The organism is Mesorhizobium sp. LCM 4576 (assembly GCF_001854815.1).
GTDB lineage: Bacteria > Pseudomonadota > Alphaproteobacteria > Rhizobiales > Rhizobiaceae > Mesorhizobium > Mesorhizobium plurifarium.
This window is the reverse complement of sequence record NZ_MDDT01000017.1, coordinates 115,343-208,693: the sequence shown is the minus strand read 5'-3', so window position 1 is coordinate 208,693 and position 93,351 is coordinate 115,343. Positions and strand designations below refer to the sequence as shown.

At 65.0% G+C, this 93,351-nt stretch carries 93 protein-coding genes (1 of these 93 running past the window's edge); 56 read left to right on the top strand and 37 right to left on the bottom strand.

The features are described from left to right. Positions 1–198: 198 nt before the first annotated feature. The 7 genes from LCM4576_RS09840 to LCM4576_RS09810 all read right to left on the bottom strand — a co-directional run bounded on the left by LCM4576_RS09840 (position 199) and on the right by LCM4576_RS09810 (position 7,257). Positions 199–1,014: an ABC transporter ATP-binding protein gene (locus LCM4576_RS09840; protein ID WP_071031916.1), complete on the bottom strand. Its 816-nt coding sequence runs from the start codon at positions 1,012–1,014 to the stop codon at positions 199–201. After that, a complete protein-coding gene (locus LCM4576_RS09835) occupies positions 1,014–1,751 on the bottom strand; it encodes an ABC transporter permease subunit (protein ID WP_320411849.1) in 738 nt (245 codons plus the stop codon). The genes LCM4576_RS09840 and LCM4576_RS09835 overlap by 1 nt, the downstream gene beginning before the upstream one ends. Before the next feature lie 3 nt (positions 1,752–1,754). Continuing rightward, positions 1,755–2,501, bottom strand: a complete 747-nt coding sequence (locus LCM4576_RS09830) for an ABC transporter permease (protein ID WP_071031915.1) — start codon at positions 2,499–2,501, stop codon at positions 1,755–1,757. Positions 2,502–2,587: 86 nt separating this feature from the next. Next, entirely contained in the window at positions 2,588–3,430 is an 843-nt protein-coding gene (locus LCM4576_RS09825) for a transporter substrate-binding domain-containing protein (protein WP_071031914.1), read from the bottom strand. Positions 3,431–3,615: 185 nt separating this feature from the next. After that, positions 3,616–4,611 (bottom strand): ABC transporter permease, encoded by a 996-nt coding sequence (locus LCM4576_RS09820; protein ID WP_071031913.1) that lies wholly within the window; start codon positions 4,609–4,611, stop codon positions 3,616–3,618. Next, positions 4,608–6,173, bottom strand: a complete 1,566-nt coding sequence (locus LCM4576_RS09815) for a sugar ABC transporter ATP-binding protein (RefSeq protein WP_071031912.1) — start codon at positions 6,171–6,173, stop codon at positions 4,608–4,610. The genes LCM4576_RS09820 and LCM4576_RS09815 overlap by 4 nt, the downstream gene beginning before the upstream one ends. Positions 6,174–6,294: 121 nt before the next feature. Then, the gene (locus LCM4576_RS09810) at positions 6,295–7,257 is read right to left on the bottom strand and encodes a sugar-binding protein (RefSeq protein ID WP_071031911.1); all 963 of its coding nucleotides are present in this window, start codon (positions 7,255–7,257) and stop codon (positions 6,295–6,297) included. Between the two features lie 615 nt (positions 7,258–7,872). Here LCM4576_RS09810 and LCM4576_RS09805 point away from each other — a divergent pair. The 3 genes from LCM4576_RS09805 to LCM4576_RS09800 all read left to right on the top strand — a co-directional run bounded on the left by LCM4576_RS09805 (position 7,873) and on the right by LCM4576_RS09800 (position 10,126). Next, positions 7,873–8,988, top strand: coding sequence for a LacI family DNA-binding transcriptional regulator (locus LCM4576_RS09805; protein ID WP_071031910.1), 1,116 nt, complete (start codon positions 7,873–7,875; stop codon positions 8,986–8,988). Between the two features lie 65 nt (positions 8,989–9,053). Beyond that, a complete protein-coding gene (locus tag LCM4576_RS37485) occupies positions 9,054–9,434 on the top strand; it encodes a nitronate monooxygenase (protein ID WP_274534960.1) in 381 nt (126 codons plus the stop codon). Beyond that, a complete protein-coding gene (locus LCM4576_RS09800; protein WP_274534959.1) occupies positions 9,431–10,126 on the top strand; it encodes a nitronate monooxygenase family protein in 696 nt (231 codons plus the stop codon). Before LCM4576_RS37485 ends, LCM4576_RS09800 begins: the two co-directional genes overlap by 4 nt. A gap of 53 nt (positions 10,127–10,179) precedes the next feature. Here LCM4576_RS09800 and LCM4576_RS09795 read toward each other — a convergent pair whose 3' ends face one another. Beyond that, the gene (locus LCM4576_RS09795; protein ID WP_071031909.1) at positions 10,180–11,583 is read right to left on the bottom strand and encodes an NAD(P)/FAD-dependent oxidoreductase; all 1,404 of its coding nucleotides are present in this window, start codon (positions 11,581–11,583) and stop codon (positions 10,180–10,182) included. 186 nt (positions 11,584–11,769) lie between these two features. Between LCM4576_RS09795 and LCM4576_RS09790 the strand changes: the two genes are divergently transcribed. Next, positions 11,770–12,570 (top strand): class I SAM-dependent methyltransferase, encoded by an 801-nt coding sequence (locus tag LCM4576_RS09790; RefSeq protein ID WP_071031908.1) that lies wholly within the window; start codon positions 11,770–11,772, stop codon positions 12,568–12,570. 14 nt (positions 12,571–12,584) lie between these two features. On the opposite strand, the gene LCM4576_RS09785 is transcribed toward LCM4576_RS09790, so the two are convergent. Next, the gene (locus LCM4576_RS09785) at positions 12,585–13,289 is read right to left on the bottom strand and encodes a YafY family protein (RefSeq protein ID WP_071031907.1); all 705 of its coding nucleotides are present in this window, start codon (positions 13,287–13,289) and stop codon (positions 12,585–12,587) included. 126 nt (positions 13,290–13,415) lie between these two features. Between LCM4576_RS09785 and LCM4576_RS09780 the strand changes: the two genes are divergently transcribed. After that, positions 13,416–14,051, top strand: a complete 636-nt coding sequence (locus LCM4576_RS09780; protein ID WP_071031906.1) for a LysE family translocator — start codon at positions 13,416–13,418, stop codon at positions 14,049–14,051. Positions 14,052–14,075: 24 nt separating this feature from the next. On the opposite strand, the gene LCM4576_RS09775 is transcribed toward LCM4576_RS09780, so the two are convergent. The 7 genes from LCM4576_RS09775 to LCM4576_RS09740 all read right to left on the bottom strand — a co-directional run bounded on the left by LCM4576_RS09775 (position 14,076) and on the right by LCM4576_RS09740 (position 21,895). Beyond that, the gene (locus LCM4576_RS09775) at positions 14,076–15,167 is read right to left on the bottom strand and encodes a 3-deoxy-7-phosphoheptulonate synthase (protein WP_071031905.1); all 1,092 of its coding nucleotides are present in this window, start codon (positions 15,165–15,167) and stop codon (positions 14,076–14,078) included. 212 nt (positions 15,168–15,379) lie between these two features. Then, positions 15,380–16,174 (bottom strand): SDR family oxidoreductase, encoded by a 795-nt coding sequence (locus LCM4576_RS09770; protein ID WP_071031904.1) that lies wholly within the window; start codon positions 16,172–16,174, stop codon positions 15,380–15,382. Between the two features lie 374 nt (positions 16,175–16,548). Next, positions 16,549–17,541, bottom strand: coding sequence for an inositol 2-dehydrogenase (gene iolG / locus LCM4576_RS09765; protein ID WP_071031903.1), 993 nt, complete (start codon positions 17,539–17,541; stop codon positions 16,549–16,551). A gap of 82 nt (positions 17,542–17,623) precedes the next feature. Continuing rightward, on the bottom strand, positions 17,624–18,394 hold the full coding sequence (locus tag LCM4576_RS09760) for an ATP-binding cassette domain-containing protein (RefSeq protein WP_071031902.1): 771 nt from the start codon (positions 18,392–18,394) through the stop codon (positions 17,624–17,626). Between the two features lie 2 nt (positions 18,395–18,396). Continuing rightward, positions 18,397–19,473, bottom strand: coding sequence for an ABC transporter permease (locus LCM4576_RS09755; RefSeq protein WP_040986902.1), 1,077 nt, complete (start codon positions 19,471–19,473; stop codon positions 18,397–18,399). Positions 19,474–19,580: 107 nt separating this feature from the next. Then, positions 19,581–20,522 carry a sugar ABC transporter substrate-binding protein gene (locus LCM4576_RS09750; RefSeq protein ID WP_071031929.1) on the bottom strand — a complete coding sequence of 314 codons (942 nt, stop codon included), beginning with the start codon at positions 20,520–20,522 and terminating at the stop codon, positions 19,581–19,583. Positions 20,523–20,863: 341 nt separating this feature from the next. Next, a complete protein-coding gene (locus LCM4576_RS09740; RefSeq protein WP_071031900.1) occupies positions 20,864–21,895 on the bottom strand; it encodes a LacI family DNA-binding transcriptional regulator in 1,032 nt (343 codons plus the stop codon). A 174-nt stretch (positions 21,896–22,069) separates the two neighbouring features. Between LCM4576_RS09740 and LCM4576_RS09735 the strand changes: the two genes are divergently transcribed. The 3 genes from LCM4576_RS09735 to LCM4576_RS09725 are packed head-to-tail and all read left to right on the top strand — an operon-like array spanning position 22,070 to position 24,764. Next, on the top strand, positions 22,070–23,176 hold the full coding sequence (locus LCM4576_RS09735; RefSeq protein WP_071031899.1) for a fatty acid desaturase family protein: 1,107 nt from the start codon (positions 22,070–22,072) through the stop codon (positions 23,174–23,176). Positions 23,177–23,218: 42 nt separating this feature from the next. Next, positions 23,219–23,533, top strand: a complete 315-nt coding sequence (locus LCM4576_RS09730) for a MocE family 2Fe-2S type ferredoxin (protein ID WP_071031898.1) — start codon at positions 23,219–23,221, stop codon at positions 23,531–23,533. 4 nt (positions 23,534–23,537) lie between these two features. After that, positions 23,538–24,764, top strand: coding sequence for an NAD(P)/FAD-dependent oxidoreductase (locus tag LCM4576_RS09725; protein ID WP_071031897.1), 1,227 nt, complete (start codon positions 23,538–23,540; stop codon positions 24,762–24,764). 6 nt (positions 24,765–24,770) lie between these two features. Here the strand turns inward: LCM4576_RS09725 and LCM4576_RS09720 are convergent, their stop codons facing one another. From LCM4576_RS09720 to hslV, 5 genes are all read right to left on the bottom strand, one after another. After that, positions 24,771–25,730 (bottom strand): DUF1402 family protein, encoded by a 960-nt coding sequence (locus tag LCM4576_RS09720; protein ID WP_071031896.1) that lies wholly within the window; start codon positions 25,728–25,730, stop codon positions 24,771–24,773. A 169-nt stretch (positions 25,731–25,899) separates the two neighbouring features. Beyond that, entirely contained in the window at positions 25,900–27,210 is a 1,311-nt protein-coding gene (gene hslU, locus LCM4576_RS09715) for an ATP-dependent protease ATPase subunit HslU (RefSeq protein ID WP_041003701.1), read from the bottom strand. A gap of 5 nt (positions 27,211–27,215) precedes the next feature. Continuing rightward, a complete protein-coding gene (locus LCM4576_RS09710) occupies positions 27,216–27,815 on the bottom strand; it encodes a DUF2585 domain-containing protein (RefSeq protein WP_071031895.1) in 600 nt (199 codons plus the stop codon). Positions 27,816–27,819: 4 nt separating this feature from the next. After that, positions 27,820–28,344 (bottom strand): GNAT family N-acetyltransferase, encoded by a 525-nt coding sequence (locus tag LCM4576_RS09705; RefSeq protein ID WP_071031928.1) that lies wholly within the window; start codon positions 28,342–28,344, stop codon positions 27,820–27,822. A gap of 23 nt (positions 28,345–28,367) precedes the next feature. Beyond that, entirely contained in the window at positions 28,368–28,919 is a 552-nt protein-coding gene (hslV, locus tag LCM4576_RS09700) for an ATP-dependent protease subunit HslV (protein ID WP_071031894.1), read from the bottom strand. A 218-nt stretch (positions 28,920–29,137) separates the two neighbouring features. Here hslV and hisB point away from each other — a divergent pair, with 218 nt between their 5' ends. The 9 genes from hisB to coaA all read left to right on the top strand — a co-directional run bounded on the left by hisB (position 29,138) and on the right by coaA (position 34,910). Next, positions 29,138–29,734: an imidazoleglycerol-phosphate dehydratase HisB gene (gene hisB, locus LCM4576_RS09695; RefSeq protein WP_071031893.1), complete on the top strand. Its 597-nt coding sequence runs from the start codon at positions 29,138–29,140 to the stop codon at positions 29,732–29,734. A 4-nt stretch (positions 29,735–29,738) separates the two neighbouring features. Further along, positions 29,739–30,212: a DUF2628 domain-containing protein gene (locus LCM4576_RS09690; protein WP_071031892.1), complete on the top strand. Its 474-nt coding sequence runs from the start codon at positions 29,739–29,741 to the stop codon at positions 30,210–30,212. A gap of 1 nt (position 30,213) precedes the next feature. After that, positions 30,214–30,864 carry an imidazole glycerol phosphate synthase subunit HisH gene (gene hisH / locus LCM4576_RS09685; RefSeq protein WP_071031891.1) on the top strand — a complete coding sequence of 217 codons (651 nt, stop codon included), beginning with the start codon at positions 30,214–30,216 and terminating at the stop codon, positions 30,862–30,864. A 2-nt stretch (positions 30,865–30,866) separates the two neighbouring features. Next, positions 30,867–31,157 (top strand): DUF1330 domain-containing protein, encoded by a 291-nt coding sequence (locus LCM4576_RS09680; RefSeq protein ID WP_041009837.1) that lies wholly within the window; start codon positions 30,867–30,869, stop codon positions 31,155–31,157. 3 nt (positions 31,158–31,160) lie between these two features. Beyond that, complete coding sequence (gene hisA / locus LCM4576_RS09675) at positions 31,161–31,907, top strand: 1-(5-phosphoribosyl)-5-[(5-phosphoribosylamino)methylideneamino]imidazole-4-carboxamide isomerase (RefSeq protein ID WP_071031890.1); 747 nt, start codon at positions 31,161–31,163, stop codon at positions 31,905–31,907. Further along, positions 31,904–32,743, top strand: a complete 840-nt coding sequence (locus tag LCM4576_RS09670; protein WP_071031889.1) for an arginase family protein — start codon at positions 31,904–31,906, stop codon at positions 32,741–32,743. The genes hisA and LCM4576_RS09670 overlap by 4 nt, the downstream gene beginning before the upstream one ends. After that, on the top strand, positions 32,740–33,534 hold the full coding sequence (gene hisF / locus LCM4576_RS09665; protein ID WP_071031888.1) for an imidazole glycerol phosphate synthase subunit HisF: 795 nt from the start codon (positions 32,740–32,742) through the stop codon (positions 33,532–33,534). Before LCM4576_RS09670 ends, hisF begins: the two co-directional genes overlap by 4 nt. Positions 33,535–33,543: 9 nt before the next feature. Beyond that, positions 33,544–33,867: a phosphoribosyl-ATP diphosphatase gene (locus LCM4576_RS09660; RefSeq protein WP_071031887.1), complete on the top strand. Its 324-nt coding sequence runs from the start codon at positions 33,544–33,546 to the stop codon at positions 33,865–33,867. 83 nt (positions 33,868–33,950) lie between these two features. Beyond that, positions 33,951–34,910, top strand: a complete 960-nt coding sequence (gene coaA / locus LCM4576_RS09655; RefSeq protein WP_071031886.1) for a type I pantothenate kinase — start codon at positions 33,951–33,953, stop codon at positions 34,908–34,910. 63 nt (positions 34,911–34,973) lie between these two features. Here the strand turns inward: coaA and LCM4576_RS09650 are convergent, their stop codons facing one another. The 5 genes from LCM4576_RS09650 to LCM4576_RS09630 form a co-directional block, all read right to left on the bottom strand. Continuing rightward, entirely contained in the window at positions 34,974–36,143 is a 1,170-nt protein-coding gene (locus LCM4576_RS09650) for a glycosyltransferase family 87 protein (protein ID WP_157901205.1), read from the bottom strand. A gap of 87 nt (positions 36,144–36,230) precedes the next feature. Continuing rightward, entirely contained in the window at positions 36,231–36,875 is a 645-nt protein-coding gene (locus LCM4576_RS09645) for an alpha-ketoglutarate-dependent dioxygenase AlkB (protein WP_071031884.1), read from the bottom strand. A 213-nt stretch (positions 36,876–37,088) separates the two neighbouring features. Continuing rightward, a complete protein-coding gene (lysM, locus tag LCM4576_RS09640; protein ID WP_071031883.1) occupies positions 37,089–37,559 on the bottom strand; it encodes a peptidoglycan-binding protein LysM in 471 nt (156 codons plus the stop codon). Between the two features lie 79 nt (positions 37,560–37,638). Further along, entirely contained in the window at positions 37,639–38,076 is a 438-nt protein-coding gene (gene arfB / locus LCM4576_RS09635) for an alternative ribosome rescue aminoacyl-tRNA hydrolase ArfB (protein WP_071031882.1), read from the bottom strand. A 145-nt stretch (positions 38,077–38,221) separates the two neighbouring features. After that, positions 38,222–39,832 carry a phosphoenolpyruvate carboxykinase gene (locus LCM4576_RS09630; protein ID WP_071031881.1) on the bottom strand — a complete coding sequence of 537 codons (1,611 nt, stop codon included), beginning with the start codon at positions 39,830–39,832 and terminating at the stop codon, positions 38,222–38,224. 341 nt (positions 39,833–40,173) lie between these two features. On the opposite strand from LCM4576_RS09630, the gene LCM4576_RS09625 reads away from it, so the two are divergent. The 14 genes from LCM4576_RS09625 (at position 40,174) to LCM4576_RS34610 (ending at position 58,483) form a co-directional block, all read left to right on the top strand. Beyond that, positions 40,174–40,875, top strand: a complete 702-nt coding sequence (locus LCM4576_RS09625; protein WP_006201274.1) for a response regulator transcription factor — start codon at positions 40,174–40,176, stop codon at positions 40,873–40,875. 145 nt (positions 40,876–41,020) lie between these two features. Next, positions 41,021–42,805, top strand: a complete 1,785-nt coding sequence (locus LCM4576_RS09620; RefSeq protein WP_071031880.1) for a sensor histidine kinase — start codon at positions 41,021–41,023, stop codon at positions 42,803–42,805. A 14-nt stretch (positions 42,806–42,819) separates the two neighbouring features. Further along, positions 42,820–43,281: an HPr kinase/phosphorylase gene (locus LCM4576_RS09615; protein WP_071031879.1), complete on the top strand. Its 462-nt coding sequence runs from the start codon at positions 42,820–42,822 to the stop codon at positions 43,279–43,281. 164 nt (positions 43,282–43,445) lie between these two features. After that, positions 43,446–43,847, top strand: a complete 402-nt coding sequence (locus LCM4576_RS09610; protein WP_071031878.1) for a PTS sugar transporter subunit IIA — start codon at positions 43,446–43,448, stop codon at positions 43,845–43,847. Continuing rightward, the gene (locus tag LCM4576_RS09605; RefSeq protein WP_040986849.1) at positions 43,844–44,140 is read left to right on the top strand and encodes an HPr family phosphocarrier protein; all 297 of its coding nucleotides are present in this window, start codon (positions 43,844–43,846) and stop codon (positions 44,138–44,140) included. Before LCM4576_RS09610 ends, LCM4576_RS09605 begins: the two co-directional genes overlap by 4 nt. A gap of 165 nt (positions 44,141–44,305) precedes the next feature. After that, complete coding sequence (gene ahcY, locus LCM4576_RS09600; RefSeq protein WP_071031877.1) at positions 44,306–45,706, top strand: adenosylhomocysteinase; 1,401 nt, start codon at positions 44,306–44,308, stop codon at positions 45,704–45,706. Positions 45,707–45,895: 189 nt separating this feature from the next. Continuing rightward, positions 45,896–48,475 carry a PAS domain-containing sensor histidine kinase gene (locus LCM4576_RS09595; protein ID WP_071031927.1) on the top strand — a complete coding sequence of 860 codons (2,580 nt, stop codon included), beginning with the start codon at positions 45,896–45,898 and terminating at the stop codon, positions 48,473–48,475. A gap of 10 nt (positions 48,476–48,485) precedes the next feature. Then, positions 48,486–49,997 carry a tRNA (adenosine(37)-N6)-threonylcarbamoyltransferase complex ATPase subunit type 1 TsaE gene (gene tsaE, locus LCM4576_RS09590; RefSeq protein WP_071031876.1) on the top strand — a complete coding sequence of 504 codons (1,512 nt, stop codon included), beginning with the start codon at positions 48,486–48,488 and terminating at the stop codon, positions 49,995–49,997. Beyond that, complete coding sequence (locus LCM4576_RS09585; RefSeq protein ID WP_244510738.1) at positions 49,994–50,731, top strand: nucleotidyltransferase family protein; 738 nt, start codon at positions 49,994–49,996, stop codon at positions 50,729–50,731. The genes tsaE and LCM4576_RS09585 overlap by 4 nt, the downstream gene beginning before the upstream one ends. Then, a complete protein-coding gene (gene addB / locus LCM4576_RS09580) occupies positions 50,728–53,862 on the top strand; it encodes a double-strand break repair protein AddB (protein WP_071031875.1) in 3,135 nt (1,044 codons plus the stop codon). Before LCM4576_RS09585 ends, addB begins: the two co-directional genes overlap by 4 nt. Then, complete coding sequence (addA, locus tag LCM4576_RS09575) at positions 53,859–57,371, top strand: double-strand break repair helicase AddA (RefSeq protein ID WP_071031925.1); 3,513 nt, start codon at positions 53,859–53,861, stop codon at positions 57,369–57,371. Before addB ends, addA begins: the two co-directional genes overlap by 4 nt. 74 nt (positions 57,372–57,445) lie before the next feature. Beyond that, the gene (gene trxA, locus LCM4576_RS09570) at positions 57,446–57,769 is read left to right on the top strand and encodes a thioredoxin (RefSeq protein WP_041003670.1); all 324 of its coding nucleotides are present in this window, start codon (positions 57,446–57,448) and stop codon (positions 57,767–57,769) included. A 130-nt stretch (positions 57,770–57,899) separates the two neighbouring features. Then, positions 57,900–58,181 (top strand): cupin domain-containing protein, encoded by a 282-nt coding sequence (locus tag LCM4576_RS09565; RefSeq protein ID WP_071031874.1) that lies wholly within the window; start codon positions 57,900–57,902, stop codon positions 58,179–58,181. Positions 58,182–58,252: 71 nt separating this feature from the next. Next, positions 58,253–58,483: a plasmid stabilization protein gene (locus tag LCM4576_RS34610; RefSeq protein WP_083354631.1), complete on the top strand. Its 231-nt coding sequence runs from the start codon at positions 58,253–58,255 to the stop codon at positions 58,481–58,483. Between the two features lie 400 nt (positions 58,484–58,883). Here LCM4576_RS34610 and LCM4576_RS09555 read toward each other — a convergent pair whose 3' ends face one another. The 6 genes from LCM4576_RS09555 to LCM4576_RS09530 all read right to left on the bottom strand — a co-directional run bounded on the left by LCM4576_RS09555 (position 58,884) and on the right by LCM4576_RS09530 (position 64,726). After that, entirely contained in the window at positions 58,884–59,303 is a 420-nt protein-coding gene (locus tag LCM4576_RS09555) for a VOC family protein (RefSeq protein WP_071031872.1), read from the bottom strand. Between the two features lie 51 nt (positions 59,304–59,354). Then, a complete protein-coding gene (locus tag LCM4576_RS09550; RefSeq protein WP_071031871.1) occupies positions 59,355–60,680 on the bottom strand; it encodes a folylpolyglutamate synthase/dihydrofolate synthase family protein in 1,326 nt (441 codons plus the stop codon). Between the two features lie 152 nt (positions 60,681–60,832). Next, positions 60,833–61,759 (bottom strand): acetyl-CoA carboxylase, carboxyltransferase subunit beta, encoded by a 927-nt coding sequence (gene accD, locus LCM4576_RS09545; RefSeq protein WP_040986828.1) that lies wholly within the window; start codon positions 61,757–61,759, stop codon positions 60,833–60,835. 95 nt (positions 61,760–61,854) lie between these two features. Next, on the bottom strand, positions 61,855–62,694 hold the full coding sequence (trpA, locus tag LCM4576_RS09540) for a tryptophan synthase subunit alpha (RefSeq protein WP_071031870.1): 840 nt from the start codon (positions 62,692–62,694) through the stop codon (positions 61,855–61,857). Between the two features lie 2 nt (positions 62,695–62,696). Beyond that, positions 62,697–63,917 (bottom strand): tryptophan synthase subunit beta, encoded by a 1,221-nt coding sequence (gene trpB / locus LCM4576_RS09535; RefSeq protein WP_071031869.1) that lies wholly within the window; start codon positions 63,915–63,917, stop codon positions 62,697–62,699. Between the two features lie 149 nt (positions 63,918–64,066). Then, entirely contained in the window at positions 64,067–64,726 is a 660-nt protein-coding gene (locus tag LCM4576_RS09530; protein ID WP_071031868.1) for a phosphoribosylanthranilate isomerase, read from the bottom strand. Between the two features lie 110 nt (positions 64,727–64,836). On the opposite strand from LCM4576_RS09530, the gene LCM4576_RS09525 reads away from it, so the two are divergent. Then, a complete protein-coding gene (locus LCM4576_RS09525) occupies positions 64,837–65,055 on the top strand; it encodes a hypothetical protein (RefSeq protein WP_071031867.1) in 219 nt (72 codons plus the stop codon). A 229-nt stretch (positions 65,056–65,284) separates the two neighbouring features. Here the strand turns inward: LCM4576_RS09525 and LCM4576_RS09520 are convergent, their stop codons facing one another. From LCM4576_RS09520 to LCM4576_RS09505, 4 genes are all read right to left on the bottom strand, one after another. Further along, positions 65,285–66,043 carry a M48 family metallopeptidase gene (locus tag LCM4576_RS09520; protein ID WP_071031866.1) on the bottom strand — a complete coding sequence of 253 codons (759 nt, stop codon included), beginning with the start codon at positions 66,041–66,043 and terminating at the stop codon, positions 65,285–65,287. A 223-nt stretch (positions 66,044–66,266) separates the two neighbouring features. Then, the gene (locus LCM4576_RS09515) at positions 66,267–66,746 is read right to left on the bottom strand and encodes a DUF2852 domain-containing protein (RefSeq protein ID WP_071031865.1); all 480 of its coding nucleotides are present in this window, start codon (positions 66,744–66,746) and stop codon (positions 66,267–66,269) included. A gap of 115 nt (positions 66,747–66,861) precedes the next feature. Then, complete coding sequence (locus tag LCM4576_RS09510; protein WP_071031864.1) at positions 66,862–68,004, bottom strand: benzoate/H(+) symporter BenE family transporter; 1,143 nt, start codon at positions 68,002–68,004, stop codon at positions 66,862–66,864. Then, on the bottom strand, positions 68,004–68,777 hold the full coding sequence (locus LCM4576_RS09505) for a carboxylesterase (RefSeq protein ID WP_071031863.1): 774 nt from the start codon (positions 68,775–68,777) through the stop codon (positions 68,004–68,006). Before LCM4576_RS09505 ends, LCM4576_RS09510 begins: the two co-directional genes overlap by 1 nt. Positions 68,778–68,993: 216 nt before the next feature. Here LCM4576_RS09505 and infC point away from each other — a divergent pair, with 216 nt between their 5' ends. From infC to LCM4576_RS09465, 8 genes are all read left to right on the top strand, one after another. After that, a complete protein-coding gene (gene infC, locus LCM4576_RS09500; RefSeq protein WP_083361358.1) occupies positions 68,994–69,530 on the top strand; it encodes a translation initiation factor IF-3 in 537 nt (178 codons plus the stop codon). 166 nt (positions 69,531–69,696) lie between these two features. After that, positions 69,697–70,344, top strand: coding sequence for an isoprenylcysteine carboxylmethyltransferase family protein (locus LCM4576_RS09495; protein ID WP_071031862.1), 648 nt, complete (start codon positions 69,697–69,699; stop codon positions 70,342–70,344). Between the two features lie 326 nt (positions 70,345–70,670). Continuing rightward, entirely contained in the window at positions 70,671–70,874 is a 204-nt protein-coding gene (gene rpmI, locus LCM4576_RS09490; RefSeq protein ID WP_027166935.1) for a 50S ribosomal protein L35, read from the top strand. Positions 70,875–70,911: 37 nt separating this feature from the next. Then, entirely contained in the window at positions 70,912–71,313 is a 402-nt protein-coding gene (rplT, locus tag LCM4576_RS09485) for a 50S ribosomal protein L20 (RefSeq protein ID WP_040986810.1), read from the top strand. Between the two features lie 201 nt (positions 71,314–71,514). Next, positions 71,515–72,567 carry a phenylalanine--tRNA ligase subunit alpha gene (pheS, locus tag LCM4576_RS09480; RefSeq protein ID WP_071031923.1) on the top strand — a complete coding sequence of 351 codons (1,053 nt, stop codon included), beginning with the start codon at positions 71,515–71,517 and terminating at the stop codon, positions 72,565–72,567. Further along, a complete protein-coding gene (locus LCM4576_RS09475) occupies positions 72,564–73,016 on the top strand; it encodes a GFA family protein (RefSeq protein ID WP_071031861.1) in 453 nt (150 codons plus the stop codon). Before pheS ends, LCM4576_RS09475 begins: the two co-directional genes overlap by 4 nt. After that, the gene (gene pheT / locus LCM4576_RS09470; protein WP_071031860.1) at positions 73,013–75,421 is read left to right on the top strand and encodes a phenylalanine--tRNA ligase subunit beta; all 2,409 of its coding nucleotides are present in this window, start codon (positions 73,013–73,015) and stop codon (positions 75,419–75,421) included. Before LCM4576_RS09475 ends, pheT begins: the two co-directional genes overlap by 4 nt. Positions 75,422–75,543: 122 nt before the next feature. Next, on the top strand, positions 75,544–76,146 hold the full coding sequence (locus tag LCM4576_RS09465) for a nucleotidyltransferase family protein (RefSeq protein WP_071031859.1): 603 nt from the start codon (positions 75,544–75,546) through the stop codon (positions 76,144–76,146). 236 nt (positions 76,147–76,382) lie between these two features. Here LCM4576_RS09465 and LCM4576_RS09460 read toward each other — a convergent pair whose 3' ends face one another. Next, on the bottom strand, positions 76,383–77,378 hold the full coding sequence (locus LCM4576_RS09460; RefSeq protein WP_071031858.1) for an aldo/keto reductase: 996 nt from the start codon (positions 77,376–77,378) through the stop codon (positions 76,383–76,385). A gap of 96 nt (positions 77,379–77,474) precedes the next feature. Here LCM4576_RS09460 and LCM4576_RS09455 point away from each other — a divergent pair, with 96 nt between their 5' ends. The 16 genes from LCM4576_RS09455 to LCM4576_RS09375 form a co-directional block, all read left to right on the top strand. Continuing rightward, the gene (locus LCM4576_RS09455) at positions 77,475–78,365 is read left to right on the top strand and encodes a LysR family transcriptional regulator (RefSeq protein WP_071031857.1); all 891 of its coding nucleotides are present in this window, start codon (positions 77,475–77,477) and stop codon (positions 78,363–78,365) included. A gap of 247 nt (positions 78,366–78,612) precedes the next feature. After that, positions 78,613–79,182: a cytochrome b gene (locus LCM4576_RS09450; protein WP_071031856.1), complete on the top strand. Its 570-nt coding sequence runs from the start codon at positions 78,613–78,615 to the stop codon at positions 79,180–79,182. Between the two features lie 68 nt (positions 79,183–79,250). Further along, a complete protein-coding gene (locus LCM4576_RS09445) occupies positions 79,251–79,826 on the top strand; it encodes a YceI family protein (RefSeq protein ID WP_071031855.1) in 576 nt (191 codons plus the stop codon). A gap of 282 nt (positions 79,827–80,108) precedes the next feature. Further along, the gene (locus LCM4576_RS09440; RefSeq protein WP_071031854.1) at positions 80,109–81,095 is read left to right on the top strand and encodes a Gfo/Idh/MocA family protein; all 987 of its coding nucleotides are present in this window, start codon (positions 80,109–80,111) and stop codon (positions 81,093–81,095) included. Positions 81,096–81,127: 32 nt separating this feature from the next. Then, a complete protein-coding gene (locus tag LCM4576_RS09435; protein WP_071031853.1) occupies positions 81,128–82,783 on the top strand; it encodes an FAD-binding dehydrogenase in 1,656 nt (551 codons plus the stop codon). 234 nt (positions 82,784–83,017) lie between these two features. Next, entirely contained in the window at positions 83,018–83,338 is a 321-nt protein-coding gene (locus LCM4576_RS09430; protein WP_244508191.1) for a hypothetical protein, read from the top strand. Between the two features lie 30 nt (positions 83,339–83,368). Then, a complete protein-coding gene (locus tag LCM4576_RS09425) occupies positions 83,369–84,256 on the top strand; it encodes a sigma-70 family RNA polymerase sigma factor (RefSeq protein WP_071031852.1) in 888 nt (295 codons plus the stop codon). A 124-nt stretch (positions 84,257–84,380) separates the two neighbouring features. After that, complete coding sequence (locus tag LCM4576_RS09420) at positions 84,381–84,968, top strand: TMEM175 family protein (RefSeq protein WP_071031851.1); 588 nt, start codon at positions 84,381–84,383, stop codon at positions 84,966–84,968. A gap of 144 nt (positions 84,969–85,112) precedes the next feature. Further along, the gene (locus tag LCM4576_RS09415; RefSeq protein ID WP_071031850.1) at positions 85,113–85,424 is read left to right on the top strand and encodes a helix-turn-helix domain-containing protein; all 312 of its coding nucleotides are present in this window, start codon (positions 85,113–85,115) and stop codon (positions 85,422–85,424) included. After that, entirely contained in the window at positions 85,421–87,436 is a 2,016-nt protein-coding gene (gene hyfB, locus LCM4576_RS09410; RefSeq protein ID WP_071031849.1) for a hydrogenase 4 subunit B, read from the top strand. Before LCM4576_RS09415 ends, hyfB begins: the two co-directional genes overlap by 4 nt. After that, positions 87,433–88,383 carry a respiratory chain complex I subunit 1 family protein gene (locus tag LCM4576_RS09405; RefSeq protein WP_407067367.1) on the top strand — a complete coding sequence of 317 codons (951 nt, stop codon included), beginning with the start codon at positions 87,433–87,435 and terminating at the stop codon, positions 88,381–88,383. The genes hyfB and LCM4576_RS09405 overlap by 4 nt, the downstream gene beginning before the upstream one ends. Continuing rightward, a complete protein-coding gene (locus tag LCM4576_RS09400) occupies positions 88,383–89,045 on the top strand; it encodes a hydrogenase-4 component E (RefSeq protein ID WP_071031847.1) in 663 nt (220 codons plus the stop codon). The genes LCM4576_RS09405 and LCM4576_RS09400 overlap by 1 nt, the downstream gene beginning before the upstream one ends. Beyond that, positions 89,042–90,493: a hydrogenase 4 subunit F gene (locus LCM4576_RS09395; RefSeq protein ID WP_071031846.1), complete on the top strand. Its 1,452-nt coding sequence runs from the start codon at positions 89,042–89,044 to the stop codon at positions 90,491–90,493. Before LCM4576_RS09400 ends, LCM4576_RS09395 begins: the two co-directional genes overlap by 4 nt. Positions 90,494–90,513: 20 nt before the next feature. Continuing rightward, entirely contained in the window at positions 90,514–92,025 is a 1,512-nt protein-coding gene (locus tag LCM4576_RS09390) for an NADH-quinone oxidoreductase subunit C (RefSeq protein ID WP_116397915.1), read from the top strand. A 123-nt stretch (positions 92,026–92,148) separates the two neighbouring features. Beyond that, complete coding sequence (locus tag LCM4576_RS09385; protein WP_071031844.1) at positions 92,149–92,688, top strand: NADH-quinone oxidoreductase subunit B family protein; 540 nt, start codon at positions 92,149–92,151, stop codon at positions 92,686–92,688. 418 nt (positions 92,689–93,106) lie between these two features. Next, positions 93,107–93,351 carry the 5' portion of a Pls/PosA family non-ribosomal peptide synthetase gene (locus tag LCM4576_RS09375; protein ID WP_244510730.1) on the top strand. The gene runs 3,769 nt beyond the window's last position, so only the first 245 of its 4,014 coding nucleotides appear in the window; the start codon lies at positions 93,107–93,109; its stop codon lies off the right edge, out of view.

The window sequence follows — 93,351 nt, the reverse complement described above, 5'->3', positions numbered from 1 at the left end:
CCCCGTGCAAAGCCCTCCTTGTGGGAGAAGGTGGCCGCGAAGCGGCCGGATGAGGGGTGTTGGAAGGAATGAAGCGCCGGCGGTTGGGCACAACGGTGCTGCAAGGCGAACGCCATTGCCAAGCTGGAACACCCCTCATCCGTCTCGGCGCTTCGCGCCGATCCACCTTCTCCCACAAGGGGAGAAGGGGAAGGCGCTTCACTTCTTGAAGTTGGCGATGAACTGCTTGAACTGCGGCGTCGGCGGCCTGGCGAACATTTCCTTCGGTTCGCCGACCGAATCCACCTCGCCCTTGTGCAGRAACATCACCTTGCTCGACACGTCGCGGGCGAAGCCCATTTCGTGGGTAACGACCAGMATGGTGCGCCCTTCCTCGGCGAGCGAGCGCATGACGCGCAGCACCTCGCCGACCAGCTCCGGATCGAGCRCCGATGTCGGCTCGTCGAACAGCATCACCTTGGGGTTCATCGCCAGGGCGCGGGCGATCGCGGCGCGCTGCTGCTGGCCGCCCGACATGTGCGGGGGATAGTAGTTGCGCCGCTCCCATATGCCGACGCGCTTCAGCAGCGCCTCGGCCTGCTCCAGRCACTCCGCGCGCGGGCGCTTGAGCACATGCGTCGGCGCGGCGACGAGGTTTTCGAGCACCGTCATATGCGACCAGAGATTGAAGCTCTGGAAAACCATGGCGAGGTTGGCGCGGATTCGCTCCACCTGGCGGATATCGGCCGGCATCTGATGRCCGTCACGGCTTTGCTTCATCTTGATGAGCTCTCCGTCGACCCGGACTTCTCCGGAATCCGGGGTTTCGAGGAGGTTGATGCAGCGCAGCATCGTGCTCTTGCCGGAGCCTGAGGAGCCGAGGATCGAGATGRCGTCGCCCTTGTGCGCCTCGAGCGAAATGCCCTTGAGCACCTCGTGWTCGCCGAAGCATTTGCGCAGGCCCTTGACGCTGATCGCGGGCGTCTCGCCGGAGGACGGTACTGCTTGCGCGGCAGCGGCGACATTTGCCGACATCACAACACCTCCGGGATGGKTTTGATTTGCTGGCTCTGCTCGGGCGGCGGGCGCAGATGCGGCGAAAGCCGGTATTCGACCCAGGCGAACAGCCGCGCGATCGACAGGTTGAGCAGCAGGTAGATCACCCCGGCGCAGGTCAGCACCTCGATCGGCCGGAACGTGTCGTGCTGGATCTTCTGCGCCGTTCCCATCATCTCCATGATGGTGACGACGGAGGCGAGCGCGGTCGCCTTGGTCATCAGGATGATTTCAGTCGAATAGRCCGGCAAGGCCAGACGCAGCGCGATCGGCAGCGTGACGAGGCGGAAGCGGGTGAAAGCYGACATGCCGAACGCCTTGGCCGCCTCGATCTGGCCGACGGGCACCGCCCGCAGCGCRCCGCGGAAGATCTCGCTCTCATAGGCGGCCGTGTTCAAGGCCATGGYGACGATCGTGCAATACATTGGATCGCGCAGGATCGGCCACAGGATCGGGCTGTGGCGGACGAAATCGAACTGGGAGAGCCCGAAATAGATCAGATAGAGCTGCACCAGGAGCGGCGAGCCGCGGAAGACGAAGACATAGGCGCGGGTGAAATATTCGCCCAATTTGTAGCCGGAAGCCCGCAGCCAGGTCAGGCCGGTGGCGATGACGAGGCCGAAGGCGATGCCGAAGAACCAGATCTCGAGCGTCAGCGGCAGCGCCTTGAGCACGCTCCACATGGTCGAAAGGTAGAAGTCGAAATCCACCGCCACCCCTCACTTCGGCCGCGTGAAACTGCGCGAGGTGTAGCGCTCGGCCCTGTCGAAGATCGGCGTCGAGATCGAGGTCATCACCAGGTAAAGGATGYCGGCGAGCGTGTAAAAAAGYAGCGAATGATGCGTCGAGCGCGCCGCCTTGTTGGCGGTGAGCATCAGTTCGGCGACGCCCGTGACCGAGATCAGCGCCGAATCCTTGATGGTCAATTGCYAGACATTGCCCAGCCCCGGCACCGCGAGGCGCAGGACCTGCGGCATGATCACGAGGYGAAACCGCAGCCAGGCCGACATGCCGTAGGCGCGGGCCGCTTCCAGCTCGCCGCGGTGGATGGCCAGGAACGACCCACGAAAGACCTCGGCCTGGTAGGCGCCGGAAATGATGCCGACCGCGAGCACGCCGCCGAGGAAGCTCGGCATGTTCAAGATGTCGGTCGAGCCGATCGATCCGGTCGACCTCGCCACGCCGGTCAGCACCTGCGTGCCGCCATAGTAGAACAGGTAGATGATCAGAAGTTCCGGTTCGCCGCGGAAGACCGTGGTGTAGCTCTCGCCGATGAACTTCAGCCCGCCGCGATGCGAAAGCTTGGCCGCCGCCACCAAGGACCCCAGTATCGCGCCGATCAGCATCGAGACGACGGTGACGGCGAGCGTCCAGCYAATGCCCCAGAGCAGTTGCACGCCCCAGCCGGCGGCCAACAGCTCATAGGCCGTCGASACCTGGTCCTTGAGATCGTTGAGAAACTMCACTTACGGCTCCTGCGGACGCCGAGAGATATGCATCGACGGTTGTTCAATGCAAAACGGGAGCAGCCTTGGCTGCTCCCGTTGCGACATCACTTGGTAATGTCGATCTTGAACCACTGCAGGGAGTATTTCGACACCGAGCCGTCGTCGAGCGCCGCCTTGAGCGCCTTGTTGTAGATGTCCTGCAGATCCTTGTCGGTCTTGCGGAAAGCCGCGCCGATGCCCGGTCCGAGGATCGGACCACCCTTGAATTGCGGGCCAACGAATTCCAGGTCCTTGGYATCGGGCTTGGCCAGCGTGCCGAGGAAATAGGTGGTGTCGGCGAAGGCTACGTCGATACGACCCGCCATCAGGTCGAGATCGTGCTCGTCGGTGGTCTTGTATTCATGGACGTTGGCGACATCCTTGAGATACYTGTCGGCGAAGGTCGCCTCCGTGGTCGAAACCTGCAGGCCGAGATTCTTGCCGGTGAGTTCCTTGCGCAGCGTATCGAGCGCCGCCTTGGATTCGGCGTCGTCCTTCGACAGGTCGATCATCTTGCCTTTGTTGGACAGATTGGCCAGCGGGCCGTTCTTGTCCGCAAGGAAGGCTACCGGCGAAGAGGCATAGGGGATCGAGAAATCGATCGTCTTCATGCGCTCTTCGGTGATCGACATGCCGTCCATGACGATGTCGAACTTACCCGCGGTGAGACCGGGAATGACGCCGTCCCAGTCCTGCGCGACGATGTTGCATTCGAGCTTGGCGCGGGCGCAGACGTCGTTGAGGATGTCCACCTCGAAGCCGACGATCTTGCCGCTGGCGTCCGTCTGGTTCCAGGGGGCGTAGGAGCCCTCCATGGCGACCGTGACGGTCTTCCAGTCCTTGGCCATTGCCGGGGTCGAGCAAGTCAACGCCAGCGCTGCCAGCGCGATCCAACGTGATGATGTCACAGTAGTGTCTCCCGTATTTTGTTCTTGGAACCCTCTGATACCAATTGCTTAGCCCAGCCCCAATTCTGCGACAAGGGCAGTTTTCCGCTTCACGCGTTGTTGCAATCCGCTCGTGAATCCAAACGCGCCTCGCGRCTTCCACCGCGAGCATCGGCTCAATCAGGGCTGCGGGCCAAACGGCGGGACTACTCCGCGGGGGCGCCCGCAACGTTTTGGCGCGTTGCTTCCATCATCCGGCGCCGGGYGCGGAAGACGCCCCATTGCTGGTCGACCARCACGCCGATCAGGATCACGCCGCCCATCACCGCGAAGTTGAGCGATGAGGGAATGCCGAGCAGGTTGACGAGGTTCTGCAGCTCCTGCAGCAGCACGGTGCCGAGGACGACGCCGACMAGCGAGCCCTCGCCGCCGCGTAGCGAGAAGCCGCCGAGCACCGCAGCGGCGATGGCATAGAGCTCGTAGAACTGGCCGTGGCTGGCCGGCGAGATCGAGCGCGTGTACATGGCGAAGTAGATCGCCGACAGCGCCGTCAGCACGCCGCAGATGACATAGGCCGCGATGATGATCCGGCCGGTGCGGATGCCGGAATATTTCGCCGCTTCCTCGTTCTTGCCGATGGCGTAGAGATAGCGGCCGAACACCGAGCGATGCAGCACCACCCACATGACGAYGGCGATGACGATCAGCGCGATGAAGGAGTTCGGCAAGCCGTAGGAGCGGCCGGCGGTCAGGAATTCGAGCGTCGGGAAATTCTGCCCGAAGGCGAAGCCCGCCGTGCCGTCGGCGGTGTAGAAACGCGCCACGCCGCGATAGATCAAGAGGCCGCACAGCGTCACCACGAAGGGCTGCAATTTGAGCCGCGTGATCAGCCAGCCATGCACGAAACCGATGACGGCGCCGAGCGCGATGATCACCACGAAGGCCAGCGGCCAGTCCAATTCGCGCACCGCGATGAAATCGATGAACAGCGTGCCGAGAAGCGCAATCAGCGAGCCGACCGACAATTCGATGCCGCCGGTGATGATGACGAAGGCCTGGCCGATCGACAGGATGCCGAACAGCGCGACGAGGTTGGAGGTGTTGGCAAGGTTGATCGCCGACAGGAAGCGCGGATTGATGGCCGTGACCACCGCGCCGACCACCAGGATCAGGATCAGCAAGCCGAGATCTTTCTTGCTCATTCAACTCCTCCCGCCGCTTGCAGCAATTTCGGCTTCTTGCCGACCGCCAGCAAGAGCACGTTCTCCTGGCTGAAATCGTCTTTGTCGAGGATGCCGGAGATCTGCCCCTCATGCATGACCGCGATGCGGTCCGACACGCCGATCACCTCTTCCATGTCGCTGGAGATCATCAGCACGGCGACGCCGGCATCGGCCAGCGCCCGCATCAGCCCGTAGATCTCGGCCTTGGCGCCGATGTCGATGCCGCGCGTCGGCTCGTCCAGGATCATCACCTTGGGGTTCATCGCCAGCCATTTGGCCAGAACCACCTTCTGCTGGTTGCCGCCCGACAGCGTGCCGGTGCGGGTCAAGACCGACGGCGCCTTGATGCCGAGGTTCTTCTTCTGCTTTTCCGCCGTCGCCAGCTCGGCGCCGGTGGAGACCAGCGAGCGCCTGGCATGCGCCGGCAGGTTGGGCAGCGTAATGTTCTGCGCAATCGAGAGATCGAGCAATATGCCGGTGAGCTTGCGGTCCTCCGGCACGAGGAAGATGCCGTTCGCCACCGCGTCGGCGGCCGAACCGACATCGAGCGGCTTGCCGTCGAGCGTGACGCTGCCGGCCAACCGCTCGTCGACGCCGAACAGCACGCGGGCGAGCTCCGTGCGGCCGGAGCCGACCAGGCCGGCGAGGCCGAGGATCTCCGCGCGCCTCAATTCGAGGCTGACCGGCCTGTCCGGATAGGTGCTGGTGCGGATCGCGTCGGCCGACAGCGCGACGCCGCCCGGCGCGCGGGCGGCTTCGCCGGCCTTCTCGCGCTCCTTCAGCATGCGGCCGATCATCAGCCTGACCATCTCGTCGTGGTTGATCTCAACCTTCGCCAGCGTGCCGGCCAGCGTGCYGTCGCGCAGCACCACGACACGGTCGGCGACGCGCTCGATCTCATGCAGCCGGTGCGAGATGAAGATGACGCTGATGCCTTCGGCCTTCAGGCCCTTGATGACGTCGAGCAGCTTTTCGGTCTCGGCGATCGGCAGGCTGGAGGTCGGCTCGTCGAGGATGACAAGACGAGCCTTGATCGACAGCGCCTTGGCGATCTCGACCATCTGCTGCTGGGCGAGCGACAGCGACGCCACCGGAGCGTCGGCCGAGAAATTGGCGCCAACGCGCTTCAGCAGCGGCGCCACCATGTCGCRCAGCCTGGCGCGGTCGACCAGCCGCAGCGGCCCGGCGCGCAGCGGCTCGCGGCCGAAGAAGATGTTGGCGGCGACGTCGAGGTTTTCGAAGAGGTTCAGTTCCTGATGCACGAAGGCGATGCCGGAGCCGATGCTTTGCTCGACGGTCAGCCCGTCATGCGCCGCGCCATCGACGGTGATGGTGCCGCTGTCCGGCCGCGTCACGCCGCCGAGGATCTTCATCAGCGTCGATTTGCCGGCGCCGTTTTCGCCGACAAGGCCGATGACCTCGCCGGGCCGGACCTCCATCGAGAACCGGTCCAGCGCGACAACGCCCGGATAGGTCTTGCGCACGGCCTCCAGGCTCAGGAACGGAGCGGTGATCGGTTGAGTGGTGTCGGTAGAGGTCATCGCGCCTAGGTTTACCGCACGGGGCAACAGCCGGTGGCCACAGACTGACGGGCCTTGGCCGGCCCGTCAATACGAACGCCGGCTCAAGGCAAACCCTTGAGCCGGCGCAACCRTGCCGGGCTTACTTGCCCGCCATCGCCTTGAGGTTGGCGGCGTAGGCGTCGACGTCATCCTTGCCGATGATCTTGGTCGGGATGATGATCAGGTTGTTGGCCGGGATGYCCGACTTGTCGCCCTTCAGATAGGCGGCCATCAGCTTCATGCCCTGATAGGCCCATTCGAACGGCTGCTGCACCACGGTGGCGGCGACGGTGCCTTCCTTGACGCCGCCCAGCGTGATCGGATCGTCGTCGAAGCCGACGACGGTGATCTGGCCGAGCTTGCCGGCGTCGCGCAGCGCTTCATAGATGCGCGGCGTGTTGTAGGAGTAGAAGCCGACCATGCAGGTGATGTCGGGGCTGGCGACCAGCGCGTCCTCGACATTCTTCTTGGCGCGCGCCTGGTCGATATCGTCGCCGCGCACGTCGACCAGCTCGATCTTGCTGCCGGCGAGCCCGTCCTTCATGCCCTGGATGCGCTCCTTGGCGTTGTCGGCGCCGAGCAGGCCGACGAAGCCCAGGCATTTGCCGCCGTTGGGCATCGCCTTCTTGGCGATCTCGGCGGCCTGCTTGYCGGCATCGACGTTGGACGAGCCGATATAGGCGACGCGCTTGGTCTGGGGCGCATCGGAGTCGGTGGTGAACAGCGCGGTTTCCGACGCGATCTTGTTCAGCCCGTCGGTCGAGGTCTTGGGATCGACGGCCGAGACCATGATGCCCTTGACGCCTGCCGTCACCAGATCGTCCATCAGTCGCTGCTGGATGGCGACCGAGGATTGCTCCGGATATTTGAGCTCGAGATTGTAGTCGGGCAATTCGGCCTGCGCCTTCTTCACGCCGGCTTCCGCCGCCTTCCAGAAGTCTGACGCGCCGTTGACGACAAAAGCCAGCGTCGGCTTGTCGTCCGCGCGGGTAACCGCCGTGGCCGCAAGCCCGATGAGCAGGGCCGCCGCGGCGACAGATGCATTACGGATCATGGRTTTCATAGTTCAACCTCCCTTGTAGAACTTGCCTTGTAGAACTCGTCGCCGATGTCTCGGCTGCGGCCCGGACAACCCTCCTCCTCAAGGGTGCGGCGCAAAGGTCCGCCGACTTAAGAACGGTGCCGATCCGRCCGCGGTCGAGACACTAGACACTCATGTGGCGTTCGTAAATAGTCCGATTTGTCTGACATTTTCGTGAGAATGGACCCGAGCCCAGACCGGCAATGGCGCCGGTTTTCATGCAAGCGTCCCTCGCACCWGTCGCCCCCGAACGGAGACGACGAGTTGACACTAGAACGCTAACGGCTATTAGTAAAGAGTATTAGTTATGAGGCGAGGACGCGTATTTTCGAAGCGGAGGAGACGCTGGTCGAAGGGTACGCCGGGAGTGAGGAGAACGAGCGCGGCAAAGCCTGTAGCCGTGCCGAAGATACAGGAATTGTCAGCATTGTTGACCTTGTCTGACTGGTTTCGTCGCGAAGCGTCGTAGCCGGTGATTTGCATGTTGTGCTTGCTAATATATATTAGTCGACGCCATCTCGATAAACGCGCCGACCTCGACCATCTTGCCGTTGCCGCCGCCTTTGCTTTAGAGCCGGCTGGGTTTGGGAAACGACCATGAGCGAACCGACGGAACTCAGCGACCCTCCCGGGACTTCCAGGCGCCGCAAGCCGGCCGCCAAGCCCAAGGGGCGCGTCACCATGACCGACATCGCGCGCGCCGCCGGCTGCTCGCAGGCGACGGTCTCGTTCGTGCTCAACAATTCGCCGGGTATCAGGCTGTCGCAGCAGACCCGCGACCGGGTCATCGAGGCAGCTCGAGCGCTGGGCTATTCGCCGCCGGTCTTTTCGGCGCTCAGGCCGCCGGTGACGCCGTTCGAAGGCCTGGACGGCATCATCGGCTTCGCAGTCGACCAGCTCGCCACCAGCCCCGAGGCGGTGGTCGCCATCGAGGGCGCGCGACAGGCTTCGTGGAACGCCGGCAATGTGCTCCTGGTGGCGCAGACCATGGGCGACGCGGTGATGGAACCGCGGGCGATTTCAGCGCTGACGAGGCGCGGCATCTCGGCGCTGATCTACATGACCATCTTCACCCGCGAGATCGCCGCGCCGGATTTCCTCTACAGCCTCGACATCCCTGTCATCCTGCTCAACTGCTACACCGCCGACTATGCCTTCCCGGCCGTGGTTCCCTCCGAGATCGCCGGCGGCCAGAGCGCGACGAGGCATCTGATCGCCCACGGCCATCGCCRCATCGCCACGATCACCGRCGAACCGTGGATGYAGGCCGCRCAGGATCGRCTGAAAGGCTATCGCCGTGCCTTGGCCACCGCCGACATCCCTTTCGATCCGGAGCTGGTGGTCGAGGGCGACTGGTCGGCCAGCGCCGGTTATGCCGCGACGGTCAAGCTGCTCGGGCTCGAGGAGCGACCCACCGCGATCTTCTGCCAGAACGACCGCACCGCGATCGGCTGCTACGAGGCGCTGAAGGAAGCCGGCCTGCATATCCCGCAGGACATTTCCGTGGTCGGCTATGACGATGAGGAGATCGCCCGCCATCTCTTCCCGCCGCTGACGACGTCGATCCTGCCGCATCTGGCGATGGGCCAATGGGCGATCGAGCAGCTCGAAACGCCACCGACGCCCGGCCGCGGCCGCTATCCCATCACCAAGCTGGAATGCCCGCTGGTGGAGCGGGAGAGCGTGGGGAACGTGCCCGCACAATTGCGGTGACCCTGCCCTGGGACAGGATTATGATGGGTGGGCGTGTGTTCCTTTGCGATAGGAAAAACGCTCATGTGGCCGAACCGCCGTTTATGCGATCTCTTGAAGATCGARCATCCGATCATCCAAGCTCCGATGGCCGGCTCGGCAACGCCGCAGCGGTAAGCAATGCCGGTGGGCTCGGGTCGCTCGGCTGCGCATCGATGCTGCCGGATGGCCTGCGCAACGTGGCGCGCCAGATGCGCGCCTCGACCGAGCGGCCCTTCAACCTCAATTTCTTTGTTTTTCCCAGACCCAATACCAGCGACGCCGTGCTGACCGGGGTCATCGACAGGTTGCGGCCCTACTACGAGGAGCGTCACTCGACGAACCCTCGCGGAAGCTTCCGCCGATCGGACCGGGTTTCGACGACGAAAAGCTTGAACTGCTGCTGGAGATCCGCCCRCCGGTCGTGAGCTTTCATTTCGGCATTCCAGATGCGGCTGACGTCGGCAGGCTGAAGCGAGCCGGGATCGCGATCATCGGCACCGCGACGAATGTCGCCGAGGCGCGCAAGCTCGTCGACGGCGGGGCCGATGCAGTCATCGCCCAGGGCTGGGAGGCGGGCGGCCACCGGGGCTCGYATGCCCCCAATGGTCCCGGCGACGGCGTCGGCGCGATGGCGCTGGTCCCCCAGGTCGTCGATGCCGTCAAGCTCCCGGTCATTGCCGCGGGAGGCATCGCAGACGGCCGCGGCATAGCGGCGGCTTTCGCGCTTGGCGCCAGCGGCGTGCAGATCGGCACCGGCTTTTTGTCCTGCGACGAAGCCGGCACGGACGCACCGCGCCGCGCCCTGATGCGCGCCGCGAGCGACATGGACACTATGGTCACCGACGCCTTCACCGGCCGCGCGGCGCGGGCGAGACGCACCCGCTATGCCCTGGAGATGGAGGAGAGCAGGACGCCCCTTCCGGACTTCCCGCAAATGGTCGCGCTCAGCGCTCCGCTCGGTGACGCTGGGGCAAAGGGAGATTTCGCCTTTCATCTCTATGGCCAGGCGGCAGCGCTGAACCGGGAGCTTCCTGCGGGCGAATTGATGCGGACGCTCGTGGCCGAAACAAGTGACGTGTTCGAAGCGCTCTCGGCCGGCAAAGGGATGCCTGCCTGAGCGAAGCCTCCGGTCGCTGGCGCTCCCGATAAGTCCCACCCAGATCGCAAAGATCAGCCGGCAAGCAGGGACGCCATACGGTTGCGATCGATGATGTTGGCGCTCGGCGGTAAGGGCTGACCATCCAGCTCGGCCAGTTTTGCCGCGATATGCGGCCTGGCGACGACGTCCTGTGGCAGCGAAACGCACATGGCGATCTCGATCACGCCGCGAAACACCTCGGYATCCTCGCTTGCGGCGGCGAAAAGCCGGGCCGTGACCGGATTCGGCGGCGGAACAGGAAGGCCGTCCGCCAGGGCGTTCATCTCCGCTATCCGGGCACGGTCGGCGGCGATCTGGTTGCGATAGAACGGGCCGACCTGGCGCTCGGTCTCGGCATCGTATTCTCGCGAGAATTCGGCAGGGTCGTCGATGTGCCGGCGAACGATGTTCCTGAGCACCTGCGCGTGCACAAGACCGACGCTCAAGCCCCGCCCGGCGGACGGATTGGTGCAGGCCCAGGCGTCGGCCACAGCCGCAAATCCGGTGACGACGGRCTGGCCGTCGACGACAAAGCGCCGGTAGCGGTCGAGAACGCCCGCCATCAGCAGGACATGCGTGATCGGCTCGCCGTCAAGCCAATGGGCCTGCATGGGACAGGCCATGACGACACGGTGGAACGTGGCCGTGTCGCGCAAAGCCCGCATGGCCTTGTTTCTCGCGGAAGTGAACAGGGTGACCGACCAGGTGTCGTTGTCGCCGTCCAGCGTGAGAATGGAGAACATCCCCATCGGCGTGAGCAGGCGGCCCTTTCGGCGCGGCCGCTGCTTGCCAGTGAAGTAGCGGGTGAAGTAGGCGAAATTGCTGTCCTCGGCTTCCTCGCTCGGGCTGCGGCCTCCGGCCGCCACGATCCATTCGCAGGCAGGGCTTCGCCGACCCATCGCGTCGATCACCAGATCGGCGCGAATCTCTTCGCCGGAGGTTGTGCGGAYGCCCGCAATATGCGGCACGCCGGGAATGGCCGAAGCGCCCGTGACCAGTTCGCGAACCTTGGTCCCCCGCCGGATCATCACATTGGGCGCCGCTTGCGCCATCTCGGCCACGGCCCATTCGATCACTGGCCGCCGGCCGGTGACGAAGCGCATCGCTTCATCGCCCGGGCGGGGCGCCCTGTCCGTTATTGTCGGGGGCAGCGACCGAGGGTCGAAGAAGTCCATCCAGACGCAGCCGGCGCGCAGCAATATATCCGTCAGCCCGGGCAGTTCCTGATCGGCGACCATCCGGAAACGCGAGCTGAGGTTGTGAGGCTGCCTGAATTGCGCGACGCCAGGGCGCTCCCAATCCCACCCTTGAACGGAACTCGAAGGCTGATCCGCCGGATCGGCCTCAAGGACCGTCACGTCATGACCGTCGCGGCCAAGCATGGCCGCCGTGCACAACCCGATTACGCCTCCACCGCAAATCAGGATCTTGCTCACCCCGTCCCCCAATGTCCGCGAGGGTCGGCACTATATTAGCTTCTGTACATGTTCCCGGCAACGTGCCGGACCGGCCAGCGCCGACCCGCTCCACGCCTGGTTGCGCTCACGGGACGATCGGCTGCTTTCGTCGCTTGGCATGGCTCCCGCGCAGGTCTAGGCTGGAAGCAGCGAAGGGAGGGCGGGATGACATCAAGCTTCACCGTTCACGCCGCGTCCGGCTATGAGCAGCTCATGGGCCGCTGGAGCCGCAGGCTTGCGCCCAAGTTCATCGATTTCGCCGGGCTTGCCCCCGGCGAAAAAATCCTCGATGTCGGCTGCGGCACCGGTAGCCTGACCTTCGAGCTGGCGAAATCGGCCCATCTCGCGGAAATCCAGGCCATCGATTTTTCCCCGGTCTTCGTCGCGGCGGCGAAGGAGAAAAACACCGATCCGCGCGTCACCATCAGCCAGGCCGATGCCACGGCGCTGCCGTTCGCCGACAATGCGTTCGACCGCGCGCTGGCGCTGCTGGTCCTGCACTTCGTGCCGGAGGCCGGCAAGGCGGTGGCCGAGATGCGCCGCGTCGTGCGGCCGGGCGGCGTGGTCGCGGCCGTGGTCTGGGACCATTACGGCGGCATGACCGGCATGCGCATGATGATCGACACCGTCGCAGCGCTCAGCGAAAGCGGGCGCCAGATGCGCAGCCGCTATTGCTTCCAGCCGATGATGCAGCCGGGCGAGATGAAGCGGACCTTTGCCGAGCAGGGTCTCGTCGACGTTACCGAGGCCGAGCTGATGATCCGCATGGACTACGCGGATTTCGACGACTTCTGGGCGCCGATCGGCGCCGGCGAAGGGCCGCTCGGCAGATACATTACCACGCTGGACGCGGCCGAACAGAAGCGCATCGAGGCCGCCGTGCGYGATGCCTATCAGGCCGGCAGGCCCGACGGCCCGCGATCCTTCGCCAATATCGCCTGGGCCTGCCGCGGCATCGTTCCCTGAACGTCGGCAGCGCCTCAATTGCCGCCGGCTGCCGTGGCGTTGATCTCCCAGCCATCGACCCAGACCTGCCGCAGTCGGTCGCCCTCGCCCTTGAACCATAGGCCCGCCGGCCGGCAATCCTCGATGCGGTCGCTGCGGAAATTGCGGATGGCCTGGCGCAATTCGCACCAGGCGACGACGTTGGCGGTCTCGGCATAATAGACCAGCGCGACCGGACGGATGACGCGGTCGGTCGCCCGCCCCGCCTCGTCGCGATAGGAGAGGCTGAGCTTCTCCTCATCGCGGATGGCGCGGCGGACCAGGGCGAGGTCGACAGCGGCGGCGGACGGCGGCGCGAAGCCCCAGGCATGGATTGCGTTGGCGTCGAGCGTCTGCCGCAGGGGCGGCGGCACGGCGCCGGCGATCTTGGCTCCGACGCGTTTTGCCGCTTGCTTGAGCTCATCGTCGCCGGTGCGTTCGAGCAACGCCAGCGACAGCACGATCGCCTCCATCTCCTCGATGGAAAACATCAGCGGCGGCAGGTCGAAGCCGGGGCGCAGGATATAGCCGATGCCGCGCCCACCCTCGATCGGYACGCGCATCGCCTGCAGGGCGACGATGTCGCGATAGACCGAGCGCACGGTCACCTCCAGCCGCTCTGCGATCGTCGCCGCCGTCACCGGCTTCTTTGCCAGACGCAGGATCTGGATGATCTCGAAGAGGCGCGAGGCCTTGCGCATTTTTCCACCCGACCGAAACGCAACTGACACACCCCCGTCAGTTGGGGTGACCTATAGGGCCGTCTACGCGCTTGAAAATCAACAGATTCCTTTGTGGGCAAGCGACCGAAGCGACAGGCAACTGACATGAGCTATGCCGAAAACCTCTGGCTGTTCTTCGTGCTTCTGCTCGGCATCATCGCCGTCCCGGGCATGGACATGCTGTTCGTGCTGGCCAACGCGCTGACCGGTGGCAGCAATCGCGGCCTGGCGGCCACCGCCGGCATCATGCTGGGCGGCGCGGTGCACACGCTGAACGGGGCGGTCGGCGTCGGCCTGCTCATGCATTTCGTGCCGGTGCTGTTCACGCCGCTGCTGGTCGCCGGCGCCGCCTACATGGCCTATATCGGCATTTCGCTGATGCGCAGCTCGATCACCGTCGGCGACGACCGCCCCACGGCGAGCCRCTCGGCCTGGAAGGCATTTCGTCAGGGCCTGGCCACCTGCCTGATCAATCCGAAGGCCTATCTCTTCATCCTTGCCGTCTATCCGCAATTCCTGAAGCCGGCTTACGGCCCGATCTGGATGCAGGCGACAATCATGGGATTGCTGACGGTCGCCACGCAGGCGGCGATCTATGGCGGGCTCGCCGTCACCGCCGGCCGCAGCCGGGAGCTGCTGGTCGACAATCCGCAAGCGACCATACTTGCTGGGCGAGTCGCCGGGCTGCTGCTGTTTGCCGTTTCGATCTTCACGGTCTGGGAAGGGTTGAGGGCGGCGTGAGCGCCGCCCTCTCCAACATTTCGCTCAGGCAGCGCCTTGCCGGCTGGCGAGCAGTTCGCGCTTCACCGACCGGCGCCATTCGACGGCGCCGGCAAGGCCGTGCAGCACGGTCTCGGTGGTCGCCCAGTCGATGCAGCCGTCGGTGATGCTCTGGCCGTAGACGAGCGGCTTGCCGGGCACGACGTCCTGGCGGCCGGCGACGAGATTGCTCTCGATCATGACGCCGATGATGCGCTCGTCGCCGGAAGCGACCTGGCCCGCCACGTCATGCGCAACCTTCGGCTGGTTCTCCGGCTTCTTGGCGCTGTTGGCGTGGCTGACATCGATCATCAGCCGCGGCGCGACGCCGATGCGGCCGAGCTCGGCGGCGGCAGCCTCGACGCTTGCGGCATCGTAGTTCGGCGTGATGCCGCCGCGCAGGATGACATGGCAATCCTCATTGCCRGTGGTCGCGGCAATGGCGCTGCGGCCGCCCTTGGTCACCGCCATGAAATGATGCGGCTGGGCGGCCGACTTCACCGCTTCGCCGGCGATCCTCAGATTGCCGTCGGTGCCGTTCTTGAAACCGACCGGGCAGGAGAGACCCGAGGCCAGCTCGCGATGGATCTGGCTTTCGGTGGTTCGCGCGCCGATGGCGCCCCAGGCGACGAGGTCGGCGATGTATTGCGGCGTGGTCATGTCGAGGAATTCGGTCGCCGCCGGCAGGCCGAGATTGTTGACGGCCGACAAGACGTTGCGCGCCATGCGCAAGCCCTTGTCGATGTTGAAGCTGCCGTCGAGGTCGGGATCGTTGATGAGGCCCTTCCAGCCGACCGTGGTGCGCGGCTTCTCAAAATAGACGCGCATGACGATCTCGAGCCGGTCGGCCAGGGCCTCGCGCAGYGCCGCCAGACGGCTGGCGTAGTCCACGGCGGCGACCGGATCGTGGATGGAACAAGGGCCGACGATRACCACCAGTCGATCGTCGGCCCCCGTGAGGATGGAATGGATGGCGTTGCGCGAGGCGGCAACGGTGCGCGTCGCCGTGAGCGAGCGCGGTATCTCGCGCATCACCTCTTCCGGCGTGCTCAGGACTTTGAGTTCTCTGACCCGAAGGTCGTCTGTGGTGGTCAACACGGCTTTCTGCTCCTGGTTAGGAGACCCGCCGGCTGAAACAAAAAAGCCGCCAGGTCTGGCGGCTTGTCGGATTTTGATCTGGAGTTTTTCAGATCGAGCGCAATCCTCCCGCCGYCAGCGAGCTACCGTAGCTAAAGTACCAAAACGAGGCGGTCAGGTGGATCATGYGGCTCATATAGTCGATGTCGGGGCGCTTGTCACGTGCGACGATTCTACTCCCCGATCACCCCGGCGATGTTCTGGTCGTAGTCCACCAGCGAGCCGGTCATGACGCCGGCCTGGGGGCTCAGCATATAGGTGATCAGCCGGGCGAGCTGAGCCGGTTTCACCAACTGGCCCATGGGCTGCGCCGCTTCGGCCTTCTCCAGCCAGTCGTCGGGCGCGTCGTGCCATTTCTTCTGGACGATCGCCTCGCCCTCGGTGTCCATCCAACCGGGCAGCACGGCGTTGCAGCGGATGCGGTTCTTGCGATAGGCGCTCGCGACATTCTTGGTCAGYGTCATCAGCGCGCCCTTGCTGGTCGAATAGGGCGTGAGGAACGACTGGCCGGCATGCGCCGACATCGACAGCACGTTGACGATCGAGCCCGGCGCCTTGCGTTCGAGCAGATGCGCGACAAGGCCCTGCATTAGGAAGAACGGTCCGCGCACGTTGGTGTCAAAGATCTGGTCGAAGAGTTCTTCCGTGGTCTCCACCAACGATCCCCGCGCGGACGTGGCGGCGGCGTTGACCAGCGCGTTCAGCGTGCCGAAATGCTTGACCGCCGTCTCGACAGCGCGCTTGCAGTCGGYGACCTTGGCGACATCGGCGCTGATGAAGATGGCGTCGACGCCATTCTTCTTGAGCGCCGCGACCGCCTTGTCGCCTTTCTCCTGCGAGCGGCCGACCAGCGCCAGCGCGCGACAGCCCTCATCGGCAAGCGCTTCCGCAACCGCGAAGCCGATGCCTTGCGCGCCGCCGGTGACGATGGCGCGCGTTTCTGAATTGCGACCGGCCAAACCGCTCATCGCTGTGCTCCTGTGTTTTGAATGACCAATGGATTTTCGAGATTCATTGACGTTCCGATCGGCTTCCCGGTGTCTTGTCGCAACGTTGATAACTTGGTCGAGGCGTCCCCGACTTCGTCATCCTAGGGCGAAGCAGGAGCGAAGCTCCGTCGCGGAGACCCTAGGATCCATGCCGTGACCCCGGCCCTAGAACGGGCGGAGCAGAATTCTGCGCCGTCAGCATCGTTTCAACGTAACGGCATGGATCCTCGGGTCTGCGCGCGTCGCTTCGCTCCTTGCTCCGCCCGTGGATGACGACGCGATGGATGTTCCGGCCAATCGCCACCCTTGCAGACCACAAACCGACCATCCTTCAAAGCGTTCACCCAGCCGGACTAGCCGACGCGGACGGTCTTGCCGGTCTTCGCCGATTGCAAGGCCGCATCGGCCAGCTTCAGCGCAACCAGCCCATCCTTGCCGCTCGGCGCCGCCTTCTTGCCCGCGGTCGCCGCGGCGATGAAGGAGGCGATCTCGTTGGCATAGGCGTCGATGTAGCGGGTCATGAAGAAGTCGTGCAGCGGCGGGCGGGTGTAGCCCTTGTCGTTGGCGAGCTCGATCGACACCGGCCGCTGGTTCTCGGCCGCGACCATGCCTTTCGAGCCATGCACCTCGATGCGCTGGTCGTAGCCATAGGTGGCGCGGCGCGAGTTGGAGATGACCGCCTGCTTGCCGGAGGCGGTTTCGAGGATGACGCTGACCGAATCGAAATCGCCGGCATCGCCGATCTTCTTGTCGACCAGCACCGAGGCGTGGGCGCTGACGGCAACAGGTTCTTCACCCAGCAGGAAGCGGGCCATGTCGAAATCATGGATGGTCATGTCGCGAAAAATGCCGCCGGAGCGGGCGATGTAATCGAGCGGCGGGGCGCCGGGATCGCGCGACGTGATGGTGACCATCTCGACTGCGCCGATGGCGCCGTCGTCGATCGCCTTGCGGACGGCGGCGAAATGCGGGTCGAAGCGGYGGTTGAAGCCGACCATCAGCGTGGCTCCGGTCTTCTCGACCACGGCCAGGCATTTCTCGACCCGCTCGACGGAGAGATCGATCGGCTTCTCGCAGAAGATCGCCTTGCCGGCCTTGGCGAAGCGCTCGATCAGATCGGCATGGGTGTCGGTCGGCGTGCAGATGATGACGGCGTCGATGTCCTTGGCCTGCTCGATGGCGTCGATCGTGCGGACTTCGGCGCCATAGGCGGAGGCGAGCTCCGTCGCCGCTTTCTCGAAGGCATCGGCTACGGCCACCAGCCTGGCCTGCGGGTTGGAGGCGACGGCGCGGGCATGCACCTTGCCGATGCGGCCGGCGCCGAGGAGAGCGAAGCGGAGTGTCATGGAATGTCCTTCGAGGTGGGTTTTATAGGCATATCCGCGCCTTTTGGCGCGGAAGATTGGCTTGATCCCGTCGTGGCGCCCGTCAGGCAGCCTGACGTTCCGCCTGTCCGGTCTTCGCGCCGGTGATGTAGGCGACGATGTCGTTGCCGTCGGTGTCCTGCTTGCGCAGGTTGGCGACGATGCGGCCGCGGCGGAAGACGACGATGCGGTCGACCAGGTCGAACACCTGGCGCATGTTGTGGCTGACCAGGATCAGCGGCTCGCCGTTTTCCTTCAGCGTACGGATGATGTTTTCGACCTGCGCCGTCTCCTGCACGCCGAGCGCCGCCGTCGGCTCGTCCATGATGATCAGCTTGGAGGCGAAGGTCGCGGTCCTGGCGATCGCCACGCACTGGCGCTGRCCGCCCGACATGTGGCGGATGGTGCTGGAGAGGTTGGGGATCTTCACCGCCGTGCGAACAAGTGCTGCCTCCGTCGCCTTGCGCATCGCCTTGCGGTCGAGGATGGAGAAGGGGCCGAGGTTGAACAGCACCTTCTCGCGACCGAGGAACAGGTTGGACGGCACGTCGAGGTCGTCGGCCAGCGCGAGGTTCTGGAACACGGTCTCAATGCCTGCCTCGCGCGCCTCGATGGGGCCGGAGAAATTCACCTCCTTGCCGTCGAACCAGATCTTGCCGTCGGTGYGCTGCTCGACGCCGGTGATCTGGCGCACGAAGGTCGATTTGCCGGCGCCGTTGTCGCCCATGATGGCGACATGCTCGCCCTTGCGCAGCTCGAAATTCGCCTCCTGCAGCGCATGCACGCCGCCATAATGCTTGGTGAGGTTCTCGGTCTTCAGAACGATGTCCGACATGGTCAAGCTCCTATCGCGCGGCGGCGCTGGCGCCATTGATCGAGAACGACCGCGCCGACGATGATCACGCCCTTCACCATCTCCTGATAGTAGGCGTCGAGGCGCAGGAAGGTGAAGCCGGAAATGATGACGCCGAAGATCAGCGAGCCGATGACGGTGCCGATGATCGAGCCGCGGCCGCCCGAGAGCGAGACGCCGCCGATGACCGCCATGGCGATGGCATCGAGCTCGTACATGACGCCCATGCCGGCCTGGGCGGTGAGGTTCTTGGAGGAGAGCACCACCGCGGCGATCGCGGCCAGGATGCCGGCGATGGCATAGACCAGCACCTTGTGGTTGGCGATCTTGATGCCGGACATGCGCGCGGCATCCTCGTTGGAGCCGATGGCGTAGCAGTGCTTGCCGTATTTCGTGTAGGTCAAGATGAGCTGGAACAGGATCGCCAGCGAGATGAAGATGACGACGGGCATCAGGCCCTTGCCGATGGCCGCGAAGCTGTCGGTCGGGAACGAGATCGGCTGGCCCTTCGACCACCATTTGGCGATGCCGCGGGCGGTGACCATCATGCCCAGCGTGGCGATGAAAGGTGGAATGCGGGTATAGGCGATCAGGAACCCGTTGATCAGGCCGGCGATCAGGCCGCAGCCGATCGCCACCAGCAACGGCACGATGACCGGCAGGTCGGTCCAGCCATAGTCGATGAACATCGCCTTGGGGTTGGGATTGCCATTGACGGTCGCGACCTGGGCGAAGCTCATGGCGATCATGGCGGTGGCGCCGACGATCGAGCCCGAGGACAGATCGATGCCGCCGCAGATGATGACCTGGGTGACGCCGATGGCGATGATGCCGACGATCGAAACCTGCAGGATGATGATCTGCAGGCGCTGCTCGTTGAACAGGCCCGAGACGTTCTCGCGGGTGTTGAACAGGAAGCTGTCGCCGAGGAAGACGCGGCCGATCAGCTCGAAGGCGGCGACCAGGATAACCAGCGCCAGGAACACGTTGAACTCGGCCGGCCATGGACGCTTCTTGGCGTCATAGCTCAGCCCGCCAATGCCATGCGATGTCTGTGACACGTCTTCTTCCTCCGTCGGGGCGCACTTGTCCGGCCTCCCGCGGACGGGAGGAAAGGCGGAGCGGCGCGCTTGTTCCGATTGGACGCGCCGCCCCGTATCGAGGCGCCTCAGTTCTTCTTCAAGAACTTGTCGATGTTCGCCGGCGTCACGAGCTGGAACGGGATGTAGACTTTCTTGTCCACCTTTTCGCCCTTGGAAAGCTTCAGCGCCGCATCGAGCGCGCCGGCGCCCTGACCGGCCGCGTCCTGGAAGACCGTGACGYCGAGATCGCCCGCCTGCATGGCGGCCAGCGCGTCCTGGGTGGCATCGACGCCGCCGACCACGACCGACTTCATGTCGATGTTGGCGGCCTTCATCGCCTGGATGGCGCCGATTGCGCTTTCGTCGTTGTTGGCGATGACGCCGTCGAAGGCCTTGCCCGACGACAGCCAGTTGGTCATCAGGTTCTGCGCTTCGTCACGCTTCCAGTTCGAGGTCTGCTTGTCGATGATCTTGATGAAGCTGCAGTCCGGCGTGGCGATCACTTCCTCGATGTCCTTGGTGCGCTGCACCGCGGCCTGGTTCGAGAGCTCGCCCATGATCACATAGACATTGGCTTCCTTCTTGCCGGCTTCCTTGAATAGGCGGCAGGCTTCCTTGGTCTCGAGCGTGCCGGATTCGGCCTCATTCGAGGCAACGAAGGCCTGGTTGTCGGGGAGCTTGTCGAYGTTGACCGGCTCGCGGTTGACGTAGACCAGCGGGATCTTAGCGGCAGCGGCCGCGTCCGACATCGCCTGGGTGGCCGAGGTGTCGACCGGATTGACGATGATGGCGTCGACGCCCGAGGCGGCGAAGTTCTTGATCTGGTCGAGCTGCTTGGCGACGTCGTTCTGCGCGTCCTCGACCTGCAGCTCGACGCCATCCATTCCCTTGGCCTGGGCGATCATGCCGTTGCGCAGCACGGTCAGGAAGTTGTCGTCGAAARGAGCCATCGAGACGCCGATCTTGGCGGCGAAGGCGGATGAACACATCAGCGCCGAAAGCGCGACGCCCAAAAGAAGTTTCTTCATTTTATTCTCCTCCACTTGGTGTCCGGCTGCACCCATTGAACCGGAATCCCCGGTTTGCCCGGGGAATCTCTCCCTGCGGCCATGCGGCGTCGCCAATTCGATTGGAACGCCTCTTCCTCCGTCCGAACAGACGCTTCGGAACGAAAGAACCAAAAGGCCTGGTTGGTGAAATATTTATTCCATTTCGTTTTGGAAACGTCAAGGGCGATTCCGACCGGGGCGGCCGGTTTTTCGATCACGATCGACGGGACGAAGGCCGCGATCGTCGCCGCACGGGCCGGAATCGCGGCAAACCGCCATGAAAGAATTCATCAGCCTGATGGATTCCATCACTGCGGACGCTAGATATTTTCCGGCAGATAGATGTCGAAGGGCAGGAAGGTCTGCCCTGGCGCATTGGCGGCGCCGCTTTCGATGGCGTGCGCCATCAGCCCGACGAGTTCCCGGCAGAGCGCTGCGAGCGGCGTCGAGATCACCATGGTGAGGATGTTGTCGGCAAGTGCGGCGCGCGAGACGGCGTTGATCTCGTTGCAGATGACGACCGGCATCTCGGCCGGGCGCGCCGTCCTCAGCGCCGAGACCGCGCCCTCCATGCCACCGCCGGCAACGTAGCAGCCGGCAAGATCGGGATGGCGCGCCAGGAGGTCGAGCATGGCGTCATGCGTCACGTCATTGGCCTCGAGGTTGACCAGTGTCTCCATCACGGTGAAGTCCGGCGCATGCTCGCGGAAGAAAGAGCGGAAGCCGATCTCGCGCAGCTCATGGCCGTGGAAGCGGTGGCTGCCGACGAAGAGTGCCACCTTGCCCGGCTTCCTGGCGGCCTTGGCGATCATCCAGGCTGCGCTGCGCCCGACCTTGCGGTTGTCGAGACCGACATAGCCCTCGCGGATGCCGGCGGCAAAGTCGGACAGCAACGAGAAGACCGGCTGCCCCCTCGCCTTCAGCGCCTCCACGACCGCCGTCAGGTTGGGATGGTCCGGGCCRACAACGGCGATGGCTCTCGACTTGGCCGCCAGTTTGCGCATCTGGGCTGCGATCTCGTCAGGCACCAGCGAAGTGGCGAACTCGACGGTCRCAACGCCGCGGAAACGTTGCGACTGCGCGACCGCCAGCTCAAGCTCCCTGGCGAAATCACCGTAGAAGACGTCATTGCCCCTCAGCAGCAGGAAGCCGAGCCGGTATTCCGGCAATTCCTGGCGCATGCGCTGCTTGATCAGCCCCGCCGCGTGATAACCGATCTCGGTGGCGGCGTCGTAGACGCGGCGCGCGGTTTCCTCGCGCACCGGCAGGCGGCTGTTCAGTACCCGGTCGACCGTGGCGACGCTGACGCCGGAGACGCGCGCGAGATCGGTAATGGTCGGCCGCTTTGTCATCAATGCTTCCTCGTCAACGCGACCGAAGATATATCATTCTGATAGGAAATGATAGAAACTATCTTTGTGATGTTGAGACTATCAGACCTTGCGACTATGCTGAAGTGGAAAGTCAGCGATGCGCGAGCCCTGCATGGTCGGGGCAGTCGCCAAGGCGCTGGCGGAGGAACCCCAATGACGGCAATCACGTCTTCGGCGGCGTCGCCGCGCGACTACAGCCTGACCGGACGAGACGCCAGGCTCGCGGTCGAGAACGGGCTGGCGGCGGCCGAGTGGTATCACACCGAGATCCCGCGCAAGCAGATGAAGGAGCTGATGCAGYGCTCCGACCAGCCGGYGATCCGCGACACCATCATCTGGCTGGGCGCCTTCGTCGTCAGCGCCGCGGGCGGCATCTGGTTCTGGGGCAGCTGGTGGTGCGTGCCGTTCTTCTTCGTCTACGGCACGCTCTACGGCTCCTCGACCGATTCCCGCTGGCACGAATGCGGCCATGGCACGRCCTTCCGCACGCAATGGATGAACGATGCCGTCTACCAGCTCGCCTGCTTCATGATCATGCGCAACCCGGTGACCTGGCGCTGGAGYCACACGCGCCACCACACCGACACGATCATCGTCGGCCGCGACCCGGAGATCGCCGTCATGCGCCCGCCGGACCTGCTGCGTGTGGTCCTGAACTTCTTCGGCATCCTCGACGCCTGGCATGCGATGACCGACATGGTGCGCAACGCCGCCGGCGTCATCAGCGCCGCGGAAAAGACCTTCATCCCCGAGYAGGAGCAGCCGAAGGCCATCCGCGTGGCCCGCATCTGGGTCGCCATCTATCTGGTGACCATCGCTTTGGCCCTCTACCTGCATTCCTGGCTGCCGCTGATGCTCGTCGGCCTGCCTCGTCTTTATGGCGCCTGGCATCACGTCATGACCGGCCTGCTGCAGCATGGCGGGCTGGCTGAGAATGTCATCGATCACCGGCTGAACAGCCGCACCGTCTACATGAACCCGATCAGCCGCTTCATCTACTGGAACATGAACTACCATGTGGAGCACCACATGTTCCCGATGGTGCCCTATCACGCGCTGCCGAAGCTGCATGARATGATCAGGCACGATCTGCCGGCGCCGACCCCATCGATCCTGGCCGGCTACCGCGAGATGATCCCGGCTTTCCTGCGCCAGCTGCGCAACGAGGACTATTTCCTCAAGCGCGCGCTGCCGCSGACGGCGAAGCCCTACCGGGAAGAACTGCACAACGACAATCCGGTGGCGGCCGCGGCCGAATGAACTGCCGAAGAGCTTAACCAATCGATTTTCGCGGAGGATAAGATGAGCGACTGGGTCGAGGCCTGCGCGGCTGAAGACATCGACGAAGAGGACGTGATGCGGTTCGACCATGGCGGCCGAACCTTCGCCATCTACCGCAGCCCGGACGACGAATACTTCGCGACCGACGGCCTGTGCACGCATGAAAAGGTGCATCTGGCCRACGGGCTGGTGATGGACGACATCATCGAATGCCCCAAGCACAATGGCCRCTTCAACTACAAGACCGGCGACGCGCGCGGCGCGCCGGTCTGCGTCAATCTCAAGACCTATCCGGTCAAGGTCGATGCCGGAAAAGTCCTGATCCAGATCGGGTGAGACAATGGCGGGGATGGTGATCATCGGGGCCGGCGAGTGCGGCGGACGCGCGGCGCTTGCGCTCCGCGATCTCGGCTATGAAGGGCCGGTCACGCTGGTCGGCGACGAGCCGCATCTGCCTTACGAGCGRCCGCCACTGTCGAAGGACGCGATGACCGGCGAGGTTCCGGTCATCAAGGCGATCGCCAGCGACGAACTGTTCGCCGAACGCTCGATCCGCCACATCCATTCCGTCCGGGCCGTCGCGATCGATCGTGCAGCCCATACCGTGCAGCTGTCGGACGGATCTTCGCTGCCATATGAAAAGCTTTTGCTGGCGACTGGATCGGTGCCGCGCAAGCTGCCGATGCCGGGCCTCGGGGGCCGTTGCGTTTACCTGAGGACCTTCAACGACGCGCTGGCCATCCGCGCCCATCTCAACGCCGGCAACCGTGTCGCCATCATCGGCGGCGGCTTCATCGGCCTGGAGCTTGCCGCGGCGGCGCGCAAGCTCGGCGCCACGGTCACCGTCATCGAGGCGCAGCCGCGCATCCTGATGCGCGGCGTGCCGGCGGAGATCGCCGAAATCATCCACAAGGCGCATGAGGCCGAGGGCGTTGCGATCCGCACCGGCCAGGGGATCGCCGCGATTGCCGATGACGGCAAAGAAGTCGCCATCACGCTGGCCGATGGACAGACGGTCGTCGCCGATCTCGCGGTGATCGGCATCGGCGCGGTGCCGGTGACGGCKCTCGCCGCCGAGGCGGGTTTGGCGATCGATAACGGCATCGCCGTCGACGAACATTTGYGCACCGCCGACCCGGATATCTTCGCCGCCGGCGATTGCTGCTCGTTCCCGCTCGCCGTCTATGGCGGGCGGCGCGTGCGTCTCGAAGCCTGGCGCAACGCCCAGGAACAGGGCGCGCTGGCCGCGAAGAACATGCTGGGCGCCGGCGAGGCGCATGCGGCCGTGCCGTGGTTCTGGTCGGATCAGTATGGGCTCACCCTGCAAATCGCCGGGCTGCCCGACGAAGGCAAGAGCATCGTGCGGCGCGACCTCGATGACGGCGCCTTCATCCTGTTCCATCTGGCTGAGGACGGCAGGCTGGTCGCAGCCAGCGGGATCGRCTCCGGCAACGCGGTGGCGCGCGACATCCGCCTGGCGGAAATGCTGATCGCCAAGCGGGCGAGCCCGGCGCCGGAGGCGCTCGGCTCGCAAGCGGTCAAGCTGAAGTCGCTGTTGGCGGCGTGAGGTCAGCTAAAACAGCGCCTTCAGCTCGTCCAACTTGTCGTTGACCAGCCAGCCGTAATAGTTCTCCTCGGGCAGCTTTTCGGCTTGGCCTTCGGCGCGGCGCTTTTCGTTCTCTTCCTTCAGCGCATAGGCGCGCTGCTCGGGATTGCCGACATTGTAGAGCGTGGCGGTCAGGCCTGGATTCTTCGAGATGTCGAAGCCGGCGATGCCGCGGTAGGCGTCGATCGACTTCCTGATGGTCGCGGCGACGTAAGGCAGCGTCAGGTCCGGATCCATGATGGTCTTGTAGACGGCGTTGGGATCATCGACATCGAGCCTCGGCAAGCCGGAGACCTTGTGCACCAGATCGCTCATCTGCAGCGCGGTCAGCGGGTTCAATTGGCCGAGRCCGAAGGTCTGGCCGGCGTAATAGGGCTGGAAGAAGGTGGCGCCGAAGCGGTCGTTGGGGAAGTCCTCGCCGCCGACGGTCTTGCCGCGGAAGGAGTGGTTCCAGACCTGCTCGCGGCATTCCCACAGATCATAGCTGTCGTCCATGCCGGCGCATTTCTTGAATTCCGGCCGCTGGATGAAGTCCGAGATGTCCTCGCCGTGATAGGCGAAGGAGAGCTTGCTCGACAGATAGGAGATCGCCTTGACGTAATAGGTCTGCAGGCGGTCATACGCGTCGACATTGTAGGTATGCTCGCCGACGATGGCGCCGACGATATGCATGGGGTCGATGCCGTAGGCCGCCGCCACCTTCCTGATCTTGCCGCGCAATTCGGCATCGTTCTGCAAGAGCGCATAGACCTTGCGGTACTTGGCCTGGAAGGTTGTGTTGGTGGCCTGGGTGCGCCGGCTGGAAGCGCCCGGAATATCCGGCTGCACGCTGTTGCGGTTGCCCGGCGGCACCATCGTCGCGGYATCGGCGATCGTCACCGCCGCCGCCAGGGCCATACCGAGAAAAAGCAGGATAAGTTTCTTCATACGCCGCCGCTTTCGAATCCGYGGCAAACTAGGTAAAGCGCGTCGCAGAGTCGAGAGAAGGCTTCGAGCCGCCACCAAGAATGGTGGCCAGATGCTTCCATTTGGCCACACTTTGCATGCGAGGGTTCTTCGAGCCAGCCCGAGGGCCAGCCCGAAACCACGACAGAGCTTAAAGGATGAACCGCGACAGGTCGGTGTTGCGCGACAGGTCGCCGACATGCTTCTCGACATAGGCGGCATCGATGGTCACCGTCGTGCCGTGGCGGTCCGGCGCGTCGTAGGAGATCTCGTCCAGCACGCGCTCCATCACCGTCTGCAGGCGCCGCGCGCCGATGTTCTCGACGCTGGCGTTGAGCTCGACGGCGATGCCGGCCAGCGAATCGATGGCGTCGTCGGTGAAGGTCAGCTCAACGCCTTCGGTCTTCATCAGCGCGATATACTGCTTGATGAGGCTCGCTTCGGTCTCGGTGAGGATGCGCACGAAATCCGACTTCTCCAGCGCGCGCAGCTCGACGCGGATCGGCAGGCGGCCCTGCAGCTCGGGCAGCAGGTCGGACGGCTTGGAGACGTGGAAGGCGCCCGAAGCGATGAACAAGATATGGTCGGTCTTGATCGGCCCATATTTGGTCGCGACCGTGGTGCCTTCGACGAGCGGCAGCAGGTCGCGCTGCACGCCTTCGCGCGACGGACCGCCCGAAATGTCGCTCCTGGCGGCGATCTTGTCGATCTCGTCGAGGAAGACGATGCCGTCATTCTCGGCCGATTCCAGCGCCCTGCGCACCACCTCGTCCTGGTCGAGCAGCTTGTCGGACTCGTCGTTGACCAAAAGCGCGTAAGAATCGCGCACCGTGGTCTTGCGGGTCTTGGTCCTGCGGCCGCCCATCGCCTTCGACAGCATGTCGTTGATGTTGAGCACGCCGACATTGGCGCCCGGCATGCCGGGGATCTCGAAGCCGGGCATGCCGCCGGTGCCGGTGTCGGCCACCTCGATCTCGATCTCCTTGTCGTCGAGCTCGCCGTCGCGCAGCTTCTTGCGGAAGCTGTCACGCGTGGCCGGGCTCGCCGTCTTGCCGACGAGGGCTTCCAGCACGCGTTCCTCGGCGTTGATCTGGGCGCGCGCCGCGACGTCCTCGCGCATCTTCTCGCGGGTCAGGCCGATGGCGACCTCGACGAGGTCGCGCACGATCTGCTCGACATCGCGGCCGACATAGCCGACCTCGGTGAACTTGGTCGCCTCGACCTTGACGAAGGGCGCGCCGGCGAGCCGCGCCAGGCGGCGCGAGATCTCGGTCTTGCCGACGCCGGTCGGGCCGATCATCAGGATGTTCTTCGGCATCACCTCTTCGCGCATCTGGCCTTCCAGTTGCTGGCGGCGCCAGCGGTTGCGCAAGGCGATGGCCACGGCGCGCTTGGCGTCCTTCTGGCCGATGATGAAGCGGTCGAGTTCCGAAACGATTTCGCGGGGGGAGAAGGTGCTCATATTACTCAAATTCCACTTTGYCACTGCCTGATGGACTCGAACGGATGCAGCAGCATGATCACGTTGAGCGTCAGATTGTCCCGGATGATGTAACCCGTGCCGAGCTCGAAGATGAGCGCCAGGGCCACGATCACCCATATAGGTAGCTTTCGCGCCATCACAAATCCCAGCGCCATGAACAGCGTGTCGGACACCGAATTGATGATCGAATCGCCGTAATAGCTGAGCGAGATGGTGCCGGCGCGGTAGCGGTCGATGATGAAAGGGCTGTTTTCCAGGATTTCCCAGCCGCCTTCGATGAGTACGGCGAAGGCGAGCCTCAGACCGATCGGCGAGCGCGGGAACAGCGCCCAGGCCAGCGCGTAGAACAGGAAGCCGTGGATGATGTGCGAGAAGGTGTACCAGTCGGCGATGTGCTGGGAATTCTCCGAGCTGTTGACCACGCCGTGCCAGAGCTTGACGTAGCCGCAGGTGCAGATCGGCGGATGCCCCATGCCGTACAAGGCGCCCGCCTGGAAGATGATCAAGGCGAGGACCAGCAGCAGGCCCATGCGCCAGCTGTCTTCATAGGCCGAAAGCGTCTTATCCCCTTCAGGCGCAGTCATCCACTCAGTCCCCCAGATTTTCGTCGTCTTCATCGGCGTCGACGGCCATCAGCACGACGTCCCCATATTGCGAATGCCTGCGGCCGATCGGCCTGAAGCCGGCCTTCCCATAGGCGCGGATGGCGCGGCCATTGTCGGGATGCGGATCGATGATGACGCGCGGCGCGCCCTCCTCGAACAATTCCTCGACGAACTGGCGCACGATGGCCGAGCCATGGCCGATGCCGACCAGCTCCGGCGGACCGATCGACAGATCGATGCCAAGCGTGCCGAAGGGCTGATCCRCATAGGGGTGATCGTCCTCCATATGCGGATCGTAGCTTTGCAGGTAGGCAATCGGCCTGCCGTCGAGTTCGACGATCAGCGGCTCCACCGAGACCGACTCGATATGCTCGCGGATCTCGGCGATCTCCTTGTCCGGATCGTCCCACCACTCAGCGACATGCGGCTCGCGCAGCCACCGGGCGATCAACGGCAGGTCCTTTTCCGTGACCGGCCGAAAATCGTAGCTATGTTCCTGATCGACCATGATCTCCTCCCCGATCACGGACCTCAGGCGGCGTCGAGCGTTTCGACAACGAAATTGTTGTTGGTGTAGACGCAGATGTCGGACGCGATCTGCATGGCCTTGCGGGCGATCTCCTCGGCGTCCTTGTCGGTGTCGATGAGGGCGCGGGCCGCGGCAAGCGCGTAGTTGCCGCCGGAACCGATGGCCATGACCCCATGCTCGGGCTCGAGCACGTCGCCATTGCCGGTCAGCGCCAGCGAGACCGACTTGTCGGCGACCAGCATCATGGCCTCCAGGCGGCGCAGATAGCGGTCGGTGCGCCAGTCCTTGGCGAGCTCGACGCAGGCGCGCGTCAGCTGGTCGGGATATTGCTCGAGCTTGGCTTCGAGCCGCTCGAGCAAAGTGAAGGCGTCGGCGGTGGCGCCGGCGAAGCCGGCAATGACGCTGCCGCCCTTGCCGATGCGGCGCACCTTGYGGGCATTGCCCTTCATGATCGTCTGGCCCAGGCTGACCTGGCCGTCGCCGGCGATCACGACCTTGTTGCCCTTGCGCACGCTGATGATGGTCGTGGCGTGCATGGTGAGTTCATTCGACATGTTCTGCTCCGATTCGCGCTATCCCTTGAAAAGGCGATTGGCGCGGTACGAGTAAGTTTGATCGGCCATATGTATGCATAGGGCCAACGATTGCAAACCGCCCCTCGGCCGAGGCCGATGGCGACCGGAATGGCAACTGGCAATCGCCGGATCATGCTGATAGAAGGCTTTCGTTTTCAAGCCCCGGCGCCTCCGAACAGGGCAACAAGGACAGAGCGATGACGCGTTCGGCCGAAGTCAGCCGCAAGACCAAGGAAACCGAGATTTCGGTCTCCATCGATGTCGACGGCAAGGGAAAATCCGACATTTCGACCGGCGTCGGCTTCTTCGACCATATGCTCGACCAGCTGTCGCGGCATTCACTGGTCGACATGACCATCAAGGCCAAGGGCGACCTGCATATCGACGACCACCACACGGTCGAGGACACCGGCATCGCGATCGGCCAGGCCTTGAGCAAGGCGCTGGGCGAGYGGCGCGGCATCATGCGCTATGCCTCGATCGACCTTGCCATGKACGAGACGCTGACCAGGGCGGCGATCGACGTCTCCGGCCGGCCCTTCCTGGTCTGGAACGTCGCCTTCTCGTCGCCGAAGATCGGCACGTTCGACACGGAGCTGGTGCGCGAGTTCTTCCAGGCGCTGGCGCAGAATGCCGGCATCACGCTGCATGTGACCAACCATTACGGCGCCAACAACCATCATATCGCCGAAACCTGCTTCAAGGCGGTGGCGCGGGCGTTGCGCGCAGCGCTGGAGCCCGATCCACGCCAGCCCGATGCGGTGCCGTCCACAAAGGGATCCCTGAAAGGATAACCCTATGGCGATCTATGTCGTGATGCAGCCGCCGGCCGGCGACAGGGCCGAGGACGCAAGCTTCGTGCGCGACAGCTTCACCYGGCTGGGTTTCCTGGTCGCGCCGCTCTGGCTCGCCTGGCACCGTATGTGGATCGAGGCGGCTTTGACCTTCCTCGTCATGGCGATCCTGTCCGTGGCCGGCGAGCGGCTCGGGCTCGAAGGGACGGGATCGCTGCTGTCGCTGCTGGTCTCGCTCTATATCGGCTTCGAAGGCCAGGGCCTGCGCATCGCTTCGCTGCGGCGGCGCGGCTGGCGCGAATGGGGCGTGGTCGAGGCCGGCAATCTCGCCGATGCCGAGACGCGCCACGCGCTGGAAGCCGGCGGGGAGAGCGAAGAACAGCCGGCCCTGCCGCGCATCGTGCCGGATGCATCCCAGGCACGTCCGCCACAGACAGGCATGGCGCTCGGCCTGACCCATACGCCTGGAAGGCCCTGACATGCGGGTAGCCATCATCGACTACGGCTCGGGCAATCTGCGCTCGGCCACCAAGGCGTTCGAGCGCGCCGCGCATGAGGCGGGCCTTGCAGCGTCCATCGAGCTGACGGCCGACGCCGAGCGCGTGCGTTCCTCCGACCGCATCGTGCTGCCGGGCGTCGGCGCCTATGCCGACTGCGCCGCCGGCCTGCATGCGGTGYCAGGCATGTGGGAGGCGGTGGAGGAAGTCGCGCTTCGCAAAGGGCGGCCGTTCCTCGGCATCTGCGTCGGCATGCAGCTGATGTCGGAACGCGGGTTGGAAAAGACCGTGACCAAGGGCCTCGGCTGGATCGCCGGCGACGTCAAGGAGATCACGCCCACTAACCCGGCACTGAAGATCCCGCAGATCGGCTGGAACACGATCGAGCTCGTCCGCCCGCATCCGCTGTTTTCCGGCATCGAGACCGGCCCGAAAGGGCTGCACGCCTATTTCGTCCATTCCTACCACCTGGATGCGAAGAACCCGGCGGAGATCGTGGCGACCGCCGACTATGGCGGCGCGGTGACGGCGGCGGTGGCGCGCGACAACCTCGCCGGCACGCAGTTCCATCCCGAAAAGAGCCAGGCGCTCGGCCTGGCGCTGATTACCAATTTCCTGAAATGGAGGCCCTGAAAATGAGCAAGAAGGGCTATTGGATGGCGATGATCGACGTCCGCGATCCCGACGTCTACAAGCAGTATATCGAAGCGAACGCCGTCGCCTTCGCGAAATAYGGCGCGAAGTTCACGGTCCGCGCGGGCCGCTACGAGAGTCCGGAAGGAGCGACCGGCAACCGGCACGTGCTGGTCGAGTTCGACAGCTACGACAAGGCGATCGAATGCTATCATTCGCCTGAATACCAGCATGCCTCGAAGTTCCGGCTTGCCGCTTCGACCGGCCATTTCGTCATCGTCGAGGGCGCCTGACCCATGATCCTGTTTCCGGCCATCGACCTCAAGGACGGTCAATGCGTGCGCCTGAAGCACGGCGACATGGCCACCGCGACCATCTACAACGACGATCCCGGCGCGCAGGCTAAGGCCTTCGAGGACCAGGGGTTCGAATGGCTGCACGTCGTCGACCTGAACGGCGCCTTCAAGGGCCAGAGCGTCAACTCCGCCGCGGTCGGCGCCATCCTCAAGGCGACGAAGAACCCGGTGCAGCTCGGCGGCGGCATCCGCACCTTGCCGCAGATCGAAGACTGGCTGGATCGCGGCCTCGCCCGCGTCATCCTCGGCACGATCGCGGTGCGCGAGCCGGAGTTGGTCAAGCAAGCCTGCAAGGCTTTTCCCGGCAAGGTCGCCGTCGGCATCGACGCCAAGGGCGGCAAGGTCGCGGTCGAAGGCTGGGCGGAGGCCTCCGAGCTCGGCGTCATCGAGCTGGYGAAGAAATTCGAGGGCGCCGGTGTGGCCGCCATCATCTACACCGACATCGACCGCGACGGCGTGCTTTCCGGCATCAACTGGGATTCGACGATCAGCCTCGCCGAGGCGGTGTCTATCCCGGTGATCGCGTCCGGCGGCCTCGCCTCGATCGCCGACATCGTGCGCATGACCATGCCCGATGCGCAAAAACTGGAAGGCGCGATCTCGGGCCGCGCCCTATATGATGGACGTATYGACCCGGCCGAGGCGCTGGCGATCCTGCGCGGCGAGCGGGCGGAGGCAGAACAGTGAACATTTCGATCATTCTGGCATCCTATGACAGCGGCCACTTCCACGGCGGCTGCGGCCAGGGCCCGGACGCGCTGATCTCGGGCGGGCTGGCCGAGGCGTTGAAGCTCGCCGGCCACGATGTCGAGGTGAACGACATCGGCAAGGTGGTCGAGGACGAAGAAGAGCGCGAGATCAGCACCGGATTTGCCGTCTGCAACGCCGTTTCGGGTGAAGTCCGCATAGCGCTGGACAAGAAGCGGTTTCCAATCGTGCTGGCCGGCAACTGCCTGACCGCCGCCGGCGCCGTGGCCGGCGCCGGCGCCGACGCCATCATCTGGGCCGACCAGCATGGCGACCTCAACACGCCGGAAACCACCACGACGGGCTTTCTCGACGGCATGGCGCTGGCGACCGCGCTCGGCCTCTGCTGGCGAGCGATGGCGACACAGATTCCGGGCTTCAAGCCGGTCGACCCGTCGCGCTGCGTTCTGGTCAATGYGCGCGACCTCGACGGCGCGGAGAAGGAACTGCTGGAAAGGCTGCCGATCATCCGGACCGAGTGTCCCGACTGGAAGGCTGCTGCGCAACGGCTGAAAGCCGACRGCGCGCGGCAGGTCCACATGCACGTCGACCTCGACGTGCACGACCCCGAGAAGCTGCAGGCCAACCGCTACACCACGCCCGGCGGTCCGGCGCCGGAGCAGGTGCGCACCGCGATGTGCGGCCTCGCCGGCCCGCTCAGCATCGCCGGATTGACCATTTCCGCCTACGATCCGGCCTTCGACCCCAAGGGCGACGTGCCGCCGCTGGTCGGCGAGCTGGTGGTCGACCTGCTCTCAACCCTGGAGGGCAAGTGATGCTGAAGGCCCGCGTCATCCCTTGCCTCGACGTCAAGAACGGCCGCGTCGTCAAGGGCGTCAATTTCGTCGACCTCGTCGATGCCGGCGACCCGGTCGAGRCCGCCAAGGCGTATGACGCGGCCGGCGCCGACGAGCTCTGCTTCCTCGACATCACCGCATCGTCCGACAACCGCGAGACGATCTTCGACGTCGTCGCCCGTACGGCCGAGCAGTGCTTCATGCCGCTCACCGTCGGCGGCGGCGTGCGCCAGGTGGCCGACATCCGCAAGCTGCTGCTGGCCGGCGCCGACAAGGTGTCGATCAACACGGCGGCGGTGAAGAACCCGGATTTCGTCGCGGAAGCGGCCGACAAGTTCGGCAACCAATGCATCGTCGTGGCGATCGACGCCAAGAAGGTGTCGGCGCAGGGCGAGGCCGACCGCTGGGAGATCTTCACCCATGGCGGGCGCGAGAAGACCGGCATCGACGCCGTCGCCTTCGCCAGGCGCATGGTCGAGCGCGGCGCCGGCGAGATTCTTTTGACCTCGATGGACCGCGACGGCACCAAGGCGGGCTACGACATTGCGCTCACCCGGGCCATCGCCGACGCCGTGCGCGTGCCGGTGATCGCATCGGGYGGCGTCGGAACGCTCGATCACCTCGTCGAAGGCATTCGCAACGGCCATGCCGGCGCCGTGCTTGCCGCCTCGATCTTCCATTTCGGCACCTACACGATCGCCGAAGCCAAGGCGCATATGGCCAAAGCCGGCCTGCCGATGCGGCTGGACTTGGCGGCTCGTGGGGCATAAATAGCTGTTATGGCAGACTTTTCGCTCGCCGAGCTGGAACAGATCATTCATCAGCGCGCCCATTCCGGCGACCCGGACTCATGGACGGCGAAACTGTTCGCCAAGGGCGTGGACAAGGCGGCGCAGAAGCTCGGCGAAGAAGCGGTCGAAACCGTGATCGCCGCCGTCCGCGGCGACCGCCAGGCCCTCGTTTCGGAAAGCGCCGATCTTCTGTATCATTGGCTGGTCGTCCTCGGCATAGCGGGCATTCCGCTGGACGATGTGCTGAAGGAGCTCGAGGGCCGCACCGGCCGCTCGGGCATCGCCGAAAAGGCGTCCCGTCCCCGGGGCTGATGAACGAAACGGACGGAACATGATGTCGCCCGAAAACCGCTTCGCACTTTTCGGCATCATGTTCTAGGAGGGCAGGAAACCCGATGGACCAGCTGGCTCCGACCGAGAAGTACTCCCCGTTTCGATTCTTCTCCGCCGAGCAATGGTCGCAGTTCCGCGCCGACACGCCGCTGACGCTGACCGGGGACGAGATCGACAGGCTGCGCTCACTCAACGATCCGGTCGACCTTGAAGAGGTCAAGCGCATCTACCTGTCGCTGTCCCGACTTTTGTCGGCTCATGTCGAGGCGAGCCAACTTCTCTACCGGCAGCGCCAGGCCTTCTTCAAGGCGCAGGACGTGGTCAAGACGCCTTTCATCATCGGCATCGCCGGCTCGGTCGCGGTCGGCAAGTCGACCACGGCGCGCGTGCTGAAGGAGTTGCTGGCGCGCTGGCCGTCGAGCCCGAAGGTCGACCTCATCACCACCGATGGCTTCCTCTTGCCCAACGAGATCCTGCGCCGCGACAATCTAATGGAGCGCAAGGGCTTTCCGGAGAGCTACGACGTCGGCGCGCTGCTGAGGTTCCTGTCCGGCATCAAGTCGGGGCAGCGCGATGTCCGCGCGCCGGTCTATTCGCACCTGACCTATGACGTCATTCCGGGCGAGTTCGTCACCATCGACCGGCCGGACATCCTGATCTTCGAAGGCATCAACGTGCTGCAGYCGGGCAAGCTGCCGAAGGACGGCAAGATCGTGCCGTTCCTGTCCGACTTCTTCGACTTCGCCATCTATATCGATGCCGACGAGAAGCTGATCCATCAGTGGTACATCCAGCGTTTCATGCGGCTGCGCGAAACCGCCTTCCGCAATCCGGACTCCTTTTTCCACCGCTATTCGCAGCTTTCCGGGGATGCCGCGCGAGCCATCGCGGAGGGGCTGTGGGCCAACATCAACCTGAAGAACCTGCGCGAGAACATTCTGCCGACCAGGGCCCGGGCCGACCTCATCCTGCGCAAGGGCGCCAACCACCTGATCGAGGAAGTGGCGTTAAGGAAATTGTGAGGCCGCGCGCGAGGCCGGATCGCTGCGCGTCTTTGCCGGTGCGCAATTCCGGWCGGAAAATCGCTACGCCAGGGACGGCTCTCCGGAGACTTCAGCCTTCCGGCTTCTCGTCCATACAGAAAACAGCATCCAGGCGGCGAGGAACAGCGGGACCAGCACGGCGACGCAGTATCCGCCCCAGGTGAAAAAATGCCCGACGAAAGGCCAGAGCCAGCAAACGGCGAGTATCAATCGGGGTGGCCTTGACGTCATTGTGGCCAGCATGGCGACCGCCACGGCCAGACCGATCGTGTCGTAGGTATAGCCATAAGGCGTGGCAAGGATGGCAAGGACAGCGGTGAGCGCCACGCGTTCCTGATGCGAGACCTGGCGCCCTGGCCACCAGAGCCAGACCGCCACCGCGATGGAAACGACGGTCGCGATCGCCTGCACGCCATAGGCGGCGGCCAGCCCCAAGCCGATTGCCCTCGCCGTGAAGAACACCGTTATCGCGTTGTATTGGTAGGGCTGCGGATAAGGAGCCTCCATGATCGCCGTCATCAACGGACGGGTTTCGGTCAGGAACAGCCGCCAGACATCGAAGCCAAAGAACAGGCCGGTGGCGAYGGYGATCACRACGGCGGTCCCGATGGCGGCGAGAATGGCTCGCCAATTGYCGCTGGCAAGCAGGCAGAAAGGCACCAGAATGCCRAGATGCGGCTTGATCGTCAGCAGGCCGAACAAGATACCAGCCAGCACCGGACGCCTTGGCGCCACGGCGAGACCTCCGATCAACAGAGCCGTCGTCAGCGCGCCGTTCTGGCCGAACACCGAGTTCCAGATAACGGCGGGACTCAAGACAATCGCCAGTTCCAGGGCCGTTCCGAGCTTCAGCGGCYGTATCGCCAGCCACAGGCACARCACGGTCCCAACCGTCCAGGTCAGATAAGCAGGCAGGATCGGCAAGGTCGCAAGCGGAACGCCGAGCAAGAGGATGCTCGGCGGATAGCTCCATTCCTGATTTTGAAGGTCGGGCGAAAACATGGCGCGCAGCGCCGCGCGGTAGGCGTCCACATCGAAAAGGACGGCGACGTGGCCGTCAATAGCCATGCGCGACCCTGCCCAGAGGTTCGTGAAATCCCAGTAGGGAAGCCTGTGCGAAAGTTCGGAAAACCCCCTGCCGTCGAGGTTCCACAACATGCTCAGGTAGACCTCGGCCATCCAGATACCGATCATCGATACGACCGTGACCATGGCCACGTCCAAGAGGCTTCGGCTCCTGATCCAGTTCGGTTCCATGACGACCTCGGTTTCGCAACCGCGGTTGTAGCCCGGGTGTCCTTAAGATCGCGTTGCGCCAGGGAGTGGTCGGCCGGGCACCGTCACCCGCCGCAACGTCAGATTGATGCGGCCGCCATTCTTCAGCAGGGCCGACGTCGCGGGGTAGATGCGGTCGACGCCGTGGAAGGCGAGGCGCCCTTCGCCGCCAAGCACGACGACGTCGCCGCTCTTCAGCCTGAACGATTTCGTGCCGTCCTCCCGCCTGTTCTGGCCGACCCGGAACAGGCAGTCGTCGCCCAGCGAGACCGACACCACGGGCGCGGCGAAATCCTTTTCGTCACGATCCTGATGCAGGCCCATCTTGGCATCCGCCGCATAGAAGTTGACCAGACATGCCTCGGGCGGATGCGGATAGGCCGAGACCTCGCGCCACACTTTCAGCAAGGCTTCCGGGATCGGCGGCCAGGGCTCGCCCGTCACCGGATGCGTGGGCTGGTAGCGATAGCCGCGCTCCTTGTCGGTCACCCAGCCAAGYGCGCCGCAATTGGTCATGCGCACGCTCATCTCCTTGCCGGTGCGCGGCATGGCCGGAACGTAGAGGGGTGYAGCCTGCACGACGCGCCTGATCTCCTCGACCAGCGCCTCCTGGGCGGGGCGCGCGAGGTAACCCGGCATATGGCGGACGCCTTTGGGCAAAACGAGCATGGGTCGATCCGGTTGACTTCAGAGCAGGATGACGTTTCGTTGAATCGTCATCCTGCTCTAACTCTTTGTTGGAGCATGATCTTTTCCGAAAACCGATACCCACTTTCCGGGATCATGCTCTAGCGATGCGGTTGACTGAGCCAAGCATGCCACCGGCAAAAGAAAACGGCGACCCGAAAGCCGCCGTTCCGTTCTCCGATATCGTTTGGCCGGTCAGGCAAGGTCGGGGATGCGCAGTACCTGGCCCGGATAGATCTTGTCCGGATGCGTCAGCATCGGCTTGTTGGCCTCGAAGATGACGGTGTTCTTGGCACCTTGGCCCTTGCCGTAGCTCTTTTCGGCGATCTTCCAGAGGTTGTCGCCCTTCTGGACTGTGTAGAAGGTCGGTTCCTTGGCCGGCGCCGCCTGGCCGGCGCCAGGCGCGACCTTGAGCTCGTCGGCCTGCACCTTGGAGACGCCGAGCGTGTTGCCGACGGCGATCACCGCCTTTTCGAAGACCGACTGATCCTTGACCGTGCCTTTCAGGACCGCGGTGTCGCCCTGGACGGCGACCTCGACACCGTCCGTGCCCAGCTTGTGCGAATCGAGCTCCTTCTTCAACGTATCCGCGGTTGGCGACGCCTCGTCGTCGCCGCCGATGCCGAGCTTCTTGCCGACGCCTTTGACGAAATCGAAAATACCCATTGCTGGTCTCCTCGCTGTTGCARCAATCGGAGCTTGCCATCTGCAACCCAGAATTGGAAGCAGCCGATTTCAACCGTGCTTAATCGCTGTCGACACGACCGCGCAGCTTTTTCACCGTCGAGCGGCCCGCCTTGCTCTTGAGGCGGCGCTCCACGGCGCCTTTGGACGGCCTGGTCTTCTTGCGCGGCGGCGGTGGCGGCTCGGCCGCCTTGGCGATCAACGCCGTCAGCCGCGCCCGCGCGTCGGCGCGGTTCTGCTCCTGGGTGCGGAAGCGGCCGGCCTCGATGACGATGACGCCGTCCTTGGTGGCGCGCTGGCCGGCAAGCTTGATGGCGCGCTCGCGCACACGCTCGGACAGGCCCGAAGCGTTCGCCGCGTCGAAGCGCAGCTGCACCGCGGTCGCCACCTTGTTGACGTTCTGGCCGCCCGGGCCGGACGAGCGGATGAAATCCTCGTGCAGGTCGCCCGGGCGGATAACGGCTTCGCCGGTGATGATGATGTCGTCGTCGCTCGCCATGGAAGCACTCATGACGCGATGGCCACAAAAAGAAAAGGCCCGGTGTGAACCGGGCCTGGAGCAATTTCAGGAAAAGTGTGAGCGGTTTTCCGCCTGGAAATTGCGATAAAACAAAGGGATGGAGGTAAGACGCTCGAGGCAGCGATTATTCGGCCGCCTCCTGCAGACGCGGCGCCGCGCCCATGATGGTCGCGTCGACATGCGCCTCGAACTTCTCGAAATTGGTCGCGAACATACCGACCAGCCTCGCGGCCTGGCGGTCATAGGCAGCCTTGTCGGCCCAGGTCGAGCGCGGATCGAGAATGGCGCCGTCGACACCCGGGACCGCCACCGGCACCTCGAAGCCGAAATTGGCGTCGGTGCGGAACTCGGCCGACTTCAGCGAACCGTCGAGCGCCGCGCCCAGCAAGGCGCGCGTCACCTTGATCGGCATGCGGCGGCCGGTGCCGTAGGCGCCCCCGGTCCAGCCGGTGTTGACCAGCCAGCAGTCGACGCCGTGGCTGGCGATGAGCTCGCGCAGCAGATTGYCGTATTCGGACGGATGACGCGGCATGAACGGGGCGCCGAAGCAGGTCGAGAAGGTCGCCTCCGGCTCGGTGACGCCCTTTTCCGTGCCTGCGACCTTGGCGGTGTAGCCCGACAGGAAGTGGTACATGGCCTGCGCCGGCGTCAGCTTGGCGATCGGCGGCATGACGCCAAAGGCGTCGGCGGTCAGCATGATGATGTTCCTCGGGTGACCGGCGCGGCCGGTCTTCGAGGCGTTGGGGATGAAGTCCAGCGGATAGGCGCAGCGCGTGTTCTCGGTGAGGCTGCCGTCGTTGAAGTCCGGAACGCGGCCRGCGTCGAGCACGACGTTCTCCAGCACCGTGCCGAAGCGCTGCGTGGTGGCGAAGATCTCAGGCTCCGCCTCGGCCGACAGYCTGATCGTCTTGGCGTAGCAGCCGCCCTCGAAATTGAAGATGCCGTGCGGACCCCAGCCATGCTCGTCGTCGCCGATCAGCGTGYGCGACGGATCGGCGGAAAGCGTCGTCTTGYCGGTGCCGGACAGGCCGAAGAACACCGCCGCGTCGCCGTCCGGCCCCTCATTGGCCGAACAGTGCATCGGCATCACGCCCTTTGCCGGCAGCAGATAGTTCAGCATGGTGAAGACCGACTTCTTCATCTCGCYGGCATAGGAGGTGCCGCCGATCAGCACGATCTGGCGGGTGAGATCGACCGCGATCACCGTTTCGGTGCGGGTGCCGTGGCGCGCCGGATCGGCGCGAAAGGACGGCAGATCGATGATCGTCATCTGCGGCACGAAACGCTCGAGCTCCGCTTCTTCGGGACGGATCAGGAGATTGCGGATGAACAGCGAATGCCAGGCGAATTCGGTGACGACCCGGGTCGGCAGCTTGAGGTCGGCGTCGGCGCCGCCAACCAGGTCCTGGACATAGAGATCCTTGTCCGCCGCATGGGCGCGGAAGTCGGAAAGCAGTGCCTCGAACTGGGTAGGCGAGATCGCCCTGTTGTTGTCCCACCAGACATGCGGCTCGGTCGCCTCGTCGCGCACGACGAATTTGTCCTTCGGCGAGCGGCCGGTGTGCTGGCCAGTCTCGGCGACCAGCGCGCCCTGCGCGGTCAATCTCGCCTCGCCGCGCCTGATCGCTTCCTCGTAGAGTACGGCCGCGCCGAAATTGTAGCGCACCATGCCCGTGGTCTTGAGGCCGATCGCGTCAATAGCGCAGTCGGGGTTGCGTTTGCCGGCTTCCGACATCAAATTTCCTCTCTGGATTTGGCCGCATGTGACGGGAGGTTTCCCGAAGCCCGCACCGGGGCTGCCAGGTTCAGAACCAGAAAAGCCGAATGATATCAAATCATTAATCGATTTAAAAAATTTGAAAGTTGTTTAAATCGTTTATATGTGCAAAAAATCACAGACGTTGCCCAAAGGATTGGCAGCCTCGGTTCGTCCAATCCCAATCCGGGTGCGATGGTGTGTAGCGGCAGGCCGCCCGTGACTTCGAACAGGGTCCGTGCCACATTTTGTACCCAATTTGTCCTGCAAAAGCCCCTTCTCGACGACAGAAGGGACAGCTCATGAGGGAGCCGCTTGAAATGGCAACAATCGCGCTTGTCGACGACGACCGCAACATTCTGACCTCGGTGTCGATCGCGCTTGAATCCGAGGGCTATCGGGTCGAAACCTACACCGATGGCGCGTCGGCGCTGGAAGGCCTGGCGGCGCGGCCGCCGAATCTTGCCATCCTCGACATCAAGATGCCGCGCATGGACGGCATGGAGCTGTTGCGCCGCATGCGCCAGAAGTCGGACCTGCCGGTCATCTTCCTGACCTCGAAGGACGACGAGATCGACGAATTGTTCGGCCTCAAGATGGGCGCCGACGACTTCATCCGCAAACCGTTCTCGCAGCGCCTGCTGGTCGAGCGGGTGCGCGCGGTGCTCCGACGCACCAGCGCCCGCGAGGCGGCGGCCAAGGCGCCCAGCCAGCAGGCCCGCTCGCTCGAACGCGGCCAGTTGGTGATGGACCAGGAGCGGCACACCTGCACCTGGAAGGGCGAGCCGGTGACGCTGACGGTGACCGAGTTCCTCATCCTGCATTCGCTGGCACAGCGCCCGGGCGTGGTAAAAAGCCGTGATGCGCTGATGGATTCGGCCTATGATGAGCAGGTCTATGTCGACGACCGCACCATCGACAGCCACATCAAGCGGCTGCGCAAGAAGTTCAAGGCCGTCGACGACGACTTCGAGATGATCGAAACCCTTTACGGAGTCGGGTACCGGTTCCGCGAAGCTTGAATAGAATAGGTAGTAGGGAATAGTCAGTAGTCAGTTTATGATGATGCGAGCGGCCAGTCATGCATAGCCGCGGTCAGCCAATCATTTCCCTATTCGCTACTGCCTACTGCCTACTCACTACTCACTAAACAGGGCCTGCTAGTCGATGGCAGTGGAAGTAGAGCGAGGCAGAYGGGCGGGGGCGGCAAAGCGTCCGCCGCGGATCGTGCCCGCCTTCGTGTCGAAAATCACGGTGCCGATGCGCCGGTTTCTCGGCCACCACATCTTCTCCAGCCTGACGCGGCGCATCCTGTTCCTCAACATGRCCGGCCTCGCCGTGCTGGTCACCGGCATCCTCTATCTCAACACATTCCGCGACGGGCTGATCGACGCGCGCRTCGAAAGCCTGATGACGCAGGGCGAGATCATCGCAGGCGCGATCGCGGCCTCGGCGACCGTCGARACCGACTCGATCAGCATCGACCCGGAAAAGCTGCTCGAGCTGCAGGCCGRCGAGAGCCTTGGGCCAGGGTCCGACCAGCTCGACAATCTCGATTTCCCGATCAATCCGGAACGCGTCGCGCCGGTGCTGAGGCGCCTGATCTCGCCGACCCGCACCCGCGCCCGCATCTATGACCGCGACGCCAACCTGCTGCTCGATTCGCGGCATCTCTATTCGCGCGGCCAGATCCTGCGCTACGATTTGCCGCCGGTCGAGGACGAGCAGCCGGACCTCCTGGAACGGGTCGAGAAATTCATCTTCGACTTCTTCCGCAACAAGGACCTGCCGGTCTACCATGAGCAACCCGGCGGCAATGGCGCAGCCTTCCCGGAAGTGGTCAAGGCACTGACCGGCAGCCCCTCGACCATCGTGCGGGTGAGCGAGCAGGGCGAGCAGATCGTCTCCGTCGCGGTGCCGATCCAGCGCTTCCGCGCCGTGCTCGGCGTCTTGATGCTGTCCACCGAAGRCGGCGACATCGACAAGATCGTCGCGGCCGAGCGCAAGGCGATCCTGCGCGTGTTCGGGGTGGCGGCTCTCGTCACCGCGATCCTGTCGTTGCTTCTGGCGTCCACCATCGCCAATCCGCTGCGCCGGCTTTCCGCCGCCGCCGTCAGGGTGCGGCGCGGCGTCAAGAGCCGCGAGGAAATCCCCGATTTTTCCGATCGTCAGGACGAGATCGGCAATTTGTCCATTGCCGTGCGCGACATGACGAATGCGCTTTATGCGCGCATCGAGGCGATCGAAAGCTTCGCCGCCGRCGTGTCGCATGAGCTGAAGAACCCGCTGACGTCGCTGCGCAGCGCGGTCGAGACGCTGCCTTTGGCGAAGAACGATACGTCTCGCGCGCGTCTGATGGAGATCATCCAGCACGACGTGAAGCGGCTCGACCGGCTGATCACCGACATCTCCGACGCGTCGCGGCTCGACGCCGAGCTCGCGCGCGACGATGCGGCGACGGTCGACCTGAAGAAGTTCATCACCGACCTCATCGCGGTCTCGCGCGAGACCACGCGCAACAAGAAGGCCGTCGAGATCGAGCTCAAGGTGGCCAAGCTGCCGGCCGGCGCCCGAGGCTATTTCGTTGTCGGCCACGACCTCAGGATCGGCCAGGTCATCACTAACCTGATCGAGAACGCGCGCTCCTTCGTGCCCGACGAGCACGGGCACATAGCGATCTCATTGGCGCGCGCGGGCAAGTTCAACATCATCACCGTCGACGACAACGGCCCGGGCATCCGGGCCGAGAAGATCGACCGCATCTTCGAGCGCTTCTATACCGACCGGCCAGCCGGCGAGGCGTTCGGCCAGAACTCCGGCCTCGGCCTGTCGATCAGCCGCCAGATCGTCGAGGCGCATGGCGGCACGCTGACGGCCGAGAACATCCCCGGCACCAAGCCCGGCGAGATCAAAGGCGCGCGTTTCGTGGTGACGCTGCCCGCGGAAGGCTGATCACCGAACCGAACATGCCGGACACCGCCACGAAGCCCCGCAACATCCATGGGACGGCCCTGCTGATCGGCGAGCATGGCGTGCTGATCACCGGGCCATCCGACGCCGGCAAGACGACGCTGGCGCTGGCGCTTGTCGATCATTGCCGCGCCCGCGGCATGTTTTCCCGGCTGGTCGGCGACGACCAGTTGTTTGCAGCCGCGCATGGCGGCCGGCTGGTGTGCCGCGCGCCGGCAAGCATCGCCGGACTCTGCGAGGTGCRCGGGATCGGGCCGCGGCCGCTGGCATTCGAGCCGGCCGCCGTGATCGATCTGGTGGTTCGGCTTGTCGAACCGGCCGACATGGCGCGTCTGCAGGACGAGACCACGGAGACGATCGCCGGATGCCGGATGYCCCGCATCGACGTCGCCCGGCAGAATGTCACCRCCGCGCTGCCCATGCTGATGGCGCGGCTGTCGATCCAGCCTTTTTCATGATCCGCCCGGGGTTTTTTGCTGCGATGCGTCAAAATGGCCCGGGCCGCCGCAATTTTGGGCTTGTCAACCGGCCGTGCGTCGACAAGATAGCGCTCCCGCCGCCTGGAATGGCTGGCGAACATAAGATACGCCTGTGAAGCGGCGATGACGGGAGCCACCAGAGAATGATCGGACTCGTGCTCGTGACGCACGGTCAACTCGCCACCGAGTTCCGGCATGYCGTAGAGCATGTCGTCGGGCCGCAAGACAATTTCGAGACCGTGGCGATCGGCGCCGACGACGACATGGAGCAGCGCCGGGCCGACATCGTCGACGCGGTGGCGCGCGTCGACACCGGGGCCGGCGTCATCGTGCTCACCGACATGTTCGGCGGCACGCCCTCCAACCTTGCCATCTCGGTGATGGAATCCGGCCGCACCGAGGTGATCGCCGGCATGAACCTGCCGATGCTGATCAAGCTTTCCTCGATCCGCAAGGGCGACAACATGACCGCGGCGCTCGACGAGGCGCAGGCGGCGGGCCGCAAATACATCAACGTCGCCAGCCAGCTCCTGAGCAGCAAATGAACACATCGGCGCCGCAGACGGACGAGGTTGTGCGGGAGTTCCCGATCATCAACCAGCGCGGCCTGCATGCGCGCGCTTCGGCCAAGTTCGTGCAGGTCGCCAGCGGCTTCGACGCCACCATCCATGTCGAGAAGGACGGCGTGAAGGTCGGCGGCACCTCGATCATGGGCCTGATGATGCTGGCGGCGAGCCCGGGCTATTCGATTCGCGTCATCGCCAGCGGCCCGGAAGCCGTGCCGGCCATGGACGCKCTGGAGCAGCTGGTCGCCTCGCGTTTCGGCGAGGAAATCTAGTTCCCGGCTTCACATCTCGCTTTTCCAGGACATGCGCGCATAAAGATTTCTTTATGTCCCATTGTCGTATGGCGGCCGATCTGCTAGTCAGGCCGRCAATCGCGCCCTCCCTGCGCCTCCCGGCGTCGGCGCGCCTTTGAGAAAAAATCACACCGGAGCACTGCCATGACGGGTAGCAAGGACTATGTGGTCGCCGATATCTCGCTTGCCGGCTGGGGCCGCAAGGAGATCGAGATCGCCGAAACGGAAATGCCGGGCCTGATGGCCTGCCGCGAGGAGTTCGGCGCCAAGAAGCCGCTCAAGGGCGCGCGCATCACCGGCTCGCTGCACATGACCATCCAGACGGCGGTGCTGATCGAAACGCTGAAGGCGCTGGGCGCCGACATCCGCTGGGCCTCCTGCAACATCTTCTCGACGCAGGACCATGCGGCCGCCGCGATCGCCGAGGCCGGCATCCCGGTCTTCGCCGTCAAGGGCGAGTCGCTCGAGGATTACTGGAATTACACCGACCGCATCTTCCAGTGGACCGATGGCGGCACTTCCAACATGATCCTGGACGACGGCGGCGACGCCACCATGTACATCCTGCTCGGCGCGCGCGCCGAGGCCGGCGAGGACGTGCTGTCCAATCCCGGCAGCGAGGAGGAAGAGATCCTGTTCGCCCAGATCAAGAAGCGCCTGAAGGCCTCGCCGGGCTTCTTCACCAAGCAGCGCGAAGCGATCCGCGGCGTCACCGAGGAGACCACCACCGGCGTCAACCGCCTCTACCAGCTGCAGAAGAAGGGCCTGCTGCCCTTCCCGGCGATCAACGTCAACGATTCCGTCACCAAGTCGAAATTCGACAACAAATATGGCTGCAAGGAATCGCTGGTGGACGGCATCCGCCGCGGCACCGACACGATGATGGCCGGCAAGGTCGCGGTGGTCTGCGGCTATGGCGACGTCGGCAAGGGCTCGTCGGCCTCGCTGCGCGGCGCCGGCGCCCGCGTCAAGGTCACCGAGGTCGACCCGATCTGCGCGCTGCAGGCGGCCATGGACGGCTATGAGGTGGTGACRCTGGAAGACGCGGCCCCGACCGCCGACATCGTCATCACCACGACCGGCAACAAGGACGTCGTCACGCTCGACCATATGCGGGCGATGAAGGACATGGTGATCGTCGGCAATATCGRCCACTTCGACAACGAGATCCAGGTGGCCTCGCTGCGCAATCTGAAATGGACCAATGTCAAGCCGCAGGTCGACCTGATCACCTTCCCGGACGGCAAGCGGATGATCCTTCTGTCCGAAGGACGCCTGCTCAACCTCGGCAACGCCACCGGACATCCGAGCTTCGTCATGTCGGCCTCGTTCACCAACCAGGTGCTGGCGCAGATCGAGCTCTTCACCAAGCACGGCCAGTACCAGAACCAGGTCTATGTGCTRCCCAAGCACCTCGACGAGAAGGTCGCGCGGCTGCATCTCGACAAGCTCGGCGCCAAGCTGACCGAGCTGTCGGGCGAGCAGGCCGCCTATATCGGCGTGACGCCGCAGGGTCCGTATAAGCCGGAACACTACCGCTATTAACCAAAGCGAAATTATCTACCAGATATTGAAGCCGGGTGGTTGACTTTCCGCCCGGCTTTATTTTTTGCGCCAATGATTCTTCACGCCGATTCCAGCAGGCGTTATTGTTGTGATTCGCGGTCCGGGGACATGTTGGGCCGGGACGCATTCAGGGCGGTCTTGCATTCAAGCGGCGAAGAGGACCAAGACATGCCGGGGGATTACCCGCCACGCGCGGGAACGGCCGTTTCCGGCGGCCATGAGGATTCGAGCAAGGCCGGCCCCGCCGTGAGCGGCGGCGGTTTTCGCGCCGGCTTGCGGCTGGCCTCGCTGCTTGCCACCTCGGCGCTTGCCGGCCCGCTGCTCACCTTTGCCGCCCACGCCGAGACAGCCATTCCGGGAAAGGCCGCGGCGCCTGTCGGCACCGTCGAGGTCATGCAGCTCGCCATGTTCGTCGGCGTCATGGGCGCCGCACTGGTCTCGGCCATCTTCCTGATCCGCGAGCGTACGCGCACCGCCTCGCAGAACGTCCAGCTCAGGGCCCGCATCGCGGACGTGAACGCGGCGCTGCAGCGTTCCGAAGCGCTGCTCAATCTGCGCGACCAGCGCCTGGTGGTCTGGACCACGGACAACAAGAAGCCCGAGCTCATCGGCAGCCTGCCGCTGGACAGCGGCGCGCCCGACGACAGGTCCGCCTTCCTTGCCTTCGGCCGCTGGCTGATGCCGCGTTCGGCGGCGGCGTTGGAGCACGCGGTCGCCGCGCTGCGCGAACAGGCGAAAGCCTTCGACCTCATCATCGAAACGCAGGCCGGCGTGCCGCTGGAAGTGCATGGCCGCAAGAGCGCGGCGCATGTGCTGGTGCGCTTCGTGTCGCTGTCGGAGACGCTGCGCAACCAGGCCAGGCTGAAGATCGAGAACCAGCGGCTCAGCGCGGATTACGACACGATAGTCGGCCTGCTCGACGCCTTGAAGATGCCGGCATGGCTGYGCGCCGCGGACGGACGGCTGCAATGGGTGAACCGCGCCTATGCCGAGGCGGTGGAGGCCGAAAGCGCGRCCGCGGCCGTGCGCGACGCCAAGGAATTCCTCGGCGGCCAGGCGCGCGAGCAGATCGCCGAGCAGCACAAGTCGCGACCGGTCTTCGAACAGACGCTTTCCACCGTGATCGARGGCGACCGCCGCATGTTTGCGGTCACCGACTTCGCCGGCGCCGACGGCTCGGCGGGGCTTGCCTGCGACACAAGCGCGGCCGAGACGATCCGCGCCGAATATGAGCGGACCGTGCGCAGCCATGCCGACACGCTCGACCAGTTGAACACCGCGGTGGCGATCTTCGACACCGAGGAAAAGCTGCGCTTCTTCAACCAGGCCTTCCAGAAGCTTTGGGGTCTCGACTCGGGCTTCCTGCTCAGCGCTCCTTCCAACACGCTGCTGCTCGACCGGCTGCGCTCGGAAGGCAGGATCGCCGAGCAGCCGGAATGGCGGCGCTGGAAGGAAAACCTGCTCAGCGCCTATCGCGCCGTCGAATCGCAGGAGCATTGGTGGCACCTGCCGGACGGCAAGACGATCCGCGTGGTGGCGAACCCGCAGCCGAAKGGCGGCGTCACCTGGGTGTTCGAGAACCTGACCGAGAAGATGGACCTCGAAAGCCGCTACCAGACCGCCGTGCGGGTGCAAGGCGAGACGCTGGACAACCTCGCCGAAGGCGTGGTCGTGTTCGGTCCGGACGGGCGGCTGCGGCTATCCAATCCGGCCTTCGTCGCGCTGTGGGGGCTGACGGCGGAGGCGGTCAAGCCGAACGTCCATGTTTCGGCGATCCGCGACCTGTGCGACCAGCGCGCCGCGAACAGCCCGTGGGGCGGGTTCGTCGCCGCGGTCACCGGCTTCGACGACGAGCGCCGCGACCGCCGCGGCCAGATCGAGCTGATGAACGGCAACGTGATGAGCTACGCCGTGATCCACCTGCCCAACGGCCAGGTGATGATCACCTTCGTCGACGTCACCGACACCGTCAATGTCGAACGGGCGCTCAAGGACAGGAACGAGGCGCTGGAGAAATCCGACCAGCTGAAAAACGAATTCGTGCAGCACGTGTCCTATGAGCTGCGCTCGCCGCTGACCAACATCATCGGCTTCACCGAGCTTTTGTCGCTGCCCGCGACCGGACCGCTGACGCCGAAGCAGCGCGAATATGTCGAGCATGTCGGCTCGTCGTCATCGGTGCTGCTCACCATCGTCAACGATATCCTCGACCTGGCGACCGTCGATGCCGGCATCATGCAGCTCGACATTTCCGAAATGAACATCGACCGGACGATCGCCGCGGCCGCGGAACTGGTCGCCGACCGACTGGACGAACACCGGATCAAGCTCGAGATCGATGCGGCGGAAGCGCCGGCGAGCTTCCATGGCGACGAGATCCGCATCCGCCAGATTCTCTACAATCTGCTGAGCAACGCGGCGAACTACGCGCCGGAGGCAAGCACGATCCGGCTCACCTGCCGCCGATTGGCCGACGGCGTCGAATTCTCGGTGCATGACGACGGCCCCGGCATGCCGCCGGACGTGCTGGAATCGGTCTTCCGCCGCTTCGAACCGCGCGCCAATGGCGGACGTCGGCGCGGTGCGGGGCTCGGGCTCTCGATCGTCAAGAGCTTCGTCGAGCTGCATGGCGGAACCGTGCGCATCGAGACCGCAGAAGATAAGGGCACCACAGTGATCTGCACCTTCCCGGACAAGCCGTCCGGAATCCCGGATACGCCGGCCGGCATCCGCGACGCGGCCGAGTAGCGCGGCCTATATGACAGGGATGGTGCTGGAGCGTTTTCTCGCCGACGAGGCGGCAACGGCAAGGCTTGGCGAGGACCTCGCCATGGCGTTGCGCGCCGGCGACGCAATCGCGCTGAGAGGCGATCTCGGCGCCGGCAAGTCGACGCTCGCCCGCGCGCTGATCCGCGCGCTTGCAGACGATGCCGGCCTCGAAGTGCCGAGCCCGACCTTCACGCTGGTGCAGAGCTACGAGACGCGCGTTCCGGTGCATCATTTCGACCTCTACCGTCTCTCCGCGCCGGACGAGCTCGACGAGCTCGGCCTCGACGATGCGCTCAGCCAAGGCGCGGCGCTCATCGAATGGCCGGAACGGGCCGGAGATCGTTTGCCGGCAAACGCGCTGTGGGTCGAGCTTGCCGAACACGGCGAAGCCCGCGTAGCGCGGCTTTCCGGGCAGGGACCGTTCTATGACCGCGTGGCACGATCGCTGGCCATGCGCGATTTCCTGGCCATTGCCGGCTGGGGCGACGCCAGCCGCCGCCATTTCGTCGGCGACGCCTCCGCGCGCTCCTATGAGATCGTCTCGCTACCGGGCCAGGCGCCGCGCGTGCTGATGAACTCGCCGCGCCTCGTGCTCGGGCCGCCGGTGCGCGACGGCAAGCCCTATGCGTTGATCGCCCACACGGCTCAATCCGTCGCCGCCTTCGTAGCCATCGACAGGGCACTGCTCGCGAACGGTGTCAGCGTGCCGACGATCCACGCCCAGGACCTCGATCAGGGTTTTTTGCTGCTGGAGCATCTCGGATCGGAAGGCTTTTTGAGCACCGACGGCCAGCCTATCGCGAAACGCTACGAAGCGGCGGCGGAGCTGTTGGCCATGATGCATGGCAAGGCCTGGCCCGATCACATGGAAGCGGCGCCCGGCGTGGTCCACGACGTGCCGCCTTTCGATCGAGACGCCATGCTGATCGAGGCCGATCTTCTGGTCGACTKGTATGTGCCGTGGATCACCGRCGAGCCGGCAAACGACGCATTGCGGGAGGGCTATCACCAGGTGTGGAATGCCCTTCTCGACCGCCTCGCAAGCAGCGAATACACGCTGATGCTGCGCGACTTCCATTCGCCCAACATCATCTGGCGCGCGGAGCGCTCCGGCTTGGATCGGCTCGGCATCGTCGACGTGCAGGACGCGCTGATCGGACCGGCCGCCTATGACGTCGCCTCCTTGGCGATGGACRCGCGCGTCACAGTGCCGCCCGAGATCGAGYGGCGGACGGTTGCTGCCTATGTCGCGGCCAGGCGCGCCGCCGGCGCRTTCGACAAGGCCGGTTTCGCCGAGGCCTATGCGATCATGGCGGCGCAGCGCAATTCGAAGATCCTCGGCATCTTCGTGCGGCTCGAAAAGCGCGACGGCAAGCCCTACTATCTGAAACACCTGCCGCRCATCCGCGATTATCTGAGGCGGTCGCTGGCGCATCCGGCGCTGGCCGGCCTGAAGGAATTCTACATGGCCCATGGCCTGCTCGAGGAACGGGTCCCATGAAGCCCCCAACCATGACGCCGAAGACCGCGATGGTGCTGGYGGCCGGGCTGGGCAAGCGCATGCGGCCGATCACCGACACGATGCCGAAGCCGCTGGTGAAGATCRCCGGCAAGACCTTGCTCGACTGGGGGCTGGACAGCCTGGAGGCCGCCGGCGTCGCCAGGGCTGTCGTCAACGTGCACTACCTGCCCGAGCAGATCGTCGCCCATGTCGCCCATCGACGCGCGYCGAGGATCGTCATCTCCGACGAACGCGAGGCGCTGCTGGAATCGGCGGGCGGCATCGTCAAGGCGCTGCCGCTTCTGGGCAGCGAGCCCTTCTACATCATCAATGCCGACACTTTCTGGATCGACAGCGGYGAACCCAGCCTCGAGCGCCTTGCCCTTGCATGGGACGCCGCCAGAATGGATATTCTGCTRATGCTTACCGATCTCGACTCAGCGACCGGGCATTGCGTCGGCACCGATTTTCTGGTTGCCCCCGATGGAGCCCTACGACGCTCGAAGGGTGATCCGGCGGGCCTGATCTATGCAGGCGCCGCGATCATTCATCCGCGTATCTTCAAGGACGCGCCCACCGGCTCGCATTCGCTCAATGTCTATTTCGACACGGCGATCGCCGCCGGGCGCCTGTTCGGCATGAAGATGAACGGACGCTGGATCACCGTCGGCACACCGGACGCAATAGCTGCCGCCGAAGCGGCCGTCGCCGGCGCCTTAGCGAAAGCGGTATGAGCGGCGCGCRCCGCGTCCTTTCCATCCCGCCCGGAGCGCCGTTCCTGCCGACGCTGGCCGGAGCGTTGCTCGACGGGCGCCTGATCCCCGGCTTCCGCTTCGACGGCGAGCCCCTGGCGCTCGCCGACGCCACCATCTATGTGCCGACGCGCCGCGCCGCGCGGGCCCTGCGTGGCGCTTTCGTCGAAATGCTTTCCGACTTGGGAGGGGGGAAACGCTCGGCCATCCTGCCGACGGTGCGCCCGCTCGGCGAATTCGACGAGGACGAGGCGGCCTTCGACGCGGAAGCGGCGCCGGCAATAGACCTCGCCCCGCCGATCGCCGCGCAGGAGCGGCTGCTTTTGCTGGCGCCGCTGGTGCGCGCCTGGAAGGAAAGCCTGCCGGCGCATGTCCGAGAGCGGTTCAACGAGGAATTCGTCGTGCCGACCTCGGCCGCCGACGCCATCTGGCTGGCGCGCGACCTCGCGCGGCTGATGGACGAGATCGAGACCGAAGGCACGGACTGGGCGAAGCTCGCGACGCTGGTCACCGGCAATCTTGCCGGCTGGTGGCAGGTGACGCTCGACTTCCTCGGCATCGTCACCGACAACTGGCCGGAACTGCTCAAGGAGCGCGACCGCTCCAACCCGGCCGCGCATCGCAGCGCGCTGATCCGGCTGGAAGCGGCGCGGCTGAAGCGCAATCCGCCGGCCGGACCGGTGATCGCCGCCGGTTCGACCGGCTCGATCCACGCCACCGCCGAACTGCTTGCCGTGATCGCCGGCCTGCCCAATGGCGCGGTCGTGCTGCCCGGGCTCGACCGCGAGCTGGACGATGCATCCTTCGCCGCGATCACGGCGCCCGGCGCGCGGCCGGCAACGCTCGGCCACCCGCAATACGGCCTCGCCAAGCTGATCGGCGGCATCGGCGTTGCGCGCCGCGATGTCGAGGACGTGGTCGCGGCGCCGCCGCCGCTCGCACTGCGCGCGGCCCTTGTCGGCGAGGCGCTGCGGCCGGCCGAGACCACCGAATACTGGACCGAGACGCGACCGCGCTTTTCGGCCCATGACATCGAACAGGCGCTGGCAGGCGTGACGCTTGTCGAAGCGGCGAACGAGCGCGACGAGGCGGCGGCCATCGCCATCGCGCTGAAGCGCGCCGTGGAGGCTCCGGGCAAGCGCGCGGCGCTCGTCACCGGCGACCGCGCGCTGGCGCGGCGGGTCTCGGCCGAGCTTCTGCGTTTCGGTGTCGTCGCCGACGATTCCGGCGGCGCGCCGCTCCTCAACACGCCGGCCGCCAGCCTGCTGAGGCTGGCGCTGAATGCGGCGTTCCGGCCCGGCGATCCGGTCGGTCTTCTCGCCTTGCTCAAGCATCCGCTGCTGGGGCTCGGCCTTGAGCGCCAGGCTGTGCGCAAGGCGGCCGAACTGGTCGAGCTGGTGGCGCTGCGCGGCGGCACGGGCCGGCCCGACGTCGCATCGCTCGGCGCGCTTTTCGAGACGCGGCTCGCGGAGCTGAGCGGCGACACCCGCCAGCCTTTCTGGTTTTCGCGTCTCACCGTACGCGGCATCGAGCAGGCACAGGGCATGCTTAGCCGCCTTACAAGCGCGCTTTCGCCGCTCACCGCGATGCGCGACGAGAAGGATGCCGACATCGCGACGCTGACCAGCGCCAGCGTGGTCGCGCTGGAGGATCTGGGCCGCGCGCCCGATGACAGCCTGGCCGAGCTCTATGCCGGCGACGCCGGCGAAAAGCTCGCCGAGCTGCTGCGCGGACTGGTGGCGGCATCATCGCCCTTCACCTTCGCCGCTTCGGAATGGCCCGACGTGATGGAGGCGCTGATCGCGCCGGAGACGGTGAAGCCGGCGCAAGGCACCGACCGCAACATCGCCATCTGGGGCGCGCTGGAAGCCCGATTGCAGAATGTCGACACGCTGGTCATCGGCGGGCTCAATGAAGGGGTCTGGCCGCGCAAGCCCGAGAGCGACCGCTTCATGTCGCGGCTGATGAAGACCGGCATCGACCTCGAGCCGCCGGAACGGCGCATCGGCCTTGCCGCGCATGATTTCCAGATGGCGATGGGCACGAAAGAGGTCGTGCTGACGCGCTCGGCGCGCTCAGGCGATGCGCCGGCGGTGCCGTCGCGCTGGCTGCAGCGCATCCTGACCTTCATCGGCAAGGAACCGGCGGCGGCCCTGCGCGGCCGCGGCGACGCGCTGCTTGGCTGGGCGCGGGCGCTCGACGCCGGCGAGAAGAAAGATTTTGCCCCTCGCCCGCAGCCCAAGCCGCCGCTCAGCATGCGCCCGCTGCATTTCTCGGTCACCGAGATCGAGACTTTGCGCCGCGACCCCTACGCGGTCTATGCGCGGCGCGTCCTCGGGCTCTCGCCCCTCGAACCTTTGATCCGCGATCCGGGCGCGGCCGAACGCGGCACGCTGTTCCACGAGATCCTGCATCTGTTCTCGCGGCGGGTCGACGACCCAAAGGCGCCGAATGCCTTGGCAAGCCTCATCGAAGCCGGTCGCGCTTGCTTTGCCGAGGCACAGCTTCCGCCGGATATCGAGGCTATCTGGTGGCCGCGTTTCGAAAAGCTCGCCGAAAACATCATCGAATGGGAGCATACCCGCGCCGATGCGGTCGCGAGGCGCTATGCCGAGGAGCGCGCCGAGAAGACGGTGGTCGGCCGCACCGGCGTGACGCTCTCCGGCTATGCCGACCGCGTCGACCTGCTTGCCGGCGGCATGGCCGATATCCTCGACTACAAGACCGGCTCCTCTCCCTCGAAAGCGCAGGCGCACACGCTCTTGTCGCCGCAATTGGCTTTGGAGGGCGCCTTGCTCAGGCGCGGCGCCTTCAAGGAACTCGGCATCCGCGAGCCCTCGCAGCTTGCCTTCGTGCGGCTGAAGCCGAACGGCGAGGTGTTCGAGGAATCGATCCTCGAATACAACCGCAAGCCCCGCACCGCCAACGATCTCTCCGAGGAAGCCTGGGCGCGGCTGGAGCGGCTGCTGTTCCACTATGCCGACCCGACCACCGGCTATCTGTCGCGCGCCCTGCCCTTCCGCGAGGGCGAAGCCGACGGCGACTACGACCATCTGGCGCGCGTGCTCGAATGGTCGGCCGGCGGCGCCAGCGAGGACGAGGCGGACGGATGAAATATCCGATCCCCTCCGATACCGCCGCCAGCCAGTCGCGCGCTTCCGATCCGGCCTATTCCGCCTGGGTTTCGGCCAATGCCGGCTCGGGCAAGACGCATGTTTTGGCGCAGCGCGTCATCCGGCTGCTGCTCAACGGCACCGATCCGTCGAAGATCCTGTGCCTGACCTATACGYGGGCTGCCGCCGCCAACATGTCGAACCGTGTGTTCTCGACGCTGTCGGAATGGACGGCGCTGCCCGATGCGGAGCTGGCGGTCAGGATCGCGGCGCTGGACGGCCGCGGCGCCGACCGCGACATGATGCGGCGCGCGCGCCGATTGTTCGCCGAGGCGCTCGAGACGCCGGGCGGGCTGAAGATCCAGACCATCCACGCCTTCTGCGAATCCGTGCTGCACCAGTTCCCGCTGGAGGCCAATATCCCAGCGCATTTCGAGATGCTCGATCCGCAGATGGAGGCCTCGCTGTTCGCCGAGGCCCGCCGCGACATGATCTCGGGCGCGGGCGCCGGTGTCRAAGGGCTGGCGGAAGCCTTCGCCACCGTGCTGGAAAGCGGCGGCGAGTTCGGTCTCGATTCGTTGCTTGGCGAGATCGTCGGCAAGCGCGACGAACTGCGCGACTTCATCGCCAAGCTCGGCAAGGAGCGGGACTTCCGGCCGTTGTTCGCCGAATTCGACTTCAGGCCGGGACAGACGGGCGAGGGCATCGCCGCGTCGCTCTGGCCGCTGCCGGGTTTCGACCCTGGCCAGTTCGCCGAATTCGCGCACGCCGCCGAAGCCGCCGACGCGCGGCAGGTGCTGAACAACGTCGTCCCTTATGCACGAGGCGCATTCGCCGAAGCCGACCCGATCCGCCGGCTGCGGCTCTTGGCAAAGGCCTTCCTCAAGGCCGATGGCGACCCCTATGAGCCGCCCAAGATCTTCAGGAAGGCGCTGGTCGACCGGCTGCCGGATCTGCCGGAACGCTACCTTGCGGCGGCCAAGGCGATCCTCGACGTGTCGGACCGGCTGGCGTTGTTTCGCATGCTGGAAGGCACGGCGGCGGCGCTCACCGTCGCCGGCTGGCTGATTGCGCGCTACGAGCAGTTGAAGCGCGGGCGGGGCTTCCTCGACTTCAACGACCTCATCACCCGCACCGTCGCCCTGTTGTCGCGGCCCGATGCCGGACCATGGGTGCAGTTCAAGCTCGACCAGGGCATCGACCATATCCTGCTCGACGAGGCGCAGGACACCAGCCCGGACCAGTGGGAGGTGGTGAAGAAGCTGACGGAGGAGTTCTTTGCCGGGCTCGGCCAGCGCGAGGCAGTGACGCRCACGATCTTTGCCGTGGGCGACGAGAAGCAGTCGATCTATTCCTTCCAGGGCGCTGCGCCGGATTCCTTCGCCGAAAGCCGGCTGTTGTTCGCCGGGCGCGTGCGYGACGCCGAAGCCGCCTTCGCCAATCTCAAGCTCACCTGGTCYTTCCGCTCGAGCGACGACGTGCTGGCCGCGGTCGACCGCGTCTTCGCCGAGCCGGGTGTCAGGCGCGGCATCAGCCACGATCCCGATCCGCTGAGCCACAAGGCGATCCGCAATGACGCGCCGGGCTATGTCGAGGTATGGCCCTCGATCGGCGCCGAAATGGTCGAGGAGCCCGACGACTGGACCTTGCCGGTCAACCACGCCAGCGCACCMGCCGTGCGCGTCGCCGAGCATGTGGCGACGACCATCCAGGACTGGTTGCGGAATGGCGAGGTCATCGAAGGCAAAGGCCGAAAACTGACCGCCGGCGACATCCTGGTGCTGGTGCGCAAACGGGACCGCTTCGTCCATGCGCTGTCGCGCAGCCTGAAGAACCGGCAGATCCCGGTCGCCGGCGCCGACCGGCTGAGCCTGCCCGGCCATATCGCCGTGCAGGACCTGATCGCGCTCGGRCATTTCCTGATCCAGCCGGAGGACGACCTGTCCTTGGCCGCGGTGCTGCGCAGTCCGATCTTCGAGGTCTCCGAGGAGACGTTGCTGGCGCTCGCCGGTGAAAGGCCGAAAGGCCAGTCGCTGATCGCCTCGCTCAGGCAACATGCGGCCGAAGATGCGGCCCTCGTCGCGGTCGTTAGCCGGCTCGACGACTGGGCGACCGAAGTGGCCTTCAAGCCGGTGTTCGAATTCTACGCCGCCCTGCTCGCGCGCGACGGGTTGCGCCGCAAGATGACGGCGCGGCTCGGACCCGAAGCCGGCGACATCCTCGACGAGTTCCTGAGCTTCTGCCTGGCCGAGGAACGCACTGGACTGCCGGGGCTGGAATCCTTCCTGTCGACGCTGGAGAATGCCGGCCCCGAGATCAAGCGCGAGATGGACCAGACGCGCGACGAGGTGCGGGTCATGACCGTGCACGCCGCCAAGGGCCTCGAAGCCCCGGTCGTCTTCCTGGTCGATGGCGGCTCGGCGCCGTTCAGCGACCAGCATCTGCCGCGGCTGATGCCGTTCGAGAGCTCGGGGACGCAATGGAGGGGCAAGGGCTATCTTTGGCGCTCGGCCAGCGATGTCGCCAACGGCGTCTCGAAGGCGGCTTCGATCCGGGCGCGCGAACTGGCGGACGACGAATACCGGCGGCTGCTCTATGTCGGCATGACGCGTGCCGAGGACCGGCTGATCGTCTGCGGCTATCACGGCAAGCGGCAGCCCAGCACCGGCACCTGGCATTCGATCGTCAGCCGGGCGCTGTTGGGGGCGCCCGAGAGTTCCGAGCGGCGGCATCCGGCGACGGCCGAGGTGGCCGTGCATCGCTTCCATATGACGAAACTGCCGCCGGTGGCGCTGGCAGAGAGCGAAGCCGAACATCGAACCGAGCATCTTGCGCCGCTGCCCGACACCCTGTTCCGGCCACTGCCGCCCTATGAGGAGCTGCCGCGGCCGCTTTCGCCTTCCGGCGCCTCGGCGCTGATCGAGGAAGCGAAAGAAGCCGTGCCCGACACGCGCTCGCCGGTTCTCGACGCCGAGGCCGAGCCCGGCTTCGCGGTGGTGCGCGGCCTGGTCCTGCACAAATTGCTGCAGATGCTGCCCGGCATCGCCGAAGACGAAAGGCGGAGTGCGGCCGAGCGCTACCTGGCGCGCGCCGGCGCCGGCTGGCCGGACGGTGAGCGCGGCAAAGCGCTCGAGGCGGTGCTTGCGATCCTGTCCGACGGCCGCTTCGGCGCACTGTTCTCACCGTCGTCCCGCGCGGAAGTCGCGATCATGGGCAGCCTCGAGGTGAAGGGCAGGCTGCGCTCGATCTCCGGCAAGATCGACCGGCTGGCTGTCGCCCCGGACAAGGTGTCGATCGTCGACTACAAGACCAACCGGCCGGCGCCGGCGAGCCTGACCGAAGTGCCGCCGGCCTATGTGCTGCAGCTTGCGCTCTACCGCGCGCTGCTTGAGCCGCTCTATCCGGGGCGCGAGGTGACGGCGGCGCTGCTCCTCACCGAGGCGCCGCGCCTGATCGAGCTGCCAGCCAAGGCGATGGACGATGCCCTTGCCCGACTCACGGGAGCGTGACACAAGAACTGCTTGAACATCGCCGCCACAACCACCACATTTGGTGCAACCCGAGTTTTCGAAAGGATTTCAGCATGGCCACCGTCAAGGTCGACAATGGCAATTTCCAGGCCGATGTGCTCAACGCCAAGGAGCCGGTCGTGGTGGATTTCTGGGCGGAATGGTGCGGTCCCTGCAAGATGATCGGCCCGTCGCTGGAAGAGATCGCCAAGGAGCTCGGCTCGAAGGTGAAGGTCGCCAAGCTCAACATCGACGAGAATCCGGAGCTTGCCGCGCAGTATGGCGTGCGCTCGATCCCGACGCTGATGATCTTCAAGGGCGGCGAAGTGGCCGATATGAAAGTGGGCGCCGCGCCGAAGACCGCGCTGTCGCACTGGATCAACGGCGCCATCGCCTGAGCCAATCCGTAAAGTTCAAGAACGAGCCCGGCCAATCGCGCCGGGCTTTTTCTTTGGCGTCATCGCTCGGCGCGCTCTGGCCCTCGCACGCAGGCAAGTCATACTCTCTGCTTCAGAAAAGGAGAGCGCCATGACCGGGACAGCCAAAGCCACAGTTCACGTCGACAATGAGCGCGTCATCGTCACCGAATACCGGTTCGCGCCGGGCGCCAACACCGGCTGGCATCGCCATGGCCACGACTATGTCGTGGTGCCGCTGATGGACGGCAAGGTGAAGCTGGTGACCAAGGACGGCGAATCCTTTGCCGAAATGAAGAAGGGAGCGCCCTATTTCCGCCGCGAGGGCGTCGAGCACGACGTCGTCAACGCCAATGACGGCGAATACGCTTTTATCGAGATCGAGCTGAAGTAGTCGGCTGGCCATCATCCGCCATCTTGATGGCTAAGCTCTGTCGGTGTCTATTCCGGCAAGCGGAGTTCCAAATGGCCGAACCAACACTCTCAGTCCGTAGCGCAAAAGCATGGAGCCTTGCTCATCGACTTGCGCGTCGAGAGAATCGTTCCATAGCCGACCTGATCGAACGCGCACTTGAGTTCTATGATATCCGGGAAGCGGCGCGCGAGCCCCCGTCCAGCTTCTATGCTCGCTTGGCGGCAAGCAGCGGCGCCGACATCGATCTGGAGAAGATTATCCGCGAAGGCCGCGAACTCTAGTGGCACTGCACGGGGATTTTGACCGATAGGCTCTGTTTGCGTTGGCAGGCGGCATGCGTTGGAGATTGGCCGAAACGCCCATCGCGATCGTCATTCCAGGGCGGAGCAGGAGCGAAGCTCCGTCGCGAAGACCCTGGAATCCATGCCGTTCCGTTCGCCAGGGCGTGCAACGGAGCAGAATTCTGCACCGCAGTAACCCTCCCAAGTCACGGAATGGATTCTATGGTTTGCGCCGCGTCGCTTCGCTCCTGCTTCGCCATAAAATGACGAGGTTGGGGGGCTTCAACCAATCGCCAGCGTTTGCGCTGCTGGATGGAAGATCTTACACCAAGACAAAACGGCAACCTTTCAAATCTCTGTGCCCAGCCGAATTTCGGACCAGTCAATCGAGCCGAAGTAGTCACCAGTCGGCGACGCGATCGCCGCCGGCGAATTGGGCACTTTTTGCGGTGTATTCAAACAGCTCGATCCTCACGCCGTTAGGGTCGCTGATCCAGGCTTGGTACGTGTCGTCGCAGGCGAGCTTCTTCGCCGTCACCGCGACACCTTTCGACCGGATATGGGCGACGGCCGCGTCGATATCTTCCACCTCAAGGCAGAAATGGTTGATCTGGTTGCGGTCGCTGTAGCTGGCCTCGGTCTTCTCAAACACCTCGACATGGCTGCGGCCGCCGCACTCGAGATAGAAGCCGAAAATCCTGCCGTCGCGCAGAAAATTGAACCTTGTGTCCATGCGGAGCACATCGCGGTAGAAGCCACGCGTCGCCTCCAGGTCGTGCGCAAAGATGCAGACATGGGCCAGTTGCTTCACCTTGATCATGGCCCGTTCCTTTCGGTCCCCGCCGAATCTACAGCGCTATCCAGAAATTGCTCAGGTCGGCGGCGTGCCGTTCTCGGCCAGCACGGCACCGGCGAAATAGAGCGAGCCGCCGATCAGGATGYGCGGCGCCGGGCCGTCCCAGGAGTCGCGCAACAGCATCAGCGCGCTGGCGACGGAACTGACCGGCTCGGCCGATAGGCCTGCCTCTTCGGCGCGCAAGGCCAGCTCATCATTCGGCACGCCGGCATCGCTGTTGGTCACCGGCACGGTGTAGACATGGCGGGCGAGGCCCTTAAAGGCGCTGAAATAGCCGGTCTGGTCCTTGGTGTTGATCATGCCGGAAATCAGCACCAGCGGTCTCGGATTCTTCTCCTCCTGCTCGGCCAGCGCCTCCGCGATGACGATGCCGGCGCCGGGATTGTGGYCGCCGTCCAGCCAGATCTCCGCGCCCTTCGGAGCCAGATCCACCAATTTGCCCTGGGTCAGCTTCTGCATGCGCGCCGGCCAGGCGACATGGGCCATCGCCCGCTCGGCGGCGCGATGGCCGATCTCGAAGCCGGCCGCCTTGACGGCGGCGATCGCCGCCGCTGCATTGGCGTACTGGTGCCGCCCGGGCAGGCGGGGCAGCGGCAGGTCCATCAACCCGTCCTCGTCCTGGTAGACCATGCGGCCGTTCTCCTCGAAAGCGAGGAAATCCTGGCCATAGACCACGGTCGGGCAATCCAGCCGCTCCGCCGTCTCGATCAGAACCTGAAGCGCGGTGTCGCTCTCCTGGGCGCCGATCACCACCGGACAGCCGTGCTTCATGATGCCCGCCTTTTCGGCGGCGATCAGCTCGACGCGGTCGCCGAGATAGGCTTCGTGGTCCATCGAGATCGGCATGATCACCGAAACGGCCGGCCGCTTGACGACATTGGTGGCGTCGAAACGGCCGCCAAGGCCGACCTCGATGATCGCCGCCTCCGCCGGATGCTCCGAGAACAGGACGAAGGTGACGGCGGTGAGGATCTCGAAGACAGTGATCGTCTGGCCTTGATTGGCCTCGGCGACGCGCGCGATGGCTTCGGCGAAAACGTCGTCGTCGACGAGCTTGCCGCCGCCTTCGGCCGCCAGCCGGTAGCGTTCGTGCCAGTTCACCAGATGCGGCGAGGTATGGACGTGGACGAGGTGGCCCGCCGCCTCCAGCAGCGCGCGCGAAAAGGCGGCGCAGGAGCCCTTGCCGTTGGTACCTGCGATGTGGATGACCGGCGGCAGCCGGTCCTGCGGATTGCCGAGGCGTTCGAGAAGCCGCGTGACGCGGTCCAGCGAAAGGTCGAAGCCTTTCGGATGCAGCGTCATCAGATGTTCGATTTCGCGTTCGGCGGAAAGCGTTGTCATGGTGGAATCCTAGCGCATGCTTCCGAAACCGGGAATCGGTTTCGAACGGCCGTGCGCAAATCAGAGGCTACAGCACGCAATGGGCGACGCAAATCGCGGTTCGCGGCGAACRATGTCGCGCAGGTTTATATCGCGTCGGGGCCGACCTCGCCTCAGGCTTGCGGCCGCGCCTCCGCGTTGACCACCGCCGGCGGCAGGATTTCCGGCTCGAGCGGCTTGTCGGCCGGCGGCATCTTGAGCAGCATTTTCAACAGCCGGGAGATGGTCTGGCGCATCTCGAGGCGCGACACGACCATGTCGACCATGCCGTGTTCCATCAGATATTCGGCGCGCTGAAAACCGTCGGGCAGCTTCTCGCGGATGGTCTGCTCGATGACACGCGGGCCGGCAAAGCCGATCAGCGCGCCCGGCTCGGCGATGTGGACATCGCCCAGCATGGCGTAGGAGGCAGTGACGCCGCCGGTGGTCGGATTGGTGAGCACGACGATATAGGGCAGGCCGGCTTCCTTCAGCCGGTCGACGCCGACCGTGGTGCGCGGCAATTGCATCAGCGAGAGGATGCCTTCCTGCATGCGGGCGCCGCCGGAGGCGGCGAACAGGATCAGCGGCCGCTTGCGCTGCAGCGCGACTTCGAAGGCGTGCACGATGGCCTCGCCGGCGGCCATGCCGAGCGAGCCGCCCATGAAGGCGAAGTCCTGCACGGTGACGATAACCGGCAGCCCGTCGATGGTGCCGGCGCCGTTGAGGATCGCGTCCTCGAGGCTGGTCTTGGCCTTCGCCTCTTTCAGACGGTCGGTGTAGCGCTTCTCGTCGCGGAACTTAAGCGGGTCCTGGACCACCTTGGGGTTTTCCAGCACCTCGTATTTGCCGTCGTCGAAGAAGTATTTCAGCCGCTCCTTGGCCGAGATCTTCATGTGATGGCCGGAAGCCGGGATGACGAACTGGTTGGATTCGAGATCCTTGTGAAAGATCATCTCGCCGGTCTCGGGATCCTTGATCCAAAGGTTTTCCGGCATGTCGGTGCGCCGGCCGAGCATCGAATTGATCTTCGGGCGGACGTAATTGGTGATCCAGTTCATGGCTTCGGCTCCTGTCCTGGAAGAGACTTCGAGCAATTCAGGAAAAGTCTGTGGCGGATTTCCGGCCCGAATTGCGTAGCGAACAGATAGTCAGGCTATTCGGCGGCAGCAAGGCGAGCCGAGCGGACGCCCTGGGCAAGGCCGCTGACCAGCGTGGCGACGGCCTCCGCCGGATCGGCTGTCTTCTCGCCCTTGGGCCCCAGCACGTTGGCGATCGCGTTGACGATCGCCGTGCCGACGACGACGCCGTCGGCCGAGGCGCCGATGACACGCGCCTGCTCGGCGGTCTTGACGCCGAAGCCGACGCAGACCGGCAGCGCGGTGTGGCCCTTGATGCGGGTGACCGCTGCCGAGACCTTGGCTGTGTCGGCGAGCGCCGACCCAGTGATGCCCGTCATCGAGACGTAGTAGACGAAGCCGGAGGTGTTCTCCAGAACCTTGGGCAGGCGCTTGTCGTCGGTGGTCGGCGTCGCCAGACGGATGAAGTTGACGCCGGCCTTCAGCGCCGGAATGCAAAGCTCCTCATCCATTTCCGGCGGCAGGTCGACGACGATCAGGCCGTCGATGCCGCTGGCCTTGGCGTCGGCGAGGAAGCGGTCGACGCCGTAGATGTAGATCGGATTGTAGTAGCCCATCAGAACGATCGGCGTCTCGTCGTCGCCGGCGCGGAATTCGGACGCCATCTTCAGCGTCTTGGCCAGCGTCTGGCCGCCCTTCAGCGCCCGAAGGCCCGCCGCCTGGATGGCCGGGCCGTCGGCCATCGGGTCGGAGAAGGGCATGCCGAGCTCGATGATATCGCTGCCGGAGGCAGGCAGCCCCTTCATGATCGACAGCGAGGTTTCGTAATCGGGGTCGCCGCCCATGATGTAGGTGACGAGAGCCGGGCGGCCTTCGGCTTTGAGCTTGGCCATACGGCGGTCGATGCGGGTGGTCATTGTCAGATCTCCATGCCCAGCATGTTGGCCACTGTGTGCACGTCCTTGTCGCCGCGGCCGGACAGGTTGACGATGACGATCTGGTCCTTGTCCATCTTCGGCACGATCTTCATCGCATGGGCGATGGCATGCRCCGATTCCAGCGCCGGGATGATGCCTTCGACCCGGGTGGTCAGCTGGAAGGCCTCAAGCGCCTCGTCGTCGAGGATCGGCTCGTACTGGACACGGCCGGAATCGCRCAGCCAGGAATGCTCCGGACCGACGCCTGGATAATCYAGGCCGGCCGAGATCGAATGGCCGTCGAGGATCTGCCCGTCCGCGTTCTGCAGCAGATAGGTGCGGTTGCCGTGCAGCACGCCGGGCTTGCCGGCGCTCATCGAGGCACAATGCTCGACGCCGTCGAGGCCGCGTCCACCCGCTTCGATGCCGATGATGCGCACGTCCTTGTCGTCGAGGAAGGGATGGAAGAGGCCGATGGCGTTGGAGCCGCCGCCGACGGCGGCGATGATGACGTCCGGCAGCCGGCCTTCCTGCTCCAGAATTTGGGCGCGGGCTTCCGTGCCGATCACCGACTGGAAGTCGCGCACCAGCTCGGGATAGGGATGCGGGCCGGCGGCGGTGCCGATCAGGTAGTAGGTGTCCTCGACATTGGTGACCCAGTCACGCAGGGCCTCGTTCATGGCGTCCTTCAAGGTGCCGTGGCCGGCGGTGACCGGCCGTACCTCGGCGCCGAGCAGCTTCATGCGGAAGACGTTGGGGCTCTGGCGGGCGACGTCGGTGGCGCCCATGTAGACGACGCAAGGATAGCCGAAGCGCGCCGCGACGGTGGCTGAGGCCACGCCATGCTGGCCGGCGCCCGTCTCGGCGATGATGCGCTTCTTGCCCATGCGCTTGGCGAGCAGGATCTGGCCGAGGCAGTTGTTGATCTTGTGGGAGCCGGTGTGGTTGAGGTCCTCGCGCTTGAAATAGACCTTGGCGCCGCCGAGATGCTTCGTCAGCCCTTCCGCGAAATAGAGTTTTGAGGGCCGCCCGGCATAGTGGGTGGAGAGATTCTGCAGCTCGGCCTTGAACTCCGGATCGTTCTTGGCCTTGTTCCACTGATCTTCGAGGTCGAGGATCAGCGGCATCAGCGTCTCGGCGACGAAGCGGCCGCCGAAAATGCCGAACATGCCCTGCTCGTCGGGCCCGGTGCGGAAGGAATTTGGCATAGCCGGCTTGTTCATCGYCGATCTCCTAAGTCTTGGCTTGCGAGCACGTCCTTATCGGAAAACCGGATTCCACYTTTCCKGGACATGCTGCATTTTGGTTTCGAGCATGTCCTTGTCGGAAAACCGGATTCCACTTTTCCGGACATGCTCGGGCTTGAACCTACTCAGGCAGCGCGATTATCCCGCGCGGCTCTGACGGCCCGGAAAAACTGCTCGATCAGCGCCGGATCCTTGACGCCCGGAGCGCTTTCCACACCGGACGAGACGTCTATTCCGGGCGGATTGGCCAGTCTCAGGGCATCGCCGATATTGGCGGCGTTGAGCCCTCCGGAAAGCATGTAATCGAGCCCGGCGTCAAGGCCGGCAAGGATGCGCCAGTCGAAGGCGACGCCGTTGCCGCCCGGCAGTTGCGATCCTTTCGGCGGCTTGGCGTCGAACATGAAGCGATCGGCGATGCCGATATATGGCTTGATGCGATCGAGATCGGCCGCCTCGCTGACGGAAAACACCTTCATGACCGGCAGGCCGTGGCGCGCCTTGAGTTCCGCCACCCGCTCCGGTGTCTCGGAACCGTGGAGCTGCAGCATGTCCGGTTGCATTTTCGCGACGATCTCGTCGAGGAAGGCATCGTCGGCATCGACGGTCACGGCAACCGCCAGCGCCYTGCCGCGCGCCGCTTCGCGCAGGCGCCCGRCCTCGGCGGGCTCGACATAGCGCGGGCTCTTAGGGAAGAAAATAAAGCCGACATGGCTGGCGCCGCCGGCGAGGGCGGCCGCCATCGCGGCGTCGGTCTTCAATCCGCAGATCTTGATGTCGAGCGTCATTGCGCGGGCTTGGCACGAAACGGCAAAAGAGTCGAGAAAAAGCATGCTGTTGCCGGCGCGGCGGAAAACACTACCTTCATAACGGGACCACAGGCGGGAGCACGACAATCATGGCCGACCGGACCGTTGCCGAACTGAGGCAGAAGATCGCCCAAGCGCGCGAGGTGATCGCGCATCTGATGGAAAAGTCCGACTTCAACGGCGCCGAGGCGCACCGGGCGCTGGACTATTTCGGCAGCGACGCGTTCGACCGGAATTTTTTGCCATGGCCGCATCAGGGCGAGGAGGGGTTGCGACCGGAGGAGTTGAATGCGGCGAATGACGATTGAGGGCCTAATGGGTTCAAGCGGATAGTAGAGAGGCTGGCGGGACAGCACCCCCCTCTGGCCTGCCGGCCATCTCCCCCGCAAGGGGGGAGATCAGCAGCTTCGGCGCTGAACGCTTCCTGCAACGCTTGCGATTGGCGAAAGCCTAGGCGACACCCAATCTCCCCCCTTGCGGGGGAGATGCCCGGCAGGGCAGAGGGGGGTGTGAAGGAACGCGACCTATCGGCTTGAGCTACTCAAACACAATCGCCTGCAGCGCGCCGCCATTGCGCTTCAGCCAGTCCTTGCAGCGGTCGGTATCCGGGCACAGCTTCTCGCACAGCTTCCAGAATTTCGGGCCGTGGTTCATCTCCTTGAGATGCGCCACTTCATGYGCCACCAGGTAATTTATCACCGCCGGCGGCGCCATCATGATGCGCCACGAGAAGGAGAGATTGCCCTCCGAGGTGCATGACCCCCAGCGGCTGGAGGTATCCTTATACCTTATCGCCTTGGCGCGCTTGCCGATCGCCTCGGTGTGCTTGACCACCAGCCTCTCGATCTCCTTCTTGGCCTCGCGCTTGAGGTAGTCGGCGATGCGGCGCGGCAGATGGATGCGCTCGCCATGCACGATCAGGAGCGGACCGCGCTCGTCGCGCGAGACGGTGACGGTGCCGCGCTTCGAAGGCTCATGCACGATGCGGTGCGGCACGCCGCGGATCGGGATCCTGATGCCGGGCCTGACCTGCGGCCTCGTCGGCACCTTGGCCAGCCGCTGCTCCAGCCAGTCCTGGTGGCGGTCGAGGAATTTCTCCACCTCGCCACGGCGCAGGCCGGGCGGCACGGTGACGCGCAGGCCCTGGCCGCCGGAATCGATGCGCAGCGTGAGCCGCCTGGCCCTGGCGCTTTCGACGATTTTCAGCGGCAAAGTTCGGCCGGCGACGCAATGTTCGCGCTCGACCACAGGGGTGGGCTTTGGCTTGGTCAGATTGCGAAAGAAGCCGAGGGTCATGGCTGGACGATACGCGATTCGAAAAAAACGGCCAGTGGAGGGAAGCTACAAAGAGAACAAAAAAGAAACGGCGCCGCTCGCGCGACGCCGTTTTGTCAGCCTAAGACCTGTCCCTGCAGCGCCGCGCGTCCTCTGGACGCGCAAAGGACGCTGCAGCACTTTGAGTTTGCGCATGACCTATTCCGAAAATCGGCGTCGATTTTCGGGGTCATGCGCAAGGATCTCAGTCGTCGAGCAGGTTCGTGCCCTTGCCGCGCTTGGACGCGGGCTTGTCGCCCGGCTCGGTGGTGGTCGGCGCGGTATGCTTGCTGCGGTTGGCCATGAAGCGGTCGAACTCTTCCTGATCCTTGGCGCGGCGCAGCTCGCGGGCGTAGTCGTCGAACTCGGTCAGCATCTCGTCCAGCTTGCGGCGCTCCTCGGCGAGGCGCTCCAGCTCCTTCTCGCGCCAGTCGTCGAAGGCGACGTTGCCGGTGCGGGCCGAGCCATGGCCCCAGCGGGCCGCCTTCTCGGAGCCGCGGCGGCAGCCGGCGAAGATGCCGTCCGTGGCGCGGTTGATGTCGMGCTTGAAGCCTTCGAGCCGGTCGCCCCAGATGATGTAGGCGAGCATGGCGAAGCCGAGCGGCCAGRACACCATGAAGCCGATGACCATCAGCGCGATGGTGGCCGGCGTCCAGGCCGGACGGATCAATGCAGTCGTATTCATTTCTCCCAATCCTTCCGTTGGAGACAGCCGATCCGGCTGCGTGGAATCGAAATGGGAAGGCGAAATAGGCGATTCAAGGCAAGTCCGGYCAAAACCGGCGAAGCATCTGAAATGATTATCGCTTTTTGAGTTTTTCCAGGAAAAGCACTGCCATTCCGGCAACCAGCCCCCAAAATGCCGCGCCGACGCCGAAAAGCGTGAGCCCCGAGGTGGTCACCGCGAAGGTGACCGTCGCCGGCATGCGTTCGTCAACGTCGTGAAGGGCTATCGACAGGGCGTTGGCCAGGGGCGCCGTCAAGGCGAGCCCCGCGACCAGCACGATCAGGCTTTGCGGCAGGACGGCGAAGATGGCCACCAGCGAGGCGCCGAAAATGGCGAAGATGAGATAGGCGAGCGCGTAGAACGGCCCGGTTTTCCAGCGTTCGGCCGGGTCGGGATGAACGTCGGGGCCGGTGCAGATGGCGGCCGAGATGGCCGCAAGATTGGTGGTGGCGGCGCCGAACGGCGCCGAGAGCAGCGAAAACAGACCGGTGACGCCGATCAGCGGACCGGGCTCCGGATGATAGCCCGCGGCGCGCAGCACCGCGAGGCCGGAAAGGTTCTGGGAGGCCATGGTGACCAGATAGAGCGGCAAGGCGAGGCCAATGGTCGCCGATGCAGTGAATTGCGGCGCAATGAACGTCAATGTCGACAGTTCCGGCACAGGCAGGCTGCCGACGCGGCCGGTGAGGAAAGCGGCGAGGCCGCCGCCGATCAGCACCACCAGCACCGACAGAGCCGGATTGAACAGGCGGATGACGAAGAAGGCGGCGATCAGCGGCAGGATCAGCCAGGGATCGGCGGGAATGGTCTTCACCGCATTGACGGCGAAGCTGACCAGGATGCCGGCCAGCATGCCGGACGCGACGGAGGCCGGGATCTGCGCGATCAGCCGGGTCAATGGCTTGAACAGGCCGGTGGCGACCAGAAGGACGCCGGTGACCATGAAGGCGCCGACGGCCTGCGGCATCGTGAAGCCGCTGGAGGCCGCGATCAGCGCCAGGCCAGGCGTCGACCAGGCGGTGATGACCGGCATCTTCGTGCGCCAGGACAGCCACAGGCATTCAATCGTCATGGCCAGGCAGATCGCGGTGACACCGCTCGCGGTCTCGATCTGCGTGGCGCCGACCGCCTTGGCGGCCGCGATGACGAGAGCCAGCGTGCCGCCGAAACCGACGATTGCCGCGACGAAGGCGGATATCGGGATGGAAATGCGCATTATCYGGCGGCCCGCCTGACCATATCGCCGACGGTCCGTATGAGCATATCGAGATCCTCGGGGCGGGACAGGCGATGGTCGCCGTCCGGAATCAGCGACAGCGTCACGTCGTCGGCGGGCAACATAGCGGCCAGCTTCAGCGCATGGCCGGACGGCACATCCGGATCGGCAAGTCCCTGCAGGATGTGCACCGGGCAGTGCGTGTCGATCGGCCCCGTCATCACCCGATTGGCGCGGCCGTCCTCGATCAGCGCGCGCGTGTAGATATAAGGCTCGTCGGAATAGTCGGACGGCTCGGTGAAGAAGCCTTTTTCCTTGAGATCGCGCCGCTGCGCGTCGGTCAGCACCGGTTCGATCAGTTCGACGGTGAAATCCGGCGCCGGGGCGAGYAGCACCAGGCCGGCCACACGGTCTTCGCCCGCCTTGCGCAGTTCCTGCACCATGCGCAGCGCGATCCACGCCCCCATCGAGGAGCCGACCAGGATCTGCTTGCCCTTGCTGAACCGGCGAAAGACGGCAAGGCTCTCGGCCAGCCATCTGGAGATCGTGCCGTCGGCGAATGCGCCGCCCGACTCGCCATGACCGGAATAGTCGTGGCGCAAATAGGCATGGCCCTCGCGCGCGGCCCAGGCGGCAAGCGTCTCGGCCTTCGTGCCCAGCATGTCGGACTTGTAGCCGCCGAGCCAGACCACGCCGGGCGCCGCGCCCGGCGCCTGCCTGACGGCGATGTTCGACCCGTCCACATCGATGAAAACCGGAGCGCTGGCGGCCATGAGCTTGTCCTTTCGGCCGGTCCTTTTGGCACAGGCTGTGGTTCAACGAAAAGTGCTCGCGGCGTTTCTTTGCTTGGTGCAGACAATTGCCAGGCGGCAGGTGATTTTCCGGCGCGACTATGCTATTGACTCACGCCCCGCGCTCACCACATAGGCGCGTCCACCTACTTCTTGTCTAAAGAAACCCTGAACGAAACGGCCGAGGAGACCACGACCATTCGCAGACCTTTCAAAGCAGCGGCACCCACCAAGGACGGGCCGCGCTCCAACCGAGACATCCGGGTGCCCCGGGTCCAGCTTATCGACGCCGACGGCCAGAACCGTGGCGAAGTTTCCATCAACGAAGCGCTGCTGCTGGCCGAAGAGGCTGGGCTCGATCTCGTCGAGATATCACCCAACGCGCAGYCCCCCGTCGTCAAGATCCTCGATCTCGGCAAGCTGAAATACGCCAACCAGAAAAAGGCGGCCGAAGCGCGCAAGAACCAGAAGGTCATCGAGATCAAGGAGATCAAGATGCGCCCGAACATCGACAGCCATGACTACGAGACCAAGATGAAGGCTGTGCGGCGCTTCTTCGAGGAAGGCGACAAGGTCAAGCTGACGCTGCGCTTCCGCGGCCGCGAGATGGCGCATATGGAGCTCGGCATGCAGCTTCTGAACAAGGTGCGCGAGGAAGTGTCGACGATCGCCAAGGTCGAAGCGGAGCCGAAGCTCGAAGGCCGCCAGATGATGATGGTCCTGGCGCCGCGCTGACCAAGGATGACGCGGCCGTCAAAGCGCCGCGCCCATCACGGTTTCGAGAGTTGCCCGGCTCCTTCTATCCCGCTCTAAAATCCGCCCGAATTGCCGGGCACGGCGTCCCGACGATCGGCGGGGCGCCTGTTTTCAATCCGATCGCCACTCGACGATCGGATGGGTCATGGTCGATGAAGTGAAGGTTCCGGCCGACAACCAGAATGAAGGGTTGGGCGGCTATCAGCACATGCGCCGGATCGTGCTGGCAGTGCTGATCGTGGTGCTGTTTGCCGCGCTTCTGTTCGGTCAATCGTCCTTTCCGCCGGACACGCCGATGCACGAGTCGATCGAGATGTTCGGCGTGCTCTTGATCTTCCTCGGCATTGTCGGGCGGCTGTGGTCGACGCTCTATATCGGCGGGCGCAAATCGGCCGAAGTGGTCACCGGCGGTCCCTATTCGATCACCCGCAATCCGCTCTATTTGTTCTCGACCGTGGCGGCCGCCGGCGTCGGCGCGCAGATCGGCTCGTTCAGCGGCATCATCCTGTTCTCGCTGCTCTGCGCCGGCGCCTTCCACATCGTCATCCTGCGCGAGGAGCGGTACCTGAAGGAAGTCCTCGGCGCGCCCTACCAAGCTTATCTCGCCAAGGTGCCGCGCTTCTTCCCGAATCTCCGGCTCTACCAGGAAGGCGACACCGGCAGCTTCAAGCCGCGTCTCTTGTTGAACACGCTGCTCGACGGCCTGGTGTTTCTGGTCGCGCTGCCGGCCTTCGAATTGATCGACGGCATGCAGCAGTCGGGGGTGCTGCCGGTGTGGTTCACACTGCCGTAGGGTGGCTGATATTCAGGTGAGGCCGGCCTGCGAACGGCGGCTTCCTGTGCTTCCGGTGCTCACGTACTTTAAGTACGCTCCGCTCCGGTTCTCGGAAACCACCATTCTCGACTCGGCCTGACCTGAATCTCAACCACCCTACCCAACGGGACAGCGCGTCGCATGGCGAGGTGTTGCGCACCGGCCGTCTTTGATCTATAGGACCGCCGTCTAAAGAAAACCGCCCGGCAGGGCATGCCGTGGCGGTTTCATTTGCTTTTCGGGCTTTGGTCGGCCCGAAGCGAAAAAAGAAGTGCGATGGTGCGCCACCAATACGGAGTAGCAAAATGCCCAAGATGAAGACCAAATCGGCCGCCAAGAAGCGGTTCAAGATTACTGCCACCGGCAAGGTGYTGTCGGCTGCCGCCGGYAAGCGCCACGGCATGATCAAGCGTTCCAACAAGTTCATTCGCGATGCCCGCGGCACGATGGTTCTGGCTGAACCGGACGGCAAGAAGGTCATCAAGAATTTTCTGCCGAACGGCCTCTGARCATTCGGTCTGGACAGCGTTTTAAGGAGATCATGACATGGCACGCGTAAAGAGAGGCGTCACCGCCCACGCCAAGCACAAGAAGGTCCTGAAAGCCGCCAAGGGTTTCTACGGYCGCCGCAAGAACACCATCCGCATCGCCAAGCAGGCGGTGGAGAAGTCGCTGCAGTATGCCTACCGCGACCGCAAGAACCGCAAGCGCTCGTTCCGCGCGCTGTGGATTCAGCGCATCAACGCGGCGGTGCATGAGCACGGCCTGACCTATGGCCGCTTCATCGACGGCCTCAACAAGGCYGGCATCGAGATCGACCGCAAGGTCCTTTCGGACATGGCCATCCACGAGCCGCAGGCTTTCGCCGCGCTGGTCGGCAAGGCCAAGGTCGCGCTCGAATACCTGAAGAACACCACGCCGAATGCTTTTGAGAGCGCTGTCGCCTAAGCCAGCGCTTCCCAAGCATTCGCAATTCTGATTTTGGGGAACCCGCGCTGGCACGGCTGGCGCGGGTTTTTCTTATGCCTGCTGCAACAAAAATCGTACTGCGAAACGAAAATCGTGACGCACGCTGATGACAGCCACCGATAGAAAGAATTCGCCGTGAACGCCACCGCTGGAAATCTTGAAACCCTTGAAGCTTCGCTGATGGCCGACATCGCGGCGGCTTCGGACGAGGCCGCGATCGAGGCGGTGCGCGTCTCGGCGCTGGGCAAGAAGGGCTCGGTCTCCGAAATGCTGAAGACGCTGGGCGCCATGAGCGCCGAGGAGCGGCAGGTGAAGGGCCCGGCGATCAACGGCTTGAAGAACCGCGTCACCGAGGCGCTCGCCCAGCGCAAGGCGGCGCTGAAGGATGTGGCGATCGCCGCACGGCTCGCGGCGGAAACGGTCGACGTGACGCTCCCCGTCCGTCAGTCGCCGGCCGAGCGCGGCCGCATCCATCCGATCAGCCAGGTGATCGACGAGATCGCCGCGATCTTCGGCGACCTCGGCTTCGCCATCGCCGAAGGCCCGGACATCGAGACCGACTACTACAATTTCACGGCGCTGAACTTCCCCGAGGGGCATCCGGCGCGCGAGATGCACGACACCTTCTTCTTCCAGCCGGACGAGAAGGGTGAACGCAAGCTGCTGCGCACGCACACCTCGCCCGTGCAGATCCGCACCATGGAGCGGCAGAAGCCGCCGATCCGCATCGTCATCCCCGGCAAGACCTACCGGCAGGATTCGGACGCCACCCACTCGCCGATGTTCCATCAGGTCGAGGGGCTGGTGGTCGACAAGACCGCCAACGTCGCCAACATGAAGTGGGTGCTGGAAGAGTTCTGCAAGGCCTTCTTCGAGGTGCCGTCGGTCAAGATGCGCTTCCGGCCGTCCTTCTTCCCCTTCACCRAGCCCAGCCTCGAGGTCGACATCCAGTGCGACCGCTCGCGTCCGGGCGAAGTGCGCTTCGGCGAAGGCTCCGACTGGATGGAGATCCTGGGCTGCGGCATGGTGCATCCGAACGTGCTGCGCGCCGGCGGGCTCGATCCCGACGAATATCAAGGCTTTGCCTGGGGCATGGGCATCGACCGCATCGCCATGCTGAAATACGGCATGCCGGACCTGCGCGCCTTCTTCGACGCCGACGTGCGCTGGCTCAGCCATTACGGGTTCCGGCCGCTCGACCTGCCGACGCTGTTCGGGGGGCTGTCTGCATGACGGCACCTCACACCGGCGGCTGCCGTTGCGGCGCGGTGCGGTTCGAGGCTTCGGCCGAGCCGCACCACATCAGCTATTGCCATTGCGGCGATTGCCGGCGCGCGACGGGCGCGCCGGTGTCGGCCTTTGTCGGCTTCATGGCCGACCAGGTCGCGCTCACCGGCAAATCGCTGAAAAGCTACCGCAACGGCCCGGTGGAGCGCACGTTCTGCGGCACCTGCGGCTCGCCGATCGCCTATACCGACAAGAGGCTCGACAACCGGATCTATTTCATGCTCGGCGCCATGGACATGCCGGCCTATTTCAAGCCGACGCTGCATGCCTATGTGCGTGAGCAACTCCCCTTCCTGCATATGCCGGACGATCTGCCCAGACATCTGAAGACCAGCGTCTCCCGGCCCATCCAACAAGCGTCGGACGGGCAAGGACCAAACGGAACAGCACCATGAAATTCACCCTCTCCTGGCTCAAGGACCATCTCGAGACCGACGCCTCGCTTGCCGAGATCGTCGAGCGGCTAACCGCCATCGGCCTCGAAGTCGAACATGTCGACGACAAGTCGGGCCTGAAGCCCTTCGTCATCGCGAAAGTRCTGACGGCGGTGCAGCATCCCGACGCCGACCGGCTGCGCGTGCTCACCGTCGACACCGGCGACGGCAAGCCGCCGGTGCAGGTGGTGTGCGGGGCGCCCAACGCCCGCGCCGGCATGATCGGCGCCTTCGCCGCGCCCGGCACCTACATCCCCGGCATCGACGTGACGCTCTCGGTCGGCAAGATCCGCGGCGTCGAGAGCCACGGCATGATGTGCTCCGAGCGCGAGCTGGAAATCTCCGACGAGCACAACGGCATCATCGATTTGCCGCAGGACGCGCCGGTCGGCACCAGCTTCGCCGCCTACGCGCATCTCGACGATCCGGTGATCGAGATCAATCTGACGCCGAACCGTCCCGACGCGACCAGTGTCTACGGCATTGCGCGCGACCTCGCCGCGAGTGGGCTCGGCCGCCTGGTGGGCGGAGGGATCATGCCGCATGCCGGCAACGGCCTGTGCCCGGTCAAGGTCACGATCGAGGCGCCGGAACTCTGCCCCGGCTTCGCGCTGACACTGGTCAAGGGCGTGAAGAACGGCCCGTCGCCGAAATGGCTGYAGCAGCGGCTGATCGCGATTGGCCTGCGCCCGATCAGTGCGCTGGTCGACATCACCAACTACGTCACCTTCGACCGCGGCCGGCCGCTGCATGTCTTCGACGCCAAGAAAGTCGCCGGCAACCTCGTGGTGCGCCGCGCCAAGGAAGGCGAAAAGGTGCTGGCGCTCGACGGGCGCGAATACACGCTGACGCCGGAAATGTGCGTGATCGCCGACGACAACGGCGTCGAATCGATCGCCGGCATCATGGGCGGCGAGCATTCGGGCTGCGACGAGAACACCACCGACGTGCTGATCGAATCGGCGCTCTGGGACCCGATCGCCACGGCCCGCACCGGCCGCACGCTCGGCATCATCACCGATGCGCGTTACCGTTTCGAGCGCGGCGTCGATCCCGAATTCATGGTGCCGGGCGTCGAGCTGGCGACCAAGCTGGTGCTCGATTTCTGYGGCGGCACGCCTTCGGAGATCGAGGTCGCCGGCTATGYCGGCCACAAGCCGAAGATCGTCACTTTCCCGCTTTCGGAGGTGAAGCGGCTGACCGGCATCGAGGTGCCGAGGTCCGAGGCGCTGGACATCCTGACCCGGCTGGGCTTCGAGCCGCAGGGCTCGGGCGACGTCGTCAAGGTGAAGGTGCCGTCCTGGCGCCCGGATATCGACGGCAAGGCAGATCTTGTCGAGGAAGTGATGCGCATCCACGGCGTCGACAACATCGCGCCCCAGCCACTGACCTCTCATGACGCGGTCAACGGTAAGATCCTGACCACGCTGCAGGTGCGCACCCGTGCCGCCAAGCGGGCGCTCGCCGTGCGCGGCATGATGGAGGCCGTCACCTGGTCGTTCATCCCGGCCAAGCATGCCGAGCTGTTCGGCGGTGGCCAGAGCGCGCTCAAGCTCGCCAACCCGATCGCCGCCGACATGTCCGACATGCGGCCTTCGCTGCTGCCCGGGCTGATCGCGGCCGCGCAGCGCAATGCCGACCGCGGCATTGGCGATGTGGCGCTGTTCGAGGTCTCCGGCACCTATGAAGGCGACTTGGCCGACCAGCAGCGGCGCGTGGCCGCCGGCGTCAGGCGCGGCACCGCCAAGCTCGACGGCTCGGGCCGCAGCTGGGCCGGCAATGCCGGCCCGGTCGGCGTGTTCGACGCCAAGGCGGACGCGATCGCGGCGCTCGAATCCTGCGGCGCGCCGGTCGACCGGCTGCAGATCGAGCCAGGCGGCCCGGCCTGGTATCATCCTGGACGTTCCGGCACGATCAAGCTCGGTCCCAAGACCGTGCTCGGCACGTTCGGCGAGTTCCATCCGAAGACGCTGGACGGACTGGACGTCTCGGGCCCGCTCTGCGGCTTCGAGGTGTTCGTCGACGCCGTGCCGGAGCCGAAGGCCAAGCCGACGCGCACCAAGCCTAAACTGGAGCTATCGCCTTTCCAGGCGGTGAAGCGCGATTTTGCCTTCGTCGTCGACAGGACGGTCGAGGCCGGCACGCTGGTGCGGGCAGCTTTGGCCGCCGACAAGAAGCTGGTCACCGGCGTCTCGGTGTTCGACGTCTTCGAGGGCGCCTCGCTGGGCGCCGCCAAGAAATCGATCGCCATCGAAGTGTCGATCCAGCCGGTCGAAAAGACGCTGACCGACGAGGATTTCGAGGCGCTCGCAAAACGCATCGTCGAGAACGTCAACAAGCAGACAGGCGGCGTGCTGCGCGCTTAGAGCGGCTCAACGCCGCTCTAAGCATTTGTCTTACGCAATTCCAGACGGAAAACCGCCCGACACTTTTCCTGGAATTGCTTTGGCGGATTGCGGAGCGATGGCGAATCGCCCTCCAAAGGGCGATGAGCCATCTCCGCTATTCCGGCCTTCCCTTCGAAGAGCAACGCGCGGCCTTCCTCGCGATCGTCGCGGCCGATCCGCTGCTGGCCGAGACGCTGGCGCGGGTGCGAGAACTTGCCTTGCCGGATTGGCTGGTGGTCTCCGGCGCGCTCTACAACAGCGTCTGGAACCATCTGACCGCCAAACCGCCGGGATACGGCATCAAGGATGTCGACCTGTTCTACTTCGACGATGCCGATTTATCCTACGAGGCCGAGGATGCGGTGATCCGCCGGGCGGCAGCGCACTTCGAGGGGTTGAAGCTGCCGATCGAGGTGCGCAACCAGGCGCGGGTGCATCTTTGGTATCCGCAGAAGTTCGGACAACAATGCCCACGCTATGCGAGCGCGAGCGAGTCGGTGAGCTATTTTGCCTCGAAGACGCATGCAGTGGGGGTGCGGTACGGCAGCGACGGGAGGCTGGAACTCGTGGCGCCGTTCGGGCTGGATGACGTTTTTTCGTTTCGCATCATGCCGAACCGGGCGCTGGACAATCAGCGGACGCATGTGACGAAGGGGCAGCGGGCGAAGGAGTGCTGGCCGGAGATTGAGGTGGTGGCTTGGTAGGGTGCAGAGATAAGAAACGTCTGCGCGAGGCCCCCCTCTCTGCCCTGCCGGGCATCTCCCCCTCAAGGGGGGAGATTGGCAGCTTCGGCGCCGGCACTCCCCTTGCAACGTTGGCGATTGGCGAAAGCCGGCGTGACATCTGATCTCCCCCCTTGAGGGGGAGATGGCCGGCAGGCCAGAGAGGGGGGCCTCGCGCGTACCTTTCAACGAAAAGCCGAAACGCCCCCTTTCAACCCTCACCCGTTCACCAGCGCCAGCAATTCCTCCGTATAACGCTTGCCGACCACCTTGTCCGGCGACAACGCATCGCCGATCGCCGCCACTTCCGCCGCGCTCAGCTCAATCCCGGCCGCCGCCGTGTTCTGCTCCAGGTGCCGGATCTTCCTTGCGCCGGGGATCGGCACGATGAAATCGCCCTGGTGCAGCACCCAGGCGAGCGCCAGCTGCGCCGTTGTCACGCCCTTCCCGGCAGCCATCTTCTCCAGCACCGCGATGACGGCGTTGTTGGCTTCCATCGCCCCGGCCTGGAAGCGCGGCAGGGTCAGGCGCCAGTCGCCGGCGCCGAGCGCGTCGGGCTTGCTGAGCGTGCCGGTGAGCAGGCCGCGGCCGAGCGGGCTGTAGGGGACAAAGCCGACGCCGAGCTCGCGGCAGACGGCGAGGATCTCGTCCTCCGGATCGCGGCTCCACAGCGAGTATTCGCTCTGCACGGCGGCGATCGGGTGCACGGCATGCGCCCGGCGCAGCGTGGCTGCGCTCACCTCCGACAGGCCAAGCGCCMGCACCTTGCCCTCGCGCACCAGCTCCGCCATGGCGCCGACCGTGTCCTCGATCGGCACGTTGGGATCGACGCGATGCTGGTAATAGAGGTCGATCACGTCGGTATCGAGCCGCTTCAGCGAAGCTTCCGCCACCGCCTTGACGTGCTCAGGACGGCTGTCGACGCCGATCATGCGGTCGGTGCCCGAGCCGTGCTCGGAAATCTTGAAGCCGAACTTGGTGGCGATGGTGACTTTGTCGCGCACCGGCTTCAGCGCCTTGCCGAGCAGGATCTCGTTCTCGAAGGGGCCATAGACTTCCGCCGTGTCGAAAAAGGTCACGCCAATCTCGACAGCGCGGCGCAGCGTGGYGATGGCTTCCGCCTCGGGCTGGCCGCCATAGCCGAAACTCATGCCCATGCAGCCGAGGCCGACGGGGAAGACTTCGAGTTCAGTTCCTAGCTTGCGGGTTTTCATCACGCATCTCCTTGTTGCGATGCGAGGGAGATAAGGCCTTGCGCTTCGTTCGATAATCGACTCTCTTTTGTACGGCTTGCTCTATAAAATAGAACAATGAACCGGACCAATCTCTCACAGCTCGCGGTGCTCGCCACCGTTGCCCAATGCGCCAGCTTCCGCGGCGCTGCGCGCGAGCTCGGCATCGCGCCTTCGGCCGTGAGCCATGCCGTCTCCAGCCTGGAGGCGCGGCTCGGCGTGCGACTTCTGGCCCGCAGCACGCGCAGCGTATCGCCGACCGAGGAGGGGGCGCAGTTGCTCGAGCGGCTGCGGCCGGCGCTGTCCGAGATCGATCTCGCGCTGGAAACGGCGGCCGAGTCACGCGACCGGCCGGCCGGGAATCTCAGGCTGACCGTGCCGCGCACGGCCGCGCATCTGACGCTGACGCCACGGCTCGGCGCCTTTGCCGCCGCCTATCCCGACATCGTGCTGGAGATCGTGATCGAGGACCGCTTCACCGACGTGGTCGAAGGTGGTTTCGACGCCGGCGTGCGGCTCGGCGAAAGCCTGCAGCGCGATATGATCGCGGTGCGCATCGGCCCCGATCTCCGCGGCGCAGTGGTCGCCGCGCCATCCTATTTCGCTTCCATGCCGAAGCCGCGCCATCCGCGTGAGCTGGCGGACCACCGCTGCATCCGCTTCCGTTTCTCGAGTGGCATCCTCTACCGCTGGGAGTTCGAGAAGKACGGCGAGGAAATCGAGATCGCCGCGCAAGGGCCGTTGATCCTCGACGAGGATCATCTGATCGCCCAGGCGGCGGTCGATGGCGCCGGGCTCGCCTTCGTCTTCGAGCCCTATGTGCGGGCGCCGCTCGCCGACGGCCGACTGATCCGCGTGCTGGAAGACTGGTGCCCGTCCTTCGAGGGTTTCTTCGTCTATTATCCGAGCCGCAGGCAAATGCGGCCAGCGCTGAGAGCGTTCGTGGATTTCTTCAGGGTGAGCGGGTAGGCGTATACCCCCTTGTGGGGGCAGGCATATGGCACTCCCCCTCACCCAGCCTCCGCTTCGCTCGGCTGACCTCTCCCCAAGGGGAGAGGAGATTGCCGGCGTCGGCGCCAGTCTCTTCTCCCCATCGGGGAGAAGGTGGCCGCGAAGCGGCCGGATGAGGGGGCTGCGCGGCCATATGCGATTGCCCTCCCCTTGTGGAGAGGGTAAGTCGCCGGAAGAAAACCGGCGCCGGCAACGTTCGCCTCCCATGYAATCCCTCACCAACACCCCCACCCGCTACGGCTGGGCGATGATCGTCCTTCACTGGCTGATCGGCATCATCTTCATCGGCCAATTCGCGCTCGGCGTCGTCATGGTGCGCATCACAAGCCAGCGGGCGTCCTTCGAGCTGATCCAGCTGCACAARTCCTTCGGCTTCCTGCTGCTCGGGCTGATCATCCTGCGCATCGCCTGGCGGCTCGGCAATGCGGCGCCGGCGCTACCGGTTTCGGTCGGAACGCTGGAGCGAAGGACAGCGCCGCTGGCGCATTTCGCGCTCTATGCCTTCCAGATCGCGCTGCCGCTCTCCGGCTGGGCGCTGGTCTCGGTGTCGACGCTGGAAATCCCGACCATGCCGTTCAACCTCTTCGTGATGCCCAATTTGCCGCTTGTCGAATCCGATGCGGCGGAAAGCTTCTGGACTTCGGCGCATTGGTATCTCGCCTATGCCGGCATTGCGCTGGTGGCGCTGCACATCGCGGCGGCGCTGCGCCACCATTTCCTGCTGCGCGACACGGTGCTGACGCGCATGATCACACCTTCGTCAGGCAGGGAATAGAACCGCGCCATCATTCGTTGGTGGGACGAAAACGCAGAAAAAAGCGTATCTGCGGAGGGACGAAACCCATGAACACGCGCATCTTCGGATTGGCGGYCTTCGCCGCTTGCCTCACCGTGCCTGCCGTTGCCGCCGTGGCGCTCAGCGACGCCGCCGGCAGCTACACGATCAGCCCGTCGGGCTCCTCGATCCGCTTCACCATCGGCAAGGTCGGCGGCGGCGGCTTCGATGGCGCCTTCGGTCGCTTCAAAGGCACGATCCGCATCGACAATGGCGATGTCGGCCGCTCGAAGGTCGACCTCACCATCTATCCCGAAAGCGTCGGTACCGGGCAAGGCCGCATCGATGCCTTCCTGCGCTCCGACGCGGTATTCGACGCGGCCAACAATCCGGAAATCCAGTTCCGCTCGACYAGCGTCACCCGCACCGGCGACACGACAGCGCTGGTGACCGGCCGGCTGACGGCGCGCGGCAGGACGTTTCCGGAAAAATTCACGGCCGAGCTCGGCGGCTTGCGGGGCGGGACCATCAAGTTCCACGTCACCGGCAAGGTGCTCAGGTCGCGCTACGGCATGGATGTCGGCACGCCGCTCTATTCCAACGTCGTCGAATTCGACATGACGCTGACGGGGAGAAGGGGGTAGCGCCCGGTTTCCTCGCCCCCGCGAAGGCGGGGGAGAGGTGGCTCGGGCGAAGCCCGAGACGGAGCGGGGGGGCGCCCTGCGCGACGGCAGGGCCCTCGCAGAATTGGGCTGCTGTGAAGCAGCTCGGCTCTGAGGTCGGCACTCTACGAAGCCCCTCTCCGTCCCGGCTTCGCCGGGACACCTCTCCCCACTGCGTGGGGCGAGGAAGGCGCCTCCCGCATTGGCTTTTCTGCGGAATTGGGGCACACCTCCATCGATGTAAACCGACATGGGAGAAGCGTGATGTTCCGATGGGGTGTTCTGTCGACGGCGAAGATCGGCCGCGAGCAGCTTTTGCCGGCAATCGTGGACTCGGAGAACGGCGTCCTGTCGGCGATCGCCAGCCGCGACCTGTCGAAGGCCAAGGCATTGGGTGAGCGTTTCGGCGCCCGCCATGCTTTCGGCTCCTATGAGGAGCTGCTTGCGTCCAAGGAGGTCGACGGCGTCTACATCCCGCTGCCGACCTCGCAGCATGTCGAATGGACGGCAAAGGCGATCGAGGCCGGCAAGCATGTGCTGGTCGAAAAGCCTCTGGCGCTCGACGCCAAGGATATCCCGCCGCTGATCAAGCTGCGCGACCAAAAGAAGGTGCTGGTCTGCGAGGCCTTCATGGTCGTCTACCACCCGCAATGGATCAAGGTGCGCGACCTCATCGCCGGCGGCGCCATCGGCCGGCTGCGCCATGTGCAGGGTGCGTTCTCCTATTACAATGTCGACCCCAACAACATGCGCAACCAGCTCGACCTCGGCGGCGGCGCGCTGCCCGACATCGGCGTCTATCCGACGGTGTCGACGCGCTTCTCGACCGGCAAGGAGCCGCTGCGCGTGCAGGCGACGATCGAACGCGACAAGACCTTCGGCACCGACATCTACTCCTCGATCCGCGCCGACTTCGGCGACTTCGAGCTGTCCTTCTATCTGTCGACGCAGATGGCGGCGCGGCAGGTGATGGTGTTCCACGGCGAGAAGGGCTTCATCGAGATCTTCGGCCCGTTCAATGCCGGGCTCTACGAGCACCACCGCATCGAGCTGCACAACCAGAACCACACCGAGGCGCAGGTGTTCCGCTTCCCCGGCACGCAGCAGTACCGGCTGGAAGTCGAAGCCTTCGTGCGCGCCGCCCAGGGCGGCAAGGACCGTGTCTTCACGCTGGAGGAATCGGTGCTGAACCAGAAGGTCATCGACGCCATCTTCCGCGCCGGCGACAAGGACGGCTGGGAACCCGTCTAAACAARCTGCCGGCTAGCTTCTGGGAGGAATAGATGGCTGACGCGGACGTGATCATTGTCGGCGCGGGGCTGGCCGGCCTCGTTGCCGCTGCCGAGCTGGCTGACGCCGGCAGGAAGGTCATCATCGTCGACCAGGAGCCGGAACAGTCGTTGGGCGGCCAGGCCTTCTGGTCGTTCGGCGGGCTGTTCCTGGTCGATTCGCCCGAGCAGCGGCGCATGCGCATCCGTGATTCGCACGACCTCGCGCTCGAGGACTGGATGGGCACGGCCGCTTTCGACAGGCCGGAGGATCTCTGGCCGCGCCAATGGGCGGAGGCTTATGTCGGCTTCGCCGCCGGCGAGAAGCGCTCCTGGCTGATCGAGCGGGGCCTGAAGTTCTTCCCCGTGGTCGGCTGGGCCGAGCGCGGCGGCGGCAACGCGGTCGGCCATGGCAACTCGGTGCCGCGCTTCCACATAACCTGGGGCACCGGGCCCGGCGTGATCGAACCTTTCGTGCTGCGCGCGCGCGAAGCGCAAAAGCGCGGGCTGGTCGCGTTCAGGTTCCGCCACCGGGTCAACGAGATCATCCGCACCGGCGACACGGTGACGGGCGTGCGCGGTGACATCCTCGAGCCGAGCAGCGTCGAGCGCGGCCGCAAGAGCTCACGCGCCGCGACGGGAGACTTCGAGCTCCACGCGCAGGCCGTGATCGTCGCTTCCGGGGGCATCGGCGGCAACCACGAGCTGGTGCGCAAGAACTGGCCGCCTCGCCTCGGCACGCCGCCGAAACGCATGATCACCGGTGTTCCCGATCATGTCGACGGACGCATGCTGGCGATCGCCGAGGCGGCCGGCGGTTCGGTCATCAACCGCGACCGCATGTGGCACTATGTCGAAGGGATCAGGAACTGGGCGCCGATCTGGACCGAGCATGCGATCCGCATCCTGCCCGGCCCGTCCTCGCTCTGGCTCGACGCGCGCGGCAAAAGGCTGCCGGTGCCGCTCTATCCGGGCTTCGACACGCTGGGCACGCTCAGCCACATCATGAGCACCGGCTTCGACTATTCCTGGTTCATCCTGACGAAGAAGATCATCCAGAAGGAGTTCGCGCTGTCGGGATCGGAGCAGAACCCCGACCTCACCGGCAAGAGCTGGCGGCAGGTGCTGGGCCGCGCGACATCGGGTATTCCCGGCCCGGTGAAAGCCTTCATGGAGAAGGGCGAGGACTTCATCGTCGAGGCCGACCTTGCGAAGCTGGTGGCGCGCATGAACGCGCTCGCCGGCGGCGAGCCGCTGCTCGATGTCGCGCAGGTCGAGCGCGAGATCCGCGCCCGCGACATGCAGCTCGACAACCCCTTCTCCAAGGACGCGCAGGTCACGGCGCTGCGCGGCGCGCGGGCCTATCTCGGCGACAAGCTGATCCGCACGGCCAAGCCGCACAAGATGCTTGACCCGGCCAACGGCCCGCTGATCGCGGTGCGCCTCAACATCCTCACCCGCAAGACGCTGGGCGGGCTGCAGACCGATCTCGACAGCCGCGTGCTCGACGCCGAGGGCCAGCCGGTGCCGGGTCTCTACGCGGTGGGCGAGGTGGCCGRCTTCGGYGGCGGCGGYGTGYATGGCTACGCGGCGCTGGAAGGCACCTTCCTCGGCGGCTGCATTTTTTCGGGGCGGAGTGCCGGGCGGGCCGCGGCGAAGGCGGTCGGGTGAGCGATAGTCTCCCCCCTTGAGGGGGAGATGGCCGGCAGGCCAGAGGGGGGTCGTCTCACGTAGATCGCCAACGTCGCCTGCCGCCGCAAAAGCGTGGCGTTCCATGCGCTGTGACCCCCTCTGTCGCCTTTGGCGACATCTCCCCCTCAAGGGGGGAGATTTTTTTGTCTCCGCGCGAATCCTTTCGCCCATCCGAAACGTCTTCCTCTTGCAATCCCCAAGCAGGAGACGACCATGACCTACAATCTCATCCGCTATCGCGTGAAGGATGCCAGCATCGCCGAGAACCGGGCGCTGGCGGCAAAAGTGTTCGAGGCGCTGGATGAAACGCAGCCGCAATCAGTGCGCTACCTAGTGCTTGAGCTCGACAACGGCGAATTCGTCCACCTTGTCGGCTATGACAAGGACAGTTCGGCGCTCACCGAGCTCGACGCCTTCAAGGCGTTCGGCGCCGATCACGCCGGCCGGCGTTCGACGCCGCTTGTGAGGTCGCCGGCGAAGATCGTCGGCGATTATCGTATGCTGGCCAGGGTCGATGAAGCCGTGCCCGCCTGACCTTGGCATTGGCGTGAGAGAAAGAGGACGATGAGCTTGGCAGGGTTCGGCCGCGCGGAACTTGAGGCCATGCTCGTCGGCCTGCGGCCGAAACTGCATCGCTACGCCGCGCGCATGGCGGGTTCGTCGATCGACGGCGAGGACATCGTGCAGGAGGCGGTGGTGAAGGCGCTTGCCGCGTATGACGGCGGCGCTCTGGTCGAACGCCCGGAGCAGTGGCTGTTCCGCATTGCCCACAATGCGGCGCAGGATCATCTGCGCCGCCGCCAGCGGGACCGCTCCCGCATCACCGAGGCCGACATGACGACGATCGAGGATCACTCGGCCAGCGCCGAGGCGAGRCTTGCGGCGGCGGCAAGCCTGCGCGCTTTCATGCAGCTGACGCCGGCACAGCGCAGCGCCGTGGTCCTGACCGACGTGCTCGGCCTCAGCCTTTCCGAAACCTGCGACGTGACGGGCGCGACCTTGGCTGCAACCAAGGCGGCGCTGCATCGCGGCCGGGCGGAGCTGAAGGCGCTGGCGGGCCGAACCGACGACGTCGCCATGCCGAAGCTCGACCCGGAGKGGGAGCGTCGGCTGCGCCACTATGTCGACCTGTTCAATGCGCGCGATTTCGACGGGGTGAGACGGCTGATCGCCGAGGATGTCCAGGTCGACGTCGTCAATCGCGCCCGCCTCAACGGCAAGAAGGAAGCCTCGACCTATTTCGGCAATTACGACCRCCTCGGCGACTGGGCGCTGTCGCTCGGCTTCGTCGACGGCCGGCCGGCGATTYTGATCCGCAACCCGCGGGCGGACGACGCCGTGCGCGGCTTCGTGCTGATCGACTGGCGCGGCGAAGAGGTCGTGCGCATCCGCGATTTCCGCCATGTTCCTTATTGCGTCGTCGAGGCGGATATCTGCTTCCTTACCGATTGAGCCGCGGCGCGATCACGATTCGAATAGAACCGACCGCGTCGCGTTGAGGTACCGTCCAGCCTGTTCGCATTAGCCGCCGRCAAAGTTATACTCGGCTTGGGGGCACCGGCGAGAGGACGGCCACATGCTTCCTTCATCAGGCCTCGAACGGCTGAACGCGTTCTCGGACGGCGTGTTCGCCGTACTCATCACAGTGCTGGTGCTGGAGCTTCGCCCGCCGGAAATCCCGACCTTCGCGGCGCTGCTCCGACTGTGGCYGACCTGGGTGAGCTATGGCGTGAGCTATCTTTTCATTGCCATCGTCTGGGCGAACCATCATCACCTGCTGCGCCACGCGACCGGAATGACCGCCCGCCTGATGTGGCACAATTTCGCGCATCTGTTCTCGGTTTCCCTGCTCCCGCTGGCCACTGCCTGGATGGCCGTCAGCGAACTCTCGCCGCAGCCCGTCGCCTTCTATGCCGGCGTCTTCTTCCTGGTGAACCTGACCTATCTCTTCCTCATCCGCGAGCTGATCGAGCCGCTGCCGGCGGAGATGATTCCGCAGAGTGCGCGCAAAACGATGCGCCTTCGCGCGGCGGCGACGCTCTGTCTGTTCGCGCTCGCCGCGCTCGTCGCCCTGAGATATCCGATCGCCGGCCTGGCCATCTGTTGCTGCTGCCTGGCCGTGTATCTGCGTCCGCAAGCCCCGGGCACGCGAGATCGGGGCTGACAAGGATCAGGACATCCCCGCTCCAGGGTCGGCCAGCTGCCGTCAACATAGATGTTTTAAACATCAATCCTTGACGATAGAACGTTTTAATGTAGGCTACAGCACCGAGACCTCATATCTCAGAACTGAACAAGAGAGTCGTCGGTGATAACCGCACCGCAATTGCGCGCCGCCCGATCGCTGCTCGGCATCGATCAACGCCGGCTTGCCGAATTGTCCGGCCTGTCGGTGCCGACGATCCAGCGCATGGAAGCCAGCGGCTCGATCATCCGGGGCAATGWCGATTCGCTGATGAAGCTGATCGCGGCGCTCGAGGTATCCGGCATCGAGCTGATCGGGGAAGGCGCGGTGAGCCAGGGCGGCGGACGCGGCGTGCGGCTGAAAGCCGGTTTCGATCCGGCCAAGGTATCCGAAGCCGATGGCGACGGGGCCGAATCCGGCGGGAGCCAGCCGTGAATTCGACCGTCGCGCTTCTGCTGTGCGGCCCTGCCGCGCTTCTGGCGACAGCCGTCCTCGCCGCGGCCGTCAGCCGGCACAGCTTTGCGACGCGTCTGGTCTATGGCGCCGCGTTTGTCATTTCAGCCGTCCTGGTGGTGATCGTTGCCGGCCATCTCGCCGGCAACTCCGGCGAGGCGTCCGCCACCTTGCCGCTCGGCCTGCCCTGGACCGGCGCCCGATTCCGCCTCGACGGCCTGTCGGCGTTCTTCCTCCTCGTCGTCAATCTGGGCGGCGCCATCGCCAGCCTCTACGGTCTCGGCTACGGCCGGCACGAATCGGCGCCGCATCGGGTGATGCCGTTCTACCCGGCGTTCCTCGCCGGCATGAACCTCGTCGTGCTGGCCAACGACGCCTTCAGCTTCCTCTTGTCCTGGGAATTCATGTCGCTCGCTTCCTGGGCGCTGGTCATGGCGCACCACCGCGACGAGGCCAACAGGCGGGCCGGCTATATCTACCTGGTGATGGCGAGCTTCGGCACGATGGCGCTGCTGCTTGCCTTCGGCCTGCTGGCCGGACCGGCGGGAACCTACGCGTTCGACGCGATGCGGACGGCGCATCCCGGCCCGCTCGCGGCGGGCGCGGTGCTCGTTCTCATGCTGCTCGGCGCCGGCTCCAAGGCCGGCCTCGTGCCGCTGCATGCCTGGCTGCCGCTTGCTCATCCGGCAGCGCCCAGCCACGTCTCGGCGCTGATGAGCGGCATCATGACCAAGGTCGCCATCTACGGCTTCATCCGCGTGGTGTTCGACCTGCTTGGCGAGCCGGCATGGTGGTCGGGCATAGCTGTGCTTCTCATCGGCGGCGTGACGGCGGTGCTGGGCATCCTTCACGCGCTGATGGAAAAGGACCTGAAGCGGCTGCTCGCCTACTCGACCATTGAGAATATCGGCGTCATCTTCACCAGCCTCGGCCTTGCGCTCGCCTTCAAGGCGAATGCCATGCCCTCGGCCGCGGCGCTGGCCTTCACCGCGGCGCTCTTTCATGTGCTCAACCATTCCTTCTTCAAGAGCCTGCTGTTCTTCGGCGCCGGCGCGGTGCTGACGTCGACCGGCGAGCGCGACATGGAAAAGCTCGGCAGCCTCATCCACCGCCTGCCGGTGACCAGTTTCGTCTTCCTCGTCGGCTGCGTCTCGATCTCGGCGCTGCCGCCCTTCAACGGCTTCGCGTCAGAATGGCTGGTCTTCCAGGCCATATTGCGCAGCCCCGAGCTGCCGCAATGGGGGCTGAAGGTCATCGTGCCCGCGGTCGGCGGCATGCTGGCCCTGGCGGCGGCGCTGGCCGCGGCCTGCTTCGTCAAGGCATTCGGCATCACCTTCCTCGGCCGGGCGCGGTCGGCGGCGGTGGAACGGGCGCATGAGGTCGACCGCTGGTCGCTGACGGCGATGGCGGTGCTTGCCGCCTTCTGCCTGCTGGCCGGCATCCTGCCCGGCTTCGTCATCGACGCCCTGTCGCCGGTGACGATTTCGCTCATCGGCGACCGCATGCCGGTGCAGATGGCTGAGCCCTGGCTGTCGATCGTGCCGATCGCCGAGAGCCGCAGCTCCTATAACGGCCTCCTGGTGTTCGTCTTCATCACCGTCTCGGCGTCGCTTGCGGCCTTCTTCATCCACCGCTTCGCCTCGCATGCGCTGCGCCGGGGCATTGCCTGGGGGTGCGGCTTCGCGGACGCGGTGCCGGCCGCGCAATACACCGCCGTCAGCTTCGCGCAGCCCATTCGCCGCGTCTTCGGCGGCTTCGCGTTCAGGTCCCGCGAGACGGTGGACATGCCGGCGCCGGGCTCCCTCGAGCCGGCGCGTCTCAAGGTGGACATGCATGACGTGGCCTGGGAGATCTTCTACCAGCCGATCACCGGCGCGATCGATTTCGCCACCGAGCGGCTGAACCACCTGCAGTTCCTGACCATCCGCCGCTATCTGACGCTGGTGTTCCTCTACCTCGTCATCCTGCTTCTGGTGCTTGCGCTATGGCCATGATTTTCCAGCTGGCCGTGCAGGGCGCGCAGATGCTGGTCGTGCTTCTGCTGGCGCCGCTTCTGATCGGCTTCGTGCGCAAGGTGAAGGCAAGGCTGCTGCGGCGGCAAGGACCCCCGCTGATCCAGCCCTATCGCGATCTCGTCAGGCTGATGCGCAAGGAGGTGGTGCTGGCCGACAACGCCTCCTGGCTGTTCCGCGTGACGCCCTATCTGATCTTCGCCGCAACCTGGGTGGCGGCGGCGCTGGTCCCGACATTCGCCGCCGGCCTCGAATTCAGCTGGACCGCCGACCTCATCGTCATCGTGGCGCTGCTCGGCAGCGCGCGCTTCTTCCAGGCGTTGGCCGGGATGGATGTCGGCACCAGCTTCGGCGGCATTGGCGCCAGCCGCGAGGTGATGATCGCGTCACTCGCCGAACCGGCGATGCTGCTCATCGTCTTCAGCCTGGCGCTGGTGGCCGGCGCCACGCAGCTTTCGACCGTCGCCGCCTTCATGGGCTCTCCGCAAGTCGGACTGAGGGTGTCGCTCGGCATGTCGCTGATTGYGCTCGTGATGGTGGCGATCGCCGAGAATGCGCGCATTCCGGTCGACAATCCGGCCACGCATCTGGAGCTCACCATGGTGCATGAGGCGATGATCCTGGAATATTCCGGCCGCCATCTGGCGATGATCGAGCTCGCCACCTTTCTCAAGCTGCTGCTCTACATGTCGCTGATCTCCTGCGTCTTCCTGCCCTGGGGTCTGGACGGCGCAAGCGCAGGGCCGAAAGCGCTGGCCATCGGCGCCGTCGCCTATCTCGGCAAGCTCACGGTGCTTGCCATCCTGCTTGCCGTGTTCGAGACGGCGGTCRCCAAGATGCGTGTCTTCCGCGTACCGGATTTCTTGGGCGCGGCGCTGATGCTGGCGCTGCTCGGCACGCTTTTGCTGTTCGTCTCGCGGAGCCTGTGATGAACGGTCTCACCTTCGACATCGCCCATCTGCTCGCCGGCAGCCTGGTGCTGATCTCCTTCATGATGCTCTACCAGGACCGGCTGTTCGCGCTGATAAACGTCTTTGCGCTGCATGCGGTCATGCTTGCCCTGTCGGTGGCCTGGCAGGCCTATGTCCAGGACGCGCACCACCTCTACATCACCGCGGCGATAGCGCTGGTCTTCAAGGCGATCGTCATTCCCGTCGGACTGCACCGCATCATCCAGCGGCTCGGCATCCATCGCGACATCGAGACCGCGGTCGGCATCGGCCCGACCATGCTCGCCGGCATCGGACTGGTGACGCTCTCCATGGTGCTGATGCTTCGGGTGACGCCCGAGGCCGACCCGCTCGCCCGCGAAGATCTCGCCTTCGCGCTGTCGATCATCCTGCTGGGGCTGCTGGTGATGGTCACGAGGCGCAACGCCGTCAGCCAGGTCGTCGGCTTCATGTCGCTGGAAAACGGCCTGGTTCTGGCCGCCACCGGCGCCAAGGGCATGCCGCTGGTCGTCGAGATCAGCGTCGCCTTCTCGATCCTGATCGCCTTCATCGTCATCGGCGTCTTCCTGTTCCGCATCCGCGAACGGTTCGATTCGGTCGATATCGGCGCGCTTGACGACTACCGGGGAGAACGTCGGTGAGCGGGTTCTCCTTCGATGCCGTGGCCGCGATCCTTTTCATCCCGGCGGGCGCCGCGGCTATCCTGGCGGCATTGCCGAACTATCGGATGACCGCGGCCGTCAATGTCGTGGCCAGCCTGCTCACCCTGCTTGCGGCGCTCTCGCTGTTCGTCACCGACCGGCCGGYGCCTGGGCAATATCTGCTGGTCGACGACCTCAACATCGTCTTCATCGTGCTCAACACATTCGTCGGCTTCACCACCAGCGTGTTCAGCGCGTCCTATATCGCGCATGAGCTGGAGACCGGGCGCCTGACCGCGCCGAACCTCCGGTTCTACCATGCGATGTACCAGATCATGATGTTCGGCATGAACCTCGCCTTCGTGTCGAACAATATCGGCCTGATGTGGGTCGCGGTGGAGCTCGCCACGCTGACTACCGTGTTGATGGTCGGCATCTACCGCACGCACGAGGCGCTGGAAGCGGCGTGGAAATATTTCATCCTCGGCAGCGTCGGCATCGCGCTCGCGCTGTTCGGCACCATTCTCGTCTACATGGCCGCGCAGCCGGTGGTCGGCGAAGGCACCAACGCCATGGTCTGGTCGGTGCTGATCGAAAAGGCTGCGCATTTCGACCCGGCGCTGCTCAGCGTCGCCTTCATCTTCCTGCTGCTTGGCTACGGCACCAAGGTCGGCCTCGCCCCCTTGCATGCCTGGCTGCCCGACGCGCATGCCGAGGGCCCGACGCCGATCTCGGCGGTGCTGTCGGGCCTGCTGCTCAACGTCGCGCTCTATGCCGTGCTGCGCTTCAAGCTCCTGCTCGCGGCGAGCCCCGAAGCGATCGGACCAGGACCGCTGATGGTCACGATGGGACTGACCTCGCTGATCTTCGCGGCCTTCATGCTCTACCGCCGCCGCGACATCAAACGCCTGTTCGCCTATTCCTCTATCGAGCATATGGGCATCATCGTCTTCGCTTTCGGCATGGGCGGCCCGCTCGCCAACTTCGCCGGCCTGCTGCACATGGTCATGCACAGCCTGACCAAATCGGCGATCTTCTTCGCCGTCGGCCATATCGCGCAGGTCAAGGGCACGCAGAAGATCTCCGAGATCAGGGGGCTGACCGAAAGCCATCCCGGGCTTGGCTGGGCGCTCGTCATCGGCGTCGTGGCCATCGCCGGCCTGCCGCCGCTCGGCATCTTCATGAGCGAGTTCCTGGTCGTGAGCTCGACCTTCGCAAGGCATCCATGGCTGGCGATCCCGCTGGTGTTCGGGCTGCTTATCGCCTTCGGGGCACTGTTGCTGCGGCTGACCGGGCTCGCCTTCGGCGAGCCGCGCGGCGGCACCGCGCCGGTCGAGGCATCCTACGTGCCGATGTATTCGCACCTCGCTTTGGTGTTTGCCGCCGGCATCTACCTGCCGGCGCCGCTGGTGGCGTGGTTCCAGCATGTCGCCGGGATCTTGGGGTGAGGCGGATGACCCGGAAGAATTTGCCCGCACTCGCCGATCTCATCGAGGCCGCCCGCCGGATCGAGTATCACCTTCCCTGGCCGCGCGCCGTGGTGGCCCCGAAGGTCTGGAACCTCGCCGTCGAGCAGCTCGCCAAGGGCCGCTGGAGCCTGCTCGGCTTGTGGGGGGAGCCGGACAAGGTGCACATGGCGCTTCTGGACGAAGCGCTCGACATCGGCGTCATCAGCCTGGACTGCCGGGGCGGYCGCTACCCTTCGGTCGGCCAGCACCATCCGCCGGCTTTGCGRCTGGAACGCGCCGCGGCGGACCTGTTCGGGCTGGCGCCGCAAGGCCTGCCCGACACCCGCCGCTGGATCGACCATGGCCAATGGGGCATCAGCCATCCCCTGGCGGCGCAGCCCGGCGGKCCGGCGGCCGCCTCTTCCTACCGGTTCCTGGCAGCGGAGGGCGAGAGCCTCCACCAGATCGCGGTCGGGCCGGTGCATGCCGGCATCATCGAGCCGGGACATTTCCGCTTCACGGCCGGCGGCGAAACGGTGGTGCGGCTGGAAGAGCGGCTGGGCTATGTGCACAAGGGCATAGAGGGCCTGATGGCCGGCGCATCCCTGGATCGCGCGGCCAAGCTGGCGGGCAGGACGTCAGGCGACAGCACGGTCGCCTATTCCCTGGCCTTCGCCCGCGCCGTCGAAGCCGCGCTCGGCGTCGCGCCACCGCCGCGCGCGATATGGCTGCGCGCGCTGATGGCGGAGCTGGAGCRCCTGGCCAATCACCTCGGCGACATCGGCGCCATCTGCAACGACGCCGCTTTCGCGATCATGCATGCGCATTGCGGGGTGCTGCGCGAACGCGTGCTGCGCGCCGCCGACGCGGCCTTCGGCCATCGCCTGATGCGCGACCGCATCCTGCCCGGCGGCACGGCATGCGACCTGGATGAGGCCGGCACCAGCGCCATCCGGTCGCTGGTCGCGGAGATCAGGCAGCGCTTCCCGCATCTGGTCGAGCTCTACGACAACACCGCCTCGCTGCAGGACCGTACGGTGACGACCGGCCGGCTGAAGGTCGAGCTTGCCCGGCAATATGCCGCCGGCGGCTATGTCGGGCGCGCCTCGGGCCGCGATTTCGATGCGCGGCGCGCGCCGGGCTACGCGCCTTACGACGAGCTCGCCTTCGACGTGCCGGTGCTGCAGGAGGGCGACGTCAACGCGCGCGTTTGGATCCGCGTGCGGGAAGTCGAGCAGAGCCTGTCGCTGGTCGAGCAGATCCTCGGGCGGCTGCCCGCCGGCCCAGCTCTCGTCGAGGTCGTGCGCGCGGACGGGCCGCGCGAGGGCATGGCGCTGGTCGAGGGTTTCCGAGGCGACATATTGGTCTGGCTGCGCATCGGCGAGGGCRGCACRATCGAGCGTTGCYACCTGCGCGACCCTTCATGGTTCCAGTGGCCGCTCTTGGAAGCAGCGATCGAAGGCAACATCGTCGCCGACTTCCCGATCTGCAACAAATCGTTCAACTGCTCCTATTCCGGCCATGATCTCTAGAGCAATTCCAGGAAAAGTGCGCAGCGGTTTTCCGTCCGGAATTGCGCAAAAACAAAGAGTTGGAGCAGATCGGCGATTCTACCAGACGCTGAACTGCTCCAACCTGGGCCAAGGCACACCGCCATGCGCAAGCTRCTYTTCGAAAKCCTGATCCGTCCGCCTCTGACCGAGCGACCGCCGCAAGTCAGCGAYGCGGCGGTCGACGAACTGGCACGCGCGCTCGACGGTGTCGCCCGCAACCGGCTCGGCCGGAGCCTGTCGATCCGCGCCGTCGACGCCGGCTCCTGCAATGGCTGCGAGCTCGAGATGCATGCGCTCAACAACGCTTTCTACGACATCGAGCGTTTCGGCTTCCGCTTCGTCGCCTCGCCCCGCCATGCCGACGTGCTGATGGTCACCGGGCCGGTCACCAGGAACATGCGCGAGGCGCTGAAGCGGACCTTCGACGCGATGCCCAATCCGAAATGGGTGGTCGCGCTCGGCGGCTGCGCGAAGGACGGCGGCTGCTTCGCCGGCAGCTATGCGGTCGTCGGCGGCGTGTCCGACGTGGTGCCGGTCGACCTGCATATCCCGGGATGCCCGCCGCCGCCCATCGAGATCCTGAAGGGGTTGATCGCCCTGCTCGACGGGGCGAACGGGAGGGGTGGCGCTTCAGTTTCTTGATCCCGGCCAACTGCATTGGCGAGACCGGAGCACTTAGCTTGCGCTCACGCCGGCATCGGCCACCCAAACGCCGCATCCGCGATTTCCGCCAGGCATCCTATTGCCTCAATGAGGCTGATCTCGGCGTCATCGGCGGTTGACCGCCGCACAGGACACGGCCTCATCAAATGATCGTGAAGCTGCATGATCGTCACGGATCGGCCATCAGAGCAGCAGCATAGGCCTGCGAAGTCGCCTCAGCTTCCGGTCCGATACGCTGCGCTGAGCAGCTCAGATCGGCCGTAAGAGGGGGCAACTGGCCCRACATCACCAGCCTGTTGTTTTTTCCATAGTGCGAGCGAACGCGCTCGCGGGGTTTCCAATGTCTCTTCATGAAGCAATAAAGCCTGCCAAGAAAAGCGCTCGCCATGCCGAAGCAATGGCCGGATCGCCCCAGCGCGAACAAATCCTGATCGGTCCCGATTTCATCCAGAAGGGCGCGCCGGACGAAAGGCTCGACCGGTTCTTTGGCGACTTGGCGAGCCGCTTCGACGCCGCGCCCGCGGTCATTTCCGGCGGCCGCGCCTGGTCGTATCGCGAGATGAACAACCGCGCCAACCAGTTCGCGCATCTTCTGATCGAGCGTGGCGTCAAGCCAGGCGACCGGATCGGCCTTTTGCTGGA

What these genes read in the sequence shown, in the direction of transcription:
- hslU (WP_041003701.1), bottom strand. Translation starts at nt 27,210, where the DNA reads ATGAGCACCTTCTCCCCCCGCGAAATCGTTTCGGAACTCGACCGCTTC.
- LCM4576_RS09660 (WP_071031887.1), top strand. Translation starts at nt 33,544, where the DNA reads ATGGCAGACTTTTCGCTCGCCGAGCTGGAACAGATCATTCATCAGCGC.
- lysM (WP_071031883.1), bottom strand. Translation starts at nt 37,559, where the DNA reads ATGGGTATTTTCGATTTCGTCAAAGGCGTCGGCAAGAAGCTCGGCATC.
- arfB (WP_071031882.1), bottom strand. Translation starts at nt 38,076, where the DNA reads ATGGCGAGCGACGACGACATCATCATCACCGGCGAAGCCGTTATCCGC.
- LCM4576_RS09625 (WP_006201274.1), top strand. Translation starts at nt 40,174, where the DNA reads ATGGCAACAATCGCGCTTGTCGACGACGACCGCAACATTCTGACCTCG.
- trxA (WP_041003670.1), top strand. Translation starts at nt 57,446, where the DNA reads ATGGCCACCGTCAAGGTCGACAATGGCAATTTCCAGGCCGATGTGCTC.
- LCM4576_RS09565 (WP_071031874.1), top strand. Translation starts at nt 57,900, where the DNA reads ATGACCGGGACAGCCAAAGCCACAGTTCACGTCGACAATGAGCGCGTC.
- LCM4576_RS34610 (WP_083354631.1), top strand. Translation starts at nt 58,253, where the DNA reads ATGGCCGAACCAACACTCTCAGTCCGTAGCGCAAAAGCATGGAGCCTT.
- LCM4576_RS09555 (WP_071031872.1), bottom strand. Translation starts at nt 59,303, where the DNA reads ATGATCAAGGTGAAGCAACTGGCCCATGTCTGCATCTTTGCGCACGAC.
- accD (WP_040986828.1), bottom strand. Translation starts at nt 61,759, where the DNA reads ATGAACTGGATCACCAATTACGTCCGCCCGAAGATCAATTCGATGCTC.
- trpA (WP_071031870.1), bottom strand. Translation starts at nt 62,694, where the DNA reads ATGACCACCCGCATCGACCGCCGTATGGCCAAGCTCAAAGCCGAAGGC.
- LCM4576_RS09525 (WP_071031867.1), top strand. Translation starts at nt 64,837, where the DNA reads ATGGCCGACCGGACCGTTGCCGAACTGAGGCAGAAGATCGCCCAAGCG.
- LCM4576_RS09510 (WP_071031864.1), bottom strand. Translation starts at nt 68,004, where the DNA reads ATGCGCATTTCCATCCCGATATCCGCCTTCGTCGCGGCAATCGTCGGT.
- LCM4576_RS09495 (WP_071031862.1), top strand. Translation starts at nt 69,697, where the DNA reads ATGGTCGATGAAGTGAAGGTTCCGGCCGACAACCAGAATGAAGGGTTG.
- LCM4576_RS09475 (WP_071031861.1), top strand. Translation starts at nt 72,564, where the DNA reads ATGACGGCACCTCACACCGGCGGCTGCCGTTGCGGCGCGGTGCGGTTC.
- LCM4576_RS09465 (WP_071031859.1), top strand. Translation starts at nt 75,544, where the DNA reads ATGAGCCATCTCCGCTATTCCGGCCTTCCCTTCGAAGAGCAACGCGCG.
- LCM4576_RS09440 (WP_071031854.1), top strand. Translation starts at nt 80,109, where the DNA reads ATGTTCCGATGGGGTGTTCTGTCGACGGCGAAGATCGGCCGCGAGCAG.
- LCM4576_RS09430 (WP_244508191.1), top strand. Translation starts at nt 83,018, where the DNA reads ATGACCTACAATCTCATCCGCTATCGCGTGAAGGATGCCAGCATCGCC.
- LCM4576_RS09400 (WP_071031847.1), top strand. Translation starts at nt 88,383, where the DNA reads ATGAACGGTCTCACCTTCGACATCGCCCATCTGCTCGCCGGCAGCCTG.